Genomic DNA, 115,343 nt, shown 5'->3' with positions numbered 1-115,343 from the left:
CGTGGAAGAGCTTTGCAACCGTACTTCCGAAGATATGATGAAGGTTCGTAACCTGGGCCGTAAGTCATTAGAAGAAGTTTTGGCAAAATTAAAAGAATTGGGCTTACAGTTAAATCCAAGCGAGGAGTAAGCCTTTAGGACAAATTTATGGAAGAAAAGCAGTGCGTCAGTAAGACCGAAGAGAGCATGGCGCATTGTTCCACAAATGGAGGAAATCTAAAATGGCAAAATATAGAAAATTGGGCAGAACTGCTGACCAGAGAAAAGCTTTACTTAGAAACCAGGTAACAAATCTGTTATATCACGGAAAAATTGTTACTACTGAAACAAAAGCAAAAGAAGTTCGTAAAATCGCTGACGGTCTGATTGCTATGGCTGTTCGTGAAAAAGACAACTTTGAAACAGTAACTGTTACAGCTAAAGTTGCTCGCAAAGACGCTGACGGCAAGAGAGTAAAAGAAGTTGTTGACGGAAAGAAAGTGACTGTATACGACGAAGTACAGAAAGAAATCAAGAAGGACGCTCCTTCCAGATTACATGCCAGAAGACAGATGTTAAAAGTTCTTTACCCAGTGAAAGAAGTTCCGACAGCTGCTGCTGGAAAGAAGAAAAATACTAAAGAAGTTGATTTAGTAGAAAAATTATTCACAGAAATCGCACCAAAATACGCTGACCGTAACGGTGGTTACACAAGAATCATCAAAATCGGACCTCGTAAAGGTGATGCAGCTATGGAAGTAGTTCTGGAGTTAGTGTAAGAACACAGATGTAACAGATGAAAGAAGGTGGACCAAAAGCAAGACCGTTGCGGTATTTGCTTTGGGGACACCTTTTTTTTCCGAATTTACAGGAGGCCATTTGAATGAGTAAGAAAATGCTTTTTATATTTAACCCGCGGTCCGGCAAAGGCAGCATTAAAAACCGTCTGATGGACATTCTGGATATTTTTGTCAAAGGAGGATATGAGGTTACGGTTCACCCCACCCAGTGCTATATGGATGGATTGAAGGTGACCAGGAAAAAGGCGGCGAACTATGACATTGTAGTAGCGAGCGGCGGAGACGGCACACTGGATGAAATTGTTACAGGGATGATGCTGGGGGGATATACCAATCCTATTGGCTATATACCTTCCGGAAGTACCAATGATTTTGCAAATAGCTTTCATATTTCAAAAAATATGCTGCAGGCCGCTACGGACATTGTAGAGGGACTGCCTCACGCCTTTGATGTGGGACGATTTAATGACGATTATTTTGTTTATATTGCAGCATTCGGACTGTTTACGGATGTGTCTTATGAAACGAATCAGGATATGAAAAATATTCTGGGACATGCTGCCTATATATTAGAAGGAACACAGCGGCTGTTTAATATCAAGTCTTACAGCCTGCAGATAGAAAGCGACGAAGGCAAGTTGTCAGGAGACTTTATTTTCGGTATGGTCAGCAATGCCACTTCTGTAGGTGGATTTAAACGTCTGACCGGGCCGGATGTCATGCTGGACGATGGCGTCTTTGAAGTCATGCTTATCCGAAAACCCAAGAATATTCTGGAATTGAATGAAATTATTGCTTCCCTGGTGGGACCTGGGGATTCCAAAATGATAGAAGTATTTAAAACCACAACCTTGCGTATGCAGTGTGAGGAAGAAATTTCTTGGACGCTGGACGGCGAATTTGGCGGAGAACACAGAAGCGTGGAGATTCAAAATATGAAACACGCTGTACAGATTGTACTGCCGCGAAACGGGGAAGTTCCCCTTATTCATACGCCGGAAGAATAAATGCAGGAACCTGTGTACCCGGTTTCTTCATATGATAATAAAAATAGAGAAATCAGGTTACGCAATGGGTGAAATCAAAATTGTTGATGGGATTTTACTGATTCTTGCACTGACCACAGATTCGTTTGTGGTCAGTTTTGCATATGGCATGGCAAAAACAAAAATGCCATTTTTCATTGTGGCAGGAATGAATTTGATGATGAGTTCTCTTTTGGGCGCAGCTGTGCTGACGGGGAATTTTTTTTCTTCCTTTCTGCCGGACAGTTTGACCTGCTGGGTGGGAATTCTTCTGTTGTCTTTTCTGGGAATTTACAGGATGATGAGTTTTTTCTTTCGGAAAGAGACAAATTCCTGTGCCGTGAAAGTTTTGACTATGAAAGAGGGCTTTATTTTGGCATTTGTGCTGTCTGCGGACAGTCTGGCCGCCGGGTTGGGGACTGGTCTTATGCAGTCGGGAGAGTGGATGCTGGCAGCAGGGGCTTTCCTGGGCGGTATGGGAATGATGAAGGCAGGCTGGGAACTGGGGAGTCGGTTTCGGAAAAAGACCAACCGGGATTTGTCCTGGATAAGCGGTATGTGTCTGCTGCTTCTTGCATTTGGGATTTTTTGCAGAAGATAGGAAGGGAATCTTGGCCTGCATTTGCAAGTTGGCAAAAAAATACTTGCATTCTGGAAAATTTTGCGGTATCTTAGAAACAGTTTCAGGGCTATAAATGTTTGGGAAGATTCTATACCGTATGAGAGGAAGGAACACAGAAATGAGTGAATATATCAATGTATCTGAGATTTTCGGGGAAGATGTTTTTGATGACGAAGTAATGCAGCAGCGTCTTCCGAAAAAAGTTTACAAAGATTTGAAACAGACCATATTAGAGGGCAAAGAGTTGTCCCAGGAGATGGCGGATGTCATTGCTCACGAAATGAAAGAGTGGGCCATCGAAAAAGGCGCCACTCATTATACCCATTGGTTTCAGCCGCTTACCGGAGTAACGGCGGAAAAGCACGACTCTTTTATTACGGCACCTCTTCCCAATGGCAAGGTACTGATGAGTTTTTCCGGAAAAGAATTGATTAAAGGCGAGCCGGACGCGTCTTCCTTTCCTTCAGGAGGGTTAAGAGCCACCTTTGAGGCCAGAGGATATACAGCCTGGGATTGTACTTCTCCTGCATTTGTCCGTCATGACGCTGCAGGTGCCACGTTATGTATTCCCACAGCATTTTGTTCTTACACGGGAGAGGCGCTTGACCAGAAAACACCGCTTTTGCGTTCCATGCAGGCTATTAATACGCAGGCTCTGCGCCTTATCCGCCTCTTCGGAGACACCACGGCAAAGAGAGTTATTCCTTCGGTAGGGGCAGAGCAGGAATATTTTCTGGTAAGCAACGAAAAATTCAGAAAGAGAAAAGATTTGGTATTTACCGGAAGAACGCTGTTTGGCGCTATGCCTCCTAAAGGACAGGAACTGGATGACCACTATCTGGGAACCATCCGCCAGAAGGTTTCCGCTTATATGAAGCAGGTAAACGAGGAACTTTGGAAGCTGGGGGTAACAGCTAAGACACAGCACAACGAAGCGGCCCCGGCCCAGCATGAACTGGCGCCCATTTACGCAGAAGCCAATGTGGAAGTAGACCATAACCAGATTGTGATGCAGACTTTAAAACGTGTGGCTTCTCAGCACGGCATGAAATGTCTTCTCCATGAAAAACCTTTTGCTGGTGTCAATGGTTCCGGAAAGCACAACAACTGGTCTTTAACTACAGATACGGGACATAACCTGCTGGAACCGGGCATTACGCCTCACGAGAACATTCAGTTCCTTCTGGTATTAAGCTGTGTGTTAAAAGCCGTGGATACCCATGCGGATCTGTTAAGAGAATCTGCAGCAGATGTGGGAAATGACCACCGTCTGGGTGCAAACGAAGCACCTCCGGCCATTATTTCCGTATTTTTGGGTGACCAGCTGACCGATGTGATGAATCAGCTGATTACCACCGGTATGGCAGACCACAGTATTGAAAGTGAAAAACTGGAGACAGGGGTAAAGGCAATTCCCGAATTTATGCGGGATACCACAGACCGTAACAGAACTTCACCCTTTGCCTTTACAGGAAATAAATTTGAATTCCGTATGGTGGGGTCCAGAGATTCCATTGCACCGGCTAATGTGGTGCTGAATACTATTGTGGCACAGGCATTTAAAGAAGCCTGCGACATTCTGGAAAAAGCAGAAGACTTTGAAGTAGCAGTTCACGATTTGATGAAGAAAAACTTCACGGAGCACCAGAGAATTGTATTCAACGGAAACGGTTATTCTAAGGAATGGGTGAAAGAGGCAGAGAGAAGGGGACTTCCGAATCTCACCTGTATGGTGGAAACCATTGATACGTTGACTACAGAGAAGGCAGTAAAGCTGTTTGAGGAATTCGGCGTCTTTACAAAAGCGGAACTGGAGTCCAGAAGAGAAATCAAATACGAAGCTTATGCCAAAGCCATTAATATCGAGGCAAGAACTATGCTGGATGTGGCGGGAAAACAGATTATTCCTGCGGTTATCCGTTATGCCAGACAGCTGGCAGATTCCATTAATGCCATTGTAGCAGCGGGAGTTCTGGACGTAGATGTACAGACAGAACTTTTACGGGAAACTTCTGCATTGTTAAAAGAGACAAAAGAGGCACTGGATGCCCTGCATACAGTAGCAGAGCAGGCCTGGGCTATGGAAGATGGAAAAGACAAGGCATTTTTCTACCGCCGTCAGGTGATTCCGGCTATGGAAAAACTGAGAAAACCGGTAGATAAACTGGAAATGATTGTGGATAAAGAAATCTGGCCTATGCCGTCCTACGGTGATTTACTGTTTGAGGTATAGAAAAGAGACAGGAGGGCTGTCGCATTAAATATTCTTAAAAGGTGTTTAGTGCGGCAGCTTTCTTCTTTAAAAGAGAAAATCAGAAAGGGAGAATATGGAACAGACAGTAGCGTTTCTGGAGAACCAGAACATAGACAAGAACCTTATCAGAGGTGTTGAGGAATTTCGCAGCCGGAATTTTGTAGAGGAAGAGGAAAAACGGCGGATTGTAAAGCCGGACATGGCTTTTTATGGAAAAGAAGTGCTGGAGATGGCCATTGCGGCTCTCCTAGAAGGGGAAAATCTGCTGCTTACGGGAGCTAAGGCCACGGGAAAGAACGTGCTGGCAGAGAATCTGGCATGGATTTTCGGACGTCCGGTTTATAATGTATCGTTTCATGTGAATACAGACAGCGGAGATTTAATTGGAACAGACACTTTCCTTGACAATGAAGTAAAGCTTCGCAAGGGAAGTATTTACCGCTGTGCCCAGTATGGTGGATTTGGAATTTTAGATGAAGTCAATATGGCGAAAAATGATGCGGTTTCTGTGCTTCATGCGGCTTTGGATTACCGCCGCTGCATTGATGTTCCCGGTTATGATAAGATTGATATAGACCCGGCAGCCAGATTTATTGGTACCATGAACTACGGCTATGCGGGGACAAAAGAACTAAATGAAGCGTTGGTTTCCCGTTTCCTGGTGATTGATATGCCGGCCCAGGATGAAGAGACCCTGGCCTTTATTTTTCAGTCCCGTTTTCCGAAATTGAAAAATTCTGCCATGAAGCAGTGGATAGGACTGTTCATGGACCTTCAACTGAAGGCGCAGAACGGGGAAATTACCACAAAGGCTCTGGATTTGCGGGGAATGCTGGGAGCATTAAAGACTATACGGCAGGGGCTTTCTCCGGCTCTGGCAGTGAAAATGGGCGTGGTAAACAAATGCTTTGATATATTTGAGAAGGAAATTGTGCAGGATGTGGTGATGACCAGAATTCCGGATACCTGGACACCCCGGGATGTATTTGAAGACTGAGGATAGCTTATGGATGAATTAGAACTGGAACTGGAAAACCGAATAAAAAATCTTATGTGGACTGTGAGCGGGGATTATGCACTGGAGTTTAAGCCGGATTTGGCGGCATTTGCCCGTTCGCGGTATGTGGCTTTATACGATGGCATTAAGCAGGGGGCTTTTGCAAGATATTTCGACAGGGAAGCATTTTCCATGTATCTGGTGAAAAAAATCTATCTCCATGGCATGGAAGCTCCTCTGATGCAGCTGGCACAGCTGTGTATTGAATTTGCCGTTTCTGCAGGAATTACAGCAGAGAGAGAAGGCGTTGCCACTATCCGCAGAAAAGCCTGCGAAGATATCCTGGAAATGGATTTTGCCCGTCTGCAGGAAACCCTTACAGGACGGCTGAAGCTGGCTCTGTTTAAAGAAGTTTTAAACGGAAAAGAACCGGCCACAGCCCAGATGAGAAACTGGATGGACCGGATAGAAGAACTGGAATATGCCGAAAGCACGATGGATATTATTCGGACTACAGATTCGCTGTACAATGAGATTGCAGACCCGTATTTTGAACGCAGGCATGGCAGTCTGGAGACGGTACTGGCCGTAACGAATGAGGAACTGGCGGAGTTTTCCTGGAAGGATTATCTGAAAGAAGAGGAGCTGGAGGATACGCTGGAGACTTATCTGGACCAGGTGGCACAGAATATGACGAATCTGGATATGTTGGAACAGGCGGAAAAAGAAGAAAAATCAGAGAAGAAAGAAGATAAAAAACGGGTTTTGGTGGTGGATGAAAAGGCACTGGAGCGGATGTATTCTTATGTAGAGCGCAATTATGGAAAAACGTTCTTAACAGAAATGGAAGAGAAACGAGTGAACCAGCTGATGTGCAGAGGAATCCACGGAGACTGCAGTCTGTATTTTACCAGGGGGATTTTGAAGACACCGGTTTTGCGCAATTACCAGTATGAGTATGCCAGAAAGCAGAAAGATAAAAATCTGTATGAGTATTATGATAACCATAGAATTGTAAAGAATAATATCCGGATTTTAACGGATATGCTGAAGAAAACCCTGACTTTGCGGGAGGAGGCGGAAGAAATTCTTTCGGACAGAGGACGGGTTCTGCCTTCGCGTCTTTGGAGAATTGGACGGTCTGAGGATGCCAGAGTGTTTGAACGCTGCCTGTATCAGGACAGTGGAAGCTTTGTGGTGGACGTTCTCATTGATGCCAGTGGTTCTCAGCGCTCCAGACAGGGACAGGTAGCCATACAGGCCTATATTTTAAGTGAAGCCCTGAGTAATGTGGGAATTGCCCACAGGGTTATGAGCTTCTGCACTTTTTGGGATTATACGATTCTTCATGAATTTCGGGACTATGATGCGGACAGAAGAGAAAACAGCAATATTTTTGAGTATGTGACTTCCTCCAACAACCGGGACGGACTGGCTATAAAGGCAGCGGGATACGGGCTTTCGGCAAGAGAAGAGGAACACAAAATCCTCATTGTGTTAAGCGACGGGCGTCCCTATGATGTCATTTTAAACCGGCCAAATGCCAGAAATCCCCAGCCGTATCACGGGGAATATGCCATAAAGGATACGGGATTTGAAGTGCGGAAGCTGAGAAGCCAGGGCATTTGTGTCTTGGGGGTATTTGCCGGAGAAGAGAAAGATTTGGTAGCGGAAAAGAAAATTTTCGGGAAAGATTTCGCTTATATTCGGGATATTTCAGGATTTTCTCCAGTAGTGGGACGGTACCTCATGAAACAACTAGAAAAAGATACTTGATATTGGATAAAAATTCTGTTATATTGATAGAATATGTGTAGAGCGGAGAATGTGTATGAGTGAAAAAATAGAGATTATGGGGATTTCCGTAGAAAAATGCTATGCCGAGGATATTATGGAAAGCATTAACCAGCACTGGAATGAGGATACGCTGGCTACTTACGGGGTTATTACAATGAAATTGCTGATTGCAGCCCAGAAAGATGAAGAACTCAAGGAATATATTGAGACTCTGGACAAGGCTGTGGCAGATGAACCGGAGATTGTCAAGGCTGCCGGACTTCAGGATGAGGCTTGGGAGAGTGAAATATCCGAGCACGGATTTTTCGGAACTTTGTTCTGGTTGTTGAATTTATATAAAAACCGTATTTTTATTCTGGGTGAAAAGGAAGAAGATACGGAAAAGTTTTGCAATTATCTCAGGGAGCAGTATCCGGATGTTGTCATTCTGGGGAAAGACAGTCTGACAGATATGGAGGCAGACCAGACAGACCGGGTGATAAACGAAATTAACAGTTGGAATCCCCAGGCGGTACTGAGTTGTTCCAGGGAATACAACGTAGAACGTTTTGTAAAGCGTTACAGAAAGATGATGAATACAAAGGTATGGTTCAGCCTGGGAAGTTCGCTTCCTGTTTTTCAGGAAACAGGCATAAAGTCCAACTGGCTGAACCGCCTCATGGAAAAAAACAATTTTAAAAAGCTGGTATCCCAGTACCAGGAAGAAACAGAGAAAATGTGAATAAATTGTTACATTTTGAAAAAAATGTGTAATATTTTACGTTTTCTCTTTATTTTTTCCCTATTTTGTATTAGTATATATGGTAGGGTTTTTATTTATGGGATTTGTAACAGTGTAAACAGACTATATGATGAAAGAAGGAGAAAGCATGATATCAAACCAGATACTCCAAACAACCCTGGACGGTTTAAAAGGAATATCCAGGACAGATTTTTGTGTAACAGATATGGACGGCAAAGTTTTGGCAAGCACTTTTGCACAGAGCGTATGCGGAGAGGGAGAAGTTTCCGAATTTGCCAATTCTCAGGCGGACAGTCAGGTAGTAAAAGGAAATCAGTATTTTAAGATTTATGATGACCACCAGCTGGAATACATATTGATTGTGGACAGTGCGGGGGACGATGCGTATACCCTTGGAAAGCTGGTTGTGTTCCAGATTCAGGGGCTGCTTACCGCATACAAAGAGCGGTTCAATAAGGACAACTTTATCAAAAATCTTTTGCTGGACAACCTTTTGCTGGTGGATATTCATAACCGGGCTAAGAAGCTTCACATAGAAGTAGATGTCCGCAGGGTAGTATATATACTGGAAAACAGTGAAGACAGAGACTACGGTTCCCTGGAAAATATTAAAAATGTTCTGGGAGGAAAAGCCGGAGACTTTGTAACTGCAGTAGATGAAAAGAGCATTATTATTGTGAAGGAAGTGAGCCCTTCCGATGATTATGCCCAGTTGGAGAAGAGTGCAAATGCTATTTTATCGGCTTTAGGCGTAGAAAGAGATGGAAAGACGCATATTGCGTACGGAACAATTGTAAAGGAACTGAAGGAGGTTTCCCGTTCTTACAAAGAGGCCAAGATGGCTTTAGACGTAGGAAAGATTTTCTTTGGAGAAAGAGATGTGATTGCATACAGTTCTCTGGGAATCGGACGCCTGATTTACCAGCTTCCCATTCCTCTTTGCAAAATGTTCATCCGGGAGATTTTTGACCATCATTCTCCGGATGACTTTGACGAGGAAACACTTACTACCATTAATAAATTCTTTGAAAACAGCCTGAATGTGTCTGAGACTTCCAGACAGCTTTATATCCACAGAAATACCCTGGTATACAGACTGGATAAGCTGCAGAAAAGTACGGGACTGGATTTGCGTGTTTTTGAAGATGCCATTACCTTTAAGATTGCCCTCATGGTAGTAAAATATATGAAGTACATGGAAACACTTGATTACTAAAGAGCGCGGCGCGTCTGTGCTCAATAGGAAAACAGGAGGTTATTATGATTGATTTAAAAGACGTGAGCAAATCATACAGCAAGGGCCAGCCAGCCATTGACCATATGAATCTTCACGTGGAGAAGGGTGAATTTGTGTTTATCGTAGGAAACAGCGGCTCAGGAAAATCAACCTTGATTAAGCTGCTTTTGAAGGAACTGGATCCTACCAGCGGAACCATTACTGTAAACGGACAGGTACTTAATAAGCTGAGACGGAGAAAAGTGGCAAAATACCGCAGGGGAGTAGGTGTTGTGTTCCAGGATTTTCGTCTGTTAAAGGATAGAAATGTGTATGAAAACGTGGCGTTTGCCCAGCGTGTCATACAGCGCCCTACCCACATTATTAAGAAAAGAGTTCCTGAAATGCTGACTCTGGTCGGTCTGGCAGAAAAATATAAATCAAAACCGGACCAGCTTTCCGGTGGTGAGCAACAGCGAGTTGCTCTTGCAAGAGCGCTGGTAAACCGACCAAGTATTCTTCTGGCAGACGAGCCAACCGGTAATCTGGATCCGAAAAACTCTTTTGAGATTATGAAACTTCTGGAAGAGATTAACGAGCGCGGCACTACCGTTCTTGTCGTTACCCATAACAGAGAAATCGTAAATGCGTTTAAAAAACGTGTGGTTACGATGAAGAAAGGCGTCATTGTAAGCGACGAACAAGAAGGTGAATATCTGAATGAGAATTAGTACAATCGCATATATATTGAAACAGGGATTTAAAAATATCTGGCGTAACCTGCGCTTTTCACTGGCGTCAGTGGCTACTATGGCCGCATGTATCTTTTTGTTCGGACTGTTTTTGTCCATTGTTATGAACTTTAACTATATTGTAGATTCTGCAGAAGAAGGCGTTGCCGTTCTGGTTTATTTTGAAAAGGGTGCAAAGCAGGAACAGATTGACCAGATTGGAGAAGAAATTAAGAGTCGTCCGGAGGTTTCCAAGGTAGAGTATGTTTCCGCAGATGATGCGTGGGCATCTTTCAGTAAGGAGTATCTGGGCGAGGATAATGAAGAACTGGCAGACGGTTTTAAAGAGCAGCAGGATAACCCGTTGGCAAATTCTGCGCGGTACGATGTATATCTGAAGGATGTGGAAAGTCAGAAGGAATTTGTAGACTTTGCAAAAAGCCTGGATGGTGTCCGTCGTGTAGATGAGTCTAAAGAAGCCGCAGATATGCTGACCAATGTGAATAAGCTGATAGGATATGTATCTATTGCTATTATTCTGATCCTTCTGGCCGTTGCATTTTTCCTTATCAGCAACACCATTACTATGGGTATTTCCATTCGTCAGGAGGAAATCGGAATCATGAAACTGATAGGTGCCACTGACTTTTTCGTAAGAGTACCTTTTGTCATAGAAGGTATTCTGCTGGGCGTTATCGGTGCAGCAATTCCTATGGGAATTATTTATGTTGTGTATGAAAAGGCGGTTGCTTATATTATCAGCAGATTCGGTGTTCTTGGAAACTTACTGCAGTTTTTGAATGTGTGGGACGTATTCCGTTATCTTCTGCCAATCGGTATCGGACTTGGCGTGGGAATCGGATTTTTTGGAAGTATGTTCTCTTTGAGAAAACACCTGAGAGTGTAAAGAATACAGGATTTCAGAAGGGGAGGGTGCTGCAGAGGCAGTGCTCTCTCCTTCCTTGCACAAAATGGAAAATTATTTTATAAAAATGAGAATCAGGAGCAGAGAAAATGGGACAGAAAAAATTTGCAAATGGATTTATCCTGGGGATGGCGCTTACTCTTGCTGTGGGGGGAGCGGGAATGAAAGTCTATGATGTAGTGGAAGACCGGCAAAACAGTAAAAATGCGGTGAATGATGAATCTATGGAAAAAGCAAAGCTGATTGAAGAGATTATAGACGAAAAATATACTGGAGAAGTGGATAAGGAACTCATGGAAGCAGACATGTATAAGGGCATGATGGTGAGTCTTGGAGACCCGTATTCCGCTTATTACACGGCAGAGGAATACGAGGAATTGAATACGGAAACTACAGGCTCTTATAAGGGTATTGGTGTGGTAATGCAGATGCAGATGGACACAGGTGCGGTGAAAATTGTCCGCTGCTATGAAGGGGCGCCGGGAGAGAAAGCAGGACTTTTGCCGGAGGATATTCTTTTGCAGGTGAATGGAGAGAATGTCAGCGGCCTGGAACTGTCAGAGGTTGTGGATAAGGTGAAAGCTTCCGAAGGCGAGGTGGCACATCTGACTGTGGCCAGAGATGGGGAAGACGATTATCTGGAATTTGATGTGCCTTTGGAAGAAGTAAATATACCGGTAGTAGACCATGAAATGTTGGAGGATAACATCGGTTACATTTCTCTCTATGAATTTACGGAACAGACAGAACCCCAGTATTTGGAAGCCTTCGAAGAGTTACAGAGCCAGGGGATGGAACGTCTGATTATAGATGTGAGAAATAATCCGGGCGGTCTGCTTACTTCCGTGTGCGGTATCTTAAATGATATGCTTCCAGAGGGACTGATTGTGTACACGGAAGATAAAGACGGCAAGAAAGAAGAAATCAATAGTGATGGAAAAAGTGAACTGGAGATTCCGCTGGCAGTGCTGGTTAACGGAAACAGTGCCAGTGCATCGGAAATTTTTGCAGGGGCAATTCAGGATTACGAAAAGGGAACGATTGTAGGAACAACGACCTTCGGAAAGGGAATTGTGCAGAGCATACTGCCTCTTTCAGACGGAAGTGCAGTAAAGACTACCACAGCTAAATATTATACGCCAAAAGGCAGATGTATCCACGGTACGGGGATTGAACCAGATGTGGAAGTAGAGTTGACGGAAGGGCTGGAACAGAAAGCCGAACTGACCCACGAAGAGGATAATCAGCTGCAGAAGGCTATAGAAACAGTAAAAGCTATGCAATAGCAAAATAAAAACAGCAGAAAGTAAAAGAAGAAAGGGGCAGACGGTTTTACGGACTGCCAAAAGGGAGAAGGAAAATGACACAGAAAGAACGTATGGAAAAAGGAATGTTATATGACCCGGGGGATGACGCCATTATGAATGAACAGTTCCCTTATCTGGACAGACTAGGAGAATTTAACAGCTGCAGTTCCAGTGAGACAAAAAAGAGAGAGGAACTGATGAAGGAGATGTTTGCAGAATGTGGGGAAAACTGTTACATTCAGCCCCCCTTTTATGCTAACTGGAGCGGACATCACATACATTTGGGAAAGAATGTGTATGCCAATTTCAATCTTACGGTTGTGGATGACGGAGAGGTGTATATCGGAGACTATGTGATGATTGGACCAAATGTAACTATTGCCACAGCCGGACATCCGGTGCGGCCGGATTTGCGGCGCAGGGGTATCCAGTTTAATCTTCCGGTTCATATCGGGAACAATGTGTGGATTGGCGCAGGTGTTGTGATTCTGCCGGGGGTTACCATTGGGGAGAATTCTGTTATCGGTGCGGGAAGCATTGTGACAAAGGACATTCCGGCTAACGTAGTAGCAGTGGGGAATCCCTGTAAGGTGCTGCGGGAAATCGGGGAGAAAGATGAGAAATACTATTACCGGGACAGAGAAATTGATGTGAGGGCAGAGGAAGAAGGGCTGATATGGGAAAAATAAAGAAGGAAGAATTCTTTTCCATACCCAACTGTATGGGATATTTCAGGATTCTTCTAATCCCTTTCTTTTGCGTGATTTATCTGAAAGCAGACAGCATGAAAGACTATTATCTGGCAGCAGGAATTGTGGCAATCTCAACAATTACTGATTTTCTGGATGGAAAAGTGGCGAGAAAGTTTCACATGATAACGGAGTTCGGAAAATTCCTGGACCCGCTGGCAGATAAACTGACCCACGGAGCCATTGCGCTGTGTCTGGCTTTTCGTTACGAAGCCATGCGGTATCTGGTGGCACTTATGCTTGTAAAGGAAGGTTTCATGGCTGTTATGGGGCTGATAAACCTCCGTCATGGAAAAAAGCTGGATGGAGCAAAATGGTTTGGAAAAGTGTGCACAGCCAGTCTGTTTGTTGTGCTGTGTATGCTGGTGCTGTTTCCGGGGATTTCCCTTGGGGCGGCAGAAACTCTGATTTATCTGGAGATAGGAATTATGGCGGGAACGCTGCTTTTGTACATACCGGAATTTCGGAAAATGAGGAAGAACTGGGAGCAGGAAGAAAGCAGGTGCTGACATGCTTATAGAATTTATTTTTTATATACTTTTGGGGTATTTTTCGGGTGGCCTTATGTTTGGGTATGTGATACCGAAAGTTATCAAAGGAATTGATGTACGCAGTATGAGCAGTGACGGGAATCCGGGGACAGCCAATGCCTTTTTCTACGGCGGGGCTGTCTGTGGAATTGCGGTACTGCTCTGCGACGTTTTAAAGGGACTTTTGCCGGTGCATTGGGCGCTGAAATGTCTGGGACCTGAGAAATTGGGGATGGGAGTTGCTTTGGTTATGGCAGCTCCAGTGGCAGGGCATGCATTCCCGCTTTTTGGGGGACGGAAGAAAGGCGGGAAGGGCATTGCAGTGTCTTTCGGCGTACTTTTAGGGATGTATCCTATGCTGACCGGGTTGTGGCTGCTGGTTTTCTGGTATCTGCTTTTTTCCCTGGTTCTTGTACTGGAACCTCACGGATACCGAACCATTGTGACTTATCTGTGCTGGCTGGTCAGTGGTTTGGTGTTTCATCTGCAGCCGGCAGTGCTGGCGGGAAATCTGCTGATTTCCTGGGTGGTTATGAATAAACATGCGGCAGAGTGGAAAAACAAGGAAGAAAGGCAGATACGTTTAGGGCTTAGGAGAAGTTAATGTATGAAGGTTTTAATTTTATCCTGCAAGACAGGAGGAGGGCATGACGCGGCAGGGTTTGCCGTAAAAGAGGCATTGGAACAAAAGGGACATGAGGCGGTGATGTTCGATTATCTGACTTTAGCAGGACAGAAAGTATCGGATACGGTGGGAGATGTGTATGTAAATACAGTAAAAAAGATGCCCCATGTATTTGGTGCGGTTTACCAGATTGGGATGGCTGCCAGTAAAATTATGCGGAAATCTCCGGTGTATTATGTCAATGCAAAAATGGGAAAATATTTAAAGGACTATTTAGAGACAGAAAATTTTGATGCTATTTTGATGCCGCATCTATATCCTGCGGAAACCATTACTTATATGAAACGGCAGGGAATAAAACTGCCGCTGGCGGTGGCGGTTATGACGGATTATACCTGCATTCCCTTCTGGGAAGAGACGGAATGTGATTATTATGTGGTAGCCCATGAGGAAATGGTGGCAATATGTGTGAAAAGAGGAATACCGGAGGAAAAATTACTGCCTTTGGGAATTCCGGTCAGCGGGAAGTTTTCCAGACGGGCGGATAAAGACAGGGCGAGAGCTTACCTTCACCTGCCTTTAGAAGGCGTAAACTATCTTTTAATGGGCGGCAGCATGGGGGCTGGAGATTTGGAAAAACTGACTCAGCAGTTTTGCAGAACAAGGGAAGAAGGGGAATATCTCACGGTCATCTGCGGCAATAATAAAAAAATGTTTCAGAAAATGAAGAAAAAATACAAGCAGGATTCTTTTATTTTTGTTGTGGGAAAGACCCGGCAGATGGAGGTTTATATGAAAGCCTGCGATATGCTTTATACAAAGCCGGGCGGGCTGACCTCTACAGAAGCGGCAGTATCCGGGATTCCCATTGTGCATACAGCACCCATACCGGGATGTGAGACGGCAAACAAACGGTTTTTTGTAAAGCATGGCCTTTCCATTGCCCCGAGAACTGTGGAGGGACAGGTGAAAAAGGGAAGAGAATTATTAAGAGACCGAGAAAAAGCAGAAGCCATGCAGACAGCGCAGCAGCAGGTGATACCGGGAGATAGTGCGGAGAAGATTGTTGCGTTACTGGAGGAAAAGAGAGAGGTGACAGCGGAAAACAGCAATGAAATGGATATCCTGATTACACGAAACAGCCACAAGCCATCGAACAGCTTTATGGAGAATTCAAAGAAATGAATTGATCAGCAAATTAAATGGAAAAAAGATTTTAGTAAAAGGAAATCATCATAAAAAATATGATTCAGAATTGTTTGAAGAAATTGGAATTAGAAGATATGATGTGGGTGTGGATGCAAATGGCCATTGTCCGGTATCGGTGAAGCGGATTATAGAGTTGAAAATGATACCGTATGGCTTTCGATTGATCAAATGGCAGAATTATTTCAACGTGATAAAAGTGTTACAGGGAAGCATGTAAGGAATATTTTCAAAGAAGGAGAATTAAAGAAAGAATCAGTTTGGGCAAAATTTGCCTATACTGCTTCGGATGGAAAAACATATCAAGTGGATTATTACAATCTCGACATAAAACGTTCAGATGTGGGTTACTTTTAAAGAATGAATAGAAAGAGGAGAATTTATGGATCATTTTGAATTAGTATCAGAATATGCCCCTACCGGCGACCAACCACAAGCCATTGCCCAGCTTGTAAAAGGATTCAAAGAAGGTAATCAATGTCAGACTTTACTGGGGGTTACGGGATCTGGAAAGACATTTACCATGGCAAATGTTATAGCAGCCCTGAACAAACCGACATTGATTATAGCGCACAATAAAACCTTGGCTGCTCAGCTCTATGGAGAATTCAAAGAATTCTTCCCGAATAACGCCGTCGAATATTTCGTGAGCTACTACGATTACTACCAACCCGAAGCCTATGTCCCATCATCTGACACCTACATCGCCAAAGATTCCGCAGTCAACGATGAAATCGACAAACTTCGTCTTTCTGCCACTTCTTCTTTAAGCGAGAGAAAAGACGTTATCATTATTTCCAGTGTGTCCTGTATCTATGGAATCGGAAGCCCGGACGATTATCAGAACATGATTATTTCCCTGCGTCCCGGCATGGAAAAAGACCGTGACGAGGTTATCCGTCAGTTAATAGACATTCAATATGACAGAAACGAAATGGATTTTCACCGGGGAACTTTCCGGGTGCGAGGAGATGTTTTGGAAATTTTTCCGGCAGATTACAGCGACACAGCTGTGAGAGTAGAGTTTTTCGGCGATGAAATTGACCGCATTACAGAAATTGATACGCTGACAGGAGAAATCAAACGCTCCCTGAGTCATATAGGAATTTTCCCTGCCTCTCATTATGTAGTGCCCATAGAAAAAATACGGAAAGCTGCAGTGGCCATTGAAGAAGAATTAAAAGAGCGGGTGGATTATTTTAAAAGTGAAGACAAGCTCTTGGAGGCCCAGAGAATTTCAGAGAGAACCAACTTTGATATAGAAATGCTGAAAGAAACAGGGTTCTGTTCCGGTGTAGAAAATTATTCCCGTCATCTTTCAGGTCTGAAGCCGGGACAGCCGCCGTTTACCTTGATAGACTATTTCGGAGATGATTTTCTGATTATTATTGATGAGTCTCATAAAACCATACCGCAGATTCGGGGGATGTATGCAGGTGACCAATCCAGAAAGCAGACTTTGGTGGACTATGGGTTCCGTCTGCCTTCCGCGAAGGACAATCGTCCTTTGAACTTTGAAGAGTTCGAGGATAAAATTGACCAGATTCTCTTTGTGTCGGCAACGCCGGGGGAATATGAAGAAAATCATGAATTGCTCCGGGCAGAGCAGATTATCCGCCCTACCGGCCTGTTAGACCCAAAGGTGGAAGTGCGTCCGGTAGAGGGGCAGATTGATGACCTTATCGGAGAAGTGAATAAAGAAGTAGAAAAGGGAAATAAGATTCTGATTACGACACTGACTAAACGCATGGCTGAGGATTTGACAGAGTATATGAAGGATTTGGGAATCCGTGTGAAATATCTGCACTCAGACATTGATACTCTGGAGAGAACCCAGATTATCCGGGATATGCGCTTAAATGTTTTTGATGTGCTGGTGGGAATCAACCTTTTGCGGGAAGGGCTGGATATACCGGAAATTACACTGGTCGCGATTCTGGATGCAGACAAAGAGGGATTTCTGCGCTCCGAGGTATCTCTGATTCAGACTATTGGACGTGCGGCCCGCAATGCGGAGGGAAGAGTAATCATGTATGCAGATGTAATGACAGACTCTATGCGCCTTGCTATGGATGAAACTATGCGCCGCCGGACTCTTCAGGAAAAATATAACGAAGAACACGGCATTACGCCAAAGACCATTAAAAAGGCAGTTCGTGACCTTATCAGCATTTCCAAGGCAGTAGCAGAGACAGAAGACAAGCTGATGAAAGACCCGGAATCCATGAGCCGGAAAGAACTGGAAAAACTCATTGGACAGGTGCAAAAACAGATGCAGACCGCAGCCGCAGACCTGAATTTTGAAATGGCAGCACAGCTGCGTGATAAGATGATAGAACTGAAAAAGAATCTGGAAGAACTGGAAGACTGAAATTCTTTCCGGGAAAATTCTAAAATAATTATAAAGCCCTTGACAAATAAAACCTCTGGTGCTATCTTAAAAACATAGATATTAGCACTCCACTTAAATGAGTGCTAACAACAAAAGAAAGGAGCAAAAGATGGAAGTCATAAGTGAACTGGATGAAAGAAAACGAAAAATTTTAAAAGCGATTATCCAGACTTATTTGGAAACCGGCGAACCGGTAGGCTCCAGGACCATTTCCAAGTACACGGATTTGAATCTTAGCTCCGCAACTATCCGCAATGAAATGTCAGATTTGGAGGAGCTGGGATACATTATTCAACCTTATACCTCCGCCGGAAGGATTCCTTCGGATATGGGTTACCGCCTTTATGTAGACGAACTCATGAAAGAAAAGGAAAAGGAAACCGCAGAAATCAAGGAACTGATGATTGAGAAAACCGACAAAATGGAAAAGGTTTTGAAACAGGTAGTCAAAGTCCTGGCATCTAACACGAATTATGCTACTATGATTACCAGTCCCACTTATCATCGGAATAAGTTGAAATTCCTGCAGCTTTCCAGAGTCGGTGAAAGCCAGCTGCTGGCGGTGGTGGTCGTAGAGGGTAATCTGGTGAAAAATCATATTATTGATTTGACAGAGCCCATGGATGATGAGACCGTTCTCAAGCTGAATCTTCTGTTGAATACGCAGTTAAACGGGCTTTCTATTGAGGAAATTAATCTGGCTATGATTTCCAGATTAAAGGAGCAGGCAGGAATACACAGTGCAGTAATCAGCAGTGTCATTGATGCCGTAGCGCAGGCCATTGCACCGGACGAAGAAGACATGAAGATTTATACCAGCGGAGCAACCAACATTTTCAAATATCCGGAACTGGCAGATACTTCAAAAGCAAGTGAATTGATTTCCGCATTTGAAGAGAAACAGGCGCTGGCAGAGTTTGTAAAGGATACTGCAGAAAGTGAATACGGTAGTGAGAATACGGGGATTCAGGTATACATTGGCAATGAGAGTCCCGTGAAGACTATGAAGGACTGCAGTGTTGTAACCGCTACCTATGATTTGGGCGAAGGCATGCAGGGAACCATTGGAATTATAGGACCGAAGCGGATGGATTATGAAAATGTAATGGATAATCTGAAAACGCTGAAAAATCAGTTGGACAATATATTTAAGAAAACATAGAAAGGCGGTATGAGATTCGTGTCAGAAGAAAAAAAGGAGTATAATACCATGGAAGAAGGAAACATTTCCAGTAAAGAAGCAGGAGAAATTCTGGAAGAGGATGATGTGAATCTGGCAGAAGAGGCAGTTTCCAAGGAAGAAAGCTCGGAAACAGAAGATTCTGCAGCAGAACAGGAAGAGAAAACATCTGAGAAAAAAGGTCTTTTCGGAAAAAAGAAAAAAGATAAAAAAGACGAAAAGATAGAAGAACTTACCGATATGGTAAAACGCCAGATGGCAGAATTTGACAATTTCCGTAAACGGACAGAAAAAGAAAAAGCTTCCATGTATCAGGTAGGCGCAAAAGAAATTGTAGAAAAAATTCTTCCGGTAGTGGATAATTTCGAAAGAGGCTTAGCAATGATACCGGAGAATGAAAAAGAAAATCCTGTTGCTACAGGAATGACTCAAATTTATAAGCAACTTATGACGGCTTTTGATGAGATGGGCGTAAAGACAATAGAAGCGGTGGGACAGGAGTTTAACCCGGATTTTCACAATGCGGTCATGCATATAGAAGATGAAGAAGCCGGAGAAAATGTGATTGTAGAAGAATTCCAGAAGGGTTATATGTATAAAGATTCTGTGATTCGCCACAGCATGGTGAAGGTGGCAAATTAACTTGAAACATTCGGTTGAAAAATCATGCGATATTCATCTCACAGGAGCAATCCTGGAAGATTTTATCTTATAAATTACAGACAATCCATCATAGAAGAAAAATTCAGGAGGAATTTATCATGGGAAAGATTATAGGTATTGACTTAGGTACGACAAACAGCTGTGTAGGTGTTATGGAAGGCGGACAGCCGGTAGTTATCGCAAACGCAGAAGGAGCAAGAACTACACCTTCCGTAGTAGCATTTACAAAATCAGGAGAAAGACTGGTTGGTGAACCTGCCAAACGTCAGGCAGTAACCAATGCAGACAAAACAATCTCTTCTATTAAGAGACATATGGGAACCGATTATCGAGTTGCGATTGATGATAAAAAATATTCTCCACAGGAGATTTCTGCAATGATTCTTCAGAAATTAAAAACAGATGCAGAAAACTATCTGGGTGAGAAAGTAACAGAAGCTGTTATCACAGTTCCGGCTTACTTCAACGATGCTCAGCGTCAGGCTACAAAAGATGCAGGTAAAATTGCAGGACTTGACGTAAAACGTATTATCAACGAGCCTACAGCAGCAGCTCTGGCTTATGGTCTGGATAACGAAAAAGAGCAGAAAATCATGGTATACGACTTAGGCGGCGGTACATTCGACGTTTCTATCATTGAAATCGGTGATGGTGTCATTGAAGTATTGTCTACAGCAGGTGATAACCGCCTTGGTGGTGACGACTTCGACCAGAAAGTTGCAGATTACATGATTGCTGAATTCAAGAAAAATGAAGGCGTGGACTTATCCGCAGATAAGATGGCTATGCAGCGTATCAAGGAAGCTGCTGAAAAAGCAAAGAAAGAACTTTCTTCTGCAACAACTACCAATATCAACCTTCCGTTTATCAGTATGAATGCCAACGGACCACTGCACTTTGATATGAACCTGACAAGAGCCAAATTTGATGAATTAACACACGATTTAGTAGAGAGAACAGCAGAACCGGTAAAACGCGCTTTGTCAGATGCAGGACTTTCCGCATCTGAACTGGGTCAGGTACTGTTAGTAGGTGGTTCTACACGTATTCCTTCTGTACAGGATAAAGTAAAACAGCTGACAGGCAAAGAGCCAAGCAAGACTTTGAACCCGGATGAATGTGTAGCACTTGGTGCATCTGTACAGGGCGGTAAGCTTGCAGGTGATGCAGGTGCCGGAGATATCCTTCTTCTGGACGTTACTCCGCTGTCTCTGTCTATTGAAACCATGGGCGGTATTGCGACAAGACTGATTGAGAGAAATACAACAATTCCTACAAAGAAGAGCCAGATTTTCTCTACAGCAGCAGATAACCAGACAGCCGTTGATATCAACGTTGTACAGGGTGAAAGACAGTTTGCCAGAGATAATAAATCTCTTGGACAGTTCCGTCTGGACGGTATTCCGCCAGCAAGAAGAGGTGTTCCTCAGATTGAAGTTACCTTTGATATTGATGCAAATGGTATTGTAAATGTATCCGCTAAAGATTTGGGAACAGGGAAAGAACAGCACATCACTATCACAGCAGGTTCTAATATGTCTGACGACGAAATTGATAAGGCAGTAAGAGAAGCTGCTGAATACGAAGCACAGGACAAAAAGCGGAAAGATGCTGTAGATACAAAGAATGATGCAGATGCCATGGTATTCCAGACAGAGAAAGCTATGGAAGAAGCCGGAGATAAGATTGACGCAAACGATAAGACAGCAGTAGAAGCTGACCTGAATGCATTGAAAGATGTTCTGGCTAAATGTGCAAATGTGGATGAAATTACCGATGCACAGGTAGAAGAAATCAAAGCAGGAAAAGAAAAACTGATGCAGAGCGCACAGAAACTTTTTGCAAAAATGTACGAACAGGCTCAGGCACAGGGTGGTGCACAGGCTGGTCCGGACATGGGAGCAGGCGCACAGGGCGGTGCCTCTAATGAAGCGTATGGCGATGATGTGGTAGACGGAGATTACAGAGAAGTTTAATCTGCGGTGTATAAAGTGAATCAGTAAAGGCATAGACATGGGGTGTTTTCGGGCAGCCCATGTCTATGTGCTTCGATATACAGAAAGGGACAAAACCAATGGCAGAAAAGAGAGATTACTACGAAGTCCTGGGCATAGACCGGGGCGCAGATGACTCTGCGATTAAAAGTGCATATCGTAAACTTGCCAAAAAATACCATCCGGATGTGAATCCGGGAGACAAAGAGGCGGAAAAAAAGTTTAAAGAGGCAACGGAGGCATATGGTGTTTTAAGCGACCCGCAGAAGAGGCAGCAGTATGACCAATTCGGTCACGCGGCATTTGAACAGGGCGGCGGCGGTGCCGGAGGCTTTGGCGGTTTTGGCGGCTTTAACGGCGCAGACATGGGTGATATTTTTGGCGATATTTTCGGTGATTTGTTCGGTGGCGGCGGAAGAAGACGCCCCAATAATGGTCCGATGAAAGGGGCTAATGTCCGTGCAGCCGTGCATATTACGTTTGAGGAAGCTGTTTTCGGCTGTGAAAAAGAGTTGGATTTAAACTTAAAAGATACCTGTAATACTTGCCACGGAACGGGTGCAAAGCCGGGGACTTCTCCGGAAACCTGTCCGAAGTGTCACGGTTCCGGACAGGTGGTTTATACCCAGCAGTCCATGTTTGGCACTATCCAGAATGTGCAGACTTGTCCGGAGTGCCAGGGAACCGGTAAGGTGATAAAGGAAAAATGCACAGATTGCCGCGGTACAGGATTTGTTTCCAGCCGTAAGAAGATTAAAGTTACCATTCCGGCAGGAATTGACAATGGACAGAGCATTCGTATCCGGGATAAGGGTGAACCGGGATTAAACGGTGGTCCGAGAGGGGATTTGATGGTGGAGGTTATTGTAGCACGCCATCCGATTTTCCAGAGACAGGATATGAACATATTCTCGACTGCGCCTATTACGTATGCTCAGGCAGCTTTAGGCGGTGAGGTACGCATCAGTACAGTGGACGGAGATGTTATGTATGATGTGAAACCGGGAACGCAGACGGATACCAAAGTAAGACTGAAAGGTAAGGGTGTACCTTCTCTGAGAAATAAGAATGTCAGAGGAGATCACTACGTGACTCTGGTAGTACAGGTTCCCACCAAATTAAATGAAGAGGCCAAAGAGGCCTTGCGCAAATTTGATGAAGCCTGTGGAAACCGCCCTTCTACTGGCGAGAAAAAGAAAAAATTCGGTGAAAAGCTGAAGCAGGACATTAAAGATATGTTTGATAATTAAGAAAGAAGCAGACTGCTGTTTTGACAGAAAAACCTGTCGGGCAGCAGTCTTTTTCTATGGCTTTCCATATTGCAATTCGGATTTTTTTCCTCTATAATAAATATCATGTGTTTTCTGTATGGGAAACATACAGAAACAGAGGGAGAAAATGAGAATTTATGAGTGGAGTAGTAGTGCTGCAGCAAATGGCGCTGATATTTCTTTTGATTTTAACCGGTTTTGTCCTGTACAGGAAGCAGATAATATCCGAACATGCCTCCAAAGATTTGTCTGCGCTGGTTGTCAATATCTGTTCTCCGGGATTGATTATTGTCAGTATGTTTGAAGACTTATCGTCTGTATCCAGAGACAGTGTGTTATTTGTGGGAATGATAGGTATCTGTTTTTTTCTGTTTTTAAGTGTTTTGGGACTGCTGTTTGTAAAAATACTCAAAGTTTCTGCGCAGGAAAGGGTATCCTATATACTCATGACCGTATTCGGCAATCTGGGATTTATCGGAATTCCGGTAGCGTTGGCAATTATTGGGCCAGAATCCATGGTATATGTGATTGTGTTCAATTTTTTGTTTAATGTGTATATTTATACTTTTGGCGTTATGCTGCTGAAAAAGGGAACATCTGGTGTAAAAACTTCTTTTCGGGATATGTTAAGTCCGGGACTTATAGCTTGTATGGCGGCTTTTTGCATCTATTGGTTTGACATACAGCTTCCGGAGGCTGTAGAAACTGCAGCCGGTTATTACGGCAATGCCTGCACCCTGCTTTCCATGCTGGTTATCGGCATTTCCATGGCAGATATGAAGGTGAAAAGCGTACTGAAAAATACCAGGCTGATGTTGTTTACCCTTTTGCGGTTTGCAGTCTTTCCCATACTGCTGGCTCTGCTGTTAAAGCCGCTGCTTCCGGATTTTGTCATGCGGGCCACCATTGTGCTTATGGCAGCCCTTCCGGTAGGCAATCTTTCAGCCATGCTGTGCAATCAATACGGAAAGGATTCCCGGATAATTGCAGAAGGTATTATTGTGACAACCCTGCTTTCTGTGGTAACAATTACAATTACGTTTTTGTTTGTTTGATACATATAAATAGTTTATATAGAGGAGAGGAAACGATGAAGTGGAAAAAATTCAGAATAAAAACAAAAACAGAGGCTGAGGATATGATTATCAGTTCCCTTTATGACATTGGACTGGAAGGGGCTCAGATAGAAGACCATGTTCCTTTGACCACACTGGAAAAAGAGCAGATGTTTGTGGACATTCTTCCGGATATGCAGGAAGATGACGGCATTGCTTACCTGAGCTTCTTTGTGGAAGAGACAGAAGACGGCGAACTTTTGATGAATGGAGAAGTGACAGCTCAGGAGGACATTTTAAAAGCCGTGGAGGAAGAACTGGACAGCCTGAGAACTTTCATGGATATCGGGGAAGGTTCCATAGAAATCGACGAGACAGAAGACATTGACTGGATTAACAACTGGAAACAGTATTTTAAACAGTTTTATGTAGATGACATTCTGATTATTCCCTCCTGGGAAAAGGTGAAGAAAGAGGATGAAGGCAGAATGATTATTCATATTGACCCGGGAACGGCTTTTGGTACAGGTATGCATGAAACAACACAGCTTTGTATCCGCCAGTTAAAGAAGTATGTGACAAAGGATACAGAACTTCTTGATGTGGGAACCGGAAGCGGTATTCTTTCCATTGCAGCCCTGAAAATGGGGGCGAAGCATGCGGTTGGTACAGATTTGGATACCTGCGCAGTACCGGCTGTAGAAGAAAACAAAGAAGCCAATGACATTCCGGAGGCTGCTTTTGATATGATGATTGGAAACATTATTGATGATAAGGAAGTACAGGATACCGTGGGATATGAAAAATACGATATCGTAGTGGCCAATATCCTGGCCGATGTATTAGTGCCTCTGACTCCGGTAATTATCCATCAGATGAAAAAAGGCGGTATCTACATCACTTCCGGTATTATTGACAACAAAGAGGAAACCGTGGTAAATGCGGTGAAAGCTGCAGGACTGGAAGTGCTGGAAGTGACCTATCAGGGAGAGTGGGTGTCTGTGACAGCCAGAAAGAACTAGGAGAAATCTATGTATCGTTTTTTTGTGGAACCCCGGCAGGTGGGAGAAAAGGAAATTCGTATTCAGGGCTCTGATGTCAATCATATCAAAAATGTGCTTCGCATGAAGCCGGGAGATGAAATATTCATCAGCAGCGGAGAAAATACGGAATATACCTGCTATATTGAAGATATGCAGGAAGAAGAAATTCTGGCACATATTATGTATGCTCAGGAGGCGGGATACGAGCTGTCCTCCAAACTCTATCTCTTTCAGGGGCTTCCTAAAAGTGATAAAATGGAGTTTATCATACAGAAGGCAGTGGAACTGGGTGTTTGTGAAGTGATTCCCGTGGCTTCCAGAAGAGCAGTGGTAAAACTGGACAAAAAGAAAGAAGAGAAGAAGATTGCCAGATGGCAGGCAATTTCAGAAAGCGCTGCCAAGCAGTCTAAAAGAATGTATGTTCCCCGGATTTCCGAGGTGAAAACCTTTCCGGAGGCTGTGGAATATGCAAAAAAGCTGGATGTGGTGCTTCTGCCTTATGAGCTTGCAAAGGGAATGGCCCGGACCAAGGAGATTGTAGAAAACATCCAAAGAGGACAGTCCGTGGGAATTTTTATCGGTCCGGAAGGCGGATTTGAAGAAGCAGAGGTGGAACTGGCGGTGCGGGAAGCAAAGGCCAGCGCTATCACTCTGGGAAAAAGAATTTTAAGAACAGAGACAGCAGGACTTGCAGTGCTGTCTGTATTGATGTTTGCACTGGAGGAATAGAAATGGAAGCATATCTGGATAATTCGGCAACCACCAGATGTTATGAAGAAGTAAAAGACATTGTGGTAAAGACCATGCTGGAGGATTATGGAAATCCTTCTGCTATGCACTTAAAAGGTGTAGAGGCAGAGAATTATGTAAAACAGGCTGCAAAAGAAATTGCAAAAACATTAAAAGTGCAGGAAAAAGAAATTTTCTTTACTTCCGGAGGAACGGAATCCGATAACTGGGCAGTCATAGGAACCGCTTTGGCAAACAGCAGGCAGGGAAAACATATCATTACCACTCCCTTTGAACATGCGGCGGTTTCTGCGCCTTTGGCCTGGCTGGAAAAGCAGGGCTATGAGATTACGGAGATTCCCGTAGATGAGAAGGGAAACCTGCTTCTTGAGCGTCTGGCAGAGACTATTCGGGAAGACACCATTCTGGTTTCCACCATGTATGTGAACAACGAAATGGGAGCCGTAGTACCGGCGGAAGAAATCGGCAGAATCATTCATGAGAAAAATCCCAAAACACTTTATCATGTAGACGCAGTGCAGGGATATGGAAAATACAGAATTTACCCGAAAAAAATGGGGATTGATTTGCTGGCTGTCAGCGGACACAAGATTCACGGGCCAAAGGGGGCCGGCTTTTTATATATAAATGAAAAGGCGAAAATCCAGCCTTTGCTTTTAGGCGGAGGTCAGCAAAAAGGCATGCGTTCCGGAACCGACAATGTGCCGGGAATCGCAGGGCTTGGCGTGGCGGCAAAGAAAATCTATGAGAATCTGGAAGCAGATACCGCCCGTATGAGAGAACTGAAAACATATCTTGCGGCAGAGCTGGAGAAAATGGAACAAGTAGAAATTAACGGACCGGAACCGGAGAAGGGAGCGCCCCATATTTTAAATGTCAGCTTTTTAGGTGTGCGGAGCGAAGTGCTTCTCCATACCCTGGAAGACCGGCAGATTTATGTTTCTGCGGGAAGCGCCTGCTCCAGTCACAAGCGGGCAGGAAGTGCCTCTTTAGGGGCTTTGCGCCTGTCGCCAGAGAGAAAGGAATCCGCCATTCGCTTCAGTCTGTGTGAGTTTACCACAAGAGAAGAACTGGCTTATACCCTGGAAGTATTAAGAGAAGTGCTTCCCATGCTGCGCAGATATGCCAGAAGATAACAGAGAGGAAAAAGATTATGTATAAAGCATTTTTGATTAAATATGCAGAGATTGCCATTAAGGGCAAAAACCGTTATATTTTTGAGGACGCTCTGGTAGAGCAGATAAAGTATCAGTTGAAAGACGTAGAAGGCAAATTCCGTATTGTAAAAGAAATGGGACGTATTTTCGTCTATACGGAAAGTGCATTTGACTATGAAGAAACCATAGAAGCTTTAAAGAGGGTATTTGGTATTTTCAGCATTTGTCCTGCTGTTGTACTGGAAGACGAAGGCTTTGAGAGATTGTCCGAAGAAGTCGCTGCTTATGTGAAAAAACTGTACGGAGATCAAGAACTGACCTTTAAGGTAAATACCAGAAGAAATAAGAAAACCTACCCCATGCAGTCCATGGAAGTCAGCAGCGCTCTTGGCGGCATAATTTTAGACGCCTGCCCGAATATGAAAGTGGATGTACACAAACCGGACGTGTTTGTCAATGTGGAAATCCGAAGCAAAATCTATCTCTATTCTGAAAACATTCCGGGACCGGGCGGTATGCCTCTGGGAACTAACGGAAGCGCTATGCTGCTGCTTTCCGGCGGTATTGACAGTCCTGTGGCAGGCTATATGATTGCTAAAAGAGGTGTGAAAATCGACGCGGTATACTTCCATGCGCCGCCGTACACCAGTGAGAGGGCCAAACAGAAAGTTGTGGATTTAGCAAAACTGGTAGCCAGATACAGCGGTCCTATCCGCCTGCATGTGGTGAATTTTACAGACATACAGCTGTACATTTACGATAAATGTCCTCATGAGGAACTGACCATTATCATGCGCCGCTACATGATGAAAATTGCCGAAGAGTTTGCAAAGAAAGACGGTTGTCTGGGGCTGATTACAGGGGAAAGTATTGGGCAGGTGGCCAGTCAGACGATTCACAGCCTGGCAGCAACAAATGAAGTGTGTACCATGCCGGTATTCCGTCCGGTTATCGGATTTGACAAGCAGGAAATCGTAGACGTAGCGCTGAAAATCAATACTTATGAGACTTCTATTTTGCCTTACGAAGACTGCTGTACCATCTTTGTGGCGAAACATCCGGTGACAAAGCCGAATCTTCAGGTAATTAAACGTTCTGAAGAAAAGTTACAGGAAAAAATCGACGAGATGATGAAAGAGGCTGTGGAAACTGCAGAAACCATTATCTGCGAATAAGAAAAAAGACTGCTGCAAAAGCAGCAGTCTTTTAAAAAATATGAATACGCACTTAAATTAGATTAAGTATGGTTTTAATACTTCCAGGATTTCATCTAAAGCAGCGTCTGTTGCATGAATGTTTAAATCGATAGCCTTAGATAAATCTAAAGAAAAAATACCCATGATGGATTTAGCGTCGATGACATATCTGCCGGATACTAAATCAAAATCATAATCAAATTTTGTGATTTCATTTACAAAGGATTTAACCTTGTCAATGGAATTGAGTGAAATTTTAACTGTTTTCATTGGAATAAAATCCTCCCTTACATCAGATTTTTTAATTGCATTTTACAAGGATAATGTTACCGTTATTGGCAGGAAAAGTCAATATAAAAAAGGGAGAAATAAAATACAAAGAAAATGAAAACAATTCGTCAAAACGCTAGGTCTAAAAAACAGGAAAGGTGGAATTATGAAAAAAAGAGTCGCATTGCATAATCTGGGCTGCAAGGTCAACGCTTATGAACTGGAGGCTATGCAGCAGATGCTGGAAACAGCAGGATATGAAATTGTTCCCTTTGAGCCGGGAGCAGACGTTTATATTATCAATACCTGTACGGTTACCAATATTGCTGACAGAAAGTCAAGACAGATGCTGCACAAAGCCAGAAAGATGAATCCCGATGCCATTGTCATTGCGGCGGGGTGTTATGTGCAGGCACAGAAAGATATGGATAAAATCGATGATGCCATTGACATTGTGCTGGGAAATAACCGGAAGCAGGATTTGCTCTTTATACTGGAAAATTATAAAAAGAACCAGGGACAGGAACGGGAAGTGGTGAATCTGGAGACTCCTGTAGAGTATGAGGACTTGCAGTTGTCCAGAGCAGGAGAGCACACCAGAGCATATCTGAAAGTGCAGGACGGCTGCAACCAGTTCTGCAGTTACTGTATCATTCCTTATGTGAGAGGAAGGGTACGCAGCCGGAAAAAGGAAGACGTACTGACAGAGGTGGAACGTCTGACAAAAAACGGCTATCAGGAGTTTGTACTGACCGGTATTCATCTGAGTTCTTACGGCGTGGACTGTGGGGAAACGCTGCTGTCTCTGATTCAGGACGTACATGCAGTGCCGGGAGTGAAAAGAATCCGTCTGGGTTCCTTAGAACCCAGAATTGTAACCGAAGAATTTGCAGCAGCACTGGGCAGTATGCCTAAAATTTGCCCTCATTTTCATCTGTCTCTACAAAGCGGCTGCAATGAGACCTTGAAACGCATGAACCGTCGTTACACAGCAGAGGAATATTTAAAGGGCTGCGAAATCCTGCGGAAGCATTTTGAAAATCCTGCGCTGACTACGGATGTCATTGTAGGATTTCCGGGAGAGACAGAAGAGGAATTTGCTGAATCCAAAGCTATGATTGAGCAGGCGGACTTTTATGAAACCCATATTTTTAAATATTCCAGGAGACAGGGGACACGGGCAGACGGTATGGAAAACCAGGTGCTGGAGCAGGTAAAGACAGAGAGAAGCCATGTGCTGATTCAGCTTGGAAAAGAACATATGGAAAAATATATGAGTCATTTTGTGGGACAGGAAGTGGAAATTCTCTTTGAAGAAACCATGGAAATCAAGGGAGAAACTTACTGGACAGGGCATACAAAAGAATATCTGAGAGCTGCTGTAAAGACAGAAAAAAACCTGGAAAACTGTATTCGTACGGGGAAAGTTGTGGATTCTGTCGAAGATGGGATTTTTATTTGCACAATATAATAGTTGAATTTCCAAACAAGATATATTAAAATAGTATCATAGTTGCAGTAGTAGAATGAGAGATAAGGGCGTGAATCGTATGGCAAATTTAGAAAATACACAATATTTTAATGTAAAAACAGCTCCGGAAGTGCGCGTGAAGGAAGTCCTGGATTTGGTTTACAATGCGATGGCGGAAAAGGGATACAATCCGGTGAACCAGATTGTGGGCTATATCATGTCAGGAGACCCGACTTACATTACCAGCTACAAGGGTGCCAGAAGTACAATTATGAAAGTAGAACGGGACGAGCTGGTAGAAGAACTTCTGAAGGAATACATTAAAAACGAATCCTGGAAGCGCGGTTAAGCTATGAGGATTATGGGACTGGATTATGGCTCAAAGACCATAGGGGTGGCAGTCAGTGACCCCTTGGGACTGACAGCCCAGGGCGTGGAAATCATCAGAAGAGAAGAGGAAAACAAGCTGCGGAAATCTCTGCGCAGAGTGGAAGAACTGGTGAAAGAATACGAAGTGGAAGAAATTGTTCTGGGATTTCCAAAGAATATGAACAATACTATCGGAGAACGGGCGGAAAAATCACTGCAGCTAAAAGAAACGTTGGAACGAAGATTGGGACTGCCCGTTGTTATGTGGGATGAAAGGCTTACGACAGTGGAAGCCAACCGTACGCTGATGGAAACCGGTGTGCGAAGAGAAAACAGAGGTAAATATGTAGATATGATAGCGGCTGTATTTATTCTGCAGGGCTATTTAGATGCAAAAGCAAACCCGGATACCGTTTGATTGCAAGCCTGAACCATAAGCGGCAGGTTCGGGCAGAAACGAACGTGTTTCCGGGTTCTGTGTATGCCTAAAAAATAAAAAGAGAAAGGACGAAAAAAATGGAAACAGTAATTTTTGACGGAGAAGATGGAACAGAACTGGAATTTGGGATTCTGGAGCAGACAAGAGTAGGGGGCGTGAATTACCTGCTGGTTATTGACCCTGAAGAAAACGACGAAGAAAACGGAAGTGCGGCGTACATTTTAAAAGACATTTCTGAGGATGGCGACGAAGAAGGCTGCTATGTATTCGTAGAAGACGATACGGAATATGAAGCAGTTTATAAGGTCTTTGCTGCTATGTTAGATGACATTGATTTTGAATAGGAACGGACAATAATTGGAGGAATAACATTGAAAAAAAATAATAACGGAAAATTGAGAATCATTCCATTGGGCGGACTGGAACAGATTGGAATGAACATCACAGCCTTTGAATACGAAGACAGTATTGTCGTAGTGGATTGCGGTCTTTCTTTCCCGGAGGACGATATGCTGGGGATTGATTTGGTAATCCCGGATGTAACTTATTTAAAGGACAATATTGACAAAGTCAAAGGTTTTGTCATTACCCATGGACACGAGGATCATATCGGGGCTCTGCCATATGTGCTGAGGGAAGTAAATGTACCGATTTATGCGACTAAACTCACCATAGGACTGATTGACAATAAATTAAAAGAACACAATCTTTTAAGAAGCACAAAGAGAAAAGTAATTAAACACGGACAGTCTATTAACCTGGGCTGCTTCCGTATTGAATTTATAAAGACCAACCACAGTATTCAGGACGCGTCAGCCCTGGCTATTTACTCACCGGCGGGAATCGTGATTCACACAGGAGACTTTAAAGTGGACTATACACCTGTGTTTGGTGATGCCATTGATTTACAGCGTTTTGCAGAGATAGGGAAAAAAGGTGTGCTGGCGCTGATGTGTGACAGTACCAATGCAGAGAGAAAAGGCTTTACCATGTCGGAAAGAACCGTGGGAAAGACCTTCGACAATATTTTTGCAGAACATAGAAATACCCGTATTATCATTGCGACGTTTGCTTCTAATGTGGACAGAGTACAGCAGATTATCAATTCTGCCTATAAATACGGCAGAAAGGTGGCTGTGGAAGGCCGAAGCATGGTAAATGTCATCGGTACAGCAGCAGAACTGGGCTATCTGCAGATACCGGATAAGACGCTGGTGGACATTGACCAGATTAAAAATTATCCGGACGACAAGGTGGTGCTGATTACCACAGGAAGTCAGGGGGAATCCATGGCAGCCCTGTCCCGTATGGCGGCAAACATTCATAAAAAAGTAACCATTAAGCCCAACGACACCATTATTTTCAGCTCTAATCCCATTCCGGGAAATGAGAAGGCTGTGTCAAAGGTGATTAACGAGTTAAGCCGCAAAGGTGCAGACGTGATTTTCCAGGATGCCCATGTATCCGGACATGCATGCCAGGAAGAAATCAAACTGATTTATTCCCTGGTGAAACCCAAATATTCCATACCGGTTCATGGTGAATACCGCCATTTGAAGGCGCAGGCCGGGCTTGCCAGAGACCTGGGTATTCCGAAAGAAAATATTTTTATTCTTTCTTCCGGGGATGTGCTGGAACTCAATGAAGAAGAACCGGCAAAGGTGAAAGAAAAGGTTCGCACAGGCGCTATTTTAGTAGACGGACTGGGTGTAGGCGATGTGGGAAATATCGTTTTAAGAGACCGCCAGCACCTGGCAGAAGACGGCATTATGATTGTGGTACTGACACTGGAAAAACACAGCAGCAGACTGCTGGCAGGACCGGATATTGTTTCCAGAGGCTTCGTCTATGTAAGAGAGTCGGAAGACTTAATGGATGAGGCAAGGATTGTAGTGGAGGATGCCATTGACATCTGCCTGGATAAACACATTACAGATTGGGGAAAAATCAAGAACATTATTAAGGATTCTCTGGGAGATTTCTTGTGGAAGCGCACAAAGAGAAATCCGATGATTCTGCCAATCATCATGGAGGCTTAGACATGAGTTTTGTTGAAACCTGTACAGAAATGCTGGTTTCCGCAATCCGAAATGGCAGCACATACAAGGAGTATTGTGCTGCACTGGATGCGGTTTTCAAGATTCCGGGATTAAAGGAGCAGGTAGATGAAATTCGCCGCCTGAATTACCGGGTGCAGAATGCAAGCGAAGAAACAAAGCTGTACGAGGAGATGGATGACCTGGACGAAAAAATGGATGCATTGTCCGGGATACCGGAAGTAAACCGTTTTCTGGATGCAGAACTGGCCTTGTGCAGACAGCTGCAGGATATCGGAACCGCTATTCATCAGGGCATTCATCTGGACGTGCCTGATTTGTCATAGAGTAAGGAGAACAGTATGGGAAAACAAATCAGAAAACAGAAAAAATCATCCATTATAGCAGGCGGTTTTTTCCGTTTGGGTGTCTATCTGTGTGTGGCTATTGCGGTTATTTATATAGGCAAGTCTGCTTATGATTTCGGATACGAGATTTTTAATCAGGAAGCAGTGGCAACCAAAGAGAACGGGCGGGATATTACCGTGGTTCTGAAAAAAGATGATTCGGTATACCAGATTGGAAAAATCCTGAAAAAAAAGGGATTGATTAAAGACGCAAAGATTTTTGTGGTACAGGAAAAACTTTCCAGTTATAAGGGCAAGCTGCAGGCAGGCACATATATCCTCAACACCAGTATGACCCCGGATGAGATGATGGCCATTCTGGCCAGAGAAAACACAGAGGGACAGCCGGACCAGACAGACGCAAGCGGGGCGGCGAAGGAAGGCAGCTCTGATATCGAAAGCGAATCGGAAAATGCCTCTGATGAGGGAGGAGCAGAGCAGTGATTGTAGATGAGAGAATGGTTACCTACATGAATTCCCTGGATAAGGGGAATACTCCTTTCTTAAATCATCTGGAACAGGAGGCACTGAAAAATCGTGTGCCCATTATCCGAAGAGAAATGCAGAGTTTTTTGAAGGTGCTTCTGCAGATAAAAGCACCGAAACGTATTTTAGAGGTGGGGACCGCAGTGGGGTTTTCCACCCTTCTTATGAGCACATATAATCCGGCGGACTGCGAAATTGTCACCATAGAGAATTATGAAAAGCGGATTCCCATTGCAAAAGAGAATTTCCGAAAAGCCGGTAAGGAGGAACAGATTACACTTCTTGAGGGGGATGCTCAGGAGATTTTGAAGACGCTTACCGGAAGTTTTGATTTTATCTTTATGGATGCAGCCAAGGGACAGTATATCAACTTTTTGCCGGAGGTGCTGCGCCTGTTAGAAGATGGAGGAATTCTTCTTTCCGACAATGTACTGCAGGATGGAGATATTGTAGAATCCCATTTTGCGGTAGAGCGGCGCAACCGGACAATTTACAAGAGAATGAGAGAATATCTCTATGTTTTGAAACATCATGAGTTGCTGGAAACATCGATTCTTCCCCTGGGAGATGGGGTAACTCTGAGCATTAAGAAACAGCAGGAGGAATAAAATGGTTCGTAAACCAGAATTATTAATTCCGGCCAGCAGCCTGGAAGTGCTGAAAATTGCAGTTATGTTTGGCGCAGATGCGGTATATATCGGCGGAGAAGCTTTCGGACTGCGGGCAAAGGCAAAGAATTTTTCCATGGAGGACATGAAAGAAGGAATTGCGTTTGCTCATGAGCATGGAGTAAAAGTATATGTAACAGCCAATATTCTGGCTCACAACGATGATTTAAAGGGTGTGCGGGAATATTTTGAAGAGTTAAAGACAATCAGGCCGGATGCTTTGATTATTTCAGACCCCGGAGTGTTTATGATTGCAAAAGAAGTCTGCCCGGAAATTGAGCGTCATGTAAGTACCCAGGCCAATAATACCAACTACGGAACGTATCAGTTCTGGTGGAATCTGGGAGCCACTAGGGTGGTTACTGCCAGAGAACTGTCTCTGGCGGAGATTCGGGAAATCCGCGCGCACATACCGGAAGAAATGGAAATCGAAAGCTTCATTCACGGGGCTATGTGCATTTCCTATTCCGGCAGATGTCTGCTTTCCAATTTCTTTACCGGACGGGACGCAAACCGGGGAGCCTGTACACATCCCTGCCGTTGGAAGTACTCTCTTGTAGAAGAGACACGGCCGGGAGAATATATGCCCGTTTATGAAAATGAGCGGGGAACCTATATTTTTAATTCCAAAGATTTGTGTATGATTGAGCATATGGATGATGTGCTGGAAGCAGGGATTGACAGCCTGAAAATCGAGGGAAGAATGAAAACGGCCCTCTATGTGGCAACAGTAGCCAGAACCTACAGAAAGGCCATTGATGATTATCTGAAAGACCCGGCACTTTACCGGGAACATATGCCCTGGTATCAGGAACAGATTAAAAGCTGTACTTACCGGCAGTTTACCACTGGATTTTTCTATGGAAAGCCAGATGAAACCACGCAGATTTACGACAACAATACGTACGAAAAAGGCTATACGTATCTTGGTTATATTGAAGGGCGCAGAGAGGACGGCCGTTACCGTATCACCCAGAGGAATAAGTTCCTGCTGGGCGAAACGATAGAAGTGATGAAACCTGACGGAAGAAATGTGAAAGCCCTTGTCAAAGGAATTTTTGACGAGGACGGACAGCCAATGGAAAGTGCACCTCATCCACAGCAGGTTTTGTATGTGGATTTAGAGGCTGAAGTATCTGTCTATGATATTTTAAGAAGACGGGAAGAAACTGCGTAATTTCAGAAGTGCGTTTTTTTCAATACGGGACACATAGGAGCGGCTGATATTCAGCCGCTTTGCTATTTCCCGCTGAGTCAGTTCTTTCTCCCCGTACAGACCATACCGCAGTTTCAGAATTTCCTGCTCCCGCTGGCTTAGAATTTCAGGAAGCAGACGATAGAGAAGGGTGGTGTCCTGTTTCAGCGCATAATTTTTTACCACATCTACGGGTTCCGTTTCAATCACGTCTAACAGACTGATTTCATTGCCCTCTTTATCTGTACCAATGGGTTCATAGAGGGAGACTTCCCGGTTAGACTTTTTTCTGGAGCGCAGAAGCATTAACAATTCGTTGTCAATACATCTGGCTGCATAGGTGGAAAGTTTGCTTGCTTTGGCACTGTCAAAGGTCTGGACAGCTTTAATCAGACCAATGGTACCGATAGAAATCAAGTCGTCCAGTTCTTCTGAAGCTCCCTGATATTTCTTTACAATATGCGCAACCAGACGCAGATTTCGTTCAATTAGGATGTTTTTGGCTTCCAGGCTGCCCTGTTTGTATTCCTGAAGATAATGGCGTTCTTCTTCCGGTGTCAGGGGCTTTAGAAAAGTTTTCACACAGGCATACCTCAGAGGAATTTAATTATAGTTTATGTAAAGAGAAAGAAATTAGTGCTTTTCCATTGTAAAATACCGGAAAATGTGTTAAAATGAACTTCATCAAAATCTAAATTTCAAGGCGGTTCCGCCGATAATTTCCAAAAATAAAAAAGAAAAAAGAAACGGCTGTGAAGATAGGGAATTGTTTCATAGTGCAAAGTGTTTCTGTCTGCAGACAGCCGTTGCAGTTTGGGAGGTATTGCTTATGTTCAGCAGTATAATTTCAGCAGTTATTTCAGGGGTATCCTGTATTCCAGTGAAGGTAGAAGCAGATGTCAGCAATGGACTGCCGCTGTTTTCCATGGTAGGGTATTTGTCTTCCAGGGTGAAGGAGGCACAGGAACGTGTCAGGACAGCACTGAAAAATACGGGGTTTTCTTTTCCGGCCAGGCGGATTACCGTAAATCTGTCTCCGGCGGATATCCGAAAGGAGGGGACAGGATTTGATTTGCCCATTGCAGCGGCTCTTTTATGCGCTTTTGGCAGCCTGGAAGCGGAACAGGTAAGGGACATCTGCATGGTGGGGGAATTGAGTCTGAATGGAGAGGTAAAAGGGGTACAGGGGATTTTGCCCATTGTGGATACTGCAGCAAAGGCAGGGTGCCGTCTTTGCATTATTCCCCGGGAAAATTTAAAGGAGACAGAGTTTCTTGACAACATTCCCATTCTGGGAGTAGGGAGTCTCCGGGAACTGTTGGAGTGTGCCGGACGCCCGGATTGGGGCGCTGTGAAAAATCCGCCTAAGAAATGGGAGTATCAGGAAGAAAAACCGGAAGAGGATCTTTCTGATATTTTCGGTCAGGAGGCAGCCAAGCGGGCGGCAGTGATTGCGGCAGCCGGGTTTCATAATCTGCTGCTGATAGGCAGCAGAGGTGCAGGGAAAACTATGATAGCCAGCCGGATTCCCGGAATTTTTCCGGGGCTTTCCAGGGAAGAAGGCATGGAAGTTTCCGGAATATACAGTGCGGCCGGACTTTTATCCAGTACAAAACCTGTTTTGAAAAAACGTCCTTTCCGCGCGCCGCATCACACCATTTCCCCCACAGCGCTGGCAGGAGGAGGGAGAATTCCGCGGCCGGGAGAAATTACTCTGGCACATAAGGGCGTCCTTTTTTTAGATGAACTGCCGGAATTTTCCCGGATGGCTCTGGAGGTTCTGCGACAGCCTTTGGAAGCGCATAAAATTTGTATTTCCCGTTTGAATGGAACGTATGAATTTCCGTCTCATTTTTTATTGGTTGCTGCCATGAACCCTTGCCCGTGTGGTTACTACCCGGACCGAAACCGGTGTTCCTGTACGGAGGGAGAAGTTGCCAGATACCTGGGGCGAATCAGCAGCCCCCTTTTGGATAGGTTTGATTTGTGTACGGAGGTAAAGGACGTTCCCTCCCAGCAGCTCTGGAGGAGAGAAAGAGGAAAAACTTCGCTGGAAATCCGCAGAGAGGTGCAGCGGGTTCATGAGATTCAGAAAGCACGTTACGGGGAGGAGAAAATCTGTTTCAATGGTTCTCTTGGCGGAAGGGAAACTGAGAAGTACTGCCAGATGGACAGGGAGGGAGAAAGGCTGCTGAAAAAAGCCTATGAAAAAATGAATTTAAGCGTAAGAGGGTATCATAAGATTTTAAAGACAGCCAGAACCATAGCGGATTTGGACAAAGAGGAGCTTATCAGGGAGCCTCATATCAGTGAGGCTGTGTTTTACCGGACCTTAGATGACAAATACCGGAAATAGGAGAAAGGGATTTTTATATGGAACGAAAAGAAAAGATTTGTTGTTATACTGCATTGGAAAAGGAATTTCCGGCAAAACTCCGGGATTATGATAAGATGCCGGGCGTTTTGTACGTGAAAGGACAGTTGCCGGATGTCGGGAAAAAAAGTGTGGCCATTGTAGGAGCCAGAACCTGCAGCCGCTACGGGGCTTATCAGGCCTATGAGTTTGCCAAAGCCCTGGCCGGATACGGAGTACAGATAATCAGCGGCCTGGCCAGAGGGATTGACGGCTGTGCCCACAGAGGCGCTTTGGACGCAGGCGGCGCAACCTTTGCCGTTTTGGGCTGTGGGGTGGATATCTGTTATCCCAGGCAGAATCAAGACTTGTATCAGCGGATAGTGAGTGGCGGCGGAGGCATTTTGTCCGAGTTTCCCCAAGGAACACCACCCTATGCCGGAAATTTTCCAAGGAGAAACAGGATAATCAGCGCTCTGGCGGATTTGATACTGGTGGTGGAGGCCAGAAAGAAAAGCGGTTCTCTGATTACAGCGAACTGCGGACTGGAACAGGGAAAAGCCGTTTTTGCCCTGCCGGGACGGGTGGGGGATGCACTCAGCGAGGGCTGCAACCGGCTTCTGGCAGACGGGGCCGGAGTGGCGGATTCTGTGGAAGCAGTTTTAAGTGAATTGCAGATTTATGGCCAGAAACAGGGAGAGAAGAATGGGGATTTCAGGGAGAAAAAAAAGATTGGGCTTGCAAGCAGAGAAGAAATGGTGTATAGTTGTCTCGATTTACAACCTAAAAATATAGAAGAAATCTTTCAGGAAATTCCTCTGAAAACAAGTGAAATTACAGAGAGTTTACTGAAATTGGAATTAGATGGGCTTATTGAGGAGCCGGTAAAAAATTATTATGCCAGAGCAGGAGGATGACATGGCGAAATATCTAGTGATTGTAGAATCACCGGCAAAAGTAAAGACAATTAAAAAATTTCTGGGCTCTAATTATGAGGTAATGGCATCGAACGGTCATGTGCGGGATTTGCCGAAAAGCCAGCTTGGAATTGACGTAGAGCATGACTTTGAACCAAAATACATTACAATCCGGGGAAAAGGAGATATTCTGGCAGCGCTGAGAAAAGCGGCAAAAAAAGCGGATAAAGTTTATCTGGCAACGGACCCCGACCGGGAAGGAGAAGCAATTTCCTGGCACTTGTCCAACGCACTGAAGCTGGATGAGAAAAAAATGCGCAGAATTACCTTTAATGAGATTACCAAAACAGCGGTAAAAGCATCCATTAAACAGGCCAGAGACATTAAAATGGATTTGGTAGACGCTCAGCAGACCAGACGTATCCTGGACCGCATGGTGGGATATGAAATCAGTCCGGTATTGTGGGCAAAAGTAAAGAGAGGTCTCAGCGCAGGCCGCGTACAGTCTGTGGCGCTGCGGATTATCGGAGACAGGGAAGAAGAAATCAACAATTTCATTCCGGAAGAATACTGGTCTCTTGATGCAGAATTTTCTGTGGATGGAGAGAAAAAGCCGCTCGTTGCAAAATTCTATGGAAACAAAAATAAGAAGCTGGGCATTCATTCCAGAGAAGAACTGGACAAGATTTTAAAAGAACTGGATGGCGTGGATTACAAGGTAGCAGAGGTCAAAAAGGGCGAGAGAAGCAAAAAAGCTCCCCTTCCGTTTACCACCAGTACCCTGCAGCAGGAGGCGTCCAAGGTTCTGAACTTCTCCACACAGAAAACCATGCGCCTGGCACAGCAGCTATACGAAGGCGTGGACATTAAGGGCAGCGGCACCATTGGTATTATCACCTACCTGCGTACAGATTCCACCCGTATTTCCGAGGAAGCAGACGCAACAGCAAGAGAGTACATTATCTCTGAGTACGGAGAAGCTTATGCGGCTACTGCAGAAAAGAAAAATGACAGCAAAAAGAAAATTCAGGACGCTCATGAAGCCATTCGTCCAACAGATATCCGAAGACTTCCGCTGTCTGTAAAAGAATCGCTGTCCAGAGACCAGTACAGACTGTATCAGCTTATCTGGAAACGGTTTGCAGCCAGCAGAATGCAGCAGGCTGCTTATGAGACAACTTCTGTGAAAATCCAGGGAGGGGAATATTATTTTACAGTGGCTGCGTCAAAGCTGAAATTTGACGGTTTTATGGCTGTCTATACCCAGGACGAGGATGGCAAAGCAGAAACCCAGCTGTTAGTGAAAAGTATAGATGAAAATACAAAAATCGGTCTAAAGGGATTTAAGGAACAGCAACATTTTACCCAGCCGCCGGCTCATTACACAGAGGCCGCCCTTGTAAAAACGCTGGAAGAACTGGGTATCGGAAGGCCGAGTACCTATGCGCCAACCATTACCACTATCATAGCCAGACGGTATGTAGCAAAGGAAAATAAGAATCTGTACATGACAGAATTGGGAGAAGTAGTCAATAAGATTATGAAAGAGGCTTTCCCAAGTATTGTAGACGTAAACTTTACAGCCACTATGGAGGAACTTCTGGACTGTGTGGGAGAAGGCAAGGTAGAGTGGAAAACCGTAATCCGAAACTTCTATCCGGACTTAGATGAAGCCGTAAAGACAGCGCAGAAAGAACTGGAGCAGGTGAAGATTGAGGACGAGGTTACAGATGTTGTTTGTGAACAGTGCGGACGGAATATGGTTATTAAATACGGCCCCCATGGAAAATTCCTGGCATGTCCCGGTTTCCCGGACTGTAAGAATACCAAACCGTATCTGGAGAAAATAGGGGTAGCCTGTCCGCTCTGCGGCAAAGAGGTCGTGGTGAAGCGAAGCAAAAAAGGACGTCTGTATTACGGATGTGAAAACAATCCGGAATGTGAGTTCATGTCCTGGCAGAAGCCGTCAAAAGAGAAGTGTCCGTCCTGTGGAGGCTATATGCTGGAAAAAGGCAGTAAACTGGTATGTGCGGACGAGCACTGCGGTTATGTAATGATGAAACCAAAAGAAACCGCAGAAGCGCCAAATAAATAAAAAGAATGAGACAGCCTGGCGTCTGAATCCACGTCAGGCTGTTTTTCTGCCATTGGTTAAGCTTCATTGTTTCAGTAATAGGAATTATTAGAAAAACTATAGAAAAGACTGAAAATAGCAAAACTACACGTTGCTTTAAAGAATATTGTATGTTAAAATGGTTAGAAGAAGAGGATTCGTAACGGTAATTTATGATTTTGCCACCGGAACAGACACTATGAGGTAAAAAGGAGAGGAGGTTCGCCATGAGCGTACAATTATTAGACAAGACTAGAAAAATCAATAAACTTCTTCACAACAACCACGCATCAAAGGTACTTTTCAATGATATCTGTGAGGTTATGGTAGAGACATTAGATTCCAACATTCTGGTCATGAGCAGGAAGGGAAAAGTCCTGGGTGTGGGAACCTGCCCCGGCATAGAGCGTATTACGGAATTGATAGACAGTGAGGTAGGGGGCTATATTGATAAACTTTTAAATGAAAGACTGCTGGGAGTGCTGTCTACAAAAGAAAATGTAAATCTGCAGACACTGGGATTTGAAGGCCAGCAGATTGGACAGTATATGGCCATTATCAGTCCCATTGATATTGCGGGAGAGCGTCTGGGAACACTGTTCATGTACCGCAGCCAGAAACCATATGATATTGAAGACATTATTGTCAGTGAATATGGAACAACGGTTGTGGGGCTGGAGATGATGCGTTCTGTGCATGAGGAAAATGCAGAGGAGAACCGGAAAATTCAGGTGGTAAAATCAGCTTTTAATACCTTGTCTTTTTCAGAACTGGAAGCGATTATTCATATTTTTGACGAACTGGATGGCGATGAGGGAATCCTGGTAGCCAGCAAAATTGCAGACAGAGTGGGGATTACCCGTTCCGTTATTGTGAATGCACTGCGGAAATTTGAAAGCGCCGGAGTCATTGAATCACGTTCCTCCGGTATGAAGGGGACTTATATCAAGGTATTAAATGAAGTGATTTTCGACGAACTGGAAGAAATCAAGAAACGGAAGCTGGTAAAAAAAGCAGTAACAGAACCGTAAACAGGGCTGACGCTTAAAAGAGCCGAGAAAAATTCTGTGGGATTTGCAGAAGGCTGTTTTAGGCGGCAGCTTTTTGTTTATAAACTAAATATAAAATCTGCACAAAAAAGAAAAAGTGAAATATAGTGAGAAAATAAATGAAAATAAGAGATATAAAGAGTAAAGTGGGAGAAATAGGTTCATGTATCCGCTTGCGAAAATGTCTTAAATTAACTAATATATGACTATCGGTTAGCACTCGATAGAAATGAGTGCTAATAACAAAAGACAGGAATGATTAAGGAGGAAATAGATATGAAGTTAGTACCATTAGGAGACAGAGTTGTATTAAAACAGTTAGTTGCAGAAGAGACAACCAAATCAGGTATTGTACTGCCGGGTCAGGCTCAGGAAAAACCACAGCAGGCAGAAGTTGTTGCAGTTGGTCCTGGCGGAGTTGTAGACGGAAAAGAAGTGAAAATGGAAGTTGCAGCAGGCGACCAGGTTATCTATTCCAAATATGCCGGAACAGAGGTAAAACTGGACGGAGAAGAATATATCATTGTAAAGCAGAACGATATTCTGGCTGTAGTAAAATAAACTTTGCAAACAGATAAGAAAAGACAACAGTAAATTTAAAGATTAATTTAGGAGGAATGTCATCATGGCAAAGGAAATTAAATATGGAGCAGAGGCAAGAGCAGCCCTGGAAGCTGGCGTAAATAAATTAGCAGATACTGTAAGAGTAACTTTAGGACCAAAAGGAAGAAACGTAGTTCTGGATAAATCTTTCGGCGCACCATTAATCACAAACGACGGTGTTACGATTGCAAAAGAAATCGAACTGGAAGACGGCTTTGAAAACATGGGCGCACAGCTTATCAAAGAAGTTGCTGCAAAGACCAATGATGTAGCTGGTGACGGTACTACAACTGCTACTGTTCTGGCTCAGGCTATGGTTCACGAAGGAATGAAAAACCTGGCTGCAGGCGCAAACCCGATTATCTTGAGAAAAGGTATGAAAAAAGCTACAGAAGCAGCAGTGGAAGCTATCCAGAATATGAGTTCTAACATTGAAGGCAGAGACCAGATTGCAAGAGTTGCAGCCATTTCTGCAGGTGATGACGAAGTTGGCGAAATGGTAGCAGAAGCTATGGAAAAAGTCAGCAAAGACGGTGTTATCACAATCGAAGAATCCAAAACAATGAAAACAGAACTGGATTTAGTAGAAGGTATGCAGTTTGACCGCGGTTATATTTCTGCATACATGGCTACAGACATGGACAAAATGGAAACCGTTTTGGATGATCCATACATTTTGATTACAGATAAGAAAATCTCAAACATTCAGGATTTGCTTCCGGTTCTGGAACAGATTGTAAAGACTGGCGCAAAGCTTCTGATTATTGCAGAAGACATTGAAGGTGAAGCGTTAACTACTTTAATCGTAAACAAATTAAGAGGAACCTTCTCTGTATGTGCAGTGAAAGCTCCGGGATACGGGGACAGAAGAAAAGAAATGCTCAAAGATATTGCAGTTTTGACAAACGGTACTGTGATTTCTGATGAACTGGGACTGGAATTAAAAGACGTAACCATGGAACAGTTAGGCCGTGCAAAATCTGTGAAAGTACAGAAAGAAACTACGGTTATCGTAGACGGTCTTGGCGATAAAGAAGAAATCGCTGCAAGAGTTGCTCAGATTAAACACCAGATTGCTGAGACAACATCTGAATTTGATAAAGAAAAACTGCAGGAGAGACTTGCAAAACTGGCTGGCGGTGTTGCTGTTATCCGCGTAGGCGCTGCAACAGAGACAGAGATGAAAGAAGCAAAACTTCGTATGGAGGATGCTTTAAACGCAACAAGAGCAGCAGTAGAAGAAGGTATTATTGCAGGCGGCGGTTCTGCTTATATCCATGCTTCCAAAGAAGTGGCTAAAGTTGTAGATACTCTGGAAGGTGATGAAAAGACAGGCGCTAAAGTTGTTCTGAAAGCTCTGGAAGCTCCGCTGTTCCACATTGCAGCAAATGCAGGTCTGGAAGGCGCTGTGATTATCAATAAAGTCAGAGAATCCGAAGTTGGTACAGGATTTGATGCTTTACATGAAGAATATGTAGACATGGTGAAAAAAGGTATTTTGGACCCTGCAAAAGTTACAAGAAGTGCACTGCAGAACGCAACAAGCGTTGCAGGTACATTACTGACAACAGAATCTGTTGTTTCCACAATTAAGGAAGAAACTCCGGCTATGCCGGCAGGCGCTCCAGGAATGGGAATGATGTAAATAAAAAAGGAAAAGCCGGTGTTCAAAAGTTGGAACACCGGCTTTTCCTTTCTTGCAACCCCGGTTTATTTGTGCTACACTACTTATCAGAATACATAGGAAATATAGGAGGAACTTGAGATGACAGACTTGTATTCAGAGCTGCTTATTAAAAAAGAGCAGACTGGAAAAGACAAGGCCATTAAGATCCTGATGATTGCAGCCATTGCCATTACGGCTGCAGCGGGGCTGCTTATTCCCATTGCATGGATTTTAACACTGGCGCTTGGAATCGCGGCATACTTCATTCTTCCAAAGCTGGATTTGGAATATGAGTATGTATTTGTAAATGGAGAATTGGATATTGATAAGATTATGTCCAAGGCTAAAAGAAAACGTGCCCAAAGCTTTGATTTGGGCAAAATGGATATTATGGCACCGGTGAATTCCCACAGACTGGAATACCAGAATCATAATACCAGAGCAAAGGTGCTGGATTTTTCTTCGGGAAATCCCAATCACAAAGTATTTGCAATGTTTATTCCAGATGAAAAAGAACTGTATAAAGTCCTGCTTGAGCCGGATGCCCAGCTTCTTGAAAACATTCAGAAAAGCTGTCCGCGCAAAGTTTTTTTAGATTGACAGGCTTGTCGTAATTTGTTATATTACTATACTATAAATGAAACGAAGGGAGAACAGAAATGGGTAAGATTATTGGTGAAGGCATTACTTTTGACGACGTGCTGTTAGTTCCTGCATATTCAGAGGTAATACCGAATCAGGTTGAATTGGCAACATGGCTGACAAAAAAAGTAAAATTGAATATTCCGATGATGAGTGCAGGTATGGATACTGTTACAGAACACCGGATGGCAATTGCCATGGCAAGACAGGGCGGTATTGGTATTATCCACAAAAATATGACAATTGAGGAACAGGCAGAAGAGGTAGATAAGGTAAAACGTTCTGAAAACGGTGTTATCACAGACCCATTCTATTTATCACCGGAACATACACTGGCAGACGCCAATGACCTTATGGCAAAATTCCGCATTTCAGGTGTTCCTATTACAGAAGGAAAAAAACTGGTTGGTATTATTACAAACCGTGATTTAAAGTTTGAAGAAGATTTCTCCAGAAAAATCAAAGAATGTATGACTTCTGAAAATCTGGTAACTGCAAAAGAAGGTGTAACCCTGGAAGAAGCCAAGAAAATCCTTGCAAAATCCAGAAAAGAAAAACTTCCTATTGTAGACGACAACTTCAATTTAAAAGGACTTATTACTATTAAAGACATTGAAAAACAGATTAAATATCCGCTTTCCGCAAAAGATGAGCAGGGAAGACTGCTGTGCGGCGCTGCGGTTGGTATTACTGCAAATGTTATGGCCAGAGTCGATGCGCTGGTAAATGCCAGAGTGGATGTAATTGTAGTAGATTCTGCACATGGACATTCTGCAAATATTTTAAAGGCTGTACGCGAAATCAAAGAAAAATATCCGGATTTACAGTTAATCGCAGGTAATGTGGCTACAGGTGCAGCAACAAAAGCCTTGATTGAGGCTGGTGTAGATGCTGTTAAGGTAGGAATCGGTCCTGGTTCTATCTGTACTACCCGTGTAGTTGCAGGTATTGGTGTGCCGCAGATTACCGCGGTTATGGACTGCTACGCAGTAGCAAAAGAATATGGAATTCCAATTATTGCAGACGGTGGAATCAAATATTCCGGAGATATGACAAAAGCCATTGCAGCAGGCGCTAATGTATGTATGATGGGAAGTATCTTTGCAGGCTGTGATGAAAGCCCTGGAGATTTTGAACTGTATCAGGGAAGAAAATACAAAGTTTACAGAGGCATGGGTTCTATTTCCGCTATGGAAAACGGAAGCAAAGACCGTTACTTCCAGCAGGACGCAAAGAAACTGGTGCCGGAAGGCGTAGAAGGCCGTGTGGCATACAAAGGCCATGTGGAAGATACGGTATTCCAGCTTATCGGAGGTCTTCGTTCCGGTATGGGATATTGCGGTGCAAAGGACATTGAAACTCTGAAAGAAAGCGGACAGTTTGTCAAGATTTCTGCAGCTTCCTTAAAAGAGTCACATCCTCATGATATCCATATTACAAAAGAAGCTCCTAACTATAGTATAGACGAATAAGAAATACCGCATGAATTTGCAGCAGGAAGCAGGTTCATGCGGTATTTTTTGGCAGCATAAACAAAATATCTGTGTTCTATTGACATAAAATTTGTATTTGCGTATCATAGGATTTATAACAACAGGCAGGAAAAACGGAAAAGCAGAACACAGAAAGGACAAAAGAGAAAATGTTTGGCAGAAAGAAACAGGAAGAGTCGGCTGATTTTGAGAGCAGAAGAGCATTGCGCCGTCAAAGACGAAAGCGGGAAAGACGCCGCCATATATTGCTGTTTATTGCAGCTATTTGCACCGTTCTTCTGCTGTTTTTATTGGTCAGTCAGATAAAAGAAAAAATAGAAGAGAGAAGGCTTTTAAAGGCAAGAAATGAATCTTTTGTGGGAGCGCCGCCTTTTGAGGTGGATTTGCTGGACGTCAATGAATATTCCAGACCGGGAACTCCTCTGGAAAAAGTCAAAGGAATTGTGGTGCATTACACTGCAAATCCAGGGACAACGGCGAAAAACAACCGGGATTACTTTCAGGGGTTAAAAGACAGTCATGAGACAAAGGCAAGCAGCCATTTTGTGGTGGGAATTGAGGGGGAAATTGTACAGTGTATCCCCAGCTCTGAGATTGCATATGCTTCCAATTCCAGAAATGAAGATACCTTGTCCATTGAATGCTGTCATGTAGATGAGTCCGGCGCTTTTACTGATGCCACCTACATTTCCCTGGTACGGCTTACCGGATGGCTCTGCTACCGCTTTAACCTTACTTCTGAAGATGTGATTCGCCATTATGATGTGACCGGGAAAAACTGTCCCAAGTATTATGTGGAACATCCGGATAAGTGGCAGGAGTTCAAAAAAGATGTGGATAAGCAGATTCAGGAAGTGGAAAAGGAAGCAAAGGCTGAGGGAAAATAGAAAGTTAAAGAAATTTATAAAAAGCAGGCAGAAACGGGAGAGTCCCGCACATCTGCCTGTTTTTTGTCTGCAGCATTCCGGAAATAAGGAATGTTTACTCCAGATTCAGTTTTTTGGAAAGAATGTATCGGCTGCCAAGGAAAAATAAAACTGCAAATACCAGATCCCAGGCAAGGGAAAATCCCATTAGAGCCAGTTCATTGCCTCCAAGGGAGGTTTGCGTTATCACAGAACCGTCTGTTCCGGAAGAAACCATGGTAGTGAAAGGATTCAGTCCAGGAATCAGAAAACAGAGCAGAGTCCGGATGACAGAGAGACCAATATTAATACCAAAGAAGGAAACAATGGCTCCCAGAACTTTGTGCGTTTTAAACAGGCTGCCCAGGCAGAGTGCAAAAAACAGCAAAGTGGTGTAATAGGCAAAAAACTGAACCAAAGCATCCAGTATGGTAAGAATCATCAAAGTCTGTTCTTCGATTCCGGTAAAGCCGCTGAGTACATCCAGCAGAGATTTCAGGTCATTCACCATCCAGGACAAGGTATCTTTGTAGGTAACCAGTATCAGAATGGAAAGAGTGACGCACAGAATATCCAGCACGGACCAGGTACAGAAAACCAGGATTTTAGAAAAAAGCAGTTTTCCCGGAGATACGGGCAGTGTGTGTGTCAGGTATCCTTCATCTGAAAACAGGCTCTTCTGCATACGGGCAGCCAGATACACGAAGGTAGCAATCATGATGGCAAAGATAAACAGAACAAAGCCAAGAACGTAAAGCATACCTACAATGCCAAAAACCTGAGCAGAATCTTCGGTTATAACATGGCTGGCACTTTGGGACATGGCAATGGAAATACCGATTCGTCCGATTAATGTATAGAAAAGAAGTATCCCGTGAAGAATAAACAAAAGCAGGGAAACGGATTTCCAGTCATATTTAAACAATTTTTTTAACATTTGAACACCTCCCGGAATAAAGTATCCACGGATTTTCCCTGTTGGAAGCGAATATTTTCCACACTGTCTGTAAGCCGGATTCGTCCGTTTTGGATAAAGACCACGTCATCCAGTATGTTTTCTACATCGGAAATCAAGTGAGTGGAAATGAGAATCGTGGCATTTTCATCATAATTATTAAGAATGGTAGAGAGAATGTAATCTCTTGTGGCAGGGTCTACACCGGCAATGGGCTCGTCCAGACAGTAAAGACTGGCCCGGCGGCTCATAACCAGAATCAGCTGTACCTTTTCTTTGGTTCCCTTGGACATGGAGCGAAGCTGGTCGGAAGGATTGATATTCAGCTTCTGCAGCATATCATAGGCCCGGCTTTTATCAAAATCCTCATAAAAATCCCGAAAATAATCAATGATATCACAGACCTTCATCCAGGAATTCAGATAGGTACGTTCGGGAAGGTAAGAGACGATCTTTTTGGTTTCCACTCCGGGAGTTCGTCCATCTACAAAAATGCGTCCTTCGCTGGGAGTCAGAAGTCCATTGAGCAGTTTGATGAGTGTAGTTTTGCCGCTGCCGTTAGGACCCAGAAGACCAATGATTTTTCCGCGCTCCAGGGAAAGATTCAGGCTGTCTAAAGCGGTTTTTGTGCCATAGCGCTTCGTTAAATTTTGACATTCCAAAATGGGTTTCATGTGTAATCCTCCTTTTTTGTTTCTTTTTCTTCTTCATCTGCCTGCTGAATCAGCTGCAGGGTGGTTTCTTTGTCAAAACCAATGTTTCTCATTTTTTCCAGAAATTCTCTGACCTGCTCAGAGGCCAGTTCTGTCTTGATTTTTTCTATCATAGTTAATTCCTCCGTGACAAAACGTCCGCTGGTTCTCTGACTGAAAAGCAGTCCGGTTCGTTCAAGCTCGGACAGAGCCTTCTGCATGGTATTTGGATTAACGCCGGCATCCTGAGCCAGATCTCTTACAGAAGGAAGCTTTGAGCCGGGGGGATAGATACCGGAAATAATGTCCAGGGTTATGCGTTCCATAAGCTGAGCATAGATGGGACGTTCAGAATTCAGGTTCCATGACATAAAGAATACACCTCCTAACCAATGTATTATTGTACTAATTGCTTAATACAATAATACATACGAGAAGAGCAAATGTCAATAGAAATTTTAGAAAATAAGCATTGCAATTCAAATTATATATGTTACAATATTGTTACAAATAAGCTGAGGGTGAGAATATGAATTTATATGAAGCAATTTTTTTAAGAAAATCTGTACGCAGCTATGAAATGGAGCCTGTGAACAGCGAAATTCTGCAGGAACTCAGGGAGTTTTATGAGCAGATTGAAGGATTGAATCCCGGTATCCGCACAGATATTTCTATTATAGACAATACGAAGGGGCAAAATAAGAGGATTCACTTTCTGGGCGTGAAAGCACCTTATTATATTTCTTTTTATTCAGAAGAAAAGGATTTGGCTCAGATGAATGCAGGTTATATTATGGAACAGCTTGCGCTCTTTTTATGTACCAAAGGGCTTGGAACCTGTTTTTTGGGCAGTGTAAAGCCGAAGATGGGAAACCCGCACAAAGGCAGCTTAAAATTCATGATTACCATGGCTTTTGGGAAGAGCAAAGGAAGCTATACAAGAAAAGCCGTAGACGCAAAGCGGATGGATTTAAAAGAGTTATGTGTTTATAAAGAAGTGCCGAGGCAGTGGATGAAGCAGCTTTTAGAGGCAGCCCGCCTGGCTCCGTCCAGCATGAACAGCCAGCCCTGGCGTTTTGTTGTGTATGATAACCGGATTCATGTGTTTGCCAAAAAGCATACTGTGAGTCACATGGGGAAATATGAAGAAATGAATTTTGGCATTATGTTTTCGCATCTTATGGTAGTGGCAGAAGAATTGTGGTTGGATGTGGACCTGATTCGGCTGGAAGATATTACTCATAAGAATTTTCCGAACAATCAATATGTGCTCAGCGCTATTTTGCGTACCTGAAGCGGGATGCTGCGGTTAAGCAATATCCCGTTTGGCTCTTGTTTTTGTAAGGTTCAGAAAATGAGTTAAAAAAATTTTAAAATTATAGTTGACAAACAAAAAGTTTTATAGTATATTATGTCTTGTGCTTGAGATAACACCTCAAAACACAATATGCGCGAGTGGCTCAGTTGGTGGAGCGCGACCTTGCCAAGGTCGAGGCCGCGGGTTCGAGTCCCGTCTCGCGCTTTTTTGTATAAAAGTTCCTGGGATACAGGGGCTTTTTTGTTTTGCCTAAAGATGTAAAATGTGGTATAATAAGCCTCATAGAAAAATACCTGTGCACAAACAGGCAGAATCCGAAAGGATGAAGGAGGTATGGGCTTATGAAAATGATATTTGCCATTGTACGAAAAGAAGACGAAGGATTTGTGATAGAGCGGTTGAATAAAGAGAAAATCAGCATAACAAAGCTGTCCAGTACCGGTGGATTTCTGAGAAAAGGCAATGCCACACTGATGATTGGTACGGAAGATGAAAAAGTGGATACTGTCCTGGAAATTATTAAGGAAGAGTGTTCCAGAAGAAAAGAAGTCATGATTACGCCGTCTTATTCAGCCGGAAGCAAGGGACCTGTTCTGGGATATGCTGCACCTCCGGTTACCATTGACGTGGGCGGTGCCACAGTATTTATTGTGAATGTAGAACAGTTCTTAAAACTGTAGAGAGAAGTTATAAGATATAGGAAAATCTTCTTGAGAAATCGCCGATAAAATGGTAAAATTATCAGATGATAACAACCTGAAATGCGCTGTGCGCATACAAATTTTATCACGAAAGCGGAGGATTTTACCATGAAAAAACTGAAAGTTGTAAAAGGTGCAAAATGTATGGCATGTCTGGAGTGTGTGAGAGCATGTTCTCAGAGTTTTTATAAGGAGTTTGACCCGGACAAGTCCTGTATCCAGATTATTGACAAAAAGGGCGATGCAAAGCCTATGGTATGTGTACAGTGCGGCAAATGTGCGAAAGCCTGTCCGGAAGGCGCAATTACACAGAATGCCAAGGGCGTATACATGATCAACAAGAAGAACTGTACAGGATGTGGCAAATGTGTAGAAGCCTGTCCATTTGGCGTTATGGTAAAAGCAGAAGAATCACCGGTGAGCAGCAAGTGTATTGCATGTGGTATCTGTGCAAAAGCCTGTCCGGCAGATGTTCTGGAGATCGTAGAAGATTAATTAAGACACGGAAGGGGCTGGCGCTTTTGAGGCATACGTTGTATGCATAGGAAGCGCCGGTTCTTTTTAGGTTTTGAAAGAGTTCGTGAGAAAAATTAAGGGAATGGAGGCGATTTGATGATACAAAATACAGCAGAACTCATTTCCAAACAGGATGGGCTTACCCTGTCTGTGCTTTGGACAGAGCCGGAGAAAAAGGTAAGAGGTGTAGTACAGATTTCTCATGGTATGAGTGAACATAAAGAAAGATATCTTCCTTTCATGAAATTTCTGGCAGGACATGGATATGCGGCTGTGATTCACGACCACAGAGGGCATGGAGGCAGCGTAAGGGAAAAAGAAGACCTGGGATATTTTTATAATACAAAAGAAAAAGGAATTATAGAAGATTTACATCAGGTTACCAGGTGGGCAAAAGATAGGTTTGCAGGTCTGCCCTTTTATATGCTGGGACACAGTATGGGAACATTAGTGGCCAGGAATTACCTGAAACAGTATGATGAAGAACTGGATAAACTGGTTCTTACAGGGCCTCCCAGCAAAAATCCGGCAGTGGATGCAGGGCTTTGGCTGGCAAAAGTCCAGAAAAAGCTAAGAGGCGGCAGTTACAGGAGCAAAGAAATTCAGCTGCTGGCCTTCGGACCGTTTGCGTCCAGATTCAGGAAAGAAGGAAGTCCTTCTGCATGGATATGTTCAGATGAAAAAGTGGTAGAAGCCTATGACCAATCTCCGCTTTGCGGCTTTGTGTTTACCGCAGATGGATTTGAGAGTCTGTTTCATCTGATGAAAAGCGCCTATAGCAAAAAAGGATGGAATGTCAGAAACCAAAAGCTTCCCATATTGTTTCTGGGAGGCGAGGAAGACCCCTGTATTGGAAACGGCAGAAAATTTGTGCAGGAACTGCAGTTTTTGAAAGCAGTGGGGTATCAGAAGGTGACGGGAAAAAGATATCCGGGCATGCGCCATGAGATTCTCAATGAACAGGGGAAAGAAGAAGTTTTTAGAAATATTTTGCAATATCTGGAAAAATAGAGGGAGCACAGAAAGATGACGGAAGAACAGGAACGGTTAAGACGCCGTAGAAAAAAGGCAATGCTGAGACGGCAGATACTGAAAAAGAGAATAGCTTTGACAGTAATTGCCCTGGCAGGGGTAGGCGTTGGCATTTACAGTGCCTGTGTGATAAGGGCGGAAAAAGCAGAGCAGAAAGAAATCCAGCAGAAGAAAGAGGAACAGGCTGCCAAAGAAAAGGCAGAGGAAGAAAGAAAACAAGAACGTAAGGATGCGCATCAGGAAGCGGAAGAAGAGCAGGTGCAGGTTATGGAAAACCTAAAGGAAGATGTGGAAAACCTGTTGAGTGATTTTTCCGGCGAGTGGAGCGTTTATATTCAGGAAATGAATTATGACAACGAAATCGTCGTGAATAATACTCCCATGTATCCGGCAAGTCTGATAAAGCTCTTTGCAATGGCGGCGTCTTATGAAAATATGGGAGAAATACTGGAGCATGAGAAAGCGTATGCGGACAGTGAAGAGGCAGCGGTAGAAGAGGTGGGAAGACTGTTAGAAGAAATGATTACAGTGTCAGATAATGAAGCATACAATGAACTGGTGAAACTACAGTCGGCGGACCGGGATTTTACAGAAGCCTGCAGTAAAATCAATGCATATCTTGAAGAAAACGGTTTTGAGGATACAGAGGTACATACAACGCTTCATCCTGCTTATTCCAGCTTTGATTCGGACAATGGAGGCGATAACGTTACAACGGTAAAGGACTGCGGAAAGCTGCTGGAACAGATTTATAAGGGAAGCTGCATAAGTCAGGAAAAATCCGCAAGTATGCTGCATTTGCTTTTGAAACAGGAAAATACGGTAAAAATACCGGGAGGACTGCCAAAGGGAACGAAGGTAGCCAATAAAACGGGAGAAACCTCGGATGTACAGCATGATGTGGCGATTGTATACGGAGAAGAAACAGATTTTATCCTGTGTATTATGACCCGGGAATTTGACAGTGAGGAAGGCGTTTACAGCGACATGCATGAACTTTCTCAAATGGTATATGAAACTCTGAACCCATAGAAAACCGAAAAATGCGGTTGAAAAATAAATTATATGGTGCTATCATGTAGTTTCATGGATAGTTTTTGTAAAATGGTCTATGATAACATTAAAACTTTAGGAGGAAAATCATGAAGAAGAAAATCTTAGGTGTGTTACTTTCTCTTGCCATGGTTGGAACATTAATGGCAGGCTGCGGACAGCAGCAGGGGGCGGAAGACCAAAATGCTTCCAAGACAGACAGCGCACAGACAGAAGAAAGTGCGGATGCAGGAGAGGACAAAGAAGATGGAAAAAGCAACTTTGCACCGGTAGCAAAGGAAGATTTAAAAGTAGGCGTTATTCACATTGGCGATCCTGCAGACGGCTCCGGATACAGCTACGCTCATGACCAGGGAATCGTAGAGATGCAGAAGGAACTGGGGCTGGAAGACAGCCAGATTATCAGAAAAAACAACATTCCTGATGCAGACCCGACTATGACTGAACAGGCTATGAGAGAGTGTATCGAAGAAGGATGCCAGATTATCTTTGCAACCAGCTTTAACTACATGGATACCTGCGAAGCTCTGGCAGAAGAATATCCGGATGTTATTTTCTCACATGGTACAGGCTATAAATCAAACGACACAAACTTCAATAACTATTTCGGAAGAATTTATCAGGCCAGATATTTATCCGGTATTGTAGCAGGTATGAAAACAGAAACAAACAAAATCGGTTATGTAGCAGCTATGGGTTCTGAAAACTCAGAAGTAACCGGAGGTGCAGATGCGTTTGCTATTGGTGTTGCAGAAGTAAATCCGGATGCACAGGTTTATGTAAAAGTAACAAACAGCTGGCTTTCTCCAACAGAAGAAACCAATGCGGCAAAAGCTCTGATTGCAGAGGGCTGTGACGTTATCGGACAGCACTGCGATACTCCAAATCCACAGACTGAGGCAGAATCTGCAGGCGTATGGGGCGTTGGATATAACTCTGATATGATGAATGATGCGCCGAAAGCAACTCTGACTTCCGTTGTCTGGAACTGGGGGGTGTACTATACACAGGCTGTACAAAAAGTTATTGACGGAACCTGGACATCTGAAAACTACTTTGGCGGCATGGATGACGGTCTGGTAGACATCACTCCGTTAAATGAAGATATCGTTGCACCTGGCACACAGGAAAAAGTAGAGGAAGCCAGAAAGAAAATTGTAGAAGACGGCTTTAACGTATTTGACGGTGTTCTGGAAACGAATGACGGTAAAACCGTAGGAGAAGAAGGAAAAACTTTAGATGATGCGACTATTACAGGCGGTATCAACTGGTATTACAAGAATATTGTAGTAAAATAAAAATGATAGAAGAAGGTGTTGAGACGAAAGTTGAAGCACCTTCTTTTTGCCCTGTGAAAAAGCAGAAAAGCCCTTGTGCACTACTTCTTTCTCTGATACAATGAATCAGTATGCGATGTGAGAATTCAACAAAAGAAATGAGAGGTGACACGAGTTGGCTTTGGAAAAGAAAGAGAATGCCATTGAGCTTCAGGGAATTACCAAAACCTTCGGAAGTGTTGTCGCCAATGACCATATTAATCTGGAAGTACGCAGAGGAGAAATTTTGGCGCTTTTAGGTGAAAACGGATCCGGTAAGACAACGCTTATGAATATGATTTCGGGAATTTATCACCCTGACGAAGGCGTTATTAAAGTAAATGGGAAAGAGGTAACCATCAACTCTCCCATGGATGCAGGAAAACTGGGAATCGGTATGATTCATCAGCATTTTAAGCTGGTAGATGTATTTTCAGCCATGGATAATGTGGCTATGGGAATGGAAGGGAAACGAGTAAAGCCAAAAGAATTAAAAGAACGTCTTTTAAAACTGACAGAAAAATACGGACTGGAAGTAGAACCGGAGAAAAAGATTTACAATATGTCTGTCAGTGAAAAGCAGACCGTAGAGATTCTGAAAGTATTGTACCGTAATGCAGATATTCTGATTCTGGACGAACCTACTGCCGTGCTGACTCCCCAGGAGACGAAAAAGCTGTTTGCCATTCTGCGGAAGATGCGGGAACAGGGAAGCGCTATTATCATTATTACCCACAAGCTGAACGAGGTTATGGAAATTAGTGACCGGGTAACTATTCTCAGGAAGGGTCAGAGTATTGATACAGTAAATACCTGCGAGACCAATGAAAAACAGCTGACAGAGCTGATGGTGGGACGCCCTGTGACACTGGAAATCCAGCGCCCGAAATGTGAAAATGTGTTTACCAGACTGAAAATCGTAGATCTTTCTGTGAAATCTGCAGACGGAACTATGGCTGTAAAGGATTTGAGTCTGGAAATCAAGGCCGGTGAAATTCTGGGTGTGGCTGGTGTGGCCGGCAGCGGACAGAAGGAACTATGTGAAAGTATTGCAGGGTTGATTCCGGTAGATAAGGGAGCAATTCTGCACAATAAAGAGAATATTGTGGGAAAAAGTCCAAGAGAGATTGCCAATCTGGGAATCAGTCTGGGATTTGTGCCGGAGGATCGTCTGGGTATGGGACTTGTGGCGTCCATGGGTATGGTAGATAATATTCTTCTGAAAACCTACGACAAAAATAAAGGGATTTTTATAGACAGAAAACCAGCCAGAAAGATGGCTGAGGAACTGGTGAAGAAGCTGGAAGTGGTAACACCCGGTGTGGATACTCCAGTGCGGCTGATGTCAGGAGGAAATGTCCAGAAGGTGCTTCTGGGGCGGGAAATTGAGTCAAATCCGTCTGTTCTGGTGACAGCTTATCCTGTCCGGGGACTGGATATCAACTCTTCTTACACGATTTATGACCTGCTTAACGAGCAGAAGAAAAAGGGCGTTGCCGTGCTGTTTATCGGAGAGGATTTGGACGTGCTTCTGCAGATTTCTGACAGAATCATGGTTATGTGCCACGGGGAAGCTACGGGAATTGTAGATGCCAAGACAACCACCAAAGAAGATTTGGGACTGATGATGGCAGGTAAGAGGAGGGAAGAAGCATAATGGAAAACAGCAGAAAAGAACCCCTGATTCGTATTGAGAAGAGAAGTGAGAGACCCCATGGCCAGATTATCCGTCTGCGTCTGCTCTCTGTTCTTCTTGCCATTGTGGCAGGGGGATTGTTCATACTCTTTATCGGATATAATCCATTTTCCGTATACGGAACCATTGTATCCGGTGCATTTAGAAGTACTATGGCCTTTCAGGCAACTATTAAGCTGATGGTGCCTCTTCTGATTCCGGCTCTTGGTGTAACGCTGGCCTTTAAGATGCGGTTCTGGAATATCGGTGCAGAAGGACAGATTATTATGGGGGCTATTTTTGCCACCTATTTTGCTCTGTTTTGCTGGGATTTTCCGCACTGGCTGCTGATGATTTGCATGTTCCTGGCCGGTATGCTGGGCGGCGCTTTGTGGGGGCTGATTCCGGCACTTTTCAAGGCGAAATTTGATACCAATGAAACACTGTTTACACTGATGCTGAACTATGTGGCTTTGTATCTGATTTCTTTTTTGCGTGACGGCCCGTGGAAAGACCCAAATTCTTCAGGATTTCCGAAAATTGCCAGATTTGGAGAAAATGCGCAGCTGGATAAAATTTTCGGCGTACATGCAGGCTGGCTGATTGGTCTTGTTCTGGTGGTTATTGTTTTTATTTATCTGAAATTTACAAAGCAGGGATATGAAATCGGTGTCGTAGGGGAAAGCCGGGCGACAGCCAACTATGCGGGAATGAATTATAAAAAGATTGTGCTCCGTACCATGGCATTTTCCGGAGGAATCTGCGGGATTGCCGGTATGGTACAGGCCAGCGGTTCTGACCTGACACTGACCACATCTGTAGCCGGAGGCGTAGGTTTTACGGCTATCATTGTGGCATGGCTGGCACAGTTAAATCCAGTAGGAATTCTGGTGGTTTCTTTCCTCTTTGCGGTACTGGAAAAGGGAAGTACCGTTATGCAGTCTGCTCACGGCCTGTCTGCTTATTCCGCAGATGTGCTGCAGGGAATCATTCTGTTCTTTGTACTGGGCTGTGAATTCTTTGTACGGTATAAATTTGTGACACGCAGGAAAGGAGGACATGCATAATGGATTTCTTTGTAAACTTTTTCGTAGCAGCAGTTCTTGCGGGAACACCTCTGCTGTTCGGAATTCTGGGAGAAATTATCAATGAAAAAGCAGGACATCTGAACCTGGGTGTGGAAGGGATGATGTCCATTGGTGCCGTAGGCGGATTTGTGGTGGGATACTGGACAGACAATCTGGTGTTTGCCTTGATTGCAGCCTTTGTGACCGGTATGCTGGGTGCGCTTATCTATGCGGTTCTGACTGTTACCTTTATGGCAGACCAGAATGTGACCGGTCTGACGCTTACCATTTTCGGCATTGGTTTTAGTAACTTTGTAGGTGATTTTGTAAGGGAAAAGAGCGGAAGCACCTCTTTAAAGCTGCCGGAAGGAATTCTGGACAGTCTGGGAAAGGTGGAGATTCCTTTCCTGACCGATATTCCGGTACTGGGAAAACTGCTTTTTAACTATAATATTTTTGTGTACCTGGGTGTGGCTGCGGCTATTCTGTGCGCCATTTATCTCCATAGAACGAAAGCAGGTCTGAATGTCCGGGCGGTAGGCGAGAATCCGGCGGCAGCAGATGCAGCGGGAATTCCGGTTACGAAACTGAAATACCTGAATCTGATGCTGGGCGGCGGCTTGTGCGGTATCGGCGGTGCTTACTGTTCTATGATTATTTGTAATGGTGTGTGGGTGACAAGCTGCGTAAACGGACTTGGATGGATTGCGGTGGCTTTGGTTATCTTTGCAACCTGGAATCCCAACAGAGCTATTTTGGCAGCCTTGGTATTTGGCGGTTTCAGCGTTCTGAAATACTATGTACCTCAGGTGATTCCAAGCTCTATTTTTGACATGATTCCGTTCCTCATGACGATTGTGGTGCTGGTTGTGACCTCCATTCGCTTCTCTAAGGAGAATGCGCAGCCGAAATCCTGCGGTGTGAATTATTTCCGTGAAGAGCGGTAAAAGAAAGTAAGGGAAGGCAAATGTCTACGAAATCAAAGCTTCTGGAGTTGTTGGAAAGTCAAAAAGGAACTTATCTTTCGGGAGAGGAACTGGCGCGGCAGCTTCAGGTGTCCAGAGCCGCTGTATGGAAAGCAGTGAAAACGCTCCGTCAGGAGGGGTATCAGATTCAGGCGGCAACAAACAGGGGATATGCGCTGAAGCAGGAAAACGATATCCTTTCCAGAGAAGCTGTCCGTTGTTTCCTGGAGCACCAGGAGGCAGAGGTGCAGGTCTTTCAGGAAATTTCTTCTACCAGCAGGGTCATGAAACAGTTAGCGGTGGAGAAACAGCTGCCCCATGGGTCTCTGGTGGCAGCCAACAGCCAGACAGAAGGAAGAGGCAGAAAAGGACGAAAGTTCTATTCGCCTGAAAGCAGCGGGCTGTATCTCAGTGTGCTGCTTTATCCGAAAAAGACACTGCGGCAGAGCCTGGAGATTACGGCAGCAGCTGCGGTGGCTGTGTGCCGTGCGGTGGAAGGGTGCTGCGGGGTTTCTCTGGGCATTAAGTGGGTCAATGATTTGTATCTGCAGGAAAAAAAGGTGTGCGGAATTCTTACAGAAGCTGTCACGGATTTTGAGACAGGAGAGATAGAGTTTGCCGTAGTGGGAATCGGTCTGAATCTCTATGAACCAAAGGAGGGATTCCCGGAAGAAATTCGCCGGAAGGCAGGAGCGATTCTGGAAAGAGGAGTTCGGACAGACAGAAACCGACTGGCAGCCTGTATTGTCAATGAACTTTTAAAAGAAGCAGAAAAGCCAGGCATTTCTCCAGAATATCGACAGAGAAATATTGTGCCGGGAAGACAGATAAAAGTCTTTGGAAATCAGGAGTGTCGTGTGGTAAAGGCAGAAAAAATTCTGGAGGATGGAAGACTTCTTGTAACCAATGGACAGGGAGAGAGAGAACTTCTGGATTTTGCAGATGTGTCCCTGGAAATTTAAAAAATAAAAAAGGAACTGTTGGCGGGACAGTTCCTTTTTTATTACCTTCTTTTAGAAGGCGTAAAGCTATGACAGAAAATCTGGACGAAAATAATACCAAACAGCGCCCCGGTACTGTCGATAAGGACGTCTCGCTTGGAAGGTCCCCGTCCGGCAACAAAGGACTGGTGGAATTCATCTGTGCAGGCAAATCCTGCGGACAGCAGTCCGGCCAGAAGAAAGAGCCAGAAGCCCCGGACTCCGTATACATACAGAGGGAAAGATATACATATGGCCAGAATGCAGTATTCTGTCATGTGAGCCAGTTTTCGTACCGGCAGTTCAATTTTGTCGGCATAGGTATTTTTGCTTTCTTCAGACAGATTTTTATCCAGAATCCGGTCTGCTGCGGATACAATCTGATAACTGATTTCATGGCTTAAATTTCCGGACTCTTTGCCGGTTTGGCTGGAAAAGCTGAAAATGAGATACATCATGGCAATGGCCGGAAGGAAGGAAAATGGTTTCAATAAATAAATAATCAGTTTTTTCATCTGTAAAGGGCTCCTTTCTGAATCGTAAAAAGTAAAACACACGTTGAAGAATTTATTGTTAAAGCGTATCATTTTTTGCAGGATTTGTAAAGTTCAGAAGCTTTCCGCCGGGAGACGCTTTTGTTTTTTTGTATAGCAAAAGACAGGAGAATAGGGTATAATAAAAAGCATGAGAAAAGCAGAAGAAAGGAAACCAGTATGAGTTTAGCAGATAATTTGTTTATTTCCATGTGCCGTGACATCCTGGAAAACGGAACTGATACACAGGGAGAAAAGGTGCGCCCCAAATGGGAGGATACAGGCGCTTATGCTTATACCATTAAGCGTTTTGGAGTGGTAAATCGTTACGATCTGCGCAAGGAATTTCCGGCGCTGACTTTAAGAAAAACAGCATTAAAAACCTGTATGGACGAAATTCTCTGGATTTATCAGAGAAAGTCCAACAATATTCATGATTTAAACGCCCATATCTGGGATGCGTGGGCGGATGAAAACGGCTCTATCGGAACCTGCTACGGAGATGTGGTGGGCAGAAAATTTCTGTATAAGGGCGAAAAAATTGACCAGATGGACTATGTATTAAAGCAGCTGAAGGAGAATCCTTACAGCAGAAGAATTATGACGAATCTGTATCAGTTTGAATATCTGCACAGCGGCGGCTTAGACCCTTGCTGTTACAGTATGACGTACAACGTTACCAAAGAAAAGAACAGCGAGAAGCTGGTGCTGAATGGCGTGTTAAACCAGCGTTCCCAGGACGTGCTGGCAGCAAATAACTGGAATGTGTGCCAGTATGCGATTCTTCTTATGATGGTGGCTCAGGTCAACGATATGATTCCCGGAGAACTGGTACATGTGATTGCGGACGCCCATATTTATGACCGACATGTGGACATTGTGAAAGAACTGATTTCCAGAGATACCTATCCTGCGCCAAAGGTTTCTTTGAATCCGGAAATCAAGGATTTTTATGCGTTTACCACAGCAGATTTGATTGTGGAAAATTATCAGGCAGGACCACAGATTAAAAATATACCTATTGCAGTGTAAGAGAGGAGAACAGTATGAATCTGATTGTAGCGGCAGACGCCAACTGGGGCATTGGAAAAGAGAATAAACTGCTGGTAAGTATTCCGGCGGATATGAAATTTTTCCGTACCACAACCACGGGAAATGTGGTGATTATGGGAAGAAAAACATTGGAGAGTTTTCCGGGAGGACTTCCATTGAAGAACCGGGTGAACATTGTTCTTACAAGGGACAAGAATTACCGGGTAAAGGATGCCATTGTAGTGCACAGCGTGGAAGAAGCTCTGGAAGAAGTGAAAAAATATAAGGAAGACGTTTACGTTATCGGCGGGGACAGCATTTATAAACAGATGCTGCCTTACTGCCACAAGGCTCATGTGACAAAAATTGATTTTGCCTACGAAGCAGATACCTTTTTCCCAAATCTGGATGAGGATAAAGAGTGGAAAGTGACTGAGAGAAGCGAAGAACAGACGTATTTTGATATTGAATACGAATTCCGGACATATGAGAGAGTGAAAAAATAAAAAACAGCAGAAAGCTGCAGGAGAAAAACGCCATTGCAGCTTTCTGCTGTTTTTTTACCTTGGGGGCATTTGCAGAAAGGTTTTCCCGTTTCGTGCAGGCTTTGCGCAGGTGTCCCGTTTGGCAATGTGGAAGGGCAGAATTACTTTCAAAGGAATTCTGTGTCCGCCGTTAATCCGGTCAATGAGAATCTTGGCAGCCAGCTGTCCCATTTCTTCTGTGGGAATGTGTACGGTGGTCAGCATGGGAGAGAGATACTGGGCGGTTTCGATGTCATCCACACCAATGATAGAAATATCTTCCGGAATCCGGTATCCTTTTTCCCGGATGGCTTTGATGGCCCCGATGGCAGTATTGTCATTGGCACAGAAAATGGCCGTTATGTCGGATTTGGCTTCCATAAGATGATAAGCTCCCTGGTAGCCGCCTTCGTGGGAAAGTTTTACGTTTGCTGTATTTTTCTGTAAAAAGGGCAGATTCAGGGATTTTAAAGCCTCCTTGAAAGCCGTATAGCGGATTTCGTTGTTCTGCTCTCCGATATAGCCGATTTTAGTATGCCCCAGTTCATGGAGATAGGAAATGGCGCTGTAGGTAATCTCTCTTCCATCGCATACCACCTGGTCGTATTTGCTTCCCATGGGGTTTAGTCCTGCATATACAATATGCTTATAATGTTCTGTGAAAAATTTCAGCATTTGTTTGTCATAACGACCCAGAATCACGGCTCCGTCGGCAGGAGAATTAGCTACCCGGGCGGCAACCTCCGCATTAGCAATATCAAGAGCAGTGAAAGAATGTTTGATGAAAAAGTTGCTTTTAAAAGCTTCCTGCTCAATGGCCTTGGCAATATGCGAGAAAAAAAGGTCGGAAACTGCGGTTTCTCCTCTTGCGTAAATACAGGAAATCGTTTTCGGCAAAGAGGTGATTGCAGCAGGTGCTTTTGTCCCCATTTTCAGCGCCCGTGCAGAAGTATTGGGCGTATAGCCGCTCTCCCGCACAATTTCCCAGATACGTTCCTGAACTTCAGGGCTTGCTGCTTTTGTGTTTTTTTGATTAATAACACGGGAAACCGTGGATATGGATACGTTTGCTTTTTGGGCGATTTCTTTTAAAGTCATATTCAAACCTCACAATACAAGAGTTAATAGATAAGCATATTATAACTGAAATGACGGATTATGACAACAAAATATAAGACAACGTTTGCTTAAATAGAATATAAAAACAAGGGGCTTTTGGGAAAGGTTTGTTGAAAATGTATGGTGCTTATCGTATAATCGGAACTACAAAGATAAGATTTATAGTACAATGACCAATCGTATGGAAAGGAAGAACTGATATGAGACATGCATATTACAGCTATACCAGAGAAGAACTTTTAAGCAATAACCCGAAACTTCCTGTGCTGGTTATGGAAAACAATGAAGCGGTGTTTCGCTCTATGGCAGAGGAAATGGCAGAGGAAATCAAGTCCCACAACGAAAAAGGGGAAAAAACAGTATTTATCTGCCCCGTAGGCCCGGTAGGACAGTATCCGTTTTTTGTGGAAAAGGTAAATACGGAAAAAATCAGCCTGAAAAATGTATGGTTCATCAACATGGATGAATATCTGGAGGACGACAAAAAGTGGGTGCCGGAAACCCATCCGTTAAGTTTTCGAGGCTTTATGAACCGTGAAGTATATGGAAAAATCGAAAAAGAACTTTTGATGCCGGAAGAACAGAGGGTTTTCCCGGATCCGGAAAATTTGGGATACATACCGGAATTGATTGAAAAGCTGGGCGGTGTGGATATTTGTTTTGGCGGTATCGGTATCAATGGTCATGTGGCGTTCAACGAAGCAGACGCTTCTATGAGCAAGGAAGAATTTCTGGCGCAGAAGACCAGAGTGCTGGAGATTACAAAGGAAACCAGAACTGCAAATGCCATTGGAGATTTTAACGGTGCACTGGAAGATATGCCTCATTACTGTGTGACCATTGGTATCTGGGAAATTGCCCATGCAAAAAAAATCAGACTGGGATGCTTCAGAAACTGGCACAGAGCAGTGGTACGCCGTACAGCTTACGGAGAGGCAACTTCTGATTTCCCGGTATCCCTTCTTACCGGACATCCGGACATTAATCTGAAGATTACAGAGTTTGTAGCTGCACTGGAGGGATAGAGATGAAAACCTGGATTACCGGCGGATATGTATACCGATATGAAAAACGCCGCCTGGAAAGAAAAAATCTCTGTATGGAAGATGGGAGGATTACCAGAATCTGCAGCCCGTCTGAGAAAATTACAGATGGAATCATCCATGATGTCAAAGGCAATGCGGTAGTTCCCGGCTTTATCGATATTCACACCCACGGCGGCTGCGGCTTTGACGTCAATGCAGCTTCCAAAGAAAAATTTCAGAAAATCGGTTATTTTTTTGCACAGCAGGGAACTACAACCTGGCTTTGTTCGATTTTGACCGATACCAAAGAACAAACGGAAAAGGTCATTGCAGAAGTGCTGAAGCATAAAGAAGACCACGAAAACTGTGCAGATTTGCTGGGAATTCATCTGGAAGGACCTTTTTTATCCGTGGAATTTAAAGGAGCCATGCCTGAATCCCTGCTTCGGGGGGCGGATATAGAGCTTTTACGGGAATATCAGGAAAAAGCCCGGGGGAACATTCGGTATATTACAGTATCGCCGGAGGTAGAGGGAATTCCGGAATCCATTCCTGAAATCAGAAAGCTGGGCATAACCGTTGCCATCGGTCATTCCGGAGCGGATTATGAGACGTCAAGAAAATGTATTGAAAACGGAGCCGAAGCCTGTACCCACACCTGCAATGCCATGAAGCTGTTTCATCAGCATTTCCCTGCAATTATGGGGGCTGTGCTGGAAGCGGACGATGTATACTGTGAAACTATCTGTGACGGAAGACATCTGCACCCGGGCAGTGTCCGTATGATTTTAAAGGCAAAAGGCCATGACAGAGTGGTAGCTGTGACTGATTCTATTATGGCCGCAGGACTTCCGGACGGAGCGTACAAGCTGGGAGTCAATGATGTGATTGTGGAAGACGGAGATGCCAAACTGCCAAACGGTGTCCGGGCCGGCAGTACGCTGACTACGGGAACAGCTCTGAAGCGGCTGATCGAATTTACGGGAGAGTCTATGGAAGACGTTCTGCCGCTGCTTACCATGAATCCGGCCAGACTGATACACGCAGAGGAGCATATTGGCAGTCTGGAAGTGGGAAAAGACGCAGATATACTCATTTTAGATGAAAATTACAATATTCTGGAAACTTTTGTAAAAGGAATGAAAATTGAAAAACAGGAGGAATCATCATGCCATTAATACCATTGAGACCATTGTTGGAAACCGTTGACAAATATCATTTTGCCCAGGGGGCTTTTAATGTAAATGCAGTGGCACAGGCAAAAGCAGCCATTGAAGTACACGAAATGTTCCGTTCCGCAGCAATTCTGCAGGGGGCGGATTTGGCCAACGGATTTATGGGAGGACGCACAGATTTTCAGAATGCTACCCTGGAAGATAAAAAAGTAGGCGCAAAAAATATTGCGGCAGCAGTAAAAAAATACGCAGAAAATTCACCTATACCGGTTGTTCTGCACCTGGACCACGGCAAAAATTTTGATTCCTGTGTGGCAGCCATTGAAGGTGGATATACGTCGGTTATGATTGACGGTTCTTCCCTTCCTTTTGAGGAAAATGTGGAACTGACCAGAGAAGTGGTAAAATATGCCCATGAAAGGGGCGTATCTGTAGAAGGAGAATTAGGTGTACTGGCCGGCGTGGAAGACCATGTATTTTCCGCCACCTCTACTTATACCAATCCTTTAAAGGCAGTGGAATTCTTTCGGAAAACAGGCTGTGATGCCCTGGCCATTTCCTATGGAACTATGCATGGGGCTTCCAAAGGAAAAGGTGTAAAGCTGAGAAAAGAAATTGCTATTGCAATTAAAGAGTGCATGATGCATGAAAATCTCTTTGGAGTTCTGGTATCTCACGGTTCCTCTACAGTACCCGGATATATTGTAGAGGAAATCAATGCACTGGGCGGAAATATTCAGAATGCACATGGTATTTCCATTGAAGAACTGAAAGCTGCCATTCCCTGTGGCATTGGCAAAATTAATGTAGACACGGATATTCGTCTGGCTGTTACCAGAAATATGAAAGAATATTTCGCACAACATCCGGAAAAGAGAAACAGTCCGTCTATTGGAGGCGTTTATCAGCTGCTGGAAGAGAAGAGAGAGCAGTTTGACCCAAGAGCCTTTCTGCCGCCAATTATGGATACGGTTATGTATGGAATGGTTCCGGATAAGGACAGGGCGGAATTGGTAGAAGTGATTGAGAAAGGTGTAAAAGAAGCTATCGGAACTTTGATTGTAGAGTTTGGTTCTTACGGAAAAGCACCGCTGGTGGAACAGGTTTCTCTTGAGGAAATGGCAGAACGTTATAAAAGAATGTAAAAAATAGAGTCAAAAGTGCAAAATGCACAGAAAAATGTGAGGTTTGGGCAGCGCAAAAAAAGGCGCTGCTCAAATTTTTATGCTTTTTTGCTATCTTGCGCAATGTTTTACTTTAATAAAACACAAAAATAAACAAAACAATCAAACGTTTGCTTAAAATACAGTTGAAACAAAACCCTATATAGGGGATAATGTCAATAGAAAAACAAATAAGAAATGTGTTTTGGTGCGAAATACCGAAACGAAAGAAAGCGGAGGTTTAAAATGGGGAAAAAAAACAAGGGCGGTGCTGATTTTATTAGCAAAATACCAAAAGGGATATGGCTGTTTATTTCATTTATCGTTGCCATGCTTGTATGGACGCTGTTATCTGTGACGCCGCAGACAGCAAGATGTTTTCCAAATGCGGTGAAAGTAGTGGAGTCCATAGGATTAATGCAGGGAGAAAGAGGAATTTTGCTGCAGGATATCGGAAGCAGTTTGATTTCCGTATTCTGGGGATTCCTTCTGGGATTTGTGATTTCTGTGCCGGTAGCCTTTCTGATGGCCTGGTACAGACCGGTACGGTTTATTCTTGAGCCGTGGATTCAGTTTATTAGAAATATCCCGCCATTAGCATATGTACCGTTGGTTGTTATTGGTGTTGGTGTTGGACGTACACCGCAGATTATCGTTATCTGTCTGGCCACTTTCCTGATTATGACCGTTACGATTTTCCAGGGTGTTATCAATGTGGATGAAACGTTGATTAAGGCGGCAAGAGTATTGGGAGCCAATGATGCCCAGCTGTTCGTGAAGGTTATCTTTCCGGCTACGACACCATTTATCATTACGGCAGTAAGACTTGGTATTTCTACTGCACTGACGACTCTGATTGCGGCAGAGTCCACCGGAGCCATTGCAGGTCTTGGTATGAGGATTAAATCTCTGGCCAACTCTTATGAGACAACACCTATGCTGCTTTACATCATCATTATTGGTGTAATCGGTATGATTGCAGAAAAAGTTCTTAAATTCTTTGAAAGGAAGTTAACAGGATGGCAGGAAAAGAGGGAAATATAAAGGTAAGTATTCAGGGCATAGAGAAAAAGTACAATACCCGTAAGGGAGAGGTAGTTGCTCTGAATGGTGTAAATTTTGATATTAAAGAAAATGAATTTATCTGTGTAATCGGGCCGTCCGGCTGTGGAAAATCCACCCTGTTAAATATTATTGCCGGACTTTTAGAGCCTACAGCCGGACAGATTCTGGTAGACGGCAAACCGATTCAGGGAACCGGAACAGACAGAGGTGTGGTATTTCAGCAGTATGCGCTGTTTCCGTGGCTGACAGTTAAGAAAAACGTAGAGTTTGGTCTGAAGTTAAAGGGACTCTCCAAAGACGAATGTGACAGCATTGCCATGAAATATCTGAAAATGGTAGAACTCGAAAAATTCGCAGATTCTTATCCAAAGGAATTATCCGGCGGTATGAAACAGAGGGTTGCGATTGCAAGAGCTTATGCCATGAATCCGGAAGTACTTCTCATGGATGAGCCTTTCGGCGCTTTGGATGCACAGACCAGGACGCAGCTTCAGACAGAGTTATTAAAAGCATGGCAGGAAGAGAATAAAACCTGTTTCTTTGTAACGCATGACATTGAGGAGGCCATTGTACTGGCTACCAGGGTAGTGATTATGAGTGCCCGCCCGGGACGGATTAAAGAAGTGGTGGATATTGATATTCCATATCCGAGAGACCAGGAAACAAAAATGAGCGAGCGTTTCATCGAGCTGAAAAACCATATCTGGGGTCAGGTATACCAGGAATACCTGGAGGTTAGAAAATAGGACTTACAAGGGGCGACCTGTGAGAACATAAAAACTATATTTTTAAGGAGGATTTTTTCATGAAGAAGAAATTATTGGCAATGGTACTGGCAGCAGCGACTGCAATGACAATGTTGGCAGGCTGCGGCGGTGACGACAAGGCAGCAGGCACCAAGGACAACAAAGAAGCGTCTGCAGATGCAGGGGAGAAAAAAGAAGAGTCCAAAGAACTGGACAAGGTAAAAGTGGCTTACATGCCGAATTACGCTTCCTTATGGGTTGTTACCACAGCGAGAGAAAAAGGATTTTTTGAAGAAGAAGGCATTGAAGTAGAACTGACAAAGTTTGATGACGGTCCTACAGAAATTGCAGCTATGGAATCCGGTTCTATGGACGTGGCTTATATCGGCCCTGGCGCTCATACACTGGCAATTCAGGGAAATGTAGACGTATTCTGCTTCCAGCAGTTGGGTGATGCAGACTGCGTGATGGGGCTGAAATCCCACGGTGTAAATTCCCTGGAAGACTTAAAGGGTAAAAAAGTAGCGTATGCTTCCGGTACATCTTCTGAGACAATTTTGCTTCGCGCTCTGAACTCTGTAGGACTTACTATGGACGATATTGAACCATACAACATGGAAGTTACCAACATGCCAAGTGCTATGATTTCCGGTTCCATTGACGCCTGTGCTCCATGGTCACCGAACACAAAGGTTATCACAGATGAGTTAGGCGATGACGCACAGATTTTCGTAAGCAACGCAGACTTCTCTGACATTGCAGCAGACCCGGCAAGCTGGGTATGTATGCCGGAATATGCAGAGAAGAACAAAGACCTGCTGGTAAGATACACAAGAGCATTGTATAAAGCCATGGACTTCGGTGCAAAAGAAGAAAACTTTGAGGAAGTTGCCGGATATGTGGCAGATGAAACAAAAACAGATGTAGAAACGGCTATGGGTCAGACAACAGACGGTGCATGGATTACTTCCGAAGAACTGTTGAAAGAAGTTGGTGACGGAACCGTTGCAGGATACTATGAAATTCAGCAGAAAAACTTCCTGGATGCAGGAAAGATAAAAGAAGAAGTTCCAGTTGAAGACTATGTACTGTTTGACATTATGGAAGAGGCAGGAAAATAAGCTTCCAAACTTGTCAGGTGCAGCTGTAGGAAAAACAGAGGATTGAAAATTGGGGGAGGGGCTGCCGCGTTTGTTGTATACAGAAAATTACAGAAAGCGGCAGCCCCTGTTTTTTGTCATATGGAAAACACGTTTTTCCCTGTGCCAAAGAACTTCCCGAAATATGGAAAAGAAAAATTCTGTGTTTCAAAGGGAACTCCAAATTTTATAGAAGATTGAGAAAGGAAAAGAAGCATGGCAGAGAATTTACTGATTGTACATGGAGGCGGGCCTACGGCAGTTTTAAACGCTTCTCTGTACGGGGCAATCAAAGAAGCAAAAAAATACGGAAAGCTGGAACATATTTACGGAGCTGAAAATGGAACGGGAGGTGTTCTGGAAGAGCATTTTCTTGCATTAGAAAATGTGCCGGAAGAAAAGCTGGAACTGCTTCTGCAGACTCCGGGAACTGCCATTGGAACGTCCAGAGACCCTATCTGGCAGGAGGACTATGAAAAAATGGCAGATATTCTGGTAAAGAGAGAGATAAAATATGTGCTCTTTAATGGAGGCAACGGTACGATGGACACTTGCGGGAAACTGCATAAAACCTGTCAGGCCAGAAATCTGGATATCCGTGTTATGGGGATTCCCAAGACTACAGATAACGATATTGCGGTGACAGACCACAGTCCCGGTTTTGGAAGTGCAGCCCGCTATATTGCAGCCTGTACGGAAGAATTGTGTGCGGATGTGCGTTCCCTGCCAATTCATGTAGTGGTGATGGAGGCTTCCGGTAGAAATGCAGGCTGGATTACGGCATCCAGTGCGCTGGCCGGGGAGAAAGGATACGGACCGGATTTGATTTACCTTCCGGAGCGTCCTTTTGATGAAGAACAGTTTATAAAAGATGTGGAAAATAGGCTGAAAGAGAAAAGCGGCATTGTGGTAGTGGCCAGTGAAGGGCTCACAGATAAAGAGGGAAAACCCGTTGTCAAACCGGTTTTTAAAACAGAACGGGCTACGTATTTCGGAGATGTGAGTTCTCATCTGGCTAACCTGGTGATTCAGAAGCTGGGGTATAAAGCCAGAGGAGAAAAACCGGGGCTTCTGGGCCGGGCATCCATTGGTCTGCAAAGTCCGGTGGACTGTCAGGAAGCGCAGCTTGCGGGAGAAACAGCATGCCGGGCTGCCCTTGATGGAGAGTCCGGGAAGATGGTGGCATTTAAACGGACTTCAGAAAATTCATATCATATAGAAGCGTTTCTGGTGGATATTGATGAGGTTATGATGTATGAGAGGACCATGCCGGAGGAATTTATCAATGAAGAGGGCAATGGTGTGACCGGGGCCTTTCTGGACTGGTGCAGACCTCTTATCGGAGAAGAACTTCCGGATATGGTATCGTTTAACGGATTTTATGGAAAAAAGTAAAAGCGTGTTTCGTTCGGTTTGAAAAGGGAAACACAGAAAGGAAAAAAGATGAAACATATTTATCTGAATTTAAAGAGATTTGATGTGCCTGCAGAGTTGGGCGGTGTAAACCGGATTGCGGATGTTCGGGAATGGGGCAGTTATATAGTAAAGGAAACACAGGAAAAGCTGAAACCTTATGCAAAAGAGGATGTGGAGTTTGCTATGTTTTTCCCTGAAATTCACCTGTTCTCCGCTATTGGGGCAAAGACAGAAGAAAGTCCGGTTCAGGTGGGCTGTCAGGGAGTATTCCGGAATGACGTACAGCCCGGTGGAAACTTCGGGGCCTTTACAACCGGAAGACCGGCAGCAGCGATGAAAGCGGCGGGCTGTGAAGCCGTGATTATCGGACACTGTGAGGAACGGAACAACTTAAATGGGATTCTGGCAGAAGCCGGATGTAAAGATACCAAAGCCGTGAACCGTATTTTGAATCAGGAAATCAAATGCGCGGTAGCTCAGGGGCTGAAAGTTCTGTACTGTATTGGGGAAAAGAGCGAAGAACAAGAGCAGTGGCAGGAAGTTTTGGGAGAGCAGTTGGAAATCGGACTGCAGGATGTGGATAAATCCATGGTAACCATTGCCTATGAACCGGTTTGGTCCATTGGACCGGGCAAAACTCCGGCAGATAAAGAATATATCACGAAGATTGCCAGATTTGTCAAAGAAAAGACAGCGGGCATGGATATGGTATACGGAGGCGGGCTGAAGCAGGACAATGCAGCCATGCTGGCTTCTATACCGGAAATCGACGGCGGACTCATTGCTCTTACCAGATTTCAGGGTGAAATCGGTTACTATCCGGAAGAATATCTGGAAATCATCGGTCTTTATATGAATGCATAAAATCAGGAGGAATAAGGTTATGAAATTAGAATTTGAATACGGACAGGGAACTATGGCAGCAGAACTGCCGGATAACACAGACATTTTTATTCCGGGTGAAACGGTAAAAGACCCGGACTACATACCGGAAGACAAATTAAGAGACGCTTATCTCACAAGTTTGGCGCATCCCATCGGCATGCCTACACTGACAGAACTGGCTCATAAGGGCAGTACCGTTACCTTTGTAGTTCCGGACCGAGTAAAAGGCGGGGAACAGGCGACCAGCCACAGAAAACTGAGTATCAAATATATTTTGGAAGAACTCTATGCAGCAGGTGTGGAAAAGAAAGATATTTTATTCATTATCTCAAACGGTCTGCACCCAAGAAGTAAGGAATCTGACGCAAAGGCTATTTTCGGAGAAGAATTGTTCCATGAATTCTGGCACACAGGACAAATTATCAGCCACGACAGCGAAGACCAGGAGCATATGGTGAATCTGGGAACCACCAGAAGAGGGGACCCGGTTTACATGAATAAATATGTATATGAATGTGATATTCCGATTCTGATTGGTCATGTACAGGGAAATCCTTATGGCGGATATTCCGGTGGATACAAACACAGCGCAACCGGTATTACAAACTGGAAGAGCATTGCCAGCCACCATGTTCCGTCCGTTATGCACAGAAAAGACTTTACTCCTGTAAACGGAGGCAGTCTTATGAGAACGAAATTTGATGAGATTTCCATGCATATGGAAGAGAAAATGGGACATCCATTCTTCTGCTGTGACGCAGTCCTGGATACAAATTCCAGACAGATTGCGATTTATTCCGGTTATGCAAAAGAAATGATGCCGGAAAGCTGGAAACTGGCTGACAAGAGGACTTATGTACACTGGGCAGAGAAGAAATACGATGTTCTGGTATTTGGTATGCCGCAGAAATTCCATTACGGGGACGGCATGGGAACAAACCCGATTATGATGATGCAGGCTTTAAGCGCACAGGTACTGCGTTACAAACGTGTCATGAGTGATAACTGTGTTATCATCTGTTCTTCTCTGTGCAACGGCTTTTTCCATGATGAACTGTGGCCGTATTTGAGAGAAATGTATGATGTTTTCCAGCATGATTACATGAACACACTGCCGGATGTGAACCGCTATGGCGAGTATTTTGCTACAAACGAAGAGTATATCCGGAAATACCGTTTTACAAATGCGTTCCATCCATTCCATGGCTTTAGTATGATTTCCTGCGGACATATTGCAGAAATGAATACCAGTGCGATTTACATTGTAGGCGCACAGGAACCTGGTTATGCAAGGGGCATGGGACTGAAAACAAGAGCCACCTTTGAAGAAGCTCTGGAGGATGCCAAGAAGAAATTTGTTGGGGAAACTCCGAATATTCTGGCCCTGCCTCTGACCTTCAAAAAATCGGCAGTTCATCTGTGTATGAAAAATCCGGAAGAGGACTGTATGGATGCTTACGGACACTGTCATCCTTGCATGGGTTGAGAAAAGGCAGAGAGAAAGGGATAAAATAGGATAAATAATAGAAAGTGGGTTGTCTTTTATCGCTATGTGGAAAATTGTAAAATTTTGCAGCGTGGTTGGGGACAGCCTGCTTTTCGTTTATTTGCGGAAGAAGCAGTTGGGGAAACAGGGAAATCCAAGGAGGAAAAAAGGAATGTTGAATTTAAAAATAGAAGACAAAAATCCCAATATCAATCAGGAATTAAAGGAGTATATGGAAGGAAAAAGAAGCGTTCTGAATCAGATTCTGGAGGGCGAAACAGATTATAAAGATTCGCTGGGCTGGTTTCATACAGCAGAATGGGCAGATGTGGAACAGACAGAAAGGATTCAGAAGCTGGCCGATGAAATCCGGGAAGAGGCAGACGTTTTTGTAATCGTGGGAGTGGGAGGCTCCAATAATGCGGCCCGTTCCGTCATCGAAGCCATTCAGACAGACCGCAAAGTAGAAATTGTGTATGCAGGCCATACACTGTCACCCTATGCGTTAAATCAAATGCTGAAAAGTCTGGAGGGAAAATCCGTTTATATCGATTGCATTGCCAAGAACTTTGAAACATTGGAGCCGGGGGCTTCCTTCCGTATCCTGCGGAAATTTTTGTATGAAAGGTATGGAGAACAGGCAGGGAAAAGAATGATAGCAACCGGCACAAGGGGAAGTTCTCTGGAAAAACTCTGCAAAAAACACGGATACACGTTTCTGGAATTTCCGCAAAATGTAGGGGGACGTTTTTCTGCTGTGACCAGCGTGGGGCTGCTTCCCATGGCTGTGGCGGGAATTGATATGAAAAGTCTGGTAAGAGGCGCTGCCGATATGGAAAAACAGCTTCACAAAGGGGGAAGTGAGGAAAATCCGGCTTATGAGTATGCCTGTCTTCGGAATATGTATTATGAAAAAGGGTATAAGCTGGAAATGCTGGCAGGCTTTGAACCTCAGCTTCGGTGGTTTTATAAATGGTGGGTGCAGCTTTTCGGGGAAACGGAAGGCAAAGAAAACAAAGGGCTTTTCCCTGTGGCGGCAGAATTCTGCGAGGAACTGCATGCAGTGGGGCAGTATATTCAGGACGGAGCGCCGCTGATGTTTGAGACGTTTCTGGATGTACAGGAGCAGAACGCGTCCTTGTATGCCGAACAAGACCGGGTGGAGGATGGATTTGATTACCTCAACGGGAAAGATTTCTGGGATATGAATAAGGCCTCTTTCCATGCTACGGTAAAAGCGCACAGAGAAAAGCTTCCATGCCTTATCCTGGAGATTGAGAAACTGGATGCTTACCACTTCGGACAGTTGTTTTACTTCTTTTTGTTCGCCTGCTATGTGTCGGCCAGGATTCTGGAAGTGAATCCCTTTGACCAGCCAGGGGTAGAGGCGTATAAGAAGTGGATGTTTGAGGCATTGGGGAAATAAAAAAGAGGGTGAGAAACCATCACCCTCCAGGTTGTTATTCAATCACCTTCAGCCATCCTTCCGGTGCATCCAGTTTCCCCATCTGAATACCGGTCAGTGTTTCGTAAAGTTTCTGTGTCACCGGTCCCATGGCTTCCATGCCGCTTGGGAAGCAGATTTCTTTTCCGTGGTCTACGATTTTTCCCACCGGAGAAATGACTGCGGCTGTACCGCACAGACCACATTCTGAGAAATCCTTTAATTCATCCAGGAATACCTCCCGTTCTTCCACTTCCAGTCCAAGATATTCTTTTGCTACATACATAAGAGAGCGGCGGGTAATGGAAGGAAGAATACTGTCGGATTTCGGTGTGACAACTTTTCCGTCTTTTGTAATAAACAGGAAGTTGGCGCCGCCTGTTTCTTCGACTTTTGTTCTGGTAGCTGCGTCCAGATACATGTTTTCATCATATCCCTGCTGATGGGCATCCACAATTGCATGCAGACTCATAGCATAATTAAGGCCGGCTTTGATGTGTCCGGTTCCGTGTGGGGCAGCCCGGTCAAAATCACTGACGCGGATGGTCAGAGGTTTCACACCGCCTTTGAAATACGGTCCTACCGGGGTGGTAAAGATACGGAACTGATATTCGTCTGCAGGTTTCACTCCAATAACAGGATTGCTGCCGAACATATAGGGGCGGATGTATAAGGTTGCGCCTGAGCCGTAAGGAGGAACATAAGCGGCATTTGCCTTTATGGTTTTTACAACAGCCTCAACAAAACGGTCTTCCGGAAATACCGGCATTTCCAGTCTTCTGGCAGAATCTGCCATACGGCTGGCATTTAAGTCCGGGCGGAAGGTAACAATGCGTCCATCCTGTGTAGTGTAAGCTTTCATTCCTTCAAATATGGTCTGGGCGTACTGCAGGACGCCGGCACATTCGCTGATGACTACTTTGTCATCCTGCGTCATTTTTCCTTCATCCCATTTTCCGTCTTTAAAGTCAGATACGAAACGATAATCGGTTTTTACATAGCCAAATCCCAGATTAGACCAGTCAATGTTCTTTTTCTCCATGTCCATTTCCTCCATTCTGCCGCAGAATGCGGTATGTAATTTTTTATCATTAATTAATTTTTTACCATTATAAAACTTTAACGTGTGAATTGCAAGAGAAGTTCCGTTGCTTTTTTGGATTCTTTCATATATAATTTAAGGGAGTGAAAAGAACAGAGTTTTAAATAGAAAATTGGGACGCAAAAAATAGGATGCGGACTGAGAGTGAGGAGTGAAGGATATGTCTGGAAATGACTGGAATAATTTGGGGAGAGATGTGAAAAATATTGTGCAGAATGCCATTGATACAGGAGACTTCGGCAGACTGAACCGGGACTTGGGACAGACTCTGGAGAGCGCATTGGGAAATGTGGCACAAAGTATGAAAAATGCAGGAAATATGGCCGGGCAGTACCGTTATCGGGGGCAGCAGGGAATGAATCAGCCATACGGGCAGGATAAAGAGCCGAAACCGTACGGGCCGGGGAATGGGTATAGTACCAATTACAGGTATCGGCCCTTTGGACACTACAGAAGCCCTGCGTCATCTGAGCGAGTGAAGGAAGCCAGAGAAGAGTTTGCCTTATTTGTCAATACGGGAAGTGCAAAAGCCATGGGGATTTTGCTTACGACATTGGGAATTGCATTGACCATTATGTTTGGGGCGACTGCAGCGGGATTTATCATTGCATCTCTGTTTGTGCATACAGTTGCGGTAAAACTGGGGACTATCCTGGCTGTTTTTGGGACAGCTACTGCACTGAGTCTGATTATGGCGGTTTGCGGTAACCATTTGAGAAAGAAGATTAAACGATTCCGCACTTATGTGAAAACCCTCAATGGGAAACCTTATGGAAGCATCAGAGAGTTGGCAAAAAGCGTAAGAAAGTCGGAGAAATTTGTCCGTAGAGATTTGAAAAAAATGATTAATAAGCGCATGTTTTTAGAGGGGCATCTGGATGCTAAAGGCACTTGTCTGATTGCCAGTGACGAAGCTTATGAGCAGTATGTGAAAACAGAAGAAAATGCCAGAGAGTTAAAGAAACAAGAAAAAAAATCTCCCAGACAGCAGCTTTCTGAGGAAGTGAAAAAGGTTATCGAAGAGGGTGACCGTTATATCGAAGAAATCCGCAGAAGCAATGACGCTATTCCAGGCGTGGAAATTTCCAACAAAATTTATCATATGGAAAATGTAATTCTCCGGATTTTCCAGAGAGTAGAACAACATCCGGAGCTGATTCAGGATTTACATAAGTTTATGGATTATTATCTTCCTACCACAGTAAAACTTCTGAATGCTTACGAGGAACTGGACAAGCAGAGTCTGGAAGGCGAAAACATTAAAACGGCCAAGAGGGAAATTGAAAATACACTGGATACCATTAACGTAGCGTTTGAAAATCTTCTGGACAGTTTTTATAAAGAAACAGCCTGGGATGTTTCTGCCGACATTTCGGTATTGAAAACCATGCTGGCACAGGAAGGGCTTACGGAAGAAAAAAATTTTCAGAGAAAGGAATCATAGAAGATGAGCGAAGAATTAAAGGATTTTACGGTGACACCCACCCTGACTTTTGAACCTTTAAAAGAGGAGGCACCGGTTGCAGAAGTGAAGAAGGAAGAGCCCACAGAGCCAAAGATGGACGACAGTATTCTGTCACCGGAAGAGCGAAAGATGGTAGATGACTTTGCCAAACAGATTGATATCCGCAATTCAACTGCTATTTTACAGTATGGCGCAGGCACACAGAAGAAAATGGCGGATTTTTCGGAGGATGCGCTGGACAAAGTGCGCACCAAGGATTTGGGCGAAGTGGGCGATTTGCTGGAAGATGTGGTGACAGAACTGAAAAACTTTGATGCGGAAGAAGAGCGCAAAGGTATTATGGGATTCTTCAAAAAGGGAGCCAACAAACTGGAATCCATGAAAAACAAGTATGCCAAAGCGGAGACCAATGTGAATAAAATCGTGGAAACTCTGGAAAAACATCAGATTCAGCTTATGAAAGACGCAGCGATTATGGATAGGATGTATGCCTTAAACTTAAACTACTTTAAGGAATTATCCATGTATATTCTGGCGGGAAAACAGAAGCTGGAAGAAATCCGCGCCACAGAACTGCCCCAGCTTATGAGCAAAGCCCAGATCAGTGGTCTGCCGGAGGACGCCCAGGCGGCAAAGGATTTGGACTCTCTCTGCGACCGGTTTGAAAAGAAAATTCACGACCTGGAACTGACCAGGATGATTGCCATTCAGACAGCACCGCAGATTCGTCTGGTACAGGGAAATGATACGCTGATGGCAGAAAAAATACAGTCCACCATTGTCAATACTATCCCCCTGTGGAAGAGCCAGATGGTGATTGCCCTTGGAGTGGCACATTCTACGGAAGCGGCAAGAGCCCAGAGAGAAGTGACAGATATGACCAATGCTCTGCTGCAGAAAAATGCAGAGACTCTGAAGCTGGCTACTGTGGAAGCGGCGAAAGAATCCGAGCGCGGTATTGTAGATATTGAAACTCTGCAGAAGACCAATGAATCCTTAATCAGTACCTTTGATGAGGTTATGAGTATTCAAAAGGAAGGACGGGAAAAGAGAAGAGCTGCAGAAGCGGAAATCTACCGTCTGGAGGGAGAATTAAAACAGAAATTACTGCAGATTAATCATTAAGGAGGAAGGCAGTATGTATCGGGACAACACAAAGGTCATTGCTATCGGGAACCGGAAAATCGGTGGCGGGAATCCTATTTTGATTCAGTCCATGACCAACACACCTACCGAAGATGTAGAGGCAACGGTAAACCAGATATTAGAACTGGAGGCCGCAGGCTGCGAGATTATCCGCTGTACCGTGCCTACTCTGGAAGCGGCAAAAGCTGTTAAAGAAATTAAAAAACAGATACACATTCCACTGGTGGCAGACATTCATTTCGATTATAAAATGGCTCTTGCAGCCATGGAAAACGGGGCGGATAAGATTCGGATTAATCCGGGAAATATCGGCAAAAAAGAAAAAATCAAGGCGGTAGTGGATACGGCAAAAGAAAGGAATATCCCTATCCGCGTAGGAGTAAACAGCGGGTCGTTGGAAAAAGAACTGGTGGAAAAATATCATGGTGTCACAGCAGAAGGCTTGGTGGAAAGCGCGCTAGATAAAGTGAAAATCATAGAGGACTTGGGCTATAACAATCTGGTTATCAGCATTAAATCCTCGGATGTTCTGATGTGTGTAAAAGCCCATGAACTTTTGGCAAAAGAAACCTGCTATCCTCTGCATGTGGGAATTACAGAGGCGGGAACTTTGTATTCCGGAAATATAAAGTCTGCTGTGGGACTGGGAATTATTTTGTATCAGGGAATCGGAGATACGATTCGGGTATCGCTTACGGGCAGTCCGGTAGAGGAAATTAAGTCTGCCAAGCGGATTTTAAAGACGCTGAACCTGCGAAAAGGCGGTGTGGAAGTGGTTTCCTGTCCCACCTGCGGAAGAACAAAAATTGATTTGATTGGACTGGCCAATCAGGTGGAAAACATGGTGCAGGAATTTCCTCTGGACATTAAGGTGGCCGTTATGGGCTGCGTGGTTAATGGACCGGGGGAGGCAAAGGAAGCGGACATTGGAATTGCCGGAGGCAAAGGAGAGGGCCTTTTAATAAAGAAAGGCGAAATCATCCGAAAGGTACCGGAAGAAGAACTGCTTTTTACTTTGCGGGAAGAACTTGCAAATTGGAAATAAAGATGGAGGCAATGCGGTTATGGAAAAGGAATTTCTGGATGTGTTCCGGAATCTGGAATTAAACGGAGAACTGAAAGCCCTGTTGGAAGAGGTTGTGGTAACAAAGGTATCCGTGAACCAGAGAAAAGACCATATTCGGGTTTATATCCGAAGCCGGCAGTGGATTCATAAAAAGTATATCTACGCACTGGAGAGAGCCATTGCGTCCCAGTGTTTCAGGGGAGTTCCCATGGAGGTTAAGGTGTTGGAGAAATTTACACTTTCCAGCCAGTATACGCCCCAATTATTCTTTGAAGCGTATCAGTCTTCCATGGGACTGGAACTAAAAAATTACAGCATTCTGGTCTTTAATATGTTCCGGAATGCTGTTATTACGTTTCCGGAAACCAATACCATGCATATGCTTTTGCAGTCCACAGTACTGGCAAGAAGTAAAGAAGAGGAACTGATTCACTATATGGAAAAGGTGTTCTGTGAGCGGTGTGAATTTTCTCTGAAAGTGGAAGCCGAATATCAGGAAGCAAAGGAAAGCAGATTCCGAAAGAACAGTGATATTCGCATTGCGCAGGAGGCTGCGCATATTATAGAAATGTCAACTCTTGGAAAAGGAAAAGAAGAGGCGGAGAATACGGCAGAGGAACGAAAAGAAGAAGTAAAAAATACAGAAAAGAAGAGTGCAAAACAGGTTGGCAGCGGAGAGAAAACACCCAGAACTAAGGGGAAAAACGAGAAGTTTTCCTCTGATTTCAGACGGAGTGTCAAGCGCTCGGATAATCCGGATGTATTGTACGGAAGAGACTTCGAGGATGAGGCGCTTCCTTTAGAAACCGTGCAGACAGAGATGGGAGAGGTGTGTATCCGCGGTCAGATTATGAGCCTGGAGAAGCGGGAAATCCGCAACGAAAAGACCATCATTATCTTTTCTATTACGGATTTTACGGATTCCATTACGGTAAAAATGTTTGCCCGCAACGACCAGGTAGAGGAGATTACCGAAGGGGTAAAAGAAAAAGCCTTTGTAAAATTAAAGGGAATTACCACCATAGACCGCTTTGACAGTGAGCTGACCATTGGCTCTGTAGTGGGGATTAAAAAGATTGCCAGTTTTGGAACTGTGCGCTCCGATAATTATCCACAAAAGCGTGTAGAGCTGCACTGCCACACCAAAATGAGCGATATGGACGGTGTTTCTGACGCAAAGTCTATTATTAAGAGAGCGTATGAGTGGGGACATAAGGCCATTGCCATTACGGACCATGGAGTGGTACAGGCTTTCCCTGAAGCCAATCACTGTTTTGACGCCTGGGGCGGCGTAGTGCCGCAGGATTCGGACTTTAAGGTGATTTACGGTGTGGAGGCTTATCTGGTGGATGATTTGAAAGGAATTGTCCAGAAAAGTCAGGGGCAGAGCCTGGACGCTCCTTATGTGGTCTTTGATATCGAGACCACCGGTTTTTCTGCCATGAAGGACAAAATCATTGAAATCGGTGCGGTTAAGGTGGTAAACGGAAACATTACCGAGCGGTTTTCCGAGTTTGTGAATCCGGAAATTCCCATTCCTTTTCGCATTGAGCAGTTAACCAGCATTAATGACAGTATGGTGGCAGAGGCTCCTACCATTGATGTGATTCTGCCCCGTTTCGAGGAGTTCTGCAGGGGCTGTGTGATGGTGGCTCACAACGCAGAATTCGATATGAGTTTTATTAAGAAAAATTATGAGGATTTGGGGATAGAGAGAGAGGATACCATTGTGGATACCGTGGGAATGGCTCGTTTTCTGCTGCCTCAGTTAAATCGTTTTAAGCTGGATACTGTGGCAAAGGCCGTGGGAGTTTCTTTGGAACATCACCACAGAGCCGTGGATGACGCAGCATGTACGGCTGAAATTTTTGTGAAATTTCTTCAGATGTGCAGGGAAAGAGATATTTTCAATCTGGATGAGTTGAATGAAAAAGGTGCGGTTTCCGTGAATTCTATTCAGAAAATGCCTACCTATCACGCCATTATTCTGGCGAAAAATGATATTGGAAGGGTGAATCTGTACCACTTGATTTCGGATTCTCACCTGGTTTATTATCACAGGCGTCCCCGTGTGCCAAAAAGCCTGTTTTTGAAGTACCGGGAGGGATTGATTATTGGTTCAGCCTGTGAAGCAGGGGAACTGTATCAGGCCGTATTAAACGGCAGACCGGAGGCGGAAATTGCCCGATTAGTGAATTTTTATGATTATCTGGAGATTCAGCCGCTGGGCAACAATGCCTTTATGATTCGCAGCGAGGACCGTTCCGACATTACTTGTGAAGAGGATTTGCAGGAGATTAATCGAAAGATTGTGAAGCTGGGAGAAGCCTTTAATAAACCGGTGGTGGGAACCTGTGATGTGCATTTTCTGGAACCGGGAGATGAGGTGTACCGGAGAATTATTATGGCGGGGAAAGGTTTTGATGATGCAGATGACCAGGCTCCGCTGTACCTGCGTACAACAGAGGAAATGTTGGAAGAATTCTCTTATCTGGGGCGGGAAAAGGCAGAGGAAATTGTCATTACCAACCCGAACAAAATTGCAGATATGGTGGAGAAAATTTCTCCTATTCACAAAGGAAAATGTCCGCCGGTGATTGAAAATTCGGATAATATGCTGCGGGAAATCTGTTACAATAAAGCCCATGAAATCTACGGGGACAATCTTCCCAAAGCCGTGGAGGAGCGTTTGGAAAGAGAACTGAATTCTATTATTTCAAACGGATATGCGGTTATGTATATGATTGCGCAGAAGCTGGTATGGAAGAGCAACAGCGACGGTTATCTGGTAGGATCCCGAGGCTCGGTAGGCTCTTCTTTTGCGGCAACCATGTCGGGAATTACAGAGGTAAATCCTTTAAGCCCTCATTATTATTGCGCGAAATGCCATTACTCGGACTTCGATTCTGAGGAAGTGCGGGCTTATTCGGGAAGAGCGGGCTGCGACATGCCGGATAAGAAGTGTCCGGTGTGTGGAGAGCCTCTGATTAAAGAGGGATTTGACATTCCTTTTGAAACCTTCCTGGGATTTAAAGGAGATAAGGAACCGGATATTGACTTGAACTTTTCCGGGGATTATCAGGGAAAAGCCCACCGCTATGTAGAGGTTATTTTCGGCGCAGGACAGACTTTTAAGGCGGGAACAATCGGTACGCTGGCAGAGAAAACAGCTTTCGGATATGTGAAAAAATATTATGAGGAACGGGGGCAGAGAAAGCGTTACTGCGAGATTAACCGGATTGTGCAGGGGTGCACCGGTATCCGCCGTACCACAGGGCAGCACCCGGGAGGAATCATTGTTCTTCCCATCGGCTGGGATATCGAAGAATTCACTCCGGTACAGCACCCGGCTAATGATATGAACAGCGACATTATTACCACCCATTTTGATTATCACTCCATTGATTCCAATTTGCTGAAGCTGGATATTCTGGGGCACGATGATCCTACCATGATTCGTATGTTAGAAGACCTTACGGGAATTAATGCCAGGGAAATTCCGCTGGATTCCAAGGAGGTTATGTCTCTGTTTAAGAGTACAGATGCCCTTGGAGTTACCCCGGCAGATATCCGCGGCTGTCCTCTTGGCTGTCTGGGGATTCCGGAGTTTGGCACCGATTTTGCTATGCAGATGTTAATTGACGCCAACCCCACTTCTTTTTCGGATTTAGTGCGTATTTCCGGTCTTTCCCATGGTACGGATGTGTGGCTAGGGAATGCGCAGGATTTGATTAAATCCGGTACAGCAACCATTACCACTTGTATCTGTACCCGAGATGATATCATGATTTATCTTATCAATAAGGGCCTGGAACACGGGCAGGCTTTTACCATTATGGAGAGTGTCCGTAAAGGGAAAGGTTTGAAGCCGGAATGGGAAGAAGAGATGAAAAAGCACGATGTTCCGGACTGGTATATTGCTTCCTGTAAAAAGATTAAATACATGTTCCCAAAAGCCCATGCAGCGGCTTACGTTATGATGGGCTGGCGCATTGCCTACTGTAAAATCTTTCATCCGTTGGCATATTATGCGGCGTATTTCAGTATACGCGCTACGGCATTTTCCTATGAAATCATGTGCCAGGGAAAGGAAAAACTGGAGTATTTTATGGATGATTATGAGCGGAGAAAGGATACGCTCAGCAAGAAAGAGCAGGATACCTATAAAGACATGAAAATTGTGCAGGAGATGTATGCAAGAGGATTTGAGTTTGTGCCTATTGATATTTATAAAGCCAATGCGCATACCTTCCAGATAAAAGGGGATAAGTTGATGCCTGCGCTGGATACCATTGAAGGATTGGGGGACAGAGCCGCCGACGCTGTGGTGGCTGCGGCAGAAGAGGGAGAATTTTTGTCCCTGGATGACTTCCGAAACCGGACAAAGGTGACGGCTTCTACGATTGACTTGATGAATGATTTGTGCCTGTTTGGGAAACTGCCACAGTCTAATCAGATGTCGCTGTTTGATTTTCAATAAAGAAGAACGTTTTGGCAAACGGATAGAGTATCTGTCGAAACAGAAAAATTTTGTATTTTTTTCAGGAATCCTATTCCCTTTTTCGGGAAATTTGTTACAATAAAGAAGAATCAACTACTATTAAGCAAGAGGAAAGGTGAAAACATGCAGGAGTACAAACCATTTAAAGAAGGAAAAGTGCGTCAGGTATATGATATTGGAGATAAGCTGGTTATCTATGCAACTGACCGGATTTCCGCATTTGACTACATTTTGAAAAACAAGATTACAGACAAGGGCGTTGTCCTGACAAAGATGTCTAAATTCTGGTTCGATTTTACAAAAGATATTGTTCCGAACCATATGATTTCCACAGATGTAAAAGAAATGCCGGAATTTTTCCAGAAACCGGAATTTGAAGGACATGCTATGCTGTGCCAGAAGCTGGATATGCTGCCTGTAGAATGTATTGTTCGAGGATATATTACAGGAAGCGGCTGGGCTAGTTACCAGGAAAATGGAACTGTATGCGGCATTGAACTGCCGGAAGGGTTACAGGAGTCTGATAAACTGCCTGAACCAATCTATACACCGACAACAAAAGCAGAGCTTGGCGACCATGACGAACACGTTTCTTTTGAAGAAACCGTAGAAACTCTGGAAAAACTTCATCCGGGAAGAGGAAGAGAGTACGCAGAGAAGATTCGTGATTACACCATTGCTCTTTATAAAAAATGTGCAGAATACGCACTGACAAAAAATATCATTATTGCAGATACAAAATTTGAATTTGGTCTGGACGAAAACGGAGAAGTGGTACTGGGGGATGAAATGCTCACACCGGACAGCTCCAGATTCTGGCCGTTAGAAGGCTACAAACCGGGACAGGGACAGCCATCTTTTGACAAACAGTATGTGCGGGACTGGCTGAAAGCAAATCCTGAAAGCGATTTCCTTCTTCCGGAGGAAGTAGTGAAAAAGACCGTAGACAAATATGTGGAAGCATATGAACTGCTTTCCGGAGAAAAATTCTAAAAAGTTGTATTGCTATTTCTTGCAGGATAAGATAGCTTTTTCAAGGTACAGCCGCTGTTTTGAGTTTGAGATTCAAAACAGCGGCGCCTTGAAAAAGATTATTTTGTTTCTTCTAAGATTTCACGAAATGCTTCTATCAGTTCATGATTCTTTTCAGGACTCATGACACAGAATCGGATAAAAGAATTATCTAAAAACGGAAATGTAGAGCAATCCCGAATCATCAATCCCCTTCGGATACAGAAATCAAAAATCATTTCAGAAGTAATATCCTCTTTTAAAATTTTCATAAGCAGAAAATTCGAGCAGGAAGGGTATACCTTTACGCTGTCCCAGGTAGAAAGCAGAGAATAAAGGTGTTCTCTTTCCGCAGTAATCAGGCTTTTGGTTTTCTCGATATATTCCTTGTCGGAAAACATAATGCAGCCTGCGATTTCTGCAAGACTGTTAATGGTCCAGGGATTTTTACGGGTGTTGATGTATTTCAGCAGGTCAGGGTTTCCGGTAACCGCATAACCCAGCCGTAGTCCGGGAGCTGCGAAAAATTTGGAGATTCCCCTTAAAACAATCAGATTGTTGTAATTATTGGTAAGGGGAATTGCGGAAATTTTACTTTTGGGGTCTGTAAACTCCTCATACGTTTCATCTACCATGACGGAAATGCCGTACTGCAGGGCTTTATCCAGGATTTTCCGCATATCTTTTCTGGCAATGGCCGTGGAAGTGGGATTGTTGGGATTGCACAGTACCAGCAAATCCAGACTGTCATTCAGATGTTGGCAGAAATCTGCCACATCCATTTGAAAATCATCCTCTTCTTTCAGCGGATAATAAAGGGTGTGGCCTCCCTCCAGAGCGATTTCCCGTTCATATTCCGAATAGGTAGGTCCCAGAATCAGGGCTTTTTGAGGATGTGTGGTCTGGATAAAGAGAGAAATCAATTCTGTAGAGCCGTTTCCCACAATGATATTTTCAAACTGTGCCCCCGTGTACTGGCAGATACTTTTTCTGAGTCCTGTGTAGTCTCTGTCAGGATAGGAAGTAATAGCGTTTACATGTTTCGCCAGGGTCTCTTTCAGTAAGGGAGAAATCCCAAGAGGGTTGACATTGGCGGAAAAGCTGGTAATGTCTTCTTTCTTTATATGATAGATTTCCTCAATTTTTTCCAGGTCGCTGCCGTGAAAATGATCCTTGTGTTTCAGCATAAAAAACCTCCTTTTGGTAAAAAAATGTTCCAAAACAGGCTGTGTATTGAAGTTGCACAGCAGAAGTTTGTAGTGTATAATTCATAGTAGCAGAATATTGTCAATTATTCAATAATCAGATTTTTATAAATAAAACAGGGCAAAGGTGATATTTTGAAGACACGAATGGAACAACTGATAAACGGAAGATTTGAATATGAAGTACCCGGTCTGGATTTGTCTGCAAGTCATATTTCTTTCAGTACCATGCCGGAAGAAAAGGTAAGAGGAGAACTGCAGTTTGCAGCAAAAGACGGAAGAAAAATCAAGGGAATGGCTTATTCCACACATCGCAGATTTCTTCTGGGTAAGGAAAAGTTTTCAGGAGAAAAGATGATTCTTCCTTATGGTGTGGATACCAAGGGATTGGACAGTACAGATTGCATAGAGGGAGAAATTGTTTTAAGTACCAGTATCGGAACGTACCGGGTGCCTTTTTCTGTTGGAATAAAAAAGTTGGAAGTGCGCACATCTCAGGGAACGGTAGGGACTCTGGAGGAATTTGTCAGTCTGGCAAAGGAAGACTTCAGAGAGGCATACCAGCTTTTTATAGATACTTCCTTTAAAAGGCTGTTAAAAGGCAGAGAAGAACTGCTGCCGTATTATGCCTCCATGGTAAAAACGCCTGTGCCGTATCAGAATCTGGAAGAATTTCTTATAGGCGCGGGGCTGAAGGAACCTGTGCATTTAAGCCTGGAAAAAGAAAATCTGGAACTTTATGAGGTACAGACTTCTTTAAAAGATACCTTGAGAATCCGAAGAAGCGGATGGGGTTTTCTTCGCGCTGAAATTCAGACCGAGGGAGATTTTCTGGAAGTAGAGAAAAAGGTTATCCAAGACGGGCATTTTATCGGCAGTGTCTATGATTTGGAATATATCATACGGAAGGAATGTCTCGGAAAGGGGAAAAATTTCGGAAGAATTCAGATAAAAACGGTGTATGAGACCATTACCTACCAGATTATGGCATCGAAAAACGGCCATATTCAGGTCAATGTCACAGCTTATGAAAAGAAAAAAAGGCTGGAAGCAGCCAGAGATTTCCTGCTTTTGGAGCTTGGAAGAAAGAATACGGAAGCCTGGTGCGCCGAAATGAAAGCACTCTTGGATGAACTGAAGGAAAACGGCTATTATTCCACAGAATGCCAGCTTTTTGAAGCTTATGTACAGGTGCGCGCAGACAGGAAGGAGGAAGCCAGAAGGCTTTTGGATTCCCTGGAAAACAACCAGAAGATTCAGCAGGAGGAAATTCTGGAGGGGGCGTTTTTGTATTTGAATGAGATTTCCGAGAGAAGTACACAGTCCAAAGAAGCTGCGGCTGTGCGGCTCCATCAGCTTTATCAGAGAAGAGTGGACAGTCTGCTGCTTCTTTCTATGATTTTTGAATTGGATGAAGAAAATCTGCGCACCCAGTCCAGGAAAATGTTTCTCTTAGAAGAACAGTACAGAATCGGCTGCAGGAGTCCATTTCTCTATCTGACAGCGTGCAGACTGGCGGCAGCAGATGGTTCCGCATTTCGGAAAATGAATGCTTTTACCATACAGGTGTATCTTTTTGCCAAAAAATACGGGATTCTCACGGAAGAAATGGCTTTTCGTGCCATTGACCTTGCAGGACAGATGAAAGGATTTTCCCAAAAGGTTTACGAAGTCCTGCAGTATGTGTATGAGAAATACCCTTCCGTTCATGCTGTCAGGGGAATTTGTCAGCTGATTATGAAGGGGGAACCCAGAAAGCCGGAGTATTTCCGCTGGTATGAACTGGCGGTGCAGGCAGAACTGAAAATCACAGGGCTGTATGAGTATTACATTGAAACCATGAGCAGAAACTATCAGAAGGTACTGCCAAAAGTCATTCGCCTGTATTTCGGATACAACAATACGTTAAGTGATACGAAGAAGGCGTTTGTCTACAGCAACGTTATTCGGAATAAAGAGATAGATAGAGAAACTTATCAGAGTTATCAGAAAAACATGGAGACCTTTGCAAAAGAAAAAATCAAAGAGGGAAGAATCAATGAAGATTTTGCAGTGGTGTATCAGGAATTCTGTGTGGATTCTCAGGACGAAAATGTCAGGACGGCTCTGGCAAAAGTACTCTTTACTTATCGGCTTTACTGCGATGACCCCAAAATCCGAAAGGTGATTGTGCGCCATGCTTCTATGAAAGAGGAACAGGTGTATCTTTGCACAGATAAGACGACCTATATTTCACTGTATACCAAGGATGCCGCTGTTTTGTTTGAGGACAGCAGTCAGCGTAGATATGTGAATACGGTGGATTACAATGTACACAATCTCCTGGATTTGGAGGAGCTGGCCGGGAAGCTGCGAAAGGACGGAAAGAAATATCCGGGCATGCTGCTGCACACTTGTGGGGAGCTGAAACACGAATCTCCGGTGACTGAAGCCAATGTGGCTTCTTTTGAAGCAGTTTTGAAACAGGAGATTTTCTGTGAGGATTACCGGCAGAATATACGCAAAAAGCTGCTGCTGTATTATGAATCCCAGATGGATAACCGCAATTTGAGAGAGTCGCTGCGGGAAATGGACTTCCGTGCATTTGCCAGGGTAAATAAACGGCTGCTGATTACGATTCTGGTGAAACAGGAGATGTTTGTAGGGGCTTATGACCTGATTTGTGAATACGGATATGAACAGATAGAAATGCCGGTTCTTTTAAGACTGTGCAGCCAGATGATTTTGAAGCTGGAATTTGAATATGAAGAGGAACTTCTCTTGCTGGCAGAGTACATTGTGCACGCCGGTATTTATGATGAAGTGCTCCTGCAGTATCTGGTACAGCATTTTGAAGGCCCTGTGGAGGAAATGGTACAGCTTTGGAACCGTGCTATGGGCTTTGCATTGGACTGCTATCAGCTGGAGGAAAAGATTCTGGTATGCAGCATGTTTTCCAGAGTGTGTCATGAAAAAGGTCTTGCAGTGCTGGAAAATTATATCAGTCAGAGCGGAAAGGAACAGGTGATTCTCTCTTATCTGACCTTTGAGTGTTATGAATATTTCCTGGGAGAAAAGGAAAAAGACCAGTTTCTTTTTGAGGCTTTGGAAAAAGTCATGGAGAGGAAATGGGAATGTGATATCATCTGCAGAATTTCTCTTTTAAAGCATTACGGAGAAACCGGAGTCTGGGATGAAAAGCGAAAGAATATAGCAGAAGAAATCCTGGAGGAATGTGAAAAAGAGCGTCTGCAGTTTGCATTTTTCCGGATGCTGCCCAGAGAACTGCTCTGCACCTGCCAGATGGAGGATAAAATGTTTGTAGAATGTCGGGCAGGCCGTCGTGCAAGAGTAACACTGCATTCCTATATTGAACGGGGAGAAACCTCAGAAGAAAAAAGCGAACCGTTAAAGGAGCGGTATCAGGGGATTTATAACAGAGAATTTGTTTTATTCTACGGAGAAAAACTGCATTATTATTTTGTGATTGAAAAAGACGGGAAGGTGGAAACAACCGGGGAAGAAATTCTGACGGTAGAAGAAAGCAGTATGCAGGGCGGCAGCAAATATCAGATGCTGAACACTATGCTGCAGCTAAGAGAAAAGGGAAAGAAAGAGGAACTGCAGCGTATGGCAGAAGCCTATATGGAACGGGAGCAGCAGGTAAAAGACCTGTTTGCTTTATTGGATTAGGAGGCAGAGAGATGAATGAGACAAGAAATATTATAGTAGGTCTGGAAATCGGAAAAAACCAGTCCCAGATTTGCTATTATGACCGCAGGGAAAAAGAGCCGATTTCTGTTTCCGTAAAAGCAGGCAGCAACCAATATCTTTTTCCTACCCGACTTTCCAAGAAACCGGGAGAAGAAGTGTGGCATTACGGCATGGAGGCAGATTATTTTTCCCGCCAGGAAGGGGAAATTTCCATTACCGGACTTCTGGGGATTTTTGGAAGCGCGGAGGAAGTCATCGTGGACGGAGAAAAAAGAAAGCCTTCTGAACTGTTGGAAAACTATTTAAAGGGCTGTATTTCTCTTCTGGGAACCGCGGAACCCGCAAGACAGATAAAGGCTCTGATGATTACCGTACCCCGGCTTTCCGCAGCTCTGGTGAAAAATTTATATCAGGCAGGAGAAAATCTGGGATTTACCAGAAACCAGATTTTCCTGCAGGATTATGACGAAAGTTTTTACTATTATGTGATGAATCACCGCAAGGATAACTGGAATCGGAAAATCGGCTGGTTTTTGTTTGAAGAAAATCAGGTGTCTTTTGCCAGACTGGTTATGGATAATCAGAAACGTCCTATTACAGCGTTTATAGAGCATGGAATTACCGCGGAGCTGCCGCAGGATGCCATAGAAAAAGATGATAATTTTTATCGTCTAATCGAGCGTTCCTGCGGAACAGATACGTATTCCAGTATCTATATTGTGGGGGACGGGTTTGACCAGGAATGGGCAGTGCGTTCGACGCCCCTGCTGTGCAGAAACCAGAGACATGTGTATTATGGAAACAATTTGTATGTAAAAGGTGCCTGCTATGGAGCCAGAGAAAAATGTGAAGACGGAACTTTGAAGGGATATCTCTACCTGAGTCCCTCTCTGGTAAAGCACAATGTATCCATGGAGATGCTGGTGAATGGTTCACCCAAGACGTATGCGCTTATCGAAGCAGGGAAAAACTGGTATGAGATTCACGCGGAACTGGAATTGATATTGGACGGAAAAGAGGATTTGGAATTTCTGGTAACCTCTATGGAGGGAACCGGAAAAACCAGGTGCAGTATGAAACTGGAAGGTCTGCCAAAGCGTCCCAATAAAACCACCAGACTGGGTATCCGTATTGTCTATGAATCTCAGGAACTCTGCGTCATTACGGCGGAAGACCTGGGATTTGGAGATTTGTTCCCCTCCGAGGGCAAAGTCTGGACAGAAAAAGTATCATGGTAAAGGAGAAAAGGGAATGAGCGGATATATTTTATGTCAGTTAAAAAGAGCAAAGATGCCTTATTATATTGAGAACATCAGCACAAATATCTATTCCATTGAAGAACTCTGTTATTATTTTTACCATAATATTTATCTTCTGGACGAGACGATTTTAAATGAACATCTCTGTGACTGGCTGAGAAAAGAACTGGGGCTGGAAAAGCTGTACAGGCGGCTTTATAAAATCCTGGAGGATAATCTGGGAACAGCAGAGTTTATTCTGGCCGTGTTTAAAGAAATTAATTATCTGACACACAGTGAATTTAAGGAATTGAATGAGCGGCTGAGCCTTCTGAATCAACAGCCGGAGGTGTTGAGAGAAAAGAAAAAGGGAGATTATCTGGTGGAAAACCGGATGTATGTCAATGCGGTGAGGATTTATGAAAATGCACTGCAAAAAGAAGATAAGGAAGGGTTAGGAGAACAGTTTAACGGCGGTATTTACCACAATATGGGCTGCGCGTATTTAAATCTGTTTCAGTTTCAGGAAGCAGCAGACTGTTTTTGGAAAGCCTATGAACTGCTTCATACAAAACAGGTATACAGGCACTACCTTACTGCATCTTATATGAGAAACCCCCAGGAATTTCCTCAAATATGCAGAAAAATGGAAGTAGAGGCAGAGGAACAGGAAGAAATTATCCGGAATCTGGAACAGAGTGCAAAGAAAGCCAGGAAGGTGTCCGGAGAAGATACAGATGGGCTTTTAGAACAATTTATTCGTGACTATCACAGGAGTACGGGATTTTAAACTTGTTTTTTCAGAAGTGTTGCGATATAATCCATGTGTATTAACTGCGTGATATATGAAAGAGAACAGAGAGGTAAATGAATATGAGTACAGACAGATATGTAAGTCCATTATCCGAGCGTTATGCAAGCAGAGAAATGCAGTATATTTTTTCTCCTGATATGAAATTCCGTACCTGGAGAAAGCTGTGGATTGCTCTGGCAGAGACCGAAAAAGAACTGGGACTGCCCATTACACAGGAACAGATTGACGAATTGAAAGCTCATGCAGAGGATATTAACTATGAAGTGGCAAAAGAAAGAGAAAAACAGGTTCGCCACGATGTGATGTCCCATGTATACGCATATGGTGTACAGTGTCCAAAAGCGAAAGGTATCATCCACCTGGGCGCTACCAGCTGCTATGTAGGAGACAATACAGATATTATTGTGATGACAGAAGCGCTGAAGCTGGTGCGCAGGAAATTAGTCAATGTGATTGCGGAACTGGCAAAATTCGCAGATGCGCATAAAGCGCTGCCAACTCTGGCATTTACCCATTTCCAGCCGGCACAGCCCACTACGGTAGGGAAAAGAGCGACCCTTTGGATGCAGGAATTCCTTCTGGACTTGGAAGATTTGGAATTTGTACTCAGCACCATGAAGCTGTTAGGTTCAAAAGGAACGACAGGAACACAGGCAAGTTTTCTGGAGCTTTTTGACGGAGACCAGGACACCATTGATAAAATTGACCCGATGATTGCAGAAAAAATGGGATTCAAAGAATGTTATCCGGTTTCGGGACAGACTTACTCCAGAAAAGTAGATACAAGAGTTTTAAATGTCCTGGCAGGAATTGCAGTCAGCGCACATAAATTCTCTAATGACATTCGTCTTCTGCAGCATTTGAAAGAAGTAGAAGAGCCTTTTGAAAAGAGCCAGATTGGTTCTTCTGCCATGGCTTATAAGAGAAACCCGATGAGAAGTGAAAGAATTGCCTCTTTGTCACGCTTCGTTATGGTGGATGCTTTAAATCCCGCTATTACTTCCGCAACACAGTGGTTTGAGAGAACTCTGGACGATTCTGCAAACAAACGTCTCTCTGTTCCGGAAGGCTTTCTGGCTATTGACGGTATTCTGGATTTGTGCTTAAACGTCGTAGACGGACTGGTAGTATATCCAAAAGTTATCGAAAAACGTCTGAGAAGCGAACTGCCGTTTATGGCTACAGAAAATATTATGATGGACGCTGTAAAAGCAGGCGGCGACCGTCAGGAACTTCATGAAAGAATCCGTGAACTTTCCATGGAAGCAGGAAGAAACGTGAAGGTGGAAGGAAAGGATAACAATCTTCTGGAACTGATTGCAGCGGATCCTGCATTCAATATGAGCCTGGAAGATCTTCAGAAGACTATGGATCCTGCAAAATATACAGGAAGAGCAGCCGTACAGGTAGACAACTTCCTGAACAAGGTAGTAAATCCCGTACTGGAAGCAAATAAGGAACTTCTTGGAATGACAGCAGAGATTAACGTATAAAGAAACGTATAACGAAGAACACAAGAGAAGAGGTTGCTGCATGAAAATCAGAGCAAAAGGAGTGCGGCAGCCTCTTTTTCTGTTATAGAAAGGAGCATATCATTTTATGAATCAAAAGAAGAACGGAAATGCCCTGGCGCTTTTGCCTATCGGGGTATTTCTGGTGATTTTTATCGGAGCAGGGGTTTTGTCCCGGGATTTTTATACCATGCCGGCCATTGTAGGTTTTCTCATAGCCTTAATGGTAGCGTTTATGCAGAATCGCCGTGTGCGTTTTGCGGACAAAATGACCATTATCTCCAAAGGCATCGGAGAGGAGAATATTGTAACCATGTGCTTGATTTTCCTGGCCGCAGGCGCTTTTTCCGGCACCATTAAGGCTGCAGGAGGAGTGGAGAGCACGGTAAATCTGGGACTGTCCATTATGCCGGCATCCATTGCTGTCATGGGTCTGTTTATTATCGGCTGTTTTATTTCGATTTCCATGGGAACTTCTGTGGGAACCATTACAGCCATGGCTCCCATTGGAGTGGGAATTGCAGAAAAGACGGGAATTTCTCTGCCTGTCTGCATGGGCGCTATTGTGTGCGGCGCCATGTTCGGAGACAATCTTTCCATGATTTCCGATACCACCATTGCGGCTGTGAGAACCCAGGGATGTGAAATGAAGGATAAATTTAAGGAAAATTTTCTGATTGTCCTTCCGGCTGCTGTCATTACTGCAGTGATTTTCTTTTTCCTGGCAGGAGGAAATGCGGGAAATATGGACAAAGATTTGGAATACCAGTTTATTAAAGTGGTTCCGTATCTGGTCGTTCTGATAGGTGCTTTGATTGGAATTAATGTTTTTGTGGTACTGATTGTAGGAACTGTGCTGGCAGCCATTGTAGGAGTAGGAACCGGTGCTTTTGCTCTGGGAGAAATGTTCCAGAAGATGGGCGAAGGCGTTACCAGTATGTATGACATTACCGTAATTTCCATCATTGTAGCAGCCATTGTGGCCCTGGTGAAGGAATATGGCGGTATCGAGTTTATTCTGAATCTGATTAAGAAAAATATCAAAGGGGCAAGAGGCGGAGAATTTGGAATTTCCCTGTTGGTTTTTCTGGTAGACTGCTGTACTGCAAATAATACGGTGGCGATTGTTATGGCAGGACCGATTGCCAAGGAAATCAGTGAGGAATTTGATGTATCACCGAGAAGAAGCGCCTCTCTTTTGGATATTTTTGCCTCTGTGGGACAGGGAATGATTCCTTACGGAGCGCAGCTTCTTACAGCAGCCAGTCTGGCAGGTCTGTCACCGGTGCAGATTATGCCATATCTGTTTTATCCGATTCTTATGGGAATCAGTGCGGTTCTGTTTATTCTTTTCAGAAGAAGATGATTTTTTCAAATTTTACTTTATTTCTGAAAAAAAATGGTGTATGATACTGTAGTAATTGAAATGAGTTCAATCTTACAGGAGGAATAAAAGATGGTAAAAGCAGTAGTAGGGGCAAACTGGGGAGACGAAGGCAAAGGCAAAATTACAGATATGCTGGCGCAGGACGCAGATATTGTTGTGCGGTTTCAGGGTGGTGCCAACGCAGGGCATACCATTGTAAATAACTACGGTAAATTTGCACTTCACACACTTCCTTCCGGTGTTTTTAATGACCATACTACAAGTATTATCGGAAACGGTGTGGCTCTTAATATTCCGGTACTGTTTAAAGAGATACAGTCTATTGTGGAAAAAGGTGTTCCCACTCCGGACATTAAGGTTTCTGACCGTGCACAGATGGTAATGTCTTATCATATTAAATTTGATGAATACGAAGAAGAACGTCTGGCAGGCAAATCCTTTGGTTCTACAAAATCAGGAATTGCCCCGTTCTATTCAGATAAATTTGCAAAAATCGGATTCCAGGTCAGCGAGCTGTTTGAAGACGAAGCGGCACTGAGAGAAAAAGTGCAAAATATCTGTGATAAGAAAAATGTTTTATTAGAGCATTTGTATCACAAACCGCTGTTGACTGCAGATGACATTATGGAAGAATTAATGCAGTATAAAGAGATGATTGCACCTTATGTATGTGACGTTTCGCTGCTCTTGTGGAATGCCTTAAAAGAAGGAAAGGAAATCCTTCTGGAAGGTCAGTTAGGTTCCTTAAAAGATCCTGACCATGGTATTTATCCAATGGTTACCTCTTCTTCTACACTGGCTGCTTACGGTGCAGTAGGAGCAGGAGTTCCGCCATATGAAATTAAAAAAATTATTACGGTTTGCAAAGCATACTCCAGCGCAGTAGGTGCAGGTGCATTTGTATCCGAAATTTTCGGTGAAGATGCAGATGAGTTGAGACGCAGAGGCGGCGACGGCGGAGAGTACGGTGCGACTACAGGACGTCCGAGACGTATGGGATGGTTTGACTGTGTGGCTTCCAAATATGGCTGCCGTATCCAGGGAACTACGGATGTAGCCTTTACCGTGCTGGACGTATTGGGATATTTAGATGAAATTCCGGTATGTGTAGGTTATGAAATTGACGGTGAAGTGACAACAGAATTTCCAACAACACATCTTCTGGAAAAGGCAAAACCGGTACTGGAAGTGCTGCCCGGATGGAAATGTGATATCCGCGGCATTAAGAAGTATGAAGATTTGCCGGAGAATTGCCGCAAATATGTGGAATTTGTGGAAGAAAAACTGGGATTCCCGATTACTATGGTTTCCAATGGACCGGGAAGAGAAGATATTATTTACAGATAAGAATAGAGAAAACGGGCTTCTGTATCAGAGGGAAAAAGATACGGGAGCTCTTTTCTTTTGCGGCAAAAGGTTGCCTGTTTCAGCTGAATATGATATATTGTAGGAACAAATGTTTTGATTTACATATGGAGGAGAACAAACCATGAGTATTTACGATACATTAAATCACGAACAGCAGACTGCTGTTTTTCATACAGAAGGACCGGTTCTGATTCTGGCTGGCGCCGGTTCGGGAAAGACCAGGGTGCTGACCCACAGAATCGCATATTTAATAGAAGAAAAGGGTGTGAATCCCTGGAATATTATGGCCATTACCTTTACCAACAAGGCAGCAGGAGAAATGCGGGAACGTGTGGATAAGATTGTGGGATTTGGCTCTGAAAGCATCTGGGTTTCCACGTTTCACTCCAGTTGTGTGAGAATGCTGCGCCGGTTTATTGACCGTCTGGGATACGACACCAATTTTACGATTTATGATACCGATGACCAGAAAACGCTGATGAAAGATATTTGCAAGCGCCTGGATATTGATACCAAGGTGTACAAGGAAAGAGCAATTCTGGCTGCGATTTCTTCGGCCAAGGACGAGCTCATCAGCCCGGAGGAGTACGAAATCAACGTGATGTCCGATTTTTCCAAGCGGAAGATTGCCCTGGCTTACAAGGAATACCAGAAAGAACTGAAAAAGAACAATGCTCTGGATTTTGATGATTTGATTGTGAAAACAGTGGAGCTTTTCCGCGCCTGCCCGGATGTACTGGAATATTTCCAGGACCGGTTTCAGTATATTATGGTGGATGAGTATCAGGATACCAATACCGCCCAGTTTAAGTTTGTCAGCCTTCTGGCAGATAAATACCGTAATCTCTGCGTGGTGGGAGATGACGACCAGTCTATTTACAAGTTCCGCGGCGCCAACATCGGAAATATTTTGGGATTTGAGAAAGTTTTCCCGGATGCAAAGGTGGTTCGCCTGGAACAGAATTATCGTTCTACCCAGAACATTTTGAATGCAGCGAATCAGGTGATTCAGAATAATATGGAAAGAAAGAGAAAATCTCTCTGGACGGAAAATGCAGAAGGAGAAAAACTGCATTTCCGCCAGTTTATGAACGCTCATGAAGAGGCAGAATACATTGTGGGGGATATCAGCAAAAAAGTGCGTGAGCATGACGGGGAGTACCGGGATTTTGCCATTCTCTACAGAACCAATGCCCAGTCCCGTCTGTTTGAAGAAAAATTCCTTATGGCCAATATTCCTTATAAATTGGTAGGAGGCGTGAACTTCTATGCCAGAAAGGAAATCAAGGACTTGCTGGCCTATTTAAAGACGGTGGATAATGCAAGAGATGATTTGGCGGTACGGAGAATTATTAATGTGCCAAAAAGGGGAATTGGCGCGACCACCCTTGGCCGTGTGCAGGATTATGCCGCAGAGAGGGGCATGAGTTTCTATGATGCTCTGCGGGAAGCAGACCAGATTCCGTCTCTTGGAAGAGCTGCGTCTAAAGTAGAGCCATTTGTCACGTTTATTCAGACACTGAGAAGCAAGCTGGAGTACCTCTCTCCCTCAGAACTTTTGAAAGATATTATTGAAAATACCGGTTATGTGGAAGAACTGCGGGCAGAGGGAACGGAAGAAGCAGAGGCCAGAATTGAAAACATTGACGAGTTGATTACCAAAGTCGTTACATATGAAGAGGAAAACGAAGAGCCTACGCTTTCCGGTTTTCTGGAAGAAGTTGCTCTGGTAGCGGATATTGATTCCGTGGACGGCGATGACAATCAGGTGCTTCTGATGACCCTTCACAGCGCCAAAGGTCTGGAATTTCCTTATGTGTATCTGGCTGGTATGGAGGATGGAATTTTTCCAAGCTATATGACCATTACCGCAGATGATCCTACGGAAATCGAGGAAGAACGACGCCTGTGTTATGTGGGAATTACCAGAGCCATGAAGGATTTGACACTGACCTGCGCCCAACAGCGTATGATTCGTGGAGAAACCCAGTATAATAAGGTATCTCGCTTTATTAAGGAAATCCCCAGAGACCTGGTGGAACTTGGCAGAAATTTTGAGGAGAAAAAATTGAAAGAAATTCCTCTTCCCACCAGTTACCGGCAGATGAAGGAGGCCTTTAAACAGCCGGCTTTTGTGCCGAAACAGTTTGAAGTAAAGAAGGCTTCCGGTCTGGATTACGGCGTAGGTGACACGGTGAAGCACATGAAGTTCGGCGTGGGTGTGGTAACGGCCATTACAGAAGGCGGCCGGGATTACGAAGTTACGGTGAACTTTGACAAAGCGGGAATCAAAAAGATGTTTGCTTCTTTTGCAAAATTAAAAAAAGTGCAGTGATTGTGAAAATATCTTGAAAATTTCAAGAAGGGATAGTAAAATTCAAAGTACGGTGGTATAATATCTACAGAAATAAAGTTCAGAATAATATAATTTCAGAAATGCGTTACAGACAATTTCAGCAGAGAGGAAGGTGCAGACTATGAATCGTATTGAGGATTTAATTACCGCATTGCAGAAAAAAGAGGAAGAAAAAAATAAAAATACCGTATTGTGGGTACTGGCGATTATCGGTGCAGTTGCAGCCGTTGCCGGAATCGCATATGCTGTTTACCGTTTCTTTACTCCGGATTATCTGGAAGATTTTGAAGAGGATTTCGACGATGACTTCGACGACTACTTTGAAGACGAGGACGACGAGGAAAAGTAAAGACTTAAAGGGAATAGGAACTTCGGGGAACCGGAGTTTCTTTTTCTGTAAAGCAGAATAAGAGTGAAAAGGAGAGCAGTGTGAAGAAAGGCGAAATATACGAGGGAATTATCGAGAAAGTGGATTTTCCAAATAAAGGAAGGGTGCAGATAGGGGACAGAACCGTAATTGTCAAAAATGGTATGCCGGGACAGAAGATACGATTTCAGATTAATAAAAAGAAAGGCACCCGCCTGGAGGGAAGGCTCCTGGAAGTACTGGAAAAATCACCTCTGGAAACCAGAGAACCGGTATGCAGTATTTTTCCGGCCTGCGGCGGCTGTATGTATCAGACCATGTCTTATGAGCATCAGCTGCAGATGAAGGCTGAGCAGATAAAAAAACTCATAGATACGGCGGTGATACAGAGCGGACAGGTTGACGAGCACGGAAATGCGGACTATACATTTGAGGGAATCAAGGGAAGTCCCCAGGAATTTGCTTACCGCAATAAAATGGAGTTTTCTTTCGGCGATGAATATAAGGACGGACCGCTTTCTCTGGGACTTCATAAAAAAGGAAGTACTTATGATGTATTAAATGCCTGTGACTGTAAGCTGGTGCATGAGGATATGACAAAAATTCTCACCTGTGTGCTGGAATACTGCAGGGAACAGGGATATGCATATTATCACAAAATGCAGCATACGGGATTCCTGCGGCATTTGCTTTTGAGAAGAGGGAATACCACAGGAGAGATTCTGGTGAATCTGGTGACAACCAGTCAGGAGCAGACAGACTTTGGAGAGCTGAAAGAAAGGCTTTTGAATCTGAAATTGGAAGGCGAAATCGTGGGATTTCTGCATATTGTCAATGATGCTCTCTCCGATGTGGTGAAAAGTGATGAAACCAGGATTCTTTACGGAAAAGATTATTTTTATGAGGAAATTCTGGGACTGAAGTTTAAGATTACGCCGTTTTCTTTTTTCCAGCCCAATTCTTATGGGGCAGAGGTGCTCTATGAGACGGCCAGGGAATACATTGGAAATACAAAGGATATGACGGTGTTTGACCTTTACAGCGGCACGGGAACCATTTCCCAGATTCTGGCTTCTGTGGCAAAGGAAGTCATCGGAGTGGAAATTGTGGAAGAGGCCGTTGTAGCAGCAAAAGAAAATGCAAAGCGAAACGGGATTGAAAACTGCCGGTTTCTTGCAGGGGATGTGCTGAAGGTGCTGGATGAGATAGAAGAGAGACCGGATTTTATTGTACTGGATCCGCCAAGGGACGGGATTCATCCAAAGGCGCTGCCTAAAATTATTGATTATGGGGTGGATAAACTGGTTTATATTTCCTGTAAGCCCACCAGTCTGGCAAGGGACTTGGAGATGTTTCTGGGACGGGGCTACCGGGTGGAGAAGGTGTGCTGTGTGGATCAGTTTTGTCAGACCGTACACTGTGAGACTATCTGTAAATTAGTGAGGAAATAGGTGGTTTTACAGGCTGTCCCAGCCTGCGGAGAGGAATCTGGGTAATCACAGGCTCAATCACTTCTTTTAGCACTGCTTTTTTCTGTGACCAGATCACAAAAGTATTGGAAAAGTGTTCCCTATAAGATAGGCATAGCCTTCGGCGTTTTCATGCTGCGGAAAGCAGAGGGAGTACAGCCCCGGTAATGTTTAAACTGCCGGATAAAGTAGCTGATATTTTCAAACCCAGTGTTTAAGGCAATTTCTGTAACCGGCAGGCTGCTCTTTAAAAGCAGGGCAGCCGCCTGGTTGATGCGGTACTCATTCAAATAGGAAAAGGGCGTTTTGCCCACCTTTTCTTTAAAAAATTTGCAGAAATAATTTTTATTCATATGTAAGAGAAGAGAAAGCTGCTCCAGAGTGATTTTTTCCATGTAATGACCCTCTATATAGGAAAAAACAGGTTTCAGGGAGTAGCGGACAAAATCTTCCTGCTCGTAGGCAGCAGGGGATTTTGCCAGAAAAGCCTCATAAGAAAACAGCGTTTCCAATATTTGAAGCAGGGCAATTTTTACAGATAAAGGCCCGGAGAGAGAGTCCGTGTCCCAGGAAGCAAGAGCGGCTTTCTCCATATATTGTCCGAGAGCAGATGTGCAGGAGGCAGGAAGTTTGTCGCCCAGAGGAAACTGCAGCTTGCCGGAAAGAACGGGGGATAAAAATTCATTCTGACAAATGTCGTATCTGGCAAAGCTTAAAAATTCCAGAGGGAACAAAAGTGCATAGTGGTGGGAAATCGGACTGTCCCCAAAAATGCCGTGTACGGTGCCGGGATTGATAAAGTATACATGGCCGGCTTTCAACGGATGGGTATCGGTTTCTGTGTGGAGAAGCAGACTTCCTTCTGTCACATAGAGAAATTCTACTTCATCATGCCAGTGATAGGGAGCAAAATACTGTCCGCAGGTGTCTTTTTGGGAAAAAGCCTGGAAGGGAAAATAGGGGGTGCCGTGGCGTTCCTCTTCCCGAAAGTTAATTTTATTCATAATCAGTTCTGATTCTCCTTGAAAAACCCATATAATTTACAATAAAAAGTGAATATAGTACAAATATAGAATAACATATTGCAAGAAGAAGGAAAAGCCTTTTCGTATACTATAGGTAACAAATAAGAAAACGCAGAGGAAAGAGGAAATAAACGTGGAAAAAGCATGGTGGAAAAAAAGTGTTATTTATCAGATTTACCCCAGAAGTTTTGCAGACAGCAACGGGGACGGAATTGGAGATATTAACGGAATTACCGCACATCTGGATTATTTAAAAGATCTGGGAGTCGATGTCATCTGGCTCTCTCCGGTATACCAGTCCCCCAATGATGACAATGGATACGATATTTCGGATTATCAGGCAATTATGCAGGAATTCGGAACCATGGAAGACTTTGACCGTATGCTGGAGGAAATGCATAAAAGAGGCCTGAAGCTGGTAATGGATTTGGTTGTAAACCACACTTCCGATGAGCATCGCTGGTTTGTGGAAAGCCGCAAGTCAAAGGACAATCCTTACCGGGATTACTATATCTGGAAAGACCCGAAAGACGGTAAAGAACCCAACAACTGGGGAGCTTGCTTCGGCGGTTCTGCCTGGGAATACGATGAGGAAACAGAGATGTATTATCTGCACTGTTTCTCCAAAAAACAGCCGGATTTGAACTGGGAAAATGAGAAGGTGCGCAAGGAAGTTTTTGACATGATGACCTGGTGGTGCGAGAAAGGAGTGGATGGCTTCCGCATGGATGTTATCAGTATGATTTCCAAAGACCCTGCATACCCGGACGGTATTGTACATAATGGTCTGTACGGAGATAACAGCCCCTATGTGTGCAATGGTCCTCGTGTCCATGAATACCTGCAGGAAATGAATCAAAAGGTATTGTCCAAATTTGATTTGATTACAGTCGGTGAGGCGGCAGGCGTAACCGTAGAGGAAGCGAAAAAATATGCCAACCTGGACGGCAGTGAGCTGAATATGGTTTTCCAGTTTGAGCACGTAGACGCTCCAACCGCTGAGCACGGAAAATGGACAGACAAGAGATTTGAATTGAAAAGACTGAGAAGTATTTTAAATAAATGGCAGACCCAGCTGGAAGGAAAAGCATGGAACAGCCTGTATTGGGACAACCATGACCAGCCAAGAGCCGTATCCCGTTTCGGAAACGACGGCCCCATGTACAGAGAGCTTTCCGCCAAGATGCTGGCAACCTGTCTGCACATGCTGAAAGGAACACCTTACATTTACCAGGGTGAGGAAATCGGCATGACCAATGCTTACTTTGACAAGATGGAAGATTACCGGGATATTGAAAGTATCAATACCTATAAAGAATTTACAGAAAACGGTCTGATGAATCCGGAAGAAATGATGAGTGCATTAAAAGCAGTCAGCCGTGATAATGCCAGAACTCCCATGCAGTGGAATACCAGCGCTCATGCAGGTTTTACCACAGGGGAGCCATGGATTAGGGTAAATCCAAACTATCTGCAGATTAATGCAGAAGCAGCTGTGGAGGACAAAAACAGCATTTACTACTATTACCAGAAGCTGATAAAACTGCGTAAAAATTATGAGATTATTATTGACGGTATTTTCGAAGGTCTTTTGGAAGAGGATGAAAATATTTATGCTTATGCCAGAAATCTGGGCAGCCAGCGTCTGGTTGTGGCATGTAACTTCAGCGGAGAGGAAGTTTCCTGTGATTTGTTCGACAGAGCAGAGGAAGGAAAAGAACTGATTTCCAATTACGAGTATCATAAGGACGGTATGTTAAAACCTTATGAAGCCAGAGCGATTCTTTTTGAAAAATAGAACAATTCAACACGAACATGCAGAAAAAACTGCTGCCCCAAGGGAAAACACCATCTGGGCAGCAGTTTTTTTGCTAAAAGTTGACAAAAAAATGCAAAATTTTACATTGATATTGGTAAAAGTGTGGTATAATTGAGACATCGAATACATACTAGGGGGAATTAAAATGGCAAAAGAAATGATTGCAATGCTGCTGGCAGGCGGTCAGGGTTCACGTTTGTATGCACTGACAAAGAAGCTGGCAAAACCGGCAGTTCCTTTTGGCGGAAAATACAGAATTATTGACTTTCCGCTGTCCAACTGTATTAATTCAGGGATTGATACTGTAGGAATTCTGACCCAGTACCAGCCTTTGGTATTGAACGAATATATCGGAAACGGCCAGCCGTGGGATTTGGACCGGCTTCACGGAGGCGTTCATGTACTGCCGCCGTATCAGCAGGCGTCCGGTTCAGACTGGTATAAGGGAACCGCAAATGCGATTTACCAGAATTTATCTTTTATTGAGAGATACGACCCGCAGTACGTCATTATTTTATCCGGAGACCAGATTTGCAAACAGGATTACAGCGACTTCCTCAGATTCCATAAAGAAAAAGGGGCTGAGTTCAGTGTGGCTGTTATGGAAGTGCCGTGGGAAGATGCCTCCCGTTTCGGTTTAATGGTTGCAGATGAAGATGACCGAATTACAGAATTCCAGGAAAAACCCAAAAATCCCAAGTCTAATCTGGCTTCTATGGGGATTTATATCTTTAATTGGGACATTTTGAGAAAATATCTGGAAGAAGACAAGGCAGATCCGGACTCCGAAAATGACTTTGGAAACAACATTATTCCCAATCTGCTTCGCGACAAAAGAAAAATGTATGCCTATCATTTTGACGGTTACTGGAAAGATGTAGGTACCATTTCTTCACTTTGGGAAGCCAATATGGAGGTACTGGACCCGGAGCACAGCGGCATCAACTTATTTGACGATGACTGGAAAATCTACAGCCGCAACAGCGGTATGACCGGACACCGTATCAGTGCAGAGGCTGTAGTGGAAAATTCTATGATTACAGACGGCTGCCGTATCAAAGGTCATGTAAAACACTCCGTTCTGTTTGCAGGCGTGCGCGTGGAAGAGGGCGCTGTGGTAGAAGACGCCGTGGTTATGGGCGGTACGGTAATTCAAGCCGGTGCGGTTGTAAAACATTGTATTGTTGCAGAAAAAGCAGTGATAGGGGAAAAAGCAGTGGTAGGAGGCATGCCTTCAGAAAAAGAGAAGGGCGTTGCTACCGTAGGCCCCGGCATCCACATTGGAAACAATGCCAAAATCGGGCCATGTGCCATGGTCGAGCATGTCGTAAAGGACGGTGAAGAACAATGGTAAATTCAAATGCAGATGCTTTGGGAATCATTTTCCCAAACAGTTATGATACACTGGTTCCCGAACTGGTCGGGAAAAGACTGATGGCCTCCATTCCTTTTGCAGGACGTTATCGGATGGTGGACTTTATTTTGTCAAGTATGGTAAACAGCGGTATCGGCAATATTTCCATTGCGGTCCGTCAGAATTATCTTTCTCTCATGGATCATCTGGGGTCCGGAAGAGAATGGGATTTGACCAGGAAAAACGGCGGTTTGAATATTGTTCCTCCTTTTGCAGAAAACGGTGTGAAGCTTTATACCGGACGTGTGGAGGCTATAGCTAATCTTCTGGATTATCTCAGAAGACAGAAAGAAAAATATGTGGTTATGTCGGATAGCAATATTGCAGTGAACTTTGACTTTAAAGCCCTGATGGACGAGCACGCAGACAATCATGCAGACATCACCATGGTTTACGCAGAGGAAGAAATTCCCCAGGGATTTTTAAAACCCCGTATAGCTACAGACGGTATGTATTACACCTTAAATGTAGACGCAGACGGAAGAGTAAGAAAAATCCATATTAATTCCAAAGAGCCCGGGGTACAAAAACTGGCTATGAATATCTATATTATGGAAAGAGAATTTCTGGTGAAACTTTTTGAAATTGCTTTTGCCAGAGGATACTCTTACTTTGAGCGGGATATTTTGGCCCAGCATCTGGATAAAATGCATGTGCAGGCCTATGAATTTTGCGGCTATAAAGCGCGTATTTGCGATATGCAGAGTTATTTCCGGGAAAATATGAAGCTGCTGGATGAGAAAAATCTGGATGGTCTTTTTGCAGGAGACCCGATTTACACCAAGATTCGTGACGACAATCCAACCCGTTACATCAATGGCTCCAAGGCCAGCAATATAATGGCGGCAGACGGCTGTGTGATTGAAGGGGAAGTAGAAAACAGCATCCTCTTTAGAGGAGTCAGAATTGGAAAAGGCGCTGTGGTGAAAAACTGTGTGCTCATGCAGGATACGGTTGTAGAAGATGGTGTGAAAGCAGAGTATGTGATTTCCGATAAAAATGTGAAACTTACTGCAGGAAAAGAAGTGCGGGGGGCAGAGACCTTCCCGGTTTATATTGCCAAGCATCAGGTAGTCTGAAAATAAAAAGCGGCCCCATGAAAGAAGAAAAAATCTTTCATGGGGCATTTTTTTAATTGTCAGACTGCAGAGCGTCATACCCGGTTTCTTTGGTTCGGATTTTCTGTGCCATGCGGATTTCGTAGCTGAAAATCTTTCCATCGCCCACCTGCCCGGTGAAGGCAGCTTTTTGTATGGCTTGTATGGTTTTTGTTTCCCATTCTTCAGAAGATACCACAATTTCAAATTTGATTTTAGGTACCATCTGAATATCCACTTCCATGCCGCGGACATATTGGGTGTAACCCCACTGAGCCCCGCAGCCCATAACCTGGGAAACAGTCATGCCGTTGACTCCGATTTCCTGCAACGCCTGTTTCACGTCTTCAAACTGTTCTTCCCGTATAATGGCTTCTACTTTTATTAACATACGTTTCCTCCTCCTTATTGGTCAAGACCTGTAAAGGTCGGATATGCACTTTCTCCATGCTGGGAAATATCAAGCCCAAGCTGTTCGTCCCGTACAGAAACGCGAAGTTCCGTAAAGATTCTTATGATTCCCGCACAGACAAGTGTGCCAATAACTGCAATGATAATCGTAATGAAAATACCTGCAAGTTGTGCCAGAAAGAGTCTGGTATCACCGAAAAACAAGCCGTCCCATTGGGCTGTGCTGTTAATGGAACTCTGGCCGAACAAACCAGTGGCAAGGCCGCCCCAGATACCGCCGATACCGTGGCATCCAAAGGCATCCAAAGCATCGTCAATTTTCAGTTTTTTCTTTACCAGAGCTACGCCAAAGTAACAGATGGGGCTGACCAAACCGCCAATGAGAAAGGCAGACCAGATGGGAACAAAGCCGGCGCCTGGAGTAATGGCAACCAACCCGATAACCAGACCTGTAGAAGCGCCTACCAGTGTAGGCTTTCTTTCTCGAATCACTTCTATAAGCATCCAGGTCAGCATGGCGCAGGCAGATGACAGGGCCGAAGTCATAAATGCATGTGCGGAAAGACCATTGGCTCCCAGCGCGCTTCCGGCATTGAACCCAAACCAGCCGAACCAGAGAATAGAAGCGCCCAGAAGGACAAAGGGCACATTGTGTACCCGGTAAGTGGTGTGTTCGTATCCGCGGCGCCTGCCAAGGAGAATGGAGAGTACAAGGGCGCTGACTCCGGAACTGATATGTACCACATTGCCTCCTGCAAAGTCTACAGAGCCAAGCTTTGCCAAAATTCCTCCACTGCCCCAGACCATATGAGCCAGGGGATAGTATACCAGCACAGACCAGAAAGCCATAAAGAAAAACAGTGCTTTAAATTTCATGCGCCCGACCAGAGAACCTGTGATTAAGGCAGGGGTAATCATGGCAAACATCATTTGAAAAGCAGCAAAGACCAAATGGGGAATGGTGTCTGCATATGGTCCGGCGTCCATTCCCACATGGCGGAAAGCCAGCCAGCGGAAATCTCCGATAATACCCAAATGGTTTCCGCCAAAGGAAAGCGAATATCCAAAGAGCACCCACATCACAACAGAAAGTCCCATAATAGAAGTACAAGCCATCATGGTACTGCACACATTTTTCCTTCGGACCAGTCCGCCGTAGAAAAAGGCAAGACCCGGTGTCATAAAGAAGACCAATGCAGCGGATAGAATCATAAAACCTGTGTCACCTGTGTTCATAATACATTCCTCCTCAAATAAAAATGGGGCGCTCTGGATTTCTCCAAAGCGCCCTTGCTTTATGACATTATAGTATACACAGAAAAACACGTCTGTCAACTGCTTTTTTAAAGAGATAAAGCGAGATAAGAAAGGAAATCTGCGTGAAAACAGCAGAAAAGAATGGATTTTACCAAGATTTAACATAGCAAAAGGGTGATTTCGTGTACAATAGAAAAAAGAGAAAAACAGAAAAAAATTTTTTTATAGTCAAAAAAATGTAGAATTTCTACAGGGAGGAAAGAACGTGTACCAAAAAGAATCCATGAGTTTTTTAATAGAAGCAAACTATGCGTCCCTGCGGGCATCAGAGAAGAAGGCTGCAGATTATATATTGGAAAATCCGGAGGCGGCAGCAGGAATGGGCTTGTCCTGCCTGGCTCAAAAGGCAGGGGTTAGTCAGCCCACAGTAGTGCGCTTTGCAAAGGCATTGGGGTTTAAAGGGTATAAGGAATTTCAGCACTGTCTGCTGGCACAAAGCCCGGCAGGCAGAGGGAGTACGATTCCTCATGCCATGTACGGATATGAGGTGGCAAGGGAAGAGGAAAGGAGAAATATCCCGGCCGGAATTACAGCTGCCGTAATCGCCATGTTGGAGGAAAATCTGAAATCTTTGTCTGCAGACGCTTATGAAAAAGCAGTGGATAGTCTGCTTCAGGCAGAAAAAATCGAGGTGTACGGTGTGGAAAACTCTCATACAGTATGCAGTGATTTGTGTACCAAGCTGACATATCTGGGATTGAACTGCAGGTGTTTCACAGATACTTATCTGCAGCGTATCAGTGCAGAAAATTTAAAACCTACAGACGCAGCGGTGGGGATTTCTTACAGCGGCAGTTCCAGAGATACCGTAGATACGTTAAAAGCAGCAAAAAAGCAGGGGGCAGTTACCATTGCCCTGACCAATTTCCGGGACTCTCCTTTAAGCAAATATGCAGACTATGTGCTTTGCTCCAGTCAGAAGCAGTTTTTTTACGGAGACGCCATTTTTTCCAGGACGACACAGCTGGCTGTGGTGGATATGTTGTATATGGGAATTCTGGTCTGTGATTATACAAGATTCGCAGGACTTCTGGATAAAAACAGTAAGAAGATAAGTGATCGGGCCTACAGATAAATAAGACGGAAAAATTTTGTAGAATTTCTACAGAGTTTTTCCGTTTTTTCTGTCCTGATTTTATCTTTTCTTTACAAAACTTTGACTTTTTCTTGATAGTTTTTGTCAGAACAACATGTTTATAATGGCGGTGAGTTTTAAAACAGAGCGCAGACAGTCGCGGAAAGGAAAAAAGTAGTATGTTAGAATTAGTGAACATTAAGAAATCTTACGATGGTGTGACAATTTTAAATGATATGAATCTGAGTATTGAAAAAGGAGAAATTGTTTCTATTTTGGGACCTTCCGGCTGCGGAAAAACCACTCTTTTAAATATGATTCTGGGAATTACGGAACCGGACAGTGGAACAATGCTCTTTCAGGGAGAAGACATTACCAGAGTACCTATGGAAAAAAGAGGATTTAACATTGTCTTTCAGGATTATGCCCTTTTTCCAAATCTGAATGTGTACAGGAACATTACTTATGGGCTGCGGAATAAGCCGGATATTTCCACCAGACAGGAAGTGGAGGAACTTATTGACCTGCTGGGGTTAAGAGAACATCTGACAAAGAAAATCGAGCAGCTTTCCGGCGGTCAGAAGCAGAGAGTGGCACTGGCCAGAACCATGGTTATGAAACCGAAAATTCTGCTTTTAGACGAGCCTTTAAGTGCACTGGACGGTGTGATTAAAGAATCCATTAAAGAACGGATTAAGAAAATTGCAAGAGAGTATCAGCTGACTACCATTATTGTTACGCATGACCCGGAGGAAGCACTGACAATTTCCGATAAAGTGCTGATTTTAAACAAGGGAGGAATTGCCCAGTTCGGAACGCCGGATGAGATTGTACACAATCCAAAAGACGATTTTATCCGACAGTTTATTCTCAATCAGCTGGAAATCAAGAGAAACAACATTTACAGTCTGTTCGGATACCGGGAACTTTCCTCCGATAAGACCAGCGTAGCATGTTAGGTCAGGGGAAAGACAGAGATGAAGAAAACAAAAGACCGAGAGATTAAACTGATATTTGCAGCGGTAATACTGCTTTTCGGGGCCTTCCTGGTGCTTCCCGTTTTCCGGCTTCTGGGAAAATCTTTTCTGGGAGATTCCGGAGTTACCACTGCCTTTTACAGAGAAGTATTTGGCTCAAAGGGATTTCTGACAGCCCTGGGGAACAGTTTTCTGGTGGCCTCTCTGGCAGCTCTTTGTACCACGGCCATTGCTTTTTTGCTGGCCTATACCATTCACTATACCAATGTGCCAAAAAAGCTGAAAAAGTTTCTCCGTGCAGCAGCGGTACTTCCTATGCTGCTGCCCACCATTACTTATGGTTTTGCGATTTTGTATTCCTTTGGAAAAGAAGGGCTTTTGACAAAAATTTTTGGAAAACAGCTTTTCCAGATTTACGGCATGAATGGTCTTCTTCTGGGGTATGTGATTTACACTCTGCCTGTGTCCTTTATGCTGCTGTATAATGCCATGTCCTATATTGACAAGAAATATATGGTAGTTTCCAGAGTTATGGGGGATAATGCCCTGTCTACATTCTGGATAACCATTATCCGGCCTCTGTTGGGAACGCTGGCAGCCTCTTTTGTACAGTCTTTTTTCTTAAGCTTTACGGATTTTGGTATTCCTGCGGCTGTAGGAGGGGAATTTGAGGTGCTGGCCGGCGTACTTTATGACCGGATGTTGGGAAGTGTACCCAATTTTCATAACGGCGCAGTGGTTGCAGTGGTAATGCTCATTCCTTCTGTTGTCAGCATTGCCCTTCTTCATTACCTGGAGAAATATAATGTGCGCTACAACAAGATTTCCAATATTGAAATCCGGAAAAACAGGGGCAGAGATATCGTTTGCGCAGGTCTGGGCAGTTTTATCTGTCTGGGGGTTTTGATGATTTTCCTCGTTATTTTTGTAGTGCCTTTTGTAAAGCAGTGGCCTTATGAATTGGGATTTACTCTGGAGAATGTAAAAAATGTGTTTGGAGATTCTGAACTTTTGAACGTGTATCTGAATTCTCTTTACACCGCTTTTTTTACCGCAGTGTTTGGAACGCTGACTGCATATGGAAGTGCTCTGGTGACAGCCAGAAGCAAGGTGTCCAGGGCGCTGAAAAATGTCATTGAGGGAATTGCGCTGGTGACGAATACCATTCCGGGAATGGTGCTTGGTCTTGCCTTTCTCTTTGCCTTTTCGGGAACCGGACTGCAGAGCACTTTTGCGATTCTGGTACTGTGCAATGTGATTCATTTTTTTTCAACTCCGTATCTTATGATGAAGGAATCCCTGGCAAAGATGAATGCCTCCTGGGAAACTACTGCCATGCTTATGGGAGACAACTGGCTGAAAACCATTGTGCGGATTGTGACGCCCAATGCTCTTTCCACCATTATTGAGGTGTTCAGCTATTATTTTATCAATGCAATGGTAACCATCAGTGCTGTGATTTTCCTGGCAGGGGCCAGAACCATGGTGATTACCACGAAAATCAAGCAGCTGTAGTATTATAACAAATACAATGAAATTTTTGTATTGTCCATATTGCTGCTGGCTACCAATCTGGTGTGCAAGCTTATATTCCAACATCTGGCCAGACGGGAGCGGAAGACGGATAAAGCAGGAGTCCGCATTGCCAGAAGAGCGGCAGCAGCAGGACTGGCCCTGGTGCTGGTATTTTCCGGAGTATCTTTGGTAAGCGGGGGCAGAAACAGCGACCTGGTTGTGATTTATTCCAATGCGGATGATGAGGCCATTACGGCTATGAAAAATACCCTGGACGAAAACGGATATCAGGGAAAATACATTCTGCAGTCTTTTGGTACTTCCGAACTGGGAGGAAAACTGCTGGCAGAAGGAGAAAATATGGAAGCAGATATGATTACCATGAGTACCTTTTACATTGACAGCGCCCAGGAACAGCACCATATGTTTTCTGACCTGGATTTTGGGAAACAGACATTGTCGGACGTTTCTGCCTGGTGTCAGCCCATTACCGCCCAGGAGGGCGCTATTCTTATCAATACCCGGGTGCTGCAGGAGGCAGGTCTTTCCATGCCAAACTCTCTGAAAGATTTAGCAGACCCTGTGTACCGGGATATGATTTCTGTAACCGATTTATCCTCCTCTTCTACGGCCTGGCTTATGGTACAGGCTTTGGTAGATGCCTATGGAGAAGACGGCGCCGAAGAAGTGCTGACAAAAATTTACGAAAATGCAGGACCGCACATAGAAGATTCCGGTTCCGGCCCCCTTAAGAAAGTCCGGGCAGGAGAAGTGGCGGTGGGATTTGGCCTGCGTCATCAGGCTGTGGCAGACAAGGAAGAAGGGCTGCCGGTGGACTATGTAGACCCGCAAGAGGGAAACTTTTCTCTCACGGAATCGGTGGCTGTTTTGGACAGAGAAACACCGAGAAAGAAACTGGCTATGGAAATGGCACAGTGCATAATCGAAAAAGGCAGAACTAAACTGCAGAAAACCTATCCCCTTGCCGTATATGAGGGAGAAGTTCAGGACGCCGCAAATCAATCGGCCTACCCGAAAGTATTTCCGGAGCCATTGACTGTGGACCTGTTGGAACAACATCAGAAATTATCAGAAAGATGTAAATAAAAAAGGATATAGAAAGAGATAAAAGGAGAAAAAGAATCATGAAAAATTATAAATTATTAACACCGGGACCGCTGACCACCACAGAAACTGTGAGAAAAGAAATGATGTTTGACCATTGTACCTGGGATGATGATTATAAAGCCATTACCCTGAAAATCAGAAGACAGCTTCTGGAGCTGGCTCATGTGACAGATGAGGACTACACCGTGGTATTGATGCAGGGAAGCGGAACTTTTGGTGTGGAGTCTGTGCTTACCAGTGTTATGGGTGAGCAGGAGAAACTGCTGATTGTGGCAAATGGCGCCTATGGAGAGCGTATGGAAGATATCGCTGAGCATGCTCAGATTTCCTATGTGATGTACCGCGAGGTATATAATAAGATTCCAAGCGCTGCAAAAATAGCGGAAATTCTGGAAAAAGACCCGGATATTACCCATGTTTCCATGGTACACAGTGAAACGACCTCCGGGATTCTGAACGATATTGAAGCAGTGGGAAAGGTTGTGAAAGAAAAGGGACGTACGTTTATTGTAGATGCCATGAGCAGTTTTGGCGGTGTGGATATTCCGGTTCAAGACTGGGGCATTGATTTTCTGGTGAGCAGCGCCAACAAGTGTATTCAGGGCGTACCGGGATTCTCCTTTATCATTGCCCGCAAGCAGAAGTTAATAGAAAGTGAGGGCAAAGCCAGAAGTCTTTCTCTGGATTTGTATGATCAGTGGAAAACTATGAATAAGGATGGAAAGTGGAGATTTACCTCCCCTACCCATGTGGTGCTGGCTTTCTCAAAAGCCTTAGATGAAATTCTGGAAGAGGGTGGAATCGCAGCCAGAAGCAAACGGTATTCTGACAACAACCGGCTGCTGATTCAGCGCATGAAAGAAATGGGCATGGAAACTTATATTGAAGACGAACATCAGGGACCGATTATTACTACTTTTTTGTATCCGAAGAATCACGCTTTTGCTTTTCAGGAGATGTACGAGTATATCAAAGAGAGAGGTTATGCTATTTATCCGGGAAAGGTCACAGAGGCAGATACTTTCCGCATTGGAAATATCGGGGAAATTTACGAAGAGGATATTGAAAAAGTATGCAGCATTATGAAAGACTTTCTGGAGGGCAGATAAAATGGGAAAAATAGAAGCGGTAATTTTTGACTGGGCAGGAACTACGGTAGACTTTGGATGTTTTGCACCGGTGCAGGCTTTTGTGGAAGTCTTTAAACACTTCGGTATTGAACCGACTATGGAGGAAGTGCGGAAACCCATGGGAATGCTGAAAAGAGATCACATTAAAACCATGCTTTCCATGGAACGAATTCACAGGCTTTGGTTGGAAAAATACGGGCATGAAGTGACAGAAGAAGACATTGACAGCCTTTATGGACTTTTTGAGGAAAAACTTCTGGGGATTCTGGACCAATTTGCAGAACCCAAGCCATATGTGCTGGAAACGGTGAAAAAACTTCGGGAAATGGGAGTGAAAATCGGTTCGACCACCGGATACACGGATAAGATGATGGAAATTGTCACAAGAGAAGCGAAAAATGCGGGATATGAACCGGATGCCTGGTTCAGCCCGGACTCTGTGGGGCATGCGGGACGTCCATATCCCTTTATGATATTTAAAAATATGGAAGTGTTAAAGTGCAGTTCTGCGGCAGGTGTCGTGAAGGTGGGAGATACGGTATCCGATATCAAAGAGGGAAAACATGCCGGCGTGCTTTCTGTAGGTGTTCTGGAAGGCAGTTCAGAGATGGGTCTGACAGAAGAAGAATACGAAAAATTTTCCAAAGAAGAGAAGATTATGCAGTGTGCGAAAGTGGAAAGAATCTATCGGGAGGCCGGGGCAGATTATGTGATTCGCAATCTGGCAGAACTGCCGGAATTGATTACGCGTCTGTCATAAGAGTCGTTGAAAGAATATTTAACAGAAAAGTTCTTTTTCCTGTTTTTCTTTTTGTGCATTTTGTGGTAAAATAAAGAAAATTTACAGTGAGAAGCCAAGGAGGAAGAACTATGGCATTTTATTATGAAGAACCGTCAAGAACCTTTAGCGAGTATCTTCTGGTACCGGGATACTCTTCATCAGCCTGCATTCCGTCAAAGGTAAGCCTGAAAACACCTCTGATAAAGTTTAAAAAAGGGGAAGAACCGGCATTGTCCGTTAACATTCCTATGGTATCTGCCATTATGCAGTCTGTTTCGGATGATAATCTGGCTATTGCATTGGCCCAGGAGGGCGGTATGTCCTTTATCTATGGTTCCCAGCCCATAGAAAAGCAGGCAGAGATGATTCGGAAAGTGAAACGCTACCGGGCCGGTTTTGTGGTGAGTGACTCCAATGTATCTCCGGAAATGACGCTGCAGAACGTGTTGGATATTACAGAGAAAACCGGACATTCTACTGTAGCGGTTACAGAAAACGGTCAGGCAAACGGAAAGCTGCTGGGGATTGTAACGAATAAGGACTACCGTATCAGCAGAATGTCGCCGGATACAAAAGTGTCAGAATTTATGACAAAGCTGGAAAGTCTGGTATATGCAGGAGAGGAGACCACCTTAAAAGCGGCCAATGACATAATCTGGGAGCATAAAATTAACTGTCTGCCTCTGGTAAATAAAAATCAGGAACTGGTGTATCTGGTATTCCGAAAAGATTATGATACCCACAAGAAAAACGAGAATGAATTGATTGACAGTTCCAAGCGGTACATGGTGGGTGCGGGAATTAACACCAGGGATTACCGGGAACGGGTTCCGGCGCTTTTGGAAGCCGGGGCAGATGCGCTGTGTATTGACAGCTCCGAAGGCTTTTCGGAGTGGCAGAAGCTGACCATAGACTATATCCGGGAAAACTACGGAGATACAGTAAAAGTAGGTGCCGGAAATGTCGTAGACGGAGAAGGTTTCCGTTTTCTGGCAGAGGCCGGAGCAGATTTTGTAAAGGTAGGTATCGGCGGCGGCGCTATCTGTATTACCCGTGAGCAGAAGGGAATCGGAAGAGGACAGGCTACCGCCCTCATTGATGTAGCCAAAGCCAGGGATGCATATTATAAGGAGACGGGAATCTATGTGCCGATTTGCTCGGACGGCGGTATTGTCCATGATTACCACATTACCCTTGCACTGGCTATGGGGGCGGATTTCATTATGCTGGGAAGATATTTTGCCAGATTTGATGAAAGTCCTACGAAAAAGGTGAACATTAACGGAAGCTATATGAAAGAGTACTGGGGTGAGGGAAGTGCAAGAGCCAGAAACTGGCAGCGGTATGATATGGGAGGAGATAAGAAGCTGTCCTTTGAGGAAGGGGTGGATTCGCTGGTGCCCTATGCGGGAAGTTTGAAGGACAATGTGGGGCTGACGCTCAGCAAAGTGCGCTCTACCATGTGCAACTGCGGGGCGCTGACCATACCGGAATTGCAGGAAAAGGCAAAAATCACACTGGTTTCCGCTACCAGTATTGTAGAAGGCGGGGCGCATGATGTACTTTTGCGGGATAAGAGATAGGGACTGAAGATGAGAAAACCACCTTGCTGGGTGAATGCAGGGTGGTTTTGTTGAACTGTCTA

General features: G+C 44.1%; 101 protein-coding genes, 1 tRNA gene and 1 pseudogene (1 of these 103 running past the window's edge). 91 read left to right on the top strand and 12 right to left on the bottom strand.

Features of this window, described 5'->3' with window-relative positions; translation table 11 throughout:
• The 27 genes from WKT17_RS07655 to thiI form a co-directional block, all read left to right on the top strand.
• Positions 1–130 carry the 3' portion of a DNA-directed RNA polymerase subunit alpha gene (locus tag WKT17_RS07655; RefSeq protein WP_173748712.1) on the top strand. Its footprint begins 830 nt before the window's first position, so the window shows 130 of its 960 coding nt (coding positions 831–960); its start codon lies beyond the left edge, outside the window; the stop codon is at positions 128–130.
• A 91-nt stretch (positions 131–221) separates the two neighbouring features.
• The gene (locus tag WKT17_RS07650; RefSeq protein WP_173748711.1) at positions 222–758 is read left to right on the top strand and encodes a bL17 family ribosomal protein; all 537 of its coding nucleotides are present in this window, start codon (positions 222–224) and stop codon (positions 756–758) included.
• 104 nt (positions 759–862) lie between these two features.
• Entirely contained in the window at positions 863–1,786 is a 924-nt protein-coding gene (locus WKT17_RS07645) for a diacylglycerol/lipid kinase family protein (RefSeq protein WP_291683262.1), read from the top strand.
• Between the two features lie 64 nt (positions 1,787–1,850).
• Complete coding sequence (locus WKT17_RS07640; RefSeq protein ID WP_226853529.1) at positions 1,851–2,405, top strand: manganese efflux pump MntP; 555 nt, start codon at positions 1,851–1,853, stop codon at positions 2,403–2,405.
• Positions 2,406–2,544: 139 nt separating this feature from the next.
• Complete coding sequence (locus WKT17_RS07635; RefSeq protein ID WP_173748709.1) at positions 2,545–4,659, top strand: glutamine synthetase III family protein; 2,115 nt, start codon at positions 2,545–2,547, stop codon at positions 4,657–4,659.
• Between the two features lie 94 nt (positions 4,660–4,753).
• The gene (locus tag WKT17_RS07630) at positions 4,754–5,677 is read left to right on the top strand and encodes an AAA family ATPase (RefSeq protein ID WP_173748708.1); all 924 of its coding nucleotides are present in this window, start codon (positions 4,754–4,756) and stop codon (positions 5,675–5,677) included.
• 9 nt (positions 5,678–5,686) lie between these two features.
• Positions 5,687–7,453, top strand: a complete 1,767-nt coding sequence (locus WKT17_RS07625) for a cobaltochelatase CobT-related protein (protein WP_330026584.1) — start codon at positions 5,687–5,689, stop codon at positions 7,451–7,453.
• A gap of 55 nt (positions 7,454–7,508) precedes the next feature.
• Positions 7,509–8,195, top strand: coding sequence for a WecB/TagA/CpsF family glycosyltransferase (locus tag WKT17_RS07620; RefSeq protein WP_294459291.1), 687 nt, complete (start codon positions 7,509–7,511; stop codon positions 8,193–8,195).
• 148 nt (positions 8,196–8,343) lie between these two features.
• Positions 8,344–9,432, top strand: coding sequence for a PucR family transcriptional regulator (locus tag WKT17_RS07615; protein WP_330026610.1), 1,089 nt, complete (start codon positions 8,344–8,346; stop codon positions 9,430–9,432).
• A gap of 44 nt (positions 9,433–9,476) precedes the next feature.
• The gene (ftsE, locus tag WKT17_RS07610) at positions 9,477–10,163 is read left to right on the top strand and encodes a cell division ATP-binding protein FtsE (RefSeq protein ID WP_291683261.1); all 687 of its coding nucleotides are present in this window, start codon (positions 9,477–9,479) and stop codon (positions 10,161–10,163) included.
• Positions 10,153–11,070, top strand: a complete 918-nt coding sequence (gene ftsX, locus WKT17_RS07605; RefSeq protein WP_294541862.1) for a permease-like cell division protein FtsX — start codon at positions 10,153–10,155, stop codon at positions 11,068–11,070. The genes ftsE and ftsX overlap by 11 nt, the downstream gene beginning before the upstream one ends.
• Positions 11,071–11,177: 107 nt before the next feature.
• Positions 11,178–12,374: a S41 family peptidase gene (locus WKT17_RS07600; RefSeq protein WP_173748702.1), complete on the top strand. Its 1,197-nt coding sequence runs from the start codon at positions 11,178–11,180 to the stop codon at positions 12,372–12,374.
• Positions 12,375–12,448: 74 nt separating this feature from the next.
• Positions 12,449–13,084, top strand: coding sequence for a sugar O-acetyltransferase (locus tag WKT17_RS07595; protein ID WP_173748701.1), 636 nt, complete (start codon positions 12,449–12,451; stop codon positions 13,082–13,084).
• Positions 13,072–13,653, top strand: coding sequence for a CDP-alcohol phosphatidyltransferase family protein (locus tag WKT17_RS07590; protein WP_173748700.1), 582 nt, complete (start codon positions 13,072–13,074; stop codon positions 13,651–13,653). Before WKT17_RS07595 ends, WKT17_RS07590 begins: the two co-directional genes overlap by 13 nt.
• Position 13,654: 1 nt before the next feature.
• On the top strand, positions 13,655–14,278 hold the full coding sequence (locus WKT17_RS07585) for a glycerol-3-phosphate acyltransferase (RefSeq protein WP_173748699.1): 624 nt from the start codon (positions 13,655–13,657) through the stop codon (positions 14,276–14,278).
• Positions 14,279–14,281: 3 nt separating this feature from the next.
• The gene (locus WKT17_RS07580) at positions 14,282–15,484 is read left to right on the top strand and encodes an MGDG synthase family glycosyltransferase (protein ID WP_291683258.1); all 1,203 of its coding nucleotides are present in this window, start codon (positions 14,282–14,284) and stop codon (positions 15,482–15,484) included.
• Position 15,485: 1 nt separating this feature from the next.
• On the top strand, positions 15,486–15,725 hold the full coding sequence (locus WKT17_RS07575; protein ID WP_291683257.1) for a hypothetical protein: 240 nt from the start codon (positions 15,486–15,488) through the stop codon (positions 15,723–15,725).
• A 162-nt stretch (positions 15,726–15,887) separates the two neighbouring features.
• Positions 15,888–17,876, top strand: coding sequence for an excinuclease ABC subunit UvrB (uvrB, locus tag WKT17_RS07570; RefSeq protein ID WP_173748697.1), 1,989 nt, complete (start codon positions 15,888–15,890; stop codon positions 17,874–17,876).
• Positions 17,877–18,006: 130 nt separating this feature from the next.
• Entirely contained in the window at positions 18,007–19,059 is a 1,053-nt protein-coding gene (gene hrcA / locus WKT17_RS07565; protein WP_294541869.1) for a heat-inducible transcriptional repressor HrcA, read from the top strand.
• A gap of 18 nt (positions 19,060–19,077) precedes the next feature.
• Positions 19,078–19,719, top strand: a complete 642-nt coding sequence (gene grpE / locus WKT17_RS07560) for a nucleotide exchange factor GrpE (RefSeq protein ID WP_370779651.1) — start codon at positions 19,078–19,080, stop codon at positions 19,717–19,719.
• Positions 19,720–19,838: 119 nt separating this feature from the next.
• A complete protein-coding gene (gene dnaK, locus WKT17_RS07555) occupies positions 19,839–21,716 on the top strand; it encodes a molecular chaperone DnaK (RefSeq protein ID WP_173748694.1) in 1,878 nt (625 codons plus the stop codon).
• 98 nt (positions 21,717–21,814) lie between these two features.
• A complete protein-coding gene (gene dnaJ / locus WKT17_RS07550) occupies positions 21,815–22,984 on the top strand; it encodes a molecular chaperone DnaJ (RefSeq protein WP_291683254.1) in 1,170 nt (389 codons plus the stop codon).
• A gap of 158 nt (positions 22,985–23,142) precedes the next feature.
• Entirely contained in the window at positions 23,143–24,060 is a 918-nt protein-coding gene (locus WKT17_RS07545; RefSeq protein WP_173748692.1) for an AEC family transporter, read from the top strand.
• A 35-nt stretch (positions 24,061–24,095) separates the two neighbouring features.
• Positions 24,096–25,082, top strand: coding sequence for a 50S ribosomal protein L11 methyltransferase (gene prmA / locus WKT17_RS07540; RefSeq protein WP_173748691.1), 987 nt, complete (start codon positions 24,096–24,098; stop codon positions 25,080–25,082).
• Between the two features lie 9 nt (positions 25,083–25,091).
• Complete coding sequence (locus WKT17_RS07535; protein ID WP_173748690.1) at positions 25,092–25,832, top strand: 16S rRNA (uracil(1498)-N(3))-methyltransferase; 741 nt, start codon at positions 25,092–25,094, stop codon at positions 25,830–25,832.
• 2 nt (positions 25,833–25,834) lie between these two features.
• Entirely contained in the window at positions 25,835–26,989 is a 1,155-nt protein-coding gene (locus tag WKT17_RS07530; RefSeq protein ID WP_173748689.1) for a cysteine desulfurase family protein, read from the top strand.
• A gap of 17 nt (positions 26,990–27,006) precedes the next feature.
• Positions 27,007–28,185 (top strand): tRNA uracil 4-sulfurtransferase ThiI, encoded by a 1,179-nt coding sequence (gene thiI, locus WKT17_RS07525; protein WP_294541874.1) that lies wholly within the window; start codon positions 27,007–27,009, stop codon positions 28,183–28,185.
• 57 nt (positions 28,186–28,242) lie between these two features.
• Here the strand turns inward: thiI and WKT17_RS07520 are convergent, their stop codons facing one another.
• Positions 28,243–28,476: an HPr family phosphocarrier protein gene (locus WKT17_RS07520; RefSeq protein ID WP_111920272.1), complete on the bottom strand. Its 234-nt coding sequence runs from the start codon at positions 28,474–28,476 to the stop codon at positions 28,243–28,245.
• Between the two features lie 166 nt (positions 28,477–28,642).
• Between WKT17_RS07520 and mtaB the strand changes: the two genes are divergently transcribed.
• The 9 genes from mtaB (at position 28,643) to WKT17_RS07475 (ending at position 35,529) form a co-directional block, all read left to right on the top strand.
• A complete protein-coding gene (gene mtaB / locus WKT17_RS07515) occupies positions 28,643–29,947 on the top strand; it encodes a tRNA (N(6)-L-threonylcarbamoyladenosine(37)-C(2))-methylthiotransferase MtaB (RefSeq protein WP_291683250.1) in 1,305 nt (434 codons plus the stop codon).
• A gap of 79 nt (positions 29,948–30,026) precedes the next feature.
• The gene (locus tag WKT17_RS07510) at positions 30,027–30,296 is read left to right on the top strand and encodes an IreB family regulatory phosphoprotein (RefSeq protein WP_173748686.1); all 270 of its coding nucleotides are present in this window, start codon (positions 30,027–30,029) and stop codon (positions 30,294–30,296) included.
• A 3-nt stretch (positions 30,297–30,299) separates the two neighbouring features.
• Positions 30,300–30,734, top strand: coding sequence for a Holliday junction resolvase RuvX (gene ruvX, locus WKT17_RS07505; RefSeq protein WP_173748685.1), 435 nt, complete (start codon positions 30,300–30,302; stop codon positions 30,732–30,734).
• 98 nt (positions 30,735–30,832) lie between these two features.
• Entirely contained in the window at positions 30,833–31,099 is a 267-nt protein-coding gene (locus tag WKT17_RS07500) for a DUF1292 domain-containing protein (protein WP_173748684.1), read from the top strand.
• Positions 31,100–31,126: 27 nt separating this feature from the next.
• Positions 31,127–32,794: a ribonuclease J gene (locus tag WKT17_RS07495; protein ID WP_173748683.1), complete on the top strand. Its 1,668-nt coding sequence runs from the start codon at positions 31,127–31,129 to the stop codon at positions 32,792–32,794.
• A 2-nt stretch (positions 32,795–32,796) separates the two neighbouring features.
• The gene (locus WKT17_RS07490) at positions 32,797–33,138 is read left to right on the top strand and encodes a YlbF family regulator (RefSeq protein ID WP_173748682.1); all 342 of its coding nucleotides are present in this window, start codon (positions 32,797–32,799) and stop codon (positions 33,136–33,138) included.
• 15 nt (positions 33,139–33,153) lie between these two features.
• Positions 33,154–33,642: an endolytic transglycosylase MltG gene (locus WKT17_RS07485; protein ID WP_173748681.1), complete on the top strand. Its 489-nt coding sequence runs from the start codon at positions 33,154–33,156 to the stop codon at positions 33,640–33,642.
• On the top strand, positions 33,639–34,292 hold the full coding sequence (locus WKT17_RS07480; protein WP_173748680.1) for an O-methyltransferase: 654 nt from the start codon (positions 33,639–33,641) through the stop codon (positions 34,290–34,292). The genes WKT17_RS07485 and WKT17_RS07480 overlap by 4 nt, the downstream gene beginning before the upstream one ends.
• A gap of 1 nt (position 34,293) precedes the next feature.
• Complete coding sequence (locus WKT17_RS07475; protein WP_173748679.1) at positions 34,294–35,529, top strand: peptidase U32 family protein; 1,236 nt, start codon at positions 34,294–34,296, stop codon at positions 35,527–35,529.
• Here WKT17_RS07475 and sigK read toward each other — a convergent pair.
• Positions 35,503–36,129: an RNA polymerase sporulation sigma factor SigK gene (gene sigK, locus WKT17_RS07470; RefSeq protein ID WP_173748678.1), complete on the bottom strand. Its 627-nt coding sequence runs from the start codon at positions 36,127–36,129 to the stop codon at positions 35,503–35,505. The two genes, WKT17_RS07475 and sigK, sit on opposite strands and share 27 nt — an antisense overlap.
• A 247-nt stretch (positions 36,130–36,376) precedes the next feature.
• On the opposite strand from sigK, the gene WKT17_RS07465 reads away from it, so the two are divergent.
• The 9 genes from WKT17_RS07465 to WKT17_RS07425 all read left to right on the top strand — a co-directional run bounded on the left by WKT17_RS07465 (position 36,377) and on the right by WKT17_RS07425 (position 47,270).
• Complete coding sequence (locus WKT17_RS07465) at positions 36,377–37,903, top strand: YifB family Mg chelatase-like AAA ATPase (protein WP_330026566.1); 1,527 nt, start codon at positions 36,377–36,379, stop codon at positions 37,901–37,903.
• A 17-nt stretch (positions 37,904–37,920) separates the two neighbouring features.
• Positions 37,921–38,817: a DNA-processing protein DprA gene (dprA, locus tag WKT17_RS07460; RefSeq protein ID WP_173748676.1), complete on the top strand. Its 897-nt coding sequence runs from the start codon at positions 37,921–37,923 to the stop codon at positions 38,815–38,817.
• Position 38,818: 1 nt separating this feature from the next.
• Entirely contained in the window at positions 38,819–40,912 is a 2,094-nt protein-coding gene (topA, locus tag WKT17_RS07455; RefSeq protein ID WP_173748675.1) for a type I DNA topoisomerase, read from the top strand.
• Between the two features lie 245 nt (positions 40,913–41,157).
• Positions 41,158–41,961 (top strand): GTP-sensing pleiotropic transcriptional regulator CodY, encoded by an 804-nt coding sequence (gene codY / locus WKT17_RS07450; RefSeq protein WP_173748674.1) that lies wholly within the window; start codon positions 41,158–41,160, stop codon positions 41,959–41,961.
• Positions 41,962–42,255: 294 nt separating this feature from the next.
• Complete coding sequence (gene groES, locus WKT17_RS07445; protein WP_111920259.1) at positions 42,256–42,540, top strand: co-chaperone GroES; 285 nt, start codon at positions 42,256–42,258, stop codon at positions 42,538–42,540.
• Between the two features lie 64 nt (positions 42,541–42,604).
• The gene (gene groL, locus WKT17_RS07440) at positions 42,605–44,227 is read left to right on the top strand and encodes a chaperonin GroEL (protein ID WP_173748673.1); all 1,623 of its coding nucleotides are present in this window, start codon (positions 42,605–42,607) and stop codon (positions 44,225–44,227) included.
• Positions 44,228–44,347: 120 nt separating this feature from the next.
• Complete coding sequence (locus WKT17_RS07435) at positions 44,348–44,848, top strand: DUF6106 family protein (protein ID WP_173748672.1); 501 nt, start codon at positions 44,348–44,350, stop codon at positions 44,846–44,848.
• Positions 44,849–44,907: 59 nt separating this feature from the next.
• A complete protein-coding gene (gene guaB / locus WKT17_RS07430; protein ID WP_173748671.1) occupies positions 44,908–46,362 on the top strand; it encodes an IMP dehydrogenase in 1,455 nt (484 codons plus the stop codon).
• 170 nt (positions 46,363–46,532) lie between these two features.
• Entirely contained in the window at positions 46,533–47,270 is a 738-nt protein-coding gene (locus WKT17_RS07425; protein WP_340272176.1) for a peptidoglycan recognition protein family protein, read from the top strand.
• Positions 47,271–47,364: 94 nt separating this feature from the next.
• Here the strand turns inward: WKT17_RS07425 and WKT17_RS07420 are convergent, their stop codons facing one another.
• From WKT17_RS07420 to WKT17_RS07410, 3 genes are read right to left on the bottom strand one after another with little or no spacing between them, the layout of a single operon-like run.
• Positions 47,365–48,225, bottom strand: coding sequence for a hypothetical protein (locus tag WKT17_RS07420; protein WP_173748669.1), 861 nt, complete (start codon positions 48,223–48,225; stop codon positions 47,365–47,367).
• Positions 48,219–48,917 (bottom strand): ABC transporter ATP-binding protein, encoded by a 699-nt coding sequence (locus WKT17_RS07415; RefSeq protein WP_173748667.1) that lies wholly within the window; start codon positions 48,915–48,917, stop codon positions 48,219–48,221. The genes WKT17_RS07420 and WKT17_RS07415 overlap by 7 nt, the downstream gene beginning before the upstream one ends.
• Positions 48,914–49,306: a GntR family transcriptional regulator gene (locus WKT17_RS07410; RefSeq protein ID WP_173748665.1), complete on the bottom strand. Its 393-nt coding sequence runs from the start codon at positions 49,304–49,306 to the stop codon at positions 48,914–48,916. The genes WKT17_RS07415 and WKT17_RS07410 overlap by 4 nt, the downstream gene beginning before the upstream one ends.
• Before the next feature lie 158 nt (positions 49,307–49,464).
• Between WKT17_RS07410 and WKT17_RS07405 the strand changes: the two genes are divergently transcribed.
• From WKT17_RS07405 to WKT17_RS07355, 11 genes are all read left to right on the top strand, one after another.
• Positions 49,465–50,229, top strand: coding sequence for a nitroreductase family protein (locus tag WKT17_RS07405; protein ID WP_291683248.1), 765 nt, complete (start codon positions 49,465–49,467; stop codon positions 50,227–50,229).
• A 155-nt stretch (positions 50,230–50,384) separates the two neighbouring features.
• A tRNA-Gly gene (locus tag WKT17_RS07400) sits at positions 50,385–50,457 on the top strand.
• A gap of 137 nt (positions 50,458–50,594) precedes the next feature.
• Positions 50,595–50,933, top strand: coding sequence for a cyclic-di-AMP receptor (locus WKT17_RS07395; RefSeq protein ID WP_173748661.1), 339 nt, complete (start codon positions 50,595–50,597; stop codon positions 50,931–50,933).
• Between the two features lie 129 nt (positions 50,934–51,062).
• Positions 51,063–51,449, top strand: a complete 387-nt coding sequence (locus WKT17_RS07390; protein WP_173748659.1) for a 4Fe-4S binding protein — start codon at positions 51,063–51,065, stop codon at positions 51,447–51,449.
• A gap of 117 nt (positions 51,450–51,566) precedes the next feature.
• Positions 51,567–52,481, top strand: coding sequence for an alpha/beta fold hydrolase (locus tag WKT17_RS07385; RefSeq protein ID WP_291683750.1), 915 nt, complete (start codon positions 51,567–51,569; stop codon positions 52,479–52,481).
• A 15-nt stretch (positions 52,482–52,496) separates the two neighbouring features.
• Entirely contained in the window at positions 52,497–53,534 is a 1,038-nt protein-coding gene (locus WKT17_RS07380; RefSeq protein ID WP_173748655.1) for a serine hydrolase, read from the top strand.
• Positions 53,535–53,644: 110 nt separating this feature from the next.
• Entirely contained in the window at positions 53,645–54,853 is a 1,209-nt protein-coding gene (locus WKT17_RS07375) for a BMP family ABC transporter substrate-binding protein (RefSeq protein WP_330026553.1), read from the top strand.
• Between the two features lie 154 nt (positions 54,854–55,007).
• The gene (locus WKT17_RS07370; protein ID WP_173748651.1) at positions 55,008–56,528 is read left to right on the top strand and encodes an ABC transporter ATP-binding protein; all 1,521 of its coding nucleotides are present in this window, start codon (positions 55,008–55,010) and stop codon (positions 56,526–56,528) included.
• A complete protein-coding gene (locus WKT17_RS07365; protein ID WP_291683198.1) occupies positions 56,528–57,613 on the top strand; it encodes an ABC transporter permease in 1,086 nt (361 codons plus the stop codon). The genes WKT17_RS07370 and WKT17_RS07365 overlap by 1 nt, the downstream gene beginning before the upstream one ends.
• The gene (locus tag WKT17_RS07360) at positions 57,613–58,560 is read left to right on the top strand and encodes an ABC transporter permease (RefSeq protein WP_173748647.1); all 948 of its coding nucleotides are present in this window, start codon (positions 57,613–57,615) and stop codon (positions 58,558–58,560) included. Before WKT17_RS07365 ends, WKT17_RS07360 begins: the two co-directional genes overlap by 1 nt.
• Before the next feature lie 20 nt (positions 58,561–58,580).
• A complete protein-coding gene (locus WKT17_RS07355) occupies positions 58,581–59,540 on the top strand; it encodes a biotin--[acetyl-CoA-carboxylase] ligase (protein ID WP_291683199.1) in 960 nt (319 codons plus the stop codon).
• 41 nt (positions 59,541–59,581) lie between these two features.
• On the opposite strand, the gene WKT17_RS07350 is transcribed toward WKT17_RS07355, so the two are convergent.
• On the bottom strand, positions 59,582–60,073 hold the full coding sequence (locus tag WKT17_RS07350; protein ID WP_291683200.1) for a VanZ family protein: 492 nt from the start codon (positions 60,071–60,073) through the stop codon (positions 59,582–59,584).
• A gap of 198 nt (positions 60,074–60,271) precedes the next feature.
• On the opposite strand from WKT17_RS07350, the gene thyA reads away from it, so the two are divergent.
• Together thyA and WKT17_RS07340 are read left to right on the top strand one after the other, a co-directional pair.
• Positions 60,272–61,123, top strand: a complete 852-nt coding sequence (gene thyA / locus WKT17_RS07345) for a thymidylate synthase (RefSeq protein ID WP_173748641.1) — start codon at positions 60,272–60,274, stop codon at positions 61,121–61,123.
• 14 nt (positions 61,124–61,137) lie between these two features.
• Positions 61,138–61,629: a dihydrofolate reductase gene (locus WKT17_RS07340; RefSeq protein ID WP_173748639.1), complete on the top strand. Its 492-nt coding sequence runs from the start codon at positions 61,138–61,140 to the stop codon at positions 61,627–61,629.
• Positions 61,630–61,683: 54 nt separating this feature from the next.
• Here WKT17_RS07340 and WKT17_RS07335 read toward each other — a convergent pair whose 3' ends face one another.
• Positions 61,684–62,745, bottom strand: a complete 1,062-nt coding sequence (locus WKT17_RS07335; RefSeq protein ID WP_294541880.1) for a LacI family DNA-binding transcriptional regulator — start codon at positions 62,743–62,745, stop codon at positions 61,684–61,686.
• A gap of 221 nt (positions 62,746–62,966) precedes the next feature.
• On the opposite strand from WKT17_RS07335, the gene WKT17_RS07330 reads away from it, so the two are divergent.
• The 10 genes from WKT17_RS07330 to WKT17_RS07285 all read left to right on the top strand — a co-directional run bounded on the left by WKT17_RS07330 (position 62,967) and on the right by WKT17_RS07285 (position 74,292).
• Complete coding sequence (locus WKT17_RS07330; protein ID WP_291683201.1) at positions 62,967–63,791, top strand: glucosamine-6-phosphate isomerase; 825 nt, start codon at positions 62,967–62,969, stop codon at positions 63,789–63,791.
• A 2-nt stretch (positions 63,792–63,793) separates the two neighbouring features.
• Positions 63,794–64,969, top strand: coding sequence for an N-acetylglucosamine-6-phosphate deacetylase (nagA, locus tag WKT17_RS07325; protein WP_173748632.1), 1,176 nt, complete (start codon positions 63,794–63,796; stop codon positions 64,967–64,969).
• Positions 64,960–66,111, top strand: a complete 1,152-nt coding sequence (locus WKT17_RS07320) for a class II fructose-bisphosphate aldolase (RefSeq protein ID WP_173748630.1) — start codon at positions 64,960–64,962, stop codon at positions 66,109–66,111. The genes nagA and WKT17_RS07320 overlap by 10 nt, the downstream gene beginning before the upstream one ends.
• A 264-nt stretch (positions 66,112–66,375) precedes the next feature.
• A complete protein-coding gene (locus WKT17_RS07315; RefSeq protein ID WP_173748628.1) occupies positions 66,376–67,173 on the top strand; it encodes an ABC transporter permease in 798 nt (265 codons plus the stop codon).
• Positions 67,149–67,940 carry an ABC transporter ATP-binding protein gene (locus tag WKT17_RS07310; protein WP_173748626.1) on the top strand — a complete coding sequence of 264 codons (792 nt, stop codon included), beginning with the start codon at positions 67,149–67,151 and terminating at the stop codon, positions 67,938–67,940. The genes WKT17_RS07315 and WKT17_RS07310 overlap by 25 nt, the downstream gene beginning before the upstream one ends.
• A gap of 59 nt (positions 67,941–67,999) precedes the next feature.
• Positions 68,000–69,061, top strand: a complete 1,062-nt coding sequence (locus WKT17_RS07305) for an ABC transporter substrate-binding protein (protein WP_291683203.1) — start codon at positions 68,000–68,002, stop codon at positions 69,059–69,061.
• Positions 69,062–69,295: 234 nt separating this feature from the next.
• Positions 69,296–70,474: a diphosphate--fructose-6-phosphate 1-phosphotransferase gene (locus tag WKT17_RS07300; protein WP_330026543.1), complete on the top strand. Its 1,179-nt coding sequence runs from the start codon at positions 69,296–69,298 to the stop codon at positions 70,472–70,474.
• Between the two features lie 48 nt (positions 70,475–70,522).
• Entirely contained in the window at positions 70,523–71,359 is an 837-nt protein-coding gene (locus tag WKT17_RS07295) for a triose-phosphate isomerase family protein (protein WP_173748620.1), read from the top strand.
• 19 nt (positions 71,360–71,378) lie between these two features.
• A complete protein-coding gene (locus tag WKT17_RS07290) occupies positions 71,379–72,866 on the top strand; it encodes a lactate racemase domain-containing protein (protein WP_173748618.1) in 1,488 nt (495 codons plus the stop codon).
• A 172-nt stretch (positions 72,867–73,038) separates the two neighbouring features.
• Positions 73,039–74,292, top strand: a complete 1,254-nt coding sequence (locus tag WKT17_RS07285; protein ID WP_330026540.1) for a glucose-6-phosphate isomerase — start codon at positions 73,039–73,041, stop codon at positions 74,290–74,292.
• Between the two features lie 34 nt (positions 74,293–74,326).
• Here WKT17_RS07285 and WKT17_RS07280 read toward each other — a convergent pair whose 3' ends face one another.
• Complete coding sequence (locus WKT17_RS07280; protein WP_330026538.1) at positions 74,327–75,352, bottom strand: branched-chain amino acid aminotransferase; 1,026 nt, start codon at positions 75,350–75,352, stop codon at positions 74,327–74,329.
• 220 nt (positions 75,353–75,572) lie between these two features.
• On the opposite strand from WKT17_RS07280, the gene WKT17_RS07275 reads away from it, so the two are divergent.
• The 5 genes from WKT17_RS07275 (at position 75,573) to WKT17_RS07255 (ending at position 84,583) form a co-directional block, all read left to right on the top strand.
• Positions 75,573–76,856: a 5-bromo-4-chloroindolyl phosphate hydrolysis family protein gene (locus tag WKT17_RS07275; RefSeq protein WP_291683205.1), complete on the top strand. Its 1,284-nt coding sequence runs from the start codon at positions 75,573–75,575 to the stop codon at positions 76,854–76,856.
• 3 nt (positions 76,857–76,859) lie between these two features.
• Positions 76,860–78,002, top strand: a complete 1,143-nt coding sequence (locus tag WKT17_RS07270) for a toxic anion resistance protein (RefSeq protein ID WP_173748610.1) — start codon at positions 76,860–76,862, stop codon at positions 78,000–78,002.
• A gap of 13 nt (positions 78,003–78,015) precedes the next feature.
• Complete coding sequence (ispG, locus tag WKT17_RS07265; RefSeq protein WP_291683206.1) at positions 78,016–79,068, top strand: flavodoxin-dependent (E)-4-hydroxy-3-methylbut-2-enyl-diphosphate synthase; 1,053 nt, start codon at positions 78,016–78,018, stop codon at positions 79,066–79,068.
• A 19-nt stretch (positions 79,069–79,087) separates the two neighbouring features.
• Positions 79,088–83,569 (top strand): PolC-type DNA polymerase III, encoded by a 4,482-nt coding sequence (locus tag WKT17_RS07260; protein ID WP_330026533.1) that lies wholly within the window; start codon positions 79,088–79,090, stop codon positions 83,567–83,569.
• Positions 83,570–83,713: 144 nt separating this feature from the next.
• Positions 83,714–84,583: a phosphoribosylaminoimidazolesuccinocarboxamide synthase gene (locus WKT17_RS07255; RefSeq protein WP_173748604.1), complete on the top strand. Its 870-nt coding sequence runs from the start codon at positions 83,714–83,716 to the stop codon at positions 84,581–84,583.
• A gap of 98 nt (positions 84,584–84,681) precedes the next feature.
• On the opposite strand, the gene WKT17_RS07250 is transcribed toward WKT17_RS07255, so the two are convergent.
• Positions 84,682–85,788 carry a pyridoxal phosphate-dependent aminotransferase gene (locus WKT17_RS07250; protein WP_173748602.1) on the bottom strand — a complete coding sequence of 369 codons (1,107 nt, stop codon included), beginning with the start codon at positions 85,786–85,788 and terminating at the stop codon, positions 84,682–84,684.
• Between the two features lie 153 nt (positions 85,789–85,941).
• On the opposite strand from WKT17_RS07250, the gene WKT17_RS07245 reads away from it, so the two are divergent.
• The 9 genes from WKT17_RS07245 (at position 85,942) to rlmD (ending at position 99,991) form a co-directional block, all read left to right on the top strand.
• Positions 85,942–89,478: a DUF5717 family protein gene (locus WKT17_RS07245; protein ID WP_340272153.1), complete on the top strand. Its 3,537-nt coding sequence runs from the start codon at positions 85,942–85,944 to the stop codon at positions 89,476–89,478.
• Positions 89,479–89,489: 11 nt separating this feature from the next.
• A complete protein-coding gene (locus WKT17_RS07240) occupies positions 89,490–90,737 on the top strand; it encodes a DUF5716 family protein (RefSeq protein ID WP_330026527.1) in 1,248 nt (415 codons plus the stop codon).
• Between the two features lie 13 nt (positions 90,738–90,750).
• A complete protein-coding gene (locus WKT17_RS07235) occupies positions 90,751–91,527 on the top strand; it encodes a hypothetical protein (protein ID WP_291683210.1) in 777 nt (258 codons plus the stop codon).
• Positions 91,528–91,610: 83 nt separating this feature from the next.
• Positions 91,611–93,044 carry an adenylosuccinate lyase gene (gene purB / locus WKT17_RS07230; RefSeq protein ID WP_340272147.1) on the top strand — a complete coding sequence of 478 codons (1,434 nt, stop codon included), beginning with the start codon at positions 91,611–91,613 and terminating at the stop codon, positions 93,042–93,044.
• Positions 93,045–93,150: 106 nt separating this feature from the next.
• Positions 93,151–94,428, top strand: coding sequence for a Na+/H+ antiporter NhaC family protein (locus WKT17_RS07225; protein ID WP_173748594.1), 1,278 nt, complete (start codon positions 93,151–93,153; stop codon positions 94,426–94,428).
• Positions 94,429–94,518: 90 nt separating this feature from the next.
• Positions 94,519–95,796: an adenylosuccinate synthase gene (locus tag WKT17_RS07220; protein ID WP_173748592.1), complete on the top strand. Its 1,278-nt coding sequence runs from the start codon at positions 94,519–94,521 to the stop codon at positions 95,794–95,796.
• Between the two features lie 142 nt (positions 95,797–95,938).
• Positions 95,939–98,152, top strand: a complete 2,214-nt coding sequence (gene pcrA / locus WKT17_RS07215) for a DNA helicase PcrA (protein WP_173748590.1) — start codon at positions 95,939–95,941, stop codon at positions 98,150–98,152.
• 142 nt (positions 98,153–98,294) lie between these two features.
• Positions 98,295–98,522 (top strand): hypothetical protein, encoded by a 228-nt coding sequence (locus WKT17_RS07210; RefSeq protein ID WP_173748588.1) that lies wholly within the window; start codon positions 98,295–98,297, stop codon positions 98,520–98,522.
• 80 nt (positions 98,523–98,602) lie between these two features.
• Positions 98,603–99,991, top strand: coding sequence for a 23S rRNA (uracil(1939)-C(5))-methyltransferase RlmD (gene rlmD / locus WKT17_RS07205; protein WP_294459203.1), 1,389 nt, complete (start codon positions 98,603–98,605; stop codon positions 99,989–99,991).
• A gap of 119 nt (positions 99,992–100,110) precedes the next feature.
• Here rlmD and WKT17_RS07200 read toward each other — a convergent pair whose 3' ends face one another.
• On the bottom strand, positions 100,111–101,013 hold the full coding sequence (locus WKT17_RS07200) for an AraC family transcriptional regulator (RefSeq protein WP_173747101.1): 903 nt from the start codon (positions 101,011–101,013) through the stop codon (positions 100,111–100,113).
• Positions 101,014–101,167: 154 nt separating this feature from the next.
• On the opposite strand from WKT17_RS07200, the gene WKT17_RS07195 reads away from it, so the two are divergent.
• The 3 genes from WKT17_RS07195 to glgD all read left to right on the top strand — a co-directional run bounded on the left by WKT17_RS07195 (position 101,168) and on the right by glgD (position 105,346).
• Entirely contained in the window at positions 101,168–102,832 is a 1,665-nt protein-coding gene (locus tag WKT17_RS07195; protein WP_173747102.1) for a glycoside hydrolase family 13 protein, read from the top strand.
• A 166-nt stretch (positions 102,833–102,998) separates the two neighbouring features.
• Positions 102,999–104,207, top strand: a complete 1,209-nt coding sequence (locus tag WKT17_RS07190; protein WP_340272138.1) for a glucose-1-phosphate adenylyltransferase — start codon at positions 102,999–103,001, stop codon at positions 104,205–104,207.
• The gene (gene glgD / locus WKT17_RS07185; protein ID WP_173747104.1) at positions 104,201–105,346 is read left to right on the top strand and encodes a glucose-1-phosphate adenylyltransferase subunit GlgD; all 1,146 of its coding nucleotides are present in this window, start codon (positions 104,201–104,203) and stop codon (positions 105,344–105,346) included. Before WKT17_RS07190 ends, glgD begins: the two co-directional genes overlap by 7 nt.
• A gap of 52 nt (positions 105,347–105,398) precedes the next feature.
• Here glgD and WKT17_RS07180 read toward each other — a convergent pair whose 3' ends face one another.
• Both WKT17_RS07180 and WKT17_RS07175 read right to left on the bottom strand, forming a co-directional pair.
• Positions 105,399–105,755 carry a P-II family nitrogen regulator gene (locus tag WKT17_RS07180; protein WP_173747105.1) on the bottom strand — a complete coding sequence of 119 codons (357 nt, stop codon included), beginning with the start codon at positions 105,753–105,755 and terminating at the stop codon, positions 105,399–105,401.
• 14 nt (positions 105,756–105,769) lie between these two features.
• Positions 105,770–107,011: an ammonium transporter gene (locus WKT17_RS07175; RefSeq protein WP_330027196.1), complete on the bottom strand. Its 1,242-nt coding sequence runs from the start codon at positions 107,009–107,011 to the stop codon at positions 105,770–105,772.
• A gap of 286 nt (positions 107,012–107,297) precedes the next feature.
• Here WKT17_RS07175 and WKT17_RS07170 point away from each other — a divergent pair, with 286 nt between their 5' ends.
• From WKT17_RS07170 to WKT17_RS07140, 6 genes and pseudogenes are all read left to right on the top strand, one after another.
• Positions 107,298–108,167: a MurR/RpiR family transcriptional regulator gene (locus WKT17_RS07170; protein WP_294541892.1), complete on the top strand. Its 870-nt coding sequence runs from the start codon at positions 107,298–107,300 to the stop codon at positions 108,165–108,167.
• 179 nt (positions 108,168–108,346) lie between these two features.
• Complete coding sequence (locus tag WKT17_RS07165; protein ID WP_173747108.1) at positions 108,347–109,126, top strand: ABC transporter ATP-binding protein; 780 nt, start codon at positions 108,347–108,349, stop codon at positions 109,124–109,126.
• A gap of 18 nt (positions 109,127–109,144) precedes the next feature.
• Positions 109,145–111,766 (top strand): annotated as a pseudogene (locus WKT17_RS16315) (ABC transporter permease subunit).
• 38 nt (positions 111,767–111,804) lie between these two features.
• Positions 111,805–112,896 (top strand): 2-aminoethylphosphonate--pyruvate transaminase, encoded by a 1,092-nt coding sequence (locus WKT17_RS07150; protein ID WP_173747110.1) that lies wholly within the window; start codon positions 111,805–111,807, stop codon positions 112,894–112,896.
• 1 nt (position 112,897) lies between these two features.
• Complete coding sequence (gene phnX, locus WKT17_RS07145; RefSeq protein ID WP_173747111.1) at positions 112,898–113,677, top strand: phosphonoacetaldehyde hydrolase; 780 nt, start codon at positions 112,898–112,900, stop codon at positions 113,675–113,677.
• Between the two features lie 110 nt (positions 113,678–113,787).
• Positions 113,788–115,281, top strand: coding sequence for an IMP dehydrogenase (locus WKT17_RS07140; protein ID WP_173747112.1), 1,494 nt, complete (start codon positions 113,788–113,790; stop codon positions 115,279–115,281).
• The last annotated feature ends 62 nt before the right edge of the window (positions 115,282–115,343 follow it).

The sequence above is a fragment of the Blautia sp. HCN-20427 genome, assembly GCF_037890365.1.
Taxonomy (GTDB): Bacteria; Bacillota; Clostridia; order Lachnospirales; family Lachnospiraceae; genus Blautia.
This window is presented reverse-complemented; position numbering and strand designations above follow the sequence as displayed.

Coding starts and splice junctions, on each gene's coding strand:
- WKT17_RS07650 (WP_173748711.1), top strand. CDS start 222: ATGGCAAAATATAGAAAATTGGGCAGAACTGCTGACCAGAGAAAAGCT.
- WKT17_RS07645 (WP_291683262.1), top strand. CDS start 863: ATGAGTAAGAAAATGCTTTTTATATTTAACCCGCGGTCCGGCAAAGGC.
- WKT17_RS07640 (WP_226853529.1), top strand. CDS start 1,851: ATGGGTGAAATCAAAATTGTTGATGGGATTTTACTGATTCTTGCACTG.
- WKT17_RS07635 (WP_173748709.1), top strand. CDS start 2,545: ATGAGTGAATATATCAATGTATCTGAGATTTTCGGGGAAGATGTTTTT.
- WKT17_RS07630 (WP_173748708.1), top strand. CDS start 4,754: ATGGAACAGACAGTAGCGTTTCTGGAGAACCAGAACATAGACAAGAAC.
- WKT17_RS07625 (WP_330026584.1), top strand. CDS start 5,687: ATGGATGAATTAGAACTGGAACTGGAAAACCGAATAAAAAATCTTATG.
- WKT17_RS07620 (WP_294459291.1), top strand. CDS start 7,509: ATGAGTGAAAAAATAGAGATTATGGGGATTTCCGTAGAAAAATGCTAT.
- WKT17_RS07615 (WP_330026610.1), top strand. CDS start 8,344: ATGATATCAAACCAGATACTCCAAACAACCCTGGACGGTTTAAAAGGA.
- ftsE (WP_291683261.1), top strand. CDS start 9,477: ATGATTGATTTAAAAGACGTGAGCAAATCATACAGCAAGGGCCAGCCA.
- ftsX (WP_294541862.1), top strand. CDS start 10,153: ATGAGAATTAGTACAATCGCATATATATTGAAACAGGGATTTAAAAAT.
- WKT17_RS07600 (WP_173748702.1), top strand. CDS start 11,178: ATGGGACAGAAAAAATTTGCAAATGGATTTATCCTGGGGATGGCGCTT.
- WKT17_RS07595 (WP_173748701.1), top strand. CDS start 12,449: ATGACACAGAAAGAACGTATGGAAAAAGGAATGTTATATGACCCGGGG.
- WKT17_RS07590 (WP_173748700.1), top strand. CDS start 13,072: ATGGGAAAAATAAAGAAGGAAGAATTCTTTTCCATACCCAACTGTATG.
- WKT17_RS07585 (WP_173748699.1), top strand. CDS start 13,655: ATGCTTATAGAATTTATTTTTTATATACTTTTGGGGTATTTTTCGGGT.
- WKT17_RS07580 (WP_291683258.1), top strand. CDS start 14,282: ATGAAGGTTTTAATTTTATCCTGCAAGACAGGAGGAGGGCATGACGCG.
- uvrB (WP_173748697.1), top strand. CDS start 15,888: ATGGATCATTTTGAATTAGTATCAGAATATGCCCCTACCGGCGACCAA.
- hrcA (WP_294541869.1), top strand. CDS start 18,007: ATGGAAGTCATAAGTGAACTGGATGAAAGAAAACGAAAAATTTTAAAA.
- dnaK (WP_173748694.1), top strand. CDS start 19,839: ATGGGAAAGATTATAGGTATTGACTTAGGTACGACAAACAGCTGTGTA.
- dnaJ (WP_291683254.1), top strand. CDS start 21,815: ATGGCAGAAAAGAGAGATTACTACGAAGTCCTGGGCATAGACCGGGGC.
- WKT17_RS07545 (WP_173748692.1), top strand. CDS start 23,143: ATGAGTGGAGTAGTAGTGCTGCAGCAAATGGCGCTGATATTTCTTTTG.
- prmA (WP_173748691.1), top strand. CDS start 24,096: ATGAAGTGGAAAAAATTCAGAATAAAAACAAAAACAGAGGCTGAGGAT.
- WKT17_RS07535 (WP_173748690.1), top strand. CDS start 25,092: ATGTATCGTTTTTTTGTGGAACCCCGGCAGGTGGGAGAAAAGGAAATT.
- WKT17_RS07530 (WP_173748689.1), top strand. CDS start 25,835: ATGGAAGCATATCTGGATAATTCGGCAACCACCAGATGTTATGAAGAA.
- thiI (WP_294541874.1), top strand. CDS start 27,007: ATGTATAAAGCATTTTTGATTAAATATGCAGAGATTGCCATTAAGGGC.
- WKT17_RS07520 (WP_111920272.1), bottom strand. CDS start 28,476: ATGAAAACAGTTAAAATTTCACTCAATTCCATTGACAAGGTTAAATCC.
- mtaB (WP_291683250.1), top strand. CDS start 28,643: ATGAAAAAAAGAGTCGCATTGCATAATCTGGGCTGCAAGGTCAACGCT.
- WKT17_RS07510 (WP_173748686.1), top strand. CDS start 30,027: ATGGCAAATTTAGAAAATACACAATATTTTAATGTAAAAACAGCTCCG.
- ruvX (WP_173748685.1), top strand. CDS start 30,300: ATGAGGATTATGGGACTGGATTATGGCTCAAAGACCATAGGGGTGGCA.
- WKT17_RS07500 (WP_173748684.1), top strand. CDS start 30,833: ATGGAAACAGTAATTTTTGACGGAGAAGATGGAACAGAACTGGAATTT.
- WKT17_RS07490 (WP_173748682.1), top strand. CDS start 32,797: ATGAGTTTTGTTGAAACCTGTACAGAAATGCTGGTTTCCGCAATCCGA.
- WKT17_RS07485 (WP_173748681.1), top strand. CDS start 33,154: ATGGGAAAACAAATCAGAAAACAGAAAAAATCATCCATTATAGCAGGC.
- WKT17_RS07475 (WP_173748679.1), top strand. CDS start 34,294: ATGGTTCGTAAACCAGAATTATTAATTCCGGCCAGCAGCCTGGAAGTG.
- WKT17_RS07465 (WP_330026566.1), top strand. CDS start 36,377: ATGTTCAGCAGTATAATTTCAGCAGTTATTTCAGGGGTATCCTGTATT.
- dprA (WP_173748676.1), top strand. CDS start 37,921: ATGGAACGAAAAGAAAAGATTTGTTGTTATACTGCATTGGAAAAGGAA.
- topA (WP_173748675.1), top strand. CDS start 38,819: ATGGCGAAATATCTAGTGATTGTAGAATCACCGGCAAAAGTAAAGACA.
- codY (WP_173748674.1), top strand. CDS start 41,158: ATGAGCGTACAATTATTAGACAAGACTAGAAAAATCAATAAACTTCTT.
- groES (WP_111920259.1), top strand. CDS start 42,256: ATGAAGTTAGTACCATTAGGAGACAGAGTTGTATTAAAACAGTTAGTT.
- groL (WP_173748673.1), top strand. CDS start 42,605: ATGGCAAAGGAAATTAAATATGGAGCAGAGGCAAGAGCAGCCCTGGAA.
- WKT17_RS07435 (WP_173748672.1), top strand. CDS start 44,348: ATGACAGACTTGTATTCAGAGCTGCTTATTAAAAAAGAGCAGACTGGA.
- guaB (WP_173748671.1), top strand. CDS start 44,908: ATGGGTAAGATTATTGGTGAAGGCATTACTTTTGACGACGTGCTGTTA.
- WKT17_RS07425 (WP_340272176.1), top strand. CDS start 46,533: ATGTTTGGCAGAAAGAAACAGGAAGAGTCGGCTGATTTTGAGAGCAGA.
- WKT17_RS07420 (WP_173748669.1), bottom strand. CDS start 48,225: ATGTTAAAAAAATTGTTTAAATATGACTGGAAATCCGTTTCCCTGCTT.
- WKT17_RS07415 (WP_173748667.1), bottom strand. CDS start 48,917: ATGAAACCCATTTTGGAATGTCAAAATTTAACGAAGCGCTATGGCACA.
- WKT17_RS07410 (WP_173748665.1), bottom strand. CDS start 49,306: ATGTCATGGAACCTGAATTCTGAACGTCCCATCTATGCTCAGCTTATG.
- WKT17_RS07405 (WP_291683248.1), top strand. CDS start 49,465: ATGAATTTATATGAAGCAATTTTTTTAAGAAAATCTGTACGCAGCTAT.
- WKT17_RS07395 (WP_173748661.1), top strand. CDS start 50,595: ATGAAAATGATATTTGCCATTGTACGAAAAGAAGACGAAGGATTTGTG.
- WKT17_RS07390 (WP_173748659.1), top strand. CDS start 51,063: ATGAAAAAACTGAAAGTTGTAAAAGGTGCAAAATGTATGGCATGTCTG.
- WKT17_RS07385 (WP_291683750.1), top strand. CDS start 51,567: ATGATACAAAATACAGCAGAACTCATTTCCAAACAGGATGGGCTTACC.
- WKT17_RS07380 (WP_173748655.1), top strand. CDS start 52,497: ATGACGGAAGAACAGGAACGGTTAAGACGCCGTAGAAAAAAGGCAATG.
- WKT17_RS07375 (WP_330026553.1), top strand. CDS start 53,645: ATGAAGAAGAAAATCTTAGGTGTGTTACTTTCTCTTGCCATGGTTGGA.
- WKT17_RS07365 (WP_291683198.1), top strand. CDS start 56,528: ATGGAAAACAGCAGAAAAGAACCCCTGATTCGTATTGAGAAGAGAAGT.
- WKT17_RS07360 (WP_173748647.1), top strand. CDS start 57,613: ATGGATTTCTTTGTAAACTTTTTCGTAGCAGCAGTTCTTGCGGGAACA.
- WKT17_RS07355 (WP_291683199.1), top strand. CDS start 58,581: ATGTCTACGAAATCAAAGCTTCTGGAGTTGTTGGAAAGTCAAAAAGGA.
- WKT17_RS07350 (WP_291683200.1), bottom strand. CDS start 60,073: ATGAAAAAACTGATTATTTATTTATTGAAACCATTTTCCTTCCTTCCG.
- thyA (WP_173748641.1), top strand. CDS start 60,272: ATGAGTTTAGCAGATAATTTGTTTATTTCCATGTGCCGTGACATCCTG.
- WKT17_RS07340 (WP_173748639.1), top strand. CDS start 61,138: ATGAATCTGATTGTAGCGGCAGACGCCAACTGGGGCATTGGAAAAGAG.
- WKT17_RS07335 (WP_294541880.1), bottom strand. CDS start 62,745: ATGACTTTAAAAGAAATCGCCCAAAAAGCAAACGTATCCATATCCACG.
- WKT17_RS07330 (WP_291683201.1), top strand. CDS start 62,967: ATGAGACATGCATATTACAGCTATACCAGAGAAGAACTTTTAAGCAAT.
- nagA (WP_173748632.1), top strand. CDS start 63,794: ATGAAAACCTGGATTACCGGCGGATATGTATACCGATATGAAAAACGC.
- WKT17_RS07320 (WP_173748630.1), top strand. CDS start 64,960: ATGCCATTAATACCATTGAGACCATTGTTGGAAACCGTTGACAAATAT.
- WKT17_RS07315 (WP_173748628.1), top strand. CDS start 66,376: ATGGGGAAAAAAAACAAGGGCGGTGCTGATTTTATTAGCAAAATACCA.
- WKT17_RS07310 (WP_173748626.1), top strand. CDS start 67,149: ATGGCAGGAAAAGAGGGAAATATAAAGGTAAGTATTCAGGGCATAGAG.
- WKT17_RS07305 (WP_291683203.1), top strand. CDS start 68,000: ATGAAGAAGAAATTATTGGCAATGGTACTGGCAGCAGCGACTGCAATG.
- WKT17_RS07300 (WP_330026543.1), top strand. CDS start 69,296: ATGGCAGAGAATTTACTGATTGTACATGGAGGCGGGCCTACGGCAGTT.
- WKT17_RS07295 (WP_173748620.1), top strand. CDS start 70,523: ATGAAACATATTTATCTGAATTTAAAGAGATTTGATGTGCCTGCAGAG.
- WKT17_RS07290 (WP_173748618.1), top strand. CDS start 71,379: ATGAAATTAGAATTTGAATACGGACAGGGAACTATGGCAGCAGAACTG.
- WKT17_RS07285 (WP_330026540.1), top strand. CDS start 73,039: ATGTTGAATTTAAAAATAGAAGACAAAAATCCCAATATCAATCAGGAA.
- WKT17_RS07280 (WP_330026538.1), bottom strand. CDS start 75,352: ATGGAGAAAAAGAACATTGACTGGTCTAATCTGGGATTTGGCTATGTA.
- WKT17_RS07275 (WP_291683205.1), top strand. CDS start 75,573: ATGTCTGGAAATGACTGGAATAATTTGGGGAGAGATGTGAAAAATATT.
- WKT17_RS07270 (WP_173748610.1), top strand. CDS start 76,860: ATGAGCGAAGAATTAAAGGATTTTACGGTGACACCCACCCTGACTTTT.
- ispG (WP_291683206.1), top strand. CDS start 78,016: ATGTATCGGGACAACACAAAGGTCATTGCTATCGGGAACCGGAAAATC.
- WKT17_RS07260 (WP_330026533.1), top strand. CDS start 79,088: ATGGAAAAGGAATTTCTGGATGTGTTCCGGAATCTGGAATTAAACGGA.
- WKT17_RS07255 (WP_173748604.1), top strand. CDS start 83,714: ATGCAGGAGTACAAACCATTTAAAGAAGGAAAAGTGCGTCAGGTATAT.
- WKT17_RS07250 (WP_173748602.1), bottom strand. CDS start 85,788: ATGCTGAAACACAAGGATCATTTTCACGGCAGCGACCTGGAAAAAATT.
- WKT17_RS07240 (WP_330026527.1), top strand. CDS start 89,490: ATGAATGAGACAAGAAATATTATAGTAGGTCTGGAAATCGGAAAAAAC.
- WKT17_RS07235 (WP_291683210.1), top strand. CDS start 90,751: ATGAGCGGATATATTTTATGTCAGTTAAAAAGAGCAAAGATGCCTTAT.
- purB (WP_340272147.1), top strand. CDS start 91,611: ATGAGTACAGACAGATATGTAAGTCCATTATCCGAGCGTTATGCAAGC.
- WKT17_RS07225 (WP_173748594.1), top strand. CDS start 93,151: ATGAATCAAAAGAAGAACGGAAATGCCCTGGCGCTTTTGCCTATCGGG.
- WKT17_RS07220 (WP_173748592.1), top strand. CDS start 94,519: ATGGTAAAAGCAGTAGTAGGGGCAAACTGGGGAGACGAAGGCAAAGGC.
- pcrA (WP_173748590.1), top strand. CDS start 95,939: ATGAGTATTTACGATACATTAAATCACGAACAGCAGACTGCTGTTTTT.
- WKT17_RS07210 (WP_173748588.1), top strand. CDS start 98,295: ATGAATCGTATTGAGGATTTAATTACCGCATTGCAGAAAAAAGAGGAA.
- WKT17_RS07200 (WP_173747101.1), bottom strand. CDS start 101,013: ATGAATAAAATTAACTTTCGGGAAGAGGAACGCCACGGCACCCCCTAT.
- WKT17_RS07190 (WP_340272138.1), top strand. CDS start 102,999: ATGGCAAAAGAAATGATTGCAATGCTGCTGGCAGGCGGTCAGGGTTCA.
- glgD (WP_173747104.1), top strand. CDS start 104,201: ATGGTAAATTCAAATGCAGATGCTTTGGGAATCATTTTCCCAAACAGT.
- WKT17_RS07180 (WP_173747105.1), bottom strand. CDS start 105,755: ATGTTAATAAAAGTAGAAGCCATTATACGGGAAGAACAGTTTGAAGAC.
- WKT17_RS07175 (WP_330027196.1), bottom strand. CDS start 107,011: ATGAACACAGGTGACACAGGTTTTATGATTCTATCCGCTGCATTGGTC.
- WKT17_RS07165 (WP_173747108.1), top strand. CDS start 108,347: ATGTTAGAATTAGTGAACATTAAGAAATCTTACGATGGTGTGACAATT.
- WKT17_RS07150 (WP_173747110.1), top strand. CDS start 111,805: ATGAAAAATTATAAATTATTAACACCGGGACCGCTGACCACCACAGAA.
- phnX (WP_173747111.1), top strand. CDS start 112,898: ATGGGAAAAATAGAAGCGGTAATTTTTGACTGGGCAGGAACTACGGTA.
- WKT17_RS07140 (WP_173747112.1), top strand. CDS start 113,788: ATGGCATTTTATTATGAAGAACCGTCAAGAACCTTTAGCGAGTATCTT.